Below are 113,104 nucleotides of genomic sequence, written 5' to 3'. Positions count from 1 at the left end.
TTCGTGGCGAACCTGCTGGTGCGGCCGGTCGACAGCAAGTGGCACGAGCCGCACCGCGACGCCTCCGGCGCCGCCACCCCGACCCCGGAACGGAGCGCCGTCCGATGAGCACGTCGATCTCGAAGGAGCAGTCGGCCGACGGGCAGCGGCCGGTGCACACCCCGACCGGGCTGATCGCCTTCGCGTGGACGCTGGTCGGCGTGCCGCTGGCCTACGGCCTGTACCAGACGGTCAAGACGGCGCTCACCCTCTTCACCGGCTGAGCCGCTCCTCCCTCCCCGCGCGCAGCTGGCCGAGCACGTGCTCGGCCAGCTGCGCGCGGGCGTGCAGGGCCGCCGACGCGAGGAATAGGAAGCAGTCGGTGACCTCTAGCTCGAGCAGGACGGGGCCGGCGTCCCCCGGGATGACGTCGACGCGCGCGTAGGACAGCGCACCGCGGCCGCCGGGCACCGCGTCGAGGGCGGCCCGGGCCACCGCCAGCTGGGCGGTGTCCGGCTCGACCGGCCGCACCGTGCCGAGCACGTCGGCGACCACGACCGGGCGGCGCACCCCCGCGCCGGCGAGCAGCGGCTCCCGGCGGACGGCGTGGGAGAACTCGCCCGCCAGGAACACCATGCTGGTCTCACCGGCGGTGTCGATGCCGGGCAGGTAGGGCTGCACCATCACCGTCCGGCCCTGCGCGTGCAGCGCCGCGACGAGGGCCGTCGCGTCCGGGTCGGCCAGCCTCCCGAAGCGCCCGGTGTCGGCGGCGCTGCCGCTGACGGCGGGCTTCACGACGACGTCCCCGGCGCCCGCGTGGCCCGCCGCCGTCTGCCCCGGCTCCAGGAAGACCGTGGGGACGGTCGGCACCCCGGCGCCCGCCAGGTCGCGCAGGTAGCGCTTGTCGGTGTTCCAGGCCAGCACCCCCGCCGGGTTGACCGTCGGCGGGCAGGCGCGGGCCCAGGACACGAAGGCGTCCCGGCGGAGCGGGTAGTCCCAGGTGCTGCGCACCAGCACCCCGTCGAACGCCGCCCAGTCGACGTCGGGGTCGTCCCACACGGCGGGGACGGCGTCGGCCCCCGCGGCGTCCAGGGCGGCCAGGAGCAGCGGCCCGTCCTCGTCGAGCTGCGGCGCCGTCCGGCACGTCGCCACCGCCACCCGCATCCGCGCCATGCCGTCCTCCCGGGACTCGACCGGCCGGGAGGCTACGGGTGGGGTCCGACAGGCCGGCCCGGCCCCGGAGGGCCTTCGTAGCGCTACTGGCCCCTCAGGGGGCGCAGGGGCAGGTGCTCGGAGAGGTCGGCGCGGTTGCCGCTCGCGCTGACCGACCCGGCGGCCACCGCCTCGGCCCAGCTCAGCTCGCCGGTCGCCAGCCGCAGCCACGTGGCGGCGTCGGTCTCCACGACGTTCGGCGGCGTCCCCCGGGTGTGCCGCGGCCCCGGGACCAGCTGGACGGCGACGTGCGGCGGCACCCGCAGCTCCACCGAGCGCCCGGGCATTTGCTGGGCGAGCCAGCGGGTGCTCGTCTTCACCGCCGCGCCGAGCACCGACCGCGCCGGCTGCCCGGCCTCCCCCGCCAGCCACGGGCGCACCGCATCGACGGCGGCCCGCAGCTCGTCGGCGGGGATCGGCTGCGCGGGCATCAGCTCGTCGGGACGGTCCCCGCCGGGACGCTGCCCACGGTCGCCTCGGGGGTGCCGAACAGGGCCGGGAGGGTCGCCGTCCAGGCCGCGCGCAGCTCGTCCAGCGGCAGCGCGGCGATCCCCTCGACGGCGAGCGTGTCGCCGCCGGTGGTGCCGAGCTCGGTGACGGGGACGCCGGCCCACTCCGCCGTCGTCCGGACGGCCTCGGGGTCGGTCGTGGTGACCACGGCGCGGGCGCCGGACTCGCTGAACAGCGCGGTGAACGGGTCGTCCCCGAGCTGCAGCGTCGCGCCGGTGCCGTACCGGAGCGCCGACTCGGCCAGCGCCTGGGCGAGGCCGCCGTCGGCGAGGTCGTGCGCGGAGGTGACCAGGCCCTCGCGGCCCAGGGCCCCGAGCACCTCGCCGAGGGAGCGCTCGGCCTCGAGGTCGACGGCCGGCGGGCGGCCGCCGAGGTGGCCGTGGACGACCGACGCCCACGCCGAGCCGCCGAACTCCGGCCGCGTCTCGCCGAGCAGCAGCACGGTCTCGCCGGCGGCGCGCCAGCCGGTGGGCACGCGGGTGCGGACGTCGTCGTGCACGCCCAGCACGCCGATGACCGGCGTCGGGTTGATGGCGACGTCGCCGGTCTGGTTGTAGAGGCTCACGTTGCCGCCGGTGACCGGCAGGCCGAGGGTGCGGCAGGCGTCGGCGAGGCCGCGGACGGCCTCGGCGAACTGCCACATCACCTCGGGCTCCTCCGGGGAGCCGAAGTTCAGGCAGTTGGTGACCGCCAGCGGGCGGGCGCCGCTGACGGCGACGTTGCGGTAGGCCTCGGCCAGGTTGAGCTGCGCGCCGGCGTAGGGGTCGAGGCGGGCGAAGCGGGCGTTGCCGTCGAGGGCCAGCGCGATGCCGCGGGAGCTGTCCTCGTCGATGCGGACCACGCCGGCGTCGTCGGGCTGGGCGAGCACGGTGTTGCCGCGCACGTAGCGGTCGTACTGCTCGGTGACCCAGGTCTTGTCGGCGCCGTCGGGGCTGGCGACGACGGCCAGCCAGTGCGCGGTCAGCTCCTCCGCCGTGGCCGGGCGGGGCAGCGCGGCGGCGTCGTCGGCGTGCAGGGCGTCGAGGTCGGCGGGGCGGCGCATCGGCCGCTCGTACACCGGGCCCTCGTGGGCGACGGTCCGCGGCGGGACGTCGACGATGCGCTCGCCGTGCCAGTCGACGGTGAGCCGGTCGCCGGCGGTGACCTCACCGATGACGGTGGCCAGCACGTCCCACCTGCGGCAGACGGCGAGGAAGGCGTCGACCTTGTCCGGCTCGACGATGGCGCACATCCGCTCCTGCGACTCGCTCATGAGGATCTCGGCGGGCGTCAGGGTGCTGTCGCGCAGCGGGACGCGGTCGAGGTCGACGTGCATGCCGCCGGTGCCGGCGCTCGCCAGCTCCGAGGTGGCGCAGGACAGCCCGGCGCCGCCGAGGTCCTGGATCCCGGTGACCAGGTCCTGGGCGAAGATCTCCAGGCAGGCCTCGATGAGCAGCTTCTCGGTGAACGGGTCGCCGACCTGGACGCTCGGCCGCTTGGCCGGGCCCTCGGCGTCGAAGGTCTCCGACGCCAGCACCGACACCCCGCCGATGCCGTCGCCGCCGGTGCGGGCGCCGAACAGGACGACCTTGTTGCCCACGCCCTCGGCCTTGGCCAGCCGCACGTCCTCGTGCTTCATGACGCCGACGCACAGGGCGTTGACCAGCGGGTTGCCCGCGTAGCAGTCGTCGAAGAGCAGCTCGCCGCCGATGTTGGGCAGGCCCAGGCAGTTGCCGTAGCCGCCGACGCCGGCGACGACGCCGGGCAGCACGCGGGCGGTGTCGGGGGCGTCGGCGCGGCCGAACCGCAGCGAGTCCATGACGGCGACCGGGCGGGCGCCCATGGTGAGGATGTCGCGGACGATGCCGCCGACCCCGGTGGCCGCGCCCTGGTACGGCTCGACGTAGCTCGGGTGGTTGTGCGACTCGACCTTGAAGGTGACCGCGTAGCCGTCGCCGACGTCGACGACGCCGGCGTTCTCGCCGATGCCGACGAGCAGGTGCTCGCTGGGCGGCAGGTCGCCGAACTGCCGCAGGTGCACCTTGGAGCTCTTGTAGGAGCAGTGCTCGCTCCACATGACCGAGTACATGGCCAGCTCGGCGGTGGTCGGCCGGCGGCCGAGGATGTCGCGGATGCGGGCGTACTCGTCCGCCTTGAGCCCGAGCTCGGCGAAGGGCTGCTCGACGTCGGGCGTGCCCTCCGCGAGCGGGACGGTGTCGAGCTGGTGCGACAGCGGGCCGGGCCCGGTGTCGAGGTCGGAGAGACCGGCGGTGGCCGACTCGGTCATGCGCTGACGACCGCCTTCAGGACGCTGGTGAAGAAGCCCAGGCCGTCGGTCGAGGGGCCGGTGAGGTCCTCGACGGCGTGCTCCGGGTGGGGCATGAGGCCGACGACGCGGCCGTCCTCGCTGGTGACCCCGGCGATGTCGCGCAGGCTGCCGTTGGGGTTGCCGCCGACGTAGCGCACCGCCACCCGGCCCTCGCCCTCGAGCCGCTCGAGCTCGGCCGGGGCGGCGACGTAGCGGCCCTCCCCGTTCTTGACCGGCACGACGATCGTCTGGCCCTCGCCGTAGCTGCTGGTCCAGGCGGTATTGGCGCGCTCGATGCGCAGCTGCTGGTCGCGGTTGCGGAAGTGCAGGTGGCTGTTGCGGGTGAGCGCGCCCGGCAGCAGGCCCGCCTCGCACAGCACCTGGAAGCCGTTGCAGATGCCGAGGACCGGCATGCCCTGCCGCGCCCGGTCGACGACGTCCTGCATCAGGGGCGCGCGGGCGGCGATGGCGCCGGCGCGCAGGTAGTCGCCGTAGGAGAAGCCACCGGGCAGGACGACGGCGTCGACGTCCCGGAGGTCGTGGTCGGCGTGCCACAGCGCGACCGGCTCGGCGCCGGCCAGGCGCACCGCGCGGGCGGCGTCGACGTCGTCCAGGGAGCCCGGGAAGGTGATGACACCGATGCGCACGGGGGTCCTTCTCAGTCGGTGGGGAGGTGCAGCTCGACGTCCTCGATGACCGGGTTGGCCAGCAGCGTCTCGGCGATCTGCTCGAGGTCGGCGCGGCTGAGGGAGCCCTCGACGTCGAGGACGAAGTGCTTGCCCTGGCGCACGCCGGTCACCTGGGTGTGGCCCAGCCGGCCGAGTGCGCCGAGCACCGCCTGCCCCTGGGGGTCGGAGATCTCCGGCTTGAGGACGACGTCGACGACCACCTGGGGCACGGCTCCCGAGCCTACCGGTCGCCCGGTGGCACCTTCCCGGCCGCCGACCGGACTGCCGGCTCCGCCACGGGGCCCGAGCGCCGAGACGTGCGAACTCGTGGCCGTGACGCCGCCATCGCCACGAGATCGCAGGAGTCGGCGCACGTCAGTCGCCGGACAGCGCCGTGGCCAGCACCTGGAGCACCCGCTCGGGCCGCCCCAGGACGTCGGCGGAGGTGAAGCGGAGCACCGTCCAACCCGCGAGTACCAGCCCGTTCTGCCTGCGGAGGTCGTCGACGAACACCCGCCGCTCCCGGTGGACGTCACCGTCGAACTCGACCAGCACCTTCCGGTCCGGCCAGGCCATGTCGACGCGGCCGACGAAACCTGCGGCGCCGCGCACGACGTGCTGGAGGTCCGGCGCCGGGAGTCCCGCCTCCAGCACCAGCCAGCGCAGCACGGACTCCATGGGCGACCCGGCCCGGTGGTCTGCCACGGCGAGCACCCGGCGGGCCGCGCGGATCCCGCGTACCCCTCGGGCGCCGGCCGCGATGCCCTCGAGCGTCCGCCGCTGGTAGCGGCGGCGCAGCATCTGGTCGGTCACCGCGAGCAGCGCGGCGGGCGGCAGCACCGCGGCGAGGTCGAGCCAGGTGCGTCCCGGGGAGGTCACGGGCACACCGAGCCGTCGCGTGACCTGCTCGTCGGGGAGCGTCGCGCAGTGCACGCGTCGGTCGGCGCGGTGCCGGATACGGGTGCCCGGCGGGACGACGAGGTGGACCCGTCGGTCCTCGCGGACGAGCGGGACCTCCAGCCCCCACAGCCGGGCCGCGGTCAGGTGGCTGAGGACGGCCGACGCCGGCGCTCCCCGGAGCACCGCCTCGACCCGGACCCGGAGGTCCGCCGACGCGGCGCGCGGCAGGTAGGTGTCGCGGGACGAGCGCAGCACGTCCCGGTGTCGCAGGTGCCAGTCGGAGATCCCGATGGCACGTGCGCTCCGGCGGTCGGTCGGCCGGGTGAGGCGCGACGGCACAGGCGGCGTGGGCATCGACGGAGACTGCCGGGGAACGGCTCCGGCCCGCTCGCGCTGTCCACAGGGCCGCCGAGTCATGCGGACTCGTGGCGATCGGCGGCCGATGACCACGAGTGTGTGGGTCTCGGCGTCGACTCGCGCGAGGTGCGGGCCGAGGATCAGCCGTCGAGCAGGGCCAGGACCGCCTCGGGGGTCTCCCAGTGGGCGTTGTGTCCGGCGCCCTCGACCAGCACCGCATCCGGGTCGATGCGCCGCATCGCGTCCAGGCCGACCATCGGGTCGGCCGCGCCGGCTGCCAGGCGCAGCGGCGCCCGGCAGCTCCGCAGGACCGCCTCCACCGAGGGGCCGACGGCGCCGAACGCCCCCGGGTCGAGCGCCGGGGAGAAGCCGCCGTCGACCTCGCGGACCCCGGCGAGCGCCACCTCGGAGGAGGGGTCCACGAAACCGGTCAGCCCGGCGAGGCGCAGGTGCCGCTCGGCGGCCTCGGCCGCGGTTGGGAAGACCTGCGGCGGGCGGCCGGCCACCCGGCGCGCGCCCGCCTCCTCCTCGGCCGTCCAGTCGATCTTCACGCCGACGGCGACCACCCGGCTCACCTCGACGCCGAACCAGCCGGTCCCGAGCACTGCGCCGACCACCCCGCCGAACGAGTGACCGAGCACGGTGACCCGCGACGCCCCGAGCTCGGCGCTCAGCGCCGCGACGTCGGCGGCGTGCTGGCCGTACCCCCAGGGCGGCCCGGCCGGCCCGGCACCGTGACCGCGCAGGTCGGGGGCCACCCAGGGTCGGCCGGCCAGCAGCGGCGTGAGCCGGGACCACACGGACGACGCCGCGCCGAGGCCGTGCAGGAGCACCACCAGGTCCTCGCCGGACCCGCCCTGCCCGGCCTCGCGCGGCGGCATCAGGCGAACCGGCGGCCGGTCAGCTGCTCGTACGCGGCGACGTAGCGCTCGCGGGTGGCGACCACGACGTCGTCGGGCAGCTCCGGAGGCGGCGAGACGCGGTCCCACCCCGACGACGTGAGCCAGTCGCGGACGTACTGCTTGTCGAACGAGGGCTGGGGCGCGCCCGGCGCCCACGACGACGCCGGCCAGAACCGCGACGAGTCGGGCGTGAGCACCTCGTCGCCGAGCACCAGGCCGCCGTCGGCCCCGAGCCCGAACTCGAACTTGGTGTCGGCCAGCACGATCCCCGCCGCCGCGGCGATCTCGGCGCCCCGGCGGTAGAGCGCCAGGGTCAGCTCGCGCAGCTCGGCGGCCCGACCGGCGCCCACCAGCGCCTCCACGCGGGCGAAGTCGATCGCCTCGTCGTGCTCGCCCACCTCGGCCTTGGTCGACGGCGTGAACACCGGCTCCGGCAGCCGCGAGCCCTCGACCAGCCCGGGCGGCAGGGTGACGTCGACGATCGCGCCGGTGCGCTCGTACTCCTTCGTCCCCGAGCCGGACAGGTGGCCGCGGGCCACGCACTCCACGGGGAGCATGTCCAGCCGCCGCACGAGCATCGCCCGCCCGGCCACCGACGCCGGCACGTCGTCGGCCGACACGAGGTGGTGCGAGGCCCCGAACGAGGTCAGCACCGGCGCCAGCTGCTCGAACCACCACACCGACAGTGCGGTGAGCACCCGCCCCTTGTCGGGGATCGGCGTCGGCAGCACGGAGTCGTAGGCCGAGATCCGGTCCGACGCCACGAGCAGCAGCCGGCCGTCGCCGGCGTCGTAGACCTCGCGCACCTTGCCGCGCGCGACGAGGGGCAGGTCGACCGTCACGAGAGCGCGGCCAGCCGGTCGAACAGCGGGCCGAGGTTGCGCACGTAGCCCTCGGGCCGGCAGATCTCGTCCAGCCGCGCCTCGTCGAGGGTCACGCCCGAGGACTCCGCGCGGGACCGGAGGGTGGACCGGAACGGCGTCCCGGAGTTCCACGTCTCCATCGCCGCGCCCTGCACCAGCGCGTAGGCGTCCTCGCGGGACAACCCGGTCTCCACCAGCTCGAGCAGCACCGCGGAGGTGTAGATGAGCCCGCCGGTGAGGTCGAGGTTGGCGCGCATCCGGTCGACGTCGACGACCAGGTCCTCCACCAGGCGGGCGGTGAGGTCCAGCAGGTAGTCGGTGGTGATCGCCGCGTCGGGGAGGAACACCCGCTCGGTGGAGGAGTGCGAGATGTCCCGCTCGTGCCACAGCGGGATGCCCTCCATCACCGGGACGACGGCGGCGCGCACGACCCGCGCAAGCCCGGCGATGCGCTCCGAGCGGATCGGGTTCTTCTTGTGCGGCATCGCGCTCGAGCCCTTCTGGCCGGAGCCGAAGGCCTCCGAGAGCTCGCGCACCTCGGTGCGCTGGCCGTGCCGCACCTCGAGCGCGATCGCCTCGCAGACGGTCGCGATGACCGCCAGCGCCGACACCCACTCGCTGATCGAGTCGCGGAGGACGACCTGGGTGGAGGCGTCGGCCGGCCGCAGGTCCAGCGCCTGCGCGACGGCGACCTCCACCGACGGGTCGATCAGGGAGTACGTGCCGACGGCGCCGGAGATGGCGACGACGCCGACGCGCTCGCGGGCCGCGCGCAGCCGGTCGCGGGAGCGGGCGGCGGCGAAGGCGAGGTCGGCGACCCGGTGCCCCCACACGACCGGCTCGGCGTGCACGCCGTGCGTGCGCCCGACCTTGAGCGTCTCCCGGTGCGCCAGACCGTGGTCCCGCAGCGCGGCCACCAGCCGGTCGGCCTTGGCCAGCAGCACGTCGGTGGCCTCGGTGAGCTGCACGGCGAGCGCGGTGTCGAGCAGGTCCGACGACGTCATGCCGTGGTGCACGTACGCGGCGGCCGAGCGCGGCTCGGTGTTGTCGGCCCACGCGGTGAGGAAGGCGATGACGTCGTGCTGCGTCGTCTCCTCGATCTCCGCGACGCGGGCGGCGGTCGGCGGTGGGGCGTTGCGCACCGGCTCCACGACGTCGGCCGGCACCCGCCCCGCGGCGGCGTGCGCCTCGAGGACGAGGGTCTCCACCCGGCACCAGAGCTCGTACTTGTGCTCGTCGCTCCAGACCCGGCCCATGTCGGGGAGCGTGTAGCGGTCGATCACGCGGGTACCGCCCGCACCCGGTCAGCTCGTCGAGTCACGGGGCCATCCTCCCGCAGGGCTAGCGTGATCGAACACGCCCCCACGGACCCGGGAGGACCGGCGATGCTGCGACAGGCCAACCAGCTGGTCGCCCGGGCACGGGAGCGCATCCGGGCCGCCGGGGAGCGCGACCCGCACGGCTGGCCGGAGCGCGACGACGACCGGGCCATCCTCGTGCGCGACGACGACCCGTACGACGCCGACACCGGGTCCGCCACCTCCTCCCCGGCGGCCGACGGGGAACCCCCGCTGGGCAGCCCGGAGCCCGGCGCACCCGACCTCGACGGCCCCCTCGCTCCCGGCGGCATCAGCGGCCCGCCCGACGGCGGACGCCCGCACCGCGCCGCCGAGCGCGGCCGCCGGCTGCTCGGGCCGGGCCGGGAGACGCCGCACGGCGACGCCACCGTGCCCAGCGGGCTGCGCACGGCGGCCGCCTGGTCGTGGCGGCTCATCGCCGTCCTGGCCGGCGCGTACGTGCTGCTCTACGCCGCGGCGTACGTGGCGGTGGTGATCGTGCCCGTGATGGTGGCGCTGCTGCTCGCGGCGCTGCTGCAGCCGGGCGCGGCCGGGCTCATCAAGCGCGGGTGGCCGCGGTCGCTGGCCGCCCTGGCGATGCTGCTGGTCGGGTTGGCCGTCGTCGCCGGGATCATCACGCTGGTCGTCGAGCGGTTCAGCGCCGGCTTCTCCGACCTCGCCGACCAGGTGAGCCAGGGCCTCGACCAGATCCGCGACTTCGTCGTGGAGACGTTCCCGGTGACCCAGCGGCAGATCGACGACGCCGTGACCTCCGCCCAGGACGCCATCGTGTCCAACCAGGAGACGCTGGCCACCGGCGCGCTGACCACCGCCGCGACGGTCGGCGAGGTGTTCACCGGCATCGTCCTGGCGCTGTTCACGCTGTTCTTCTTCCTCAAGGACGGCCGGTCCATCTGGTTGTGGCTGGTCGGGCTCTTCCCCCGCGACTCGCGCGCCTACCTCGACGAGGCCGCCCGCCGGTCCTGGCGCACGCTGATCTCCTACGTGCGCGCGACCGTGGCGGTCGCCCTGGTCGACGCCGTCGGCATCGGCATCGGGCTGGCGATCCTCGGTGTGCCGCTGGTGATCCCGCTGGCCGCGCTGGTGTTCCTCGGCGCGTTCATCCCGATCATCGGGTCGTTCCTCGCCGGGTCGATCGCGGTGCTGGTGGCGCTGGTCGCCGTCGGCCCGATCAAGGCGCTGATCGCGCTGGCGATCGTCGTGCTGGTCATGCAGCTCGAGGGGCACGTGCTGCAGCCGCTGCTGCTCGGCAAGGCGGTGCACGTGCACCCGCTGGCGGTGGTGCTGGCGATCGCGGCCGGCCTGCTCATCGCCGGGATCTTCGGCGCGCTGATCGCGGTGCCCGTGGTGGCCTGCGCGAACGTGGCGGGCACCTACCTCGCCCGGCGGCACGACGGCCCGCGCCCGCCCGAGCCCCGGCCCGAGCGGGCGAAGCCGGCGGTCGGCGTCCGCGGCTAGGCGTCGCTCCGGGATCAGGTGACCTGATCGGAGCGCCTCCTCCCTCACGGCGGGAGGTGAGGGAGGAGGCGCTGCGGTGAGGGAGGACGGGGCCTCGGCCGCTAGCCGACGGTGATGCGCCCCTCGACGGCGGCCAGGGCGATGTCGCTGCGCCAGTGCGCGCCGGCCAGCCGGACCGCGGCCACCCGCTCGTAGGCCGCCTGGCGCGCGGCGGCGAGGTCGGCGCCGGTCGCGGTCACCGCGAGCACCCGACCGCCGGCCGAGCGCACCGTCCCCTCGGCGTCCACGGTGGTGCCGGCGTGCAGCACGCCCTCGCCGTCGGCGCCGGTGACCGGGTCGCCGGTGCGCGGCGCCTCGGGGTAGCCGGCCGCCGCGACGACCACGGTGACGGCCGCCCCGTCGCGCCAGCGCAGCGGCGGGTGCTCGGCGAGGGTGCCGGTGGCGGCGGCGTGCAGCAGCCCGGCCAGCGGCGTCTCCAGCAACGGCAGCACCACCTGGGTCTCGGGGTCGCCGAAGCGGGCGTTGAACTCGACCACCCGCACGCCGCGCGAGGTGAGCGCCAGCCCGGCGTAGAGCAGGCCGCTGAACGGCTCACCCCGGCGGCGCATCTCGTCGACGGTGGGCTGCAGGACGGTGGCGAGCACCTCCTCCACGAGCCCGGCCGGCGCCCACGGCAGCGGCGCGTAGGCGCCCATCCCGCCGGTGTTGGGGCCGGCGTCGCCGTCGTCGCGGCGCTTGTGGTCCTGGGCGGGCACCAGCGGCAGCACCGTCGTGCCGTCGGTGACGGCGAACAGCGACACCTCCGGGCCGTCGAGGTACTCCTCGACCAGCACCGCTCCCCCGGCGTCGAGCACCCGGTGCCCGTGCGCCACGGCGGCGTCCCGGTCGGTCGTGACGACGACGCCCTTGCCGGCGGCGAGCCCGTCGTCCTTGACCACGTACGGCGCGCCGGCCTCGTCGAGGACCGTCTCCAGCTCCGCCGCCCCGCCGACCGGCCACGAGCGGGCGGTGGGCACGCCGGCGGCGGCCATCACGTGCTTGGCGAAGGACTTGCTGCCCTCGATCTGCGCGGCCTGCTCCGACGGGCCGAAGCAGGCGATGCCGGCGTCGCGCACCGCGTCGGCGGCGCCGGCGACCAGCGGCACCTCCGGACCGACGACGACCAGGTCGGCGCCCCAGCCGCTGGCCAGCGCCGCGACCGCCACCGGGTCGGCGACGTCGACCGGCGCGGCCTCCGCGATCGCCCGCGTGCCGGCGTTGCCCGGCGCGCAGGCCAGCGCGGTCACCGCGGGGTCGGACGACAGAGCGACGCACAGGGCGTGCTCCCGGGCTCCGGAGCCGATCACGAGCACGCGCACGGACGGCGACCCTACCGACGCCTCACCGCACCCGGTTCGGCTGCGCCCGCATCGCCCGGTGCAGCGCCTTCACGCGCTGGTGCTCGGCGGCCCGGGCGCGCGCGTCGGCCCGCAGCGCCTGCCGGTGCGCCTCGGCCTGCAGCTTGCGCCAGCCGAGCAGCCGGGCGGGGTCGAGCCGGCCGTCGTCGATGGCGGCGGCGACGGCGCAGCCGGGCTCGGTGCGGTGCGCGCAGTCCCGGAACCGGCAGTGCGCGGAGAACCCCGCGACGTCGGCGTACGCGGTGTCGACGCCCTCGTCGTCGTAGAGGCCGAGCTCGCGCATGCCGGGGGTGTCGACGAGCAGGCCGCCGCCGGGCAGCAGGTGCAGCTCGCGGGAGGTCGTGGTGTGCCGGCCGCGACCGTCGGCCTCGCGGACCTCCCGCGTGGGCGCCACCTCGTGCCCGGCCAGCGCGTTGGCCAGCGAGGACTTCCCCACGCCCGACGGCCCCACCATGGCGCCGGTCACGCCGGGGGCGAGCAGCGCACGGACGGCGTCGAGCCCCTCGCCGGTGTGCGCGCTGACGGCCAGCACGTCGGCGCCCACGGCGTCCTCGGCGACGGCCGCGACCGCCGCCGCGACGTCGTCGCACAGGTCGGCCTTGGTGAGCACGACGACCGGGGTCGCGCCGCTGCCCCACGCGACGGCGAGGTAGCGCTCCACGCGGCGGGCGCGGGTGGGCCCGGCGAGGGCGTCGACGACGAGGACCAGGTCGAGGTTGGCCGCCACCACCTGGGCCGCCGACGTCCGGCCGGCGACGGTGCGGGTGAACGCCGAGCGCCGCGGGAGCAGGGCCACGGCGAGCTCGCCGCGCAGCGCCACCCAGTCGCCGACCGCCGGGCTGTCGACGCCGTCGGGGTCGTACAGCGCGGCGGCCGGGTGCACCCGCCGCTCGCCGTCGGCGGTGAGGACCGTGAGCCGGCCGCGGTCGACCCGCGCCACCCGTCCGGGTGACGTCCCCTCGGGGAGCTGCTCGAGGCGCTCGGGCGACCAGCCGATGTCTGAGAGATGCATCACCCGCCGGATGGTGGACCGCAGGTCAGCGTGCCGTCCTCCCATTTCTCAGCGACGCGCCAGGCTGCGTTCGCCATCCCGACACCTCGGTCGGGTGTTCTGGATGGCATGCACGCGACCGAGTCGCTCGCGACTCACGCACGGGTCCGCACCTCGGGCCCCTTCGTCGTCGGTCACCGCGGTGCCTGTGCGTACCGCCCGGAGCACACCCTCGCCAGCTACGAGCTGGCCATCGACATGGGCGCGGACCTCATCGAGCCCGACATCGTCGTCACCCGGGACGGCGCGCTCGTCGCACGGCACGAGAACGAGCTGTCCCGCACCACCGACGTCGCCTCCCGGCCCGAGTTCGCCGACCGGCGCACCAGCCGCCGCGTGGGCCGCAAGAAGCGCACCGGCTGGTTCGCCGAGGACTTCACGCTCGAGGAGCTCCGCACCCTGCGCGCCGTCGAGCGCAAGCCGGGGCTGCGCCCGCTCAACACCGCCTACGACGGGCAGTTCGGCATCCTCACCCTCGAGGAGGTCGTCGACCTGGCCCGCCGCCGGTCCACCCCGCAGCGGCAGGTCCGCGTGCTGGCCGAGCTGAAGAAGCCCAGCTGGTCGGCCGAGCGCGGCCAGCCGATGACCGAGCTGGTCGCCGCGGAGCTGCGCCGCCTGGACGCCTCCTCCCCCGACGGGCCGGTGGTGCTGCAGTCCTTCGACGCCGCGGCGCTGCGCCGGCTGCGCGCCGACCTCAGCGACGACGGCCCGCAGATGTTCCAGCTCGTCGACATCGCCTCCTCCGACGACCACCTGCTCACCAACGCCGGACTGCGCGCGGTGTCCACCTACGCCCAGGGCATCGCGCCCTGCGTCGACCGGATCCTGCTGCGCGACGCCGACGACACCATGACCGGCGTCTCCGACCTCGTCGCCCGCGCGCACGCCGCCGGGCTGCTGGTCGTGCCGTGGACGCTGGCCGCGGAGAACACCTACCTGCCGCGCCACCTGCGCAGCAGTGACGACCCGGCCGCCGCCGGTGACGCCCGCGGCGCCGCCCGGCTGCTGCTCGCGCTCGGCGTCGACGGGATCATCACGGACAACCCCGACGTCGTCGTCGCCGCCCGCGCCGAGATGGAGACGACCCAGCCGGTCCGCCAGGCCGCCTGACCACCCATCCGACGGGAGCCGCCCTGCGAGGCGGCGCGAGGAGTGGGGGCCAGAGGCCTCCGCGACCGAGTGCCGGGAAGGGCTCCACGCCACAGGGGACGGCACCTGGCCGCGGTGTCGGCCGGTAGGCCGACGACGTGATCAGTCGAGAAGGTCGTGGACGACGACGTTCTCGTCGCGGCCCGGGCCGACGCCGATCACGCTGATCCGCGCGCCCGAGAGCTCCTCGAGCCGGCGCACGTAGGCCTGCGCGTTGGCCGGCAGCTCGTCGAAGGACCGGCAGTGCCGGATGTCCTCGAACCAGCCCGGCATCTCCTCGTACACCGGCTTGGCGTGGTGGAAGCCGGTCTGGGTCATCGGCATCTCGTCGTGCCGGACGCCGTCGACGTCGTAGGCGACGCAGATCGGCACCGTCTCCAGGCCCGAGAGCACGTCGAGCTTGGTGAGGAAGTAGTCGGTGATCCCGTTGACCCGGCTGGCGTAGCGCGCGACGACGGCGTCGAACCAGCCGCAGCGGCGGTCGCGGCCGGTGGTCACGCCGACCTCGCCGCCCTGCTTGCGCAGGTACTCGCCGTTGGCGTCGAACAGCTCCGTCGGGAACGGGCCCGAGCCCACGCGGGTCGTGTAGGCCTTGAGGATGCCGACCACCCGGGAGATGCGGGTGGGGCCGATGCCGCTGCCGGTGGCCGCGCCGCCCGCGGTCGGGTTCGACGACGTGACGAACGGATAGGTGCCGTGGTCGACGTCGAGCAGCGTGCCCTGCGAGCCCTCCAGCAGCACCCACTCGCCCGCGTCGAGCGCGTTCGCGAGCATCAGCCGGGTGTCGGCGATCCGGTCGCGGAGCTGCTCGGCGTACCCGGCGTACTCCTCGACGACCTCGTCGACGTCAATGGCCTTGCGGTTGTAGACCTTGACCAGCACCTGGTTCTTCTCCACCAGGGTGCCCTCGAGCTTCTGCCGCAGGATCGACAGGTCGAGCAGGTCGGCCACGCGGATGCCGGTGCGGGCCACCTTGTCGCCGTACGCGGGGCCGATGCCGCGGCCGGTGGTGCCGATCTTGCGCTTGCCGAGGAACCGCTCGGTGACCCGGTCCAGCGCCCGGTGGTGCGGCATGATCAGGTGCGCGTCCGCCGAGATGACCAGCTTCGAGGTGTCGACGCCGCGCTCCTCGAGCCCGGCGAGCTCGCCGATGAGCACCTGCGGGTCGACGACGACGCCGTTGCCGATCACCGGCGTGCAGCCCGGCGTGAGGATCCCCGACGGGATCAGGTGCAGGGCGTACCGCTCGCCGTCGGGCGTGATCACGGTGTGCCCGGCGTTGTTGCCGCCCTGGTAGCGGACCACGTACGGGACCCGGCCGCCGAGGAGGTCGGTGGCCTTGCCCTTGCCCTCGTCGCCCCACTGGGCACCGATCAGCACGACTGCCGGCATCGGGTGACGCACCCCTTCGTCGTCGACACCGGCAGCGACCGGTCTGTCAGGTGGCAGGGTATCGGCATGTCCCTCGTCGAGTTCGACCTGCGCGGTCTCGGGCCCGGGGAGGCACCCGAGCGAGCCGCCGTCGCCGCGGCCGCCGACGCCGGTGCGCTGCTCGTGCGCGGCCCGGTGGCGGCGCTGTCGGCGGTGCTGGCCGCGCTCGTCCGCGCCGGGCGGACCGCCGAGGTCCCGGTGTCGTGGGAGCCCGCCGACGACGCCTCCTCGCGCGGGCTGGCCCGCGACCTCGGCATCGGGAGCGGCGCCGAGCGCGAGCTGTCGCTGGTGCGCGACGACCACGGCGGCGTGCTGCTGCAGCACGGGCGCTACGAGGCCGCCGAGAAGGGCCGGCTGCCGCTGGCCGCGCGCCTGGGCGTGCAGGCCCACCACGACGACCAGCGGGTGGCCGACGGGACCGTCGCCCGGATCGAGGTCCGCCCCGACTGGACCGCCGTCGACACCCTCCGCGTCGTCGTCTCCCCCCAGCTCATGCGGCCGCCGCGGCGCAGCACCGGCCGGGCGCTGCAGCTGGCCAGCGACCCGGCGCAGGTCACCCGCGACGGCGTCGTCTTCCCCCGGCCGGTCACCCGCTGGACCTGGTACGCCGACGACCGGGTGCGCTGGCGGCTGCGGCCCTGAGCTGCGGGGACGCGGGACGGGGCGCGGTCGTGGACACTGGGGAGGCCCCAGCCCCGAGGAGGCCCCGCTGCGCCCGTGTCCGGTGACCCGGTGACCGTCGACCGCCTGCCCTTCGCGCGGGTGTCCCCGCCGCGCCGCCGGGTCCTCGACCGGGTGCTCGCCCGCCCGAGCCTGGCCGCCGTGGTGGGTCTCGCCGTCGTCGTCCTGGTGTTCGGGCTGCGGGTGCCGGAGCTGCTCACCCCGGAGGGCCTGGCCGGCGTCCTGGACCAGGCGGCGCTGCTCGGCATCGGCGGGGTGGCCGTGGGGCTGCTGCTGGTGGGCGGCCACTTCGACCTGTCCATCGGCACGGTGGCCGTGGCCAGCTCGGTCCTCACCGGCGTCCTCGTCGGGCAGCAGGGCTGGGGCGTCTGGCCGGCGCTGCTGCTGTCCCTGGCCTGCGCGCTGGCGGTCGGGACGGTCAACGGCTGGCTGGTCGTGCGCACCGGGCTGCCGAGCTTCCTGGTCACCCTCGCCACCGCGCTGGTGCTGCAGGGGACGACGCTGTCGACGCTGCCGCTCGTCGCCGGGGCGCCGCGGATCAGCGGGCTGGACGTCGCGCCCGGCTGGTCGTCGGCGTCGGCGCTGTTCGGGTCGACGGCGGAGGTCGGCGGCGGCGTCTTCCCGGTCTCGCTGCTGTGGTGGCTGGCGGCCACCGCCGGCGCGGGGTGGCTGCTGTGGCGCACCCGCTTCGGCAACGAGGTGCTGGCGATGGGCGGGTCGCGCCGGGCGGCCGCGGAGCTCGGCGTCCCGGTGCCGCGGACGACGTTCGTGCTGTACGCGCTCACCGCGACCGCGGGCTGGCTGCTCGGCACGCTCGCCCTGGTCCCCGCCGCGAGCGTCGCCGCCACCCCGTCGCTGACCACCGCGATCGACCTCGTCGTCGTCGCCGTGCTCGGCGGGTGCCTGCTCACCGGCGGGTACGGCTCGATGGCCGGCGCCGCGGTCGGCGCGCTGCTCTACGCCGTCGCGCGCAGCGGGTTCGAGCTGTCGGGCTGGGACCCGCGGTGGTCGCAGGTGCTGCTCGGCGTGCTGCTGCTGGTGGCGCTCGCCTTCGGCGGGGTGGTGCGGGGGCGGCTGCGCGCCGCGCCGCGCTCGTGAGCACCGCCGCCGGCAGCACCGCCGGCCGGCCCGACGGCGCCCCGCCGGTCCTGGAGCTGCGCGGGGTGACCGTGCGCCACGGCGGCGTGCCCGCCCTGGACCGGGTGGGCATGGCGCTGGAGGGCGGGCGGATCACCTGCCTGCTGGGCGAGAACGGCTCGGGGAAGTCGACGCTCGTGGCGCTGCTGTCGGGGCTGCAGCGGCCCGACGAGGGCGAGCTGCTCCTCGACGGCCGGCCCGTGCGGCTGCGCAGCCCCCGCGCGGCGCGGGCGGCCGGCATCGCGACCGTCTGGCAGGACCTCGCCGTCGCACCGCTGCTGTCGGTGTGGCGCAACCTGTGCCTGGGCGCCGAGCCCACCCGCGGGGCGTGGCCGCTGCGGCGGCTCGACGTCGACGCCGCCCGCGAGACCGCCGTGCGCGCGCTCGCCGGGATCGGCGTCACCGGCGTCGACCCCGACCAGCCGGTCAGCACGCTGCAGGCCGGCGCCCGGCAGAGCCTCGCCATCGCCCGGGCCGTGCACTACGGCGCCCGCGCGCTGGTCCTCGACGAGCCCACCGAGCCGATGACCATCGCGCAGCACACCCTCGTGGGGCAGGCGGTGCTCGGCGCCCGGGCGCGCGGCCTCGCCGTCGTCCTGGTCACGCACAACCCGCGCTACGCCCACCTCGTGGGCGACCGCTTCCTGCTGCTGGCGCGCGGCCAGGTGGCCGGCGACCTCACCCGCGCCGACGTCGACTCCGACGACCTCACCCGGCTCATGGCCGGCGGCGAGGAGCTCACCGCGCTGACCACCCGCCTGCAGGAGCTGCACCCCGAGCTCGGCGACCGCTGAGCGGCCGCCGGGCCCGGGGGAGCCGGGTCAGCCGGCGTCCGGTCCGGCCTTGGCCAGGTGCAGCCAGGTGTCGACGACGGTGTCCGGGTTGAGCGACATCGACTCGATGCCCTGCTCGAGCAGCCACAGTGCGAGGTCGGGGTGGTCGCTGGGGCCCTGGCCGCAGATGCCGACGTACTTGCCGCGCGCCCGGCACGCCTGGATGGCCATCTCCAGCACCCGCAGCACCGCCGGGTCGCGCTCGTCGAAGCGGTCGGCCACCAGGGCGGAGTCGCGGTCGAGGCCGAGGACGAGCTGGGTCATGTCGTTGGAGCCGATGGAGAACCCGTCGACGTGGTCGAGGAAGGCGTCGGCGAGCAGCGCGTTGCTCGGCAGCTCGCACATCATCACGACCGACAGGTCGTTCTCCCCGCGGCGCAGGCCGTGCGAGGCCAGCAGCTCCACCACGCCCTCGATCTCGGCGACCGTGCGGACGAACGGGATCATGACCTTCACGTTCGTCAGGCCCATCTCGTCGCGCACGTGGCGCAGGGCCTCGCACTCCATCGCGAAGCACTCGGCGAAGTCCTCCGACAGGTACCGGGAGGCGCCCCGGTACCCGATCATCGGGTTCTCCTCGTCGGGCTCGTAGCGCTCGCCGCCGAGCAGGTTGGCGTACTCGTTGGACTTGAAGTCGCTCATCCGCACGATCACCGGCTCGGGCGCGAAGGCCGCGGCGATCATGGCCACGCCCTCGGCGACCCGCTGCACGAAGAAGTCCCGCGGCGAGGGGTAGGCCGCGATCCGGTCGGCGACCTCCTCGCGCAGCCGGCCGGGGAGCTCGTCGAACTCCAGCAGCGCCTTCGGGTGGATGCCGATCTGCCGGTTGATGACGAACTCGAGCCGGGCCAGCCCGACGCCGGCGTTGGGCAGCCGGGAGAAGGCGAACGCCTGCTCCGGCGTCCCGACGTTCATCATGATCTTGGTGGGGACCGGGGGCATGGCGTCGAGGCGGGTCTCCTCCACCTCGAAGTCGACGGCGCCCTCGTAGACGTGGCCGGTGTCCCCCTCGGCGCAGGAGACGGTGACCTCCTGGCCGTCGGCGAGCGAGCGGGTGGCCGATCCGGTGCCCACGACGGCCGGGATGCCGAGCTCGCGGGCGATGATCGCCGCGTGGCAGGTGCGCCCGCCGCGGTTGGTCACGATCGCCGAGGCGCGCTTCATGATCGGCTCCCAGTCGGGGTCGGTCATGTCGGCGACCAGGACGTCGCCGGGGCGGAAGTCGCCCATCTCCTCGAGGTCGCGCAGCACCCGGACCGCGCCCGCGCCGATCTTCTGCCCGATCGCCCGGCCCTCGACCAGCACGGTGCCCGAGCCGGTCAGCCGGAAGCGCTCGGTGCCGCTGCCCGTGCGCGACTGGACGGTCTCCGGGCGCGCCTGCAGCACGTACAGGCCGCCGTCGACGCCGTCCTTGCCCCACTCGACGTCCATCGGGCGCCCGTAGTGCTCCTCGATCACCAGCGCGTAGCGGGCCAGCTCGGTGACCTCGTCGTCGGTCAGGGACAGCACCCGGCGGTCGGCGGGGTCGACGTCGACGAACTCGGTGGTGCGGCCGACCTCGGTGGAGTCGGTGTAGACCATCTTGGTGGCCTTGTCGCCCACGCCCCGCTTGAGGATCGCGGGGCGCCCGGCGCGCAGCGCGGGCTTGTAGACGTAGAACTCGTCGGGGTTGACCGCCCCCTGCACCACGCCCTCGCCCAGGCCGTAGGCGGCGGTGACGAAGACGGCGTCGGGGAAGCCGGACTCGGTGTCGACGGTGAACAGCACCCCGGAGGCCCCGACGTCGGAGCGCACCATCCGCTGCACGCCGGCCGACAGCGCGACGGTGTCGTGCTCGAAGCCGTGGTGCACGCGGTAGGCGATCGCCCGGTCGTTGTAGAGGGAGGCGTAGACCTCGCGGACGGCCTGCAGCACCGCGTCGATGCCGCGGACGTTGAGGAAGGTCTCCTGCTGGCCGGCGAACGAGGCGTCGGGCAGGTCCTCGGCGGTGGCGCTGGAGCGGACGGCGAACGACAGCGCGTCGTCGTCGCCCACGAGTTGCTCGTAGGCGGTGCGGATGTCGGCCTCGAGCTGCTCGGGGAAGGGCTGGCCGACGACCCAGCCGCGGATCTCCCGGCCCGCGGCGGCCAGTTCGCGGACGTCGTCGGTGTCCAGGTCGCGCAGCCGCTCGGAGATGCGCTCCGCGAGGCCGGTGTCGCCCAGGAAGTGCCGGTAGGCGGTGGCGGTGGTGGCGAAGCCGTCGGGCACGCGCACGCCGGCGTCGGCGAGGTGGGAGATCATCTCGCCGAGCGAGGCGTTCTTGCCGCCGACCTCATCGAGGTCGCCCATCCCCAGGTCGGCGAACCAGCGGACGTTCTCCGTACCGGCGTTCGTGCTCGCGGGGCGTTCGGTGCTCACGCGGTCCCTCCCGGGGTTCTGCCCCGCCCGGCGGACCGGCGGTCGCCTCCGCGGCGCCGTCCCCGGGCGAGGGTCTGGATGACGACGGCGGCGATCTCCTCGACCGAGGCCGCGGAGGTGTCCACCGTGGGCAGGCGGTGCGCGTCGTACATGGCCGCGGCCTTGCGCAGCTCGGCGCGGCACTGCGCCTCGGAGGCGTAGCGGGAGTCCGGGCGGCGCTCCTGGCGGACGCGGGACAGCCGGGTGACCGTGGTGGTCAGCCCGAAGCAGCGGTCGGCCAGCGCGCGCACCGGGCGCGGCAGGTCGGTGGTCTCGAGGTCCTCGTCGACCAGCGGGTAGTTGGCGACGAACAGGCCGTGCTGCAGCGCGAGGTACATCGCCGTCGGCGTCTTGCCGCAGCGCGAGGGGGCCAGCAGGACGACGTCGGCCCGCTCCAGCGCCCGCGAGCTCTGCCCGTCGTCGTGCTCGATGGCGAACTCCACGGCCGCCATCCGGTCGTTGTAGCGGCGGACGTCGCCGACGCCGTGCAGCCGGCGGGCCTCGCGCAGGCCGCGGGCGCCGAGCACCTGCTCGACCCGGTCCATGTGCATGCCGAAGAAGTCGATGACCGGGACGCGGCAGCGCAGCAGCTCCTGGCGCACCTCGTCGACGGCGGCGGTCGTGAACACCAGCGGCGTCACCGGGCCGTCGGCGAGCTCGTCGATCTGCGCGACCACCTCGCGGGCCTGCTCGACGGTGGAGATGAACGGCACGAGCGTGCGGTCGAAGTGCAGCTCGGGGAACTGGATGAGCAGCGCGTTGCCCATCGTCTCGGCGCTGATGCCGGTGCTGTCGGACAGGAAGAAGACCGGTACGGCGGGGACCTCGTCACCCGGGCTCGCTGCGTCGCGGTCCATGCCGCGGGATCGTGCCACGGCCGGGCTGCGCGTGCGGAGCGGCTCCCGCGCGCGGTCCGGGGCGGGCACTCCCCCGCCCCGGACCGCGCCGGTCAGGTGAAGACGCTGACGCCGCCGGGACCCACGAGCAGCCCCACGACGATCAGCACGATCCCCCACAGCAGCTGCTTGCGGAGGATCGCGAAGATGCCGGCGACCACGAGGACGACGGCCAGGATCCAGAGCAGTGTCGCCACGGACACCACCTCCCTGCACGGGGCGCCCGGCGGGCGCGTGTTCACGGAGTGTGCTCCCGCGCCCTGCGTCCTGCCTGGTGAACGGAACGGGACCGGTCCCGGTCCACCCGAACCGGTGACGCCGGGTGACCGGCCACCCGCGCACGACGGCCGCCGTCCCCCGGGGAGGGGACGGCGGCCGTGGTGGTGTCAGCTGCGGGGCCGGGCAGGGCTCAGGGCGCGAGCGTCGGGTCGCAGTCGCGCAGCAGCTGGGTGCAGCGCTCCTGCTCGTCGACCTCGCCGATCGCCTCGGCGGCCCGGGCGAGCACGGTGACGCAGCGCAGGAAGCCCCGGTTGGGCTCGTGCGACCACGGCACCGGGCCGTAGCCCTTCCACCCGTTCTTGCGCAGCGCGTCGAGGCCGCGGTGGTAGCCGGTGCGCGCGTAGGCGTAGGCCTCGATGGTTCGGCCGCCCTCGAGCGCGGCCTCGGCCAGCGCCGCCCAGGCGGCGCTGGCGCGGGGGTGGGCGGCGGCCACCTCGGCGGGGTCGGTGCCGGCGGCCAGCGCGGCCTCGGCCTCCGGGTCGCCGGGCAGCAGGGTGGCGGGCGGCTCGCCGAGCAGGTTGTGCGAGTGCGTCATGGCTCAGGCGCTCGGGCTCTGGCCGGCCGACAGGAGGTCCTCGCACGCCTGCTGGACGCGCGCGGCCATCCCGGTCTCGGCGAGCTTCATGTAGGGCCGCGGGTCGTAGGCCTTCTTGTTGCCGACCTCGCCGTCGACCTTCAGCACGCCGTCGTAGTTGCTGAACATGTGCCCGGCGATCGGCCGGGTGAAGGCGTACTGGGTGTCGGTGTCGACGTTCATCTTCACCACGCCGTAGGACAGCGCCTCGCGGATCTCCGACTGCAGCGAGCCCGAGCCGCCGTGGAAGACGAAGTTGAACGGCTTGCTGCCCTCGGGCAGGCCGAGCTCCTGCGTGACGACCTCCTGGCCCTCCTTGAGGATCTCCGGCCGCAGCTTGACGTTGCCCGGCTTGTAGACGCCGTGGACGTTGCCGAAGGTGGCCGCGAGCAGGTAGACGCCGCGCTCGCCGAGGCCGAGGGCCTTCGCCGTGGACACGAAGTCGCCGGGGGCGGTGTAGAGCTTGTCGTTGATGTCGTGCGCGACGCCGTCCTCCTCGCCGCCGACGACGCCGATCTCGAGCTCGAGCACGATCTTGGCGGCCGCGCACTTGTCGATGAGCTCCTCGGCGATCTGGAGGTTCTCCTCCAGGTCGATCGCCGAGCCGTCCCACATGTGCGACTGGAACAGCGGCGCCTGGCCGGCGTCGACACGGTCCTTGGACAGCGCGATGAGCGGGCGGACGTAGCTGTCGAGCTTGTCCTTCGGGCAGTGGTCGGTGTGCAGCGCGACGTTGACCGGGTACTTCTCGGCGACGACGTGCGCGAACTCGGCCAGCGCCACCGCGCCGGTGACCATGTCCTTCACCCGGGTGCCCGAGCCGAACTCGGCGCCGCCGGTGGAGAACTGGATGATGCCGTCGCTGCCCGCGTCGGCGAAGCCGCGCAGCGCCGCGTTGATCGTCTCGGACGAGGTGCAGTTGATCGCCGGGTAGGCGAAGCCGCCCTCCTTCGCCCGGCTGATCATGTCGGCGTAGACCTCGGGGGTCGCGATGGGCATCGGGGCACTCCTGTCGATCGACGCTGGTCGGCGTCAGTATCTCCCGGGCGCCGGACCCCCGACAGGCCCCCGTCTCAGGCCCGGCGGCGCAGCACCTTGCCGGGGTTGAGGAGGCCGGCCGGGTCGAGCGCGTCCTTGATCCGGCGGTGCACCTCGAGGGAGACCTCACCGACCTCGCGCTCGAGCCACTCGACCTTGAGCGAGCCGATGCCGTGCTCGCCGGTCACCGTGCCGCCGAGCGACAGCCCGAGCGCGAGGATGTCGTCGAACGCGGCGAACGCCCGGGCGCGCTGGCCGTCGTCGGCGGGGTCGAAGCAGATGGTCGGGTGCATGTTGCCGTCGCCGGCGTGCCCGACGACGCCGATCGTCAGCCCGCGGCGGACGGCGATCCCGTCGCAGCCGTCGAGGAACGCGGCGATCCGCGAGCGCGGCACGGCGACGTCGTCGATGAGGGTGGTGCCCAGCTGCTCCAGCGCGGGCAGCGCCATCCGGCGGGCGGCGAGCAGCAGGTCGCCCTCGGCCGGGTCGTCGGTGGAGTGCACCAGCTGCGCGCCGGCCTCCCGGCACAGCTGCGCCAGCGCCTCGATCTCGGCGGCCGCCGCCGCTCCCCCGCTGTCGGACTGCGCCACCAGCAGGGCGTGCGCGTCGCGGTCGAGGTCGGCGTGCAGCAGGTCGTCGACGGCGCAGATGCAGGTGTTGTCCATGACCTCGAGCAGGCTCGGCACCAGGCCGGAGGTGACCACCCGCTCCACCACCTGGCCGGTCTGCGCGGTGGTGGCGAAGGTGGCCACCAGCGTGACCGGCCGCTGCGGCGCCGGGCGCAGGGCGAGCGTGGCCTCGGTGATCACGCCGAGCGTCCCCTCGGAGCCGACGAACAGCCGCGCGAGGTCGTAGCCCGCGACGCCCTTGACCGTGCGCCGGCCGGTGCGCAGCACCCGCCCGTCGGCGAGCACGACCTCCAGGCCCAGCACGTAGTCGGTCGTGACGCCGTACTTCACGCAGCACAGGCCGCCGGAGTTGGTGGAGAGGTTGCCGCCGATCGTGCACCAGTCGTAGCTGCTCGGGTCGGGGGGATAGAACAGCCCCGAGCCCGCGACGGCGTCGCGCAGCGCCTTGTTGACCACGCCGGGCTGCACGACGGCGAGCCGGTCGGCCGGGGACACCTCGAGGACGGCGTCCATCCGCGTCATCACGAGGGTGATCGCGCCGTCGACGGCGTTGCTCGCGCCGGCCAACCCCGAGCCCGCGCCGCGCGGGACGACGGGGACGCCGTGCCGCGCGGCGACCCGCAGGACGGCGGCGACCTCGTCGGTGCTGCGCGGGAAGACGACCGCGGCCGGGGTGCCGGCCTCGGCGAGCATCGCCTGGTCGCGGGCGTAGGAGGCGGTGACGTCGGGGTCGGTGCGCACGCCGTCGGACCCGAGCGCGGCGGTGAGCTCGTCGACCCACGCGGTGGCGAGTGTGGTCACCGCCACACCGTACGGCGGGGCGGCGCATGATCAGGTGACCTGATCGTGCTGCGTCCTGGCTCACGGTGGACGGTGAGCCAGGACGCGTGGGGGTGAGCCAGGACGGCGATGCGGCTAGTCGAGGCCGAGGTCGGCGAGGGTGAAGGCGGCGCGGTACTCCAGGCCCGCGGCCTCGACGGCGGCCCGGCCGCCGCGGTCGACGATCACGGCGACGGCGATGACCTCCGCGCCCGCCTCCTGCAGCGCCTCGACGGCGGCCAGCGGACTGCTGCCGGTGGTGGAGACGTCCTCGACGACGAGCACCGACCGCCCCTCGACGTCGGGACCCTCGATGCGGCGCTGCAGACCGTGCGCCTTGCCGGCCTTGCGCACCACGCAGGCGTCGAGGAACCCCTCGCCGTCGGCCGCGGCGTGCAGCATCGCCGTCGCCACCGGGTCCGCGCCCAGGGTGAGCCCGCCGACGACGTCGTAGCGCAGGTCGCCGGTGAGCTGGCGCATCACCCGGCCGACCAGCGGGGCGCCCTCGTGGTGGAGCGTGAGCCGGCGCATGTCGATGTACCAGTCGGCCTCCCGGCCGGAGGACAGCGTGACCCGCCCGTGCACGACGGCGAGGTCGACGATCAGCTCAAGCAGGCGGTCGCGGTCGGGCAGGACGGCCGGTGCGGTCATGGGAGCGACCCTAGGCAGCCGCCAGGCGCGGTGCCGGGCCCGGGCACGGCCCGGCACACGGCGAGGGCCGCCGCCCGACCGGGGGGAGTGGTCGGACGGCGGCCCGTCGGGGACCCCGTCACGCGGACGGGGAGCGGGGTCAGCCGGCGGCGGGGGCCAGCACCTGGTCGACGATGTAGACGGTGGCGTTCGCCGTCTGCACGTTGCCGCAGATGACCGAGGCCGGGGTGCCGGTCACGGTCTGGGCCACGGTGAAGTTCTCGCCCGAGCCCTCGATGGTCACCTCGTCGCCGGCCACGGTGGTGTGGGTGCCGGCGAGCTGGTCCGGGGAGAGCCGGCCCGGGATGACGTGGTGGGTGAGGATCTGCGTCAGCACGGCGTTGTCGGCCAGGACCGCCTGCAGCTGGTCCTGCGGGATCGCCTCGAAGGCCGGGTTGGCCGGGGCGATGACGGTGATGTCCGGCGTGGTGTTCAGGGTGTCGACCAGGTTGGCCTGGGTGACGGCCTGCACCAGCGTGGACAGCACGGGGTTGTTGCTGGCGGCGGTGGCGACCGGGTCGTCGGTCATGCCGGTGAAGCTGCCCTCGCCGTCGGCGGGGACGGCGCTGCAGCCGGCGCCGAAGGGCTCGTCGGACATCATGTCGGAGCCGCTGGTGCTCTCCATGCCCTCCTCGGAGCCCGACGAGGTCTCGCTGCTGCTGTCGCTGCTGGGCGAGGCCGAGCCCTCGCTGGCGGTGCCGCTGTCGTCCGAGCCGCAGGCGCTCAGGGTGACGGCCAGCGTGGAGGCGGTGGCCAGCAGGACGCCGCGGGTCAGGGTGCTCTTCACGTCGGGTGTGCTCCTCGTGTCGTCGTGCTCGTCCGTTCGGGGACCGGGTGGTCCCCGCGGTGGTCCCTCCCGGCCCGTGCGAGGGGTCGGGAGAGGCGTCTGCGGCGCGGGTGGCCGAGACGGTCTGTGGGGGATGTGTGCCCTGCCGGCCGGCTGCCGGCGGGGCGGGGACCGCTACCTCGCGATCACCCGGATGGAGTGCAGGCCGCTCGCCCCGTTCGGGAAGGGCGTGGCCCGCTGGTCGGTCTGCACCTCGCCGTCGGCCGCGGTGGCCCGGACGGTGAGCTGGTAGGAGCCGGGCGCGAAGTCGTACGGGAGGACCCACTGGCGCCACAGGTCGGCGTCAGCCTGCGGGGCGAGCTCGGCCTCCTGCCACTCGCCCTCGTCGACCCGCACCTCGACCCGGGCGATGCCGCGGGTCTGCGCCCAGGCGACGCCGGCGATCGGGCGGCGCCCGGCGTCGAAGGCGCGCAGCGGGGCGGGGGTGTCGATCCGCGAGGCGAGCTTGATCGGCGCCTGCACGGCCCAGTCGCGCTCGACCCAGTAGGCGTCGAAGGCGTCGAAGGTGGTGGCCTCGATGCCGGTCATCCACTTGCAGGCCGACACGTAGCCGTAGAGGCCGGGGATCAGCATCCGCACCGGGAAGCCGTGCTCCACGGGCAGCGGCTCGCCGTTCATCCCGAAGGCGATCATCGCGTCCTCGACGTCGAGGGCCGCACGGGTCGGGGCGCCGATCGTCATGCCGTCCACCGACCGGCACAACAGCTGGTCGGAGTCGCCGGAGACGCCGTGCTCGCGGAGGAACGCGCCCAGCGGGATGCCGATCCAGCGGGCGGTGCCGGCGAGCCCGCCGCCGACCTCGTTGGAGACGCAGGTCAGCGTGATGTCGCGCTCGATGACGTCGTCGCGCTCGAACAGGTCGGCCAGCGTGTGGGTGCGCGGGGAGTCGAACATGCCGGTCAGCTCGAGCCGGTAGTCGGCCGGGCGGACCTGCGGCACGGTGATCGCGGTGTCGACCCGGTAGAAGTCGCGGTTGGCGGTGAACAGCGGCGTCACGCCCTCGACGCGCTCGGCGAGGTCGGCGCCCCGGGGCAGGGCCGCGGCCCGCGACGACGGCGTCGGCAGGGTGAGCTCGCCGCGGGCGTTGCCGACGTCGAAGCGCCGCTGCAGCAGCCGGCCGCCGCCCCCGGTGACCGCGGCGGCGCCGAGCGCGACCCCGCCGGTGAGGAAGAACCGGCGGCGGTCCATGCCGGTGCCCTTGCGGTCGGCCATCGACAGGGCGCCGCGCAGGCGCTCCATCACGTCGGCGTCGTCGTCCCGCGCGGCCGGCGCCGTGGCCGGCGCGGAGGCCGGGGCCGTGGTGGGCAGCGTGAGGGGGGCGAGCAGCGCCAGCAGGGCGACGGCACCGGTGACGGCGCCGGCCACCGAGGGCAGCGCGTCGAGGACGCCACCGGCGGGGCGGCTGACGGCGGCCGCGGCGCCCAGGAGCCCGAAGAGCGCGATCCCCGCGACCCCGGCCCGGCGGGACCGCAGCGACACCAGGCCGACGACCAGCGCGTACAGCGCCACGACCACCAGCGTGCCGACGACCAGGGCGATCTTGTCGTTCTCGCCGAAGGTGCGGATGGCGAACTGCTTCACCGGCTCGGGCACGAGGGTGATGACCGTGTCGCCGACGGCGACGACCGGCGAGGACGCCGGCCCGACCAGCCCGGCGACGAGCTCGGCGACGCCGAGGGCCACGGCGGCGGCCAGCAGGCCGGCCAGCGCGGCGAGCAGCCGGCGCGGGCCGCGACGGGCGGGGATCGGGTCCCCGTCCGGTCCGGTGGCCGGCGCGGGGGCCTGCTCGGTGGTCGTCATGCCCTGGGTTCGGGACGACCCGGCGAGCGGTTCACCGGTCTCGGTCACGATGGGGTAACGGAGTCGAGCCGCACGGTCACGTCGTCCCCTCCTCCGTCGCGCGCCATCGGATGTCGCACCACAGATCCCCTCGGTGGAGTCGCGCAAACCAGCGGGCCCGCCCGTTCCCCCGTACGGGGAGCGGGCGGGCCCGAGGACACCACGCGGGTCAGCGGCCGCGGGCGCGCTCCCAGCCGCGGTAGCGGTACCAGTCGTTCGACGGCTTGAGGGCCAGCGCGACGATGCCGGCCGCGATGAGCAGCGTCTGCAGCAGCGACAGCGTGGTGAGCAGCCCCGTGGTGCCGGGACCGGCGAGCCCGATCAGCCCGGAGAGCACGGCCAGGCCGCCGAGCACCCAGAGGACGATCCGGGCCCAGTTGCGCCCCTGCCAGGCGAACCAGATGAACAGCAGCTGCAGGCCGATGAAGACGAGCGCCACCACGACACCGGCGGTGATCGCGCCCGCGCCGGCGACGTCGGTGATGCCGTCGTACTCGGCCGGGTCGAGGCCCTGGTCGATGAGCGCCTGGTCGACGAGCTCGTCGAACTGGGCGAAGGTGACGATCGCGCCGATGACCCCCAGCAGGGTGCTCAGGAGGAAGGCGCCGATCCCGAACCGCACCGTCTGCGGGCGCGCGACGGGCGTCGGGGCGCCCCACGCGTCCGGCGCCTGCGGTGCGGAGCCGTAGCCCCCGTACTGCTGGCCGTACTGCTGCCCGTACTGCTGGCCGGGGGGCTGCTGTCCGTACGGCTGGCCGTAGGGCTGCTGCTGGCCGTACGGCTGCTGCTGCCCCCACGGCTGCTGCTGGCCGTAGGGCGGCTGCTGGCCCGGGCCGGGACCCCAGCCCTCCTGCCCGGGCGGGCCCTGTCCTGCGGTCATGTCTCGCCTCCTGTGCGGGGCCCCGGGCCGGCCTGTCCCGGCCGGGGTCCGCGGCGATGATCGCCGACCCCGGGCGGCGGGACCAGTCCCCGCGCAGGCGCGGGCCCGCCGCCTCCCCCGGGAGGGGACGGCGGGCCCGGGAGCTCACTGCGCGCGGGAGACGGTCAGCCCGCTGTCGGCGTCGACGACGTCGGCCGACCAGTCGACGACGACGCCGTCGCCGTCGCGGATGTCACCGGCGAGCAGCGCCCGGGCGAGCGGGTCGCCGATCGCCGACTGCACCAGCCGGCGCAGCGGCCGGGCGCCGTACACGGGGTCGAACCCGTTGAGCGCGAGCCACTCGCGGGCGGCGTCGGTGACCGTCAGCGTGAGCCGGCGGGCGGCCAGCCGGCGGGCGAGCACGCCCACCTGGATGTCGACGATGCCGGCCAGCTCGTCGCTGCCCAGCGCCCGGAACACCACGACGTCGTCGAGCCGGTTGAGGAACTCCGGCTTGAAGTGCGACCGGACGACGTCCATGACCGCGGCGCGGCGCGCCTCCTCGGGCAGCGACTGGTCGGCGATGACCTGCGACCCGAGGTTCGACGTCAGGATCAGGATCGTGTTGCGGAAGTCCACGGTGCGGCCCTGACCGTCGGTGAGCCGGCCGTCGTCGAGGACCTGCAGCAGCACGTCGAAGACGTCGGGGTGCGCCTTCTCCACCTCGTCGAGCAGCACGACCGTGTAGGGCCGCCGCCGCACCGCCTCGGTGAGCTGGCCGCCGGCCTCGTAGCCGACGTAGCCGGGGGGCGCTCCGACGAGGCGCGCCACCGAGTGCTTCTCGGAGTACTCGCTCATGTCGATGCGGACCATCGCCCGCTCGTCGTCGAACAGGAACTCCGCCAGCGCCTTGGCCAGCTCGGTCTTGCCGACGCCGGTGGGTCCCAGGAAGAGGAACGAGCCCGTGGGCCGGTCGGGGTCGGCGATGCCCGACCGCGCGCGGCGGACGGCGTCGGAGACGGCGCGGACGGCGTCGGGCTGGCCGACCACCCGGCGGCCGAGCTCGTCCTCCATCCGCAGCAGCTTCTGCGTCTCGCCCTCGAGGAGCCGGCCGGCGGGGATGCCGGTCCAGGCCTGCACGACCTCGGCGATGTCGTCGGGGCCGACCTCCTCCTTGAGCATGGAGGCCTGCGCGGCGACATCGTCCTCCGCGGTGGCGAGCGCCTTCTCCAGCTGCGGCATCCGGCCGTAGCGGAGCTCGGCGACGCGGGCGAGGTCGCCCTCGCGCTCGGCCCGCTCGGACTCGGTGCGCAGCCGCTCGAGCTCCTCCTTCACCTGCTGGATCCGGACGATCGCGCCCTTGTCCTGCTGCCAGCGGGCGGTCAGCTCGGCGAGCTCCTGCCGCCGGTCGGCCAGGTCGCTGCGCAGCACCGCGAGACGGTCGAGGGAGGCGGGGTCGTCCTCCTTCGCCAGCGCCATCTCCTCGATCTCCATGCGGCGCACGGCGCGCTCGACCTCGTCGACCTCGACCGGCCGGCTGTCGATCTCCATGCGCAGCCGGCTGGCGGCCTCGTCGACCAGGTCGATCGCCTTGTCGGGGAGGAAGCGGGCCGTGACGTACCGGTCCGACAGCGTGGCGGCCGCGACGATCGCGGCGTCGGTGATCCGGACGCCGTGGTGGACCTCGTAGCGCTCCTTGAGCCCGCGCAGGATGCCGATCGTGTCCTCGACCGAGGGCTCGCCGACGAACACCTGCTGGAAGCGGCGCTCGAGCGCCGGGTCCTTCTCGATGTGCTCGCGGTACTCGTCGAGCGTGGTCGCGCCGACCATCCGCAGCTCGCCGCGGGCGAGCATCGGCTTGATCATGTTGCCGGCGTCCATGGCGGAGTCGCCGGTGGCGCCGGCCCCGACGATGGTGTGCAGCTCGTCGATGAAGGTGACCACCTGGCCCTCGGCCTCGGTGATCTCCTGGAGCACGGCCTTCAGGCGCTCCTCGAACTCGCCGCGGTACTTCGCCCCGGCCACCATCGCGCCGAGGTCGAGCGCCATCAGCCGCTTGCCCTTGAGGCTCTCGGGGACGTCGCCGGCGACGATGCGCTGGGCCAGGCCCTCGACGATCGCCGTCTTGCCGACGCCGGGCTCGCCGATGAGGACCGGGTTGTTCTTGGTGCGGCGGGACAGCACCTGCACGACGCGGCGGATCTCGGCGTCGCGGCCGATCACCGGGTCGATGCGGCCCTCGCGGGCGCGCTCGGTGAGGTCGACGGCGAACTTCTCCAGCGCCTGGAAGGTGCTCTCCGGGTCGGCCGTGGTGACCTTCCGGTTGCCGCGCACGGTGCGGAACGCGGCCAGCAGCGTGTCGCGGGTGGCGCCGGCGCTGGTGAGCACGGCGGCCGCCTCGCCCTCGGACCCGGCCAGTCCGACCAGGAAGTGCTCGGTGGAGACGTACTCGTCCCCCAGCGCGCCGGCCTGCTCGCCGGCGGCGTTGACCACGCGCAGCAGCTCGCGGGAGGCGGACGGGGCCTGGACGGTGGCGCCGCTGACGCTGGGCAGGCGGCGCAGCGCGGCCTCGGCCTTGGCCCGGACGTCGGCCGGGTCGGCGCCGACGGCGGTGAGCAGGGGGCCGGCGATGCCGTCGGTCTGCTGCAGCAGGGCGACGAGCAGGTGCAGGGGCTCCAGGGCCGCCTGCCCCCGGTCGACCGCCAGCCGCTGGGCGGCCGCGAACGCCTCCTGCGAACGGGTGGTCAGCTTGTGCTCCATGGTGGGTGCGGATCGTCCTCTCGTCGGCGGCGCCGGGGTCACTGCCCCGGCGGACGGCGTGTCGACCGGTCCAACGGAGCAGGAGTTGAGTCTGTTCCGCTCAACCCCGGCGGACGACGGCGACCCGAAAGGGGTGTGCGCCGACACAACTGCATGCCGCGCGACACGGTTGTCCCTACACTCGAACGCATGACGCAGACCGGCGAGGAAGCCGCCCTCCCCGCTCCCAGCGTGGCCTTGGACGACCAGCTGTGCTTCGCGCTCTACGCCGCCTCGCGGGCGATGACGGCCCGCTACCGGCCGATGCTCGAGGAGCTGGGGCTGACCTATCCCCAGTACCTGGTCATGATGCTGCTCTGGGAGGAGGACCAGCAGACGGTCGGCCAGCTCGGCCACCGGCTGGCCCTCGACAGCGGCACCCTGTCCCCGCTGCTCAAGCGGCTGACGGCCGCCGGCCTCGTCACCCGCCACCGCCGCGTCGAGGACGAGCGCTCGGTCGCCATCGCCCTCACCGACTCCGGCCGGGCGCTGCGGGAGCGGGCCTACGCCATCTCGCAGGACATGATCTGCGCGCTCAGCATGGGCGTCGAGGAGTTCTCCGACCTCAAGCAGACCCTCAACGTGCTCACCCACCGCGTGAACGAGGCGCCCCGCACGGTCTGACGGCCCGGTGGGTTGCCCGCAACCCACCGGGGTAGGGCGCGGGGGTCCGACGCCGGTCAGCAGTGCCGGCCCCTCCGTCCGGAAGGCAGCCATGCCCACCCGTACCGCACGCACCGCCTGGAACGGCACGCTCGAGCAGGGCTCCGGCCAGGTCGAGCTCTCCAGCTCGAGGGCCGGCACGTTCGAGGTGAACTTCCCCAAGCGTGCCGCCGACGAGGCCGGTGGCACGACCAGCCCCGAGGAGCTGGTGGCCGCGGCCCACTCCGCGTGCTTCGCCATGCAGCTGTCGGCCAACATCGCCCAGGCCGGCGGCACGCCGCAGGCCCTCGAGGTCAGCGCCGACGTCTCGCTCGGCCCGGACCAGGCGAACGGCGGCTTCAGGCTGACGGGCATCACGCTCACCGTCCGGGGCGAGGTCGACGGGCTCGACGCGGCCGGCTTCGAGAAGGCCGCACAGGAGGCCAAGGCCGGCTGCCCGGTCAGCAAGGCGCTCGCCGGCGTGGAGATCACGCTGGACGCCGCGCTCGACTCCTGATCCCCCGCACGACGAGAGGGCCCGCTCCCCCACCGGGGAGCGGGCCCTCTCGTGTGTCACGCGGGCTCAGCGGGCGGTGCCCACCGCCGGGTCGTCGGCGAGCGCGGGCGCGGACTCGCGGCGCAGCCGCTCCTCGCCCGTCTCCGTGCGCAGCGCGACCTCGCGGATCAGCAGGATCGCCGCCACGGCGGCCACCGCGATGACGCCGGACACCAGGAAGATCCGCCCGGTCGCATCGCCGTAGGAGACCTCGATGAGCCGGCGGATCGGCTCCGGCGCGTCGGCGAGGTCGGCCAGGCCCACGGAGCCCGAGCCCGAACCGGCGGCGGCCAGCTCCGGCGGCAGGCCGGCGGTGATGAGGGTGGAGACCCGGCTGCTCAGCACGGCGCCGAGGACCGAGACGCCGATCGTGCCGCCGAGGCTGCGGAAGAAGGCGACGGCGGAGCTGGCCGCACCCAGGTCGGAGGCGGCCACGGTGTTCTGCACGGCCAGCACCAGGTTCTGCATCGTCATGCCGATGCCGACACCGAGCACGAACAGGAAGACGCCGAGCAGGACCATGTCGGTCTCGTGGTCGATGGTGGCCAGCAGGCCGAAGCCCGCGACGACCAGGATCGACCCGGCCACGAGGAACCGCTTCCACCGGCCGGTGCGGGTGATGAGGATGCCCGACACGGTCGAGGAGACGAGCAGGCCGCCGACCATCGGGATGGTGAGCAGGCCGGCCGCCGTCGGCGAGTAGCCACGGGAGATCTGCAGGTACTGGCCGAGGAAGACCGTGGAGCCGAACATCGCCACACCGATGGCGACGCTGGCGACGATCGCGAGCGTCGTCGTCCGGTCGCGGAACAGGCGCAGCGGGACGATGGGCTCGGCCGCGCGCAGCTCGGTGACGAGGAAGGCGGCGATCGCGAGCACGCTGCCGCCGAGGAACAGGGCGGTCTCCAGGGAGGCCCAGGCGAACTGGTTCCCGGCGAGGGTGACCCAGATGAGCAGCCCGGAGACACCGGCGGTCAGGAAGGCCGCGCCGAGGTAGTCGATGCGCACCCGCCGCTTGGTGACCGGCAGGTTCAGCGTGCGCTGCAGCAGCACCAGGGCGACGACGGCGAACGGGACGCCGACGTAGAAGCACCAGCGCCAGCCGAGCCAGCTGGTGTCGACGAGCAGGCCGCCGAGCAGCGGGCCGCCGACGGTGGCCACCGCCATGACGCCGCCGAGCAGGCCGGAGTACCGCCCGCGCTCGCGGGGGCTGATCATCGCGGCCATCGCGATCTGCACGAGCGCCTGCAGGCCGCCGAGCCCGAGGCCCTGCAGCACGCGCCAGCCGATCAGCGTGCCGACCGACTGCGACAGGCCCGCCAGCATCGAGCCGACGATGAAGACGACGATCGACAGCTGGATGAGCAGCTTCTTGCTGAACAGGTCGGAGAGCTTGCCCCAGATCGGCGTGGACGCCGTCGACGCGAGCAGGGTGGCGGTGACCACCCACGTGTACTGGCTCTGGCTGCCGCGCAGGTCGGTGATGATCGTGGGCAGGGCGTTCGAGACGACGGTCGAGGACAGGAACGCCACGAACATCGCCAGCAACATTCCCGAGAGGGCCTCGAGGATCTGGCGGTGGGTCATGCGGCCCTGCTGCTCGACGGGCGCCTCGGTGGGAGATCCCGGCCCGGTGGCGGGCTCGCGGGTGGTGGTCACGGTGGTGCTCCTGGTCGGTTCGGGACGGGCTGCGGCGGACTGCGCGGGGGCGGGGTGCGGGGTCACGCGGGAGCCCCCGCGTGCGGACGGGGGACGGCGGCGCGGTCGAGGTCGGCGGCGAGCCGCTCGAGCAGGTCGCCGAGGCGGGCGGCCTCCTCCTCCGTCCAGCCGGCGAGGGCCTCGGCGGCCCACTCCGACCGGACGGCGCGCGTCTGGGCGATCGCGGCGGACCCGGCGGGGGTGAGCCCGATGAGGCTGGCGCGGCCGTCGTGCGGGTCGGGCCGGCGCTCCACGAGGCCGGACCGCTCGAGGGCCGCGACCTGGCGACTGGCGACCGACACGTCGACGCCGACCTGGGCGGCCAGCGCACTGCAGCGCTGCTCGCCGTCGCGCTCGAGCGGCACGAGCAGCGCCCAGCCGAAGGAGGGCAGGTCGCCGTGGACGGCGTCGGCGGCGCGGGCGGAGACGTGCCGGCCGCTGCGCAGCAGGCGGGCGATGCCGGCGGTCAGCCGGTCCCGGGTGGCGGGAGTGAGGGGCATGGCGTCCTCGGGGTGGTGCGATGAGTGCAGACTGCAACCATACATCCGGTTGGTTGTTGTCTGCAACCAGCTACCCCATACGCCTCTTCCCACACGCGGCGACGGCGCCCGGACCGCGGGGGTCCGGGCGCCGTCACAGCGTGGGTTCGGCGCTCAGCGCCGGGTCGTCACGGCCTCTCCCGCGTCGGCGGGGTCGGCGGCGGCCTGCGCCTCGCGGGCCTCCCCGAGCCGGTTGAACCGGCCGAGCAGGTCGGCGAGCGTGGTGACGTCGTCGGCCGGCCAGTCGGACATGTCGCTCTCCCAGCGGGCCCGGCGCACGTCGCGGATCCGCGCCAGCCGCGCGGCGCCGTCGGGCGAGGGGCGCAGCACCTGGGCGCGGCCGTCGGCCGGGTCCGGCTCGCGGTCGACCATGCCGAGCGCGACCAGCGAGGCCACCTGCCGGCTGACCGTGCTCTTGTCGAGCCCGAGCCGCGCGACGAGGTCGCTGGCGCGCAGCGGGCCGGCGTCGGCCAGCAGCGCGAGCAGGCCGTAGGCCGCGCCGTCGAGGTCGGGGTGCAGCTCGCGCGCCAGGCGCGCCGAGATGGCGCGGGAGCGCCGCAGCAGCAGGCCGATCTCGCGCTCGAGCCGCACGAAGGTCGCGTGCAGGTCGTCGTCCACGTCCTCCTGCACGACGGCGCCGCCCGCCGGGTTCCCGCCCGCCGGGTTCCCGCCCGCCGGGTTCCCGCTCACCGCGGCTCCCGCGGCCGCCAGACCACGAGCGCCGAGCTCGCCCGGCGGAGCGGGACGAGGTCGGCGCGGCCGAAGGCGGTCCCGAAGCCGGAGGCCGCCGACTCGGCGGCGACCGCCCGGCGCTCGGCGTCCTCGACCTCGCCGAGCAGCTCGTGCACGCGGCGCTGCAGCGCCTCGACCTGCGACTCCAGGTCGATGATCCGCTTGATGCCGGCGAGGTTCACGCCGTCCTCCTGGGACAGCCTCTGGACCTCCCGCAGCAGCGCGACGTCGCGCGGGCTGTAGCGGCGCCCGCCGCCGGCGGTGCGGCCCGGGGTGACCAGGCCGAGCCGGTCGTACTGGCGCAGCGTCTGGGCGTGCATGCCGGCCAGCTGGGCCGCCACCGAGATGACGAAGACGGGTGCGTCCTCGGCCACCGCCCGCACGCCGTCGGAGTGGCGGCGCTCCCCGGCGCCGGGGGCGCTCACCGGGTGCCCCCGCGCTCACCGCCACGGTCGACGGCGGCGGTGATCTGCGGCCGCGGGTCGCCGAGCTCGGCGTCGAGGGTCTTGAGCGCGCGCTCCCCCTCGGCCGACAGCCGCTGCGGGACGGCGACCTCGACGGTGACCAGCAGGTCGCCGGAGCGGCCGCGGCCGGGGACGCCCCGCCCGCGCACGCGCAGCGTGCGGCCGCTCGCGGTGCCCGCGGGCACCTTGAGGGTCACGTTGCCGTCGAGCGTGGGCACGGTCAGCGTCGTGCCGAGCACCGCCTCGGGGAAGGTGACGGGCACGGTGAGCGTCAGGTCGTCGCCCCGGCGGCCGAAGAGCTCGTGGTCGCTGACGTGCACGACGACGAACAGGTCACCGGCCGGGCCGCCGCGCCGTCCCGGGGCGCCCTTGCCCGCCAGCCGGATGCGCTGGCCGTCCTTGACGCCCGCGGGGATCCGCACGGTGATGGTGCGGGTCTGCGTGGTCACGCCGTTGCCGGCGCAGGTCGGGCACGGGTCGTCGACCACCTGGCCGGTGCCGCGGCAGTTGCGGCACGGCTCGGAGAAGGCGAACGCCCCCTGGCTGCGGCTGGTGACGCCGGCACCGCCGCAGACCTCGCAGGTGTGCGGCGAGGTGCCGGGCTTCGCGCCGCTGCCGGCGCAGGTGGGGCAGGTGCCCGGGCTCTGCATCCGCAGCGGCACGGTGACGCCGAGGACGGCCTCGTCGAAGGACAGGGTCGCCTCGGTCTCGACGTCCTGGCCCCGGGCCGGCCCGGACGCCGCCTGCGAGCGGGCCCGGGCCGAGCCGGGGGCGGCACCGGTGGCGCCGCCGCCGAAGAGGTTGCCGAAGATGTCGCCGATGCCGCCGGCCCCGCCGCGCGCGGCACCGCCCGCGGCGCCGAAGAGGTCGCCGAGGTCGAACGGCTGGCCGCCGCCCGCCCCGCCGCCCGGGAACCCGCCGGGGAAGCCGGCCCGGGCCCCGGCACCGCCGGAGCCGAACAGCCGCCGGGCGTCGTCGTACTCGGCGCGCCGCTTGGGGTCGCTGAGCACGTCGTAGGCCTCGGAGACCTCCTTGAACCGGGCCTCGGCGTCGGCGTTGCCGGGGTTCTTGTCCGGGTGCAGGTCCCGCGCGAGCTTGCGGTAGGCCTTCTTGATCTCCGCGGCGTCGGCGCCCTGGGAGACGCCGAGCGCCCCGTAGTAGTCCTTCTCGATGAAGTCCCGAGTGCTCATCGGGCGCCTCCTCCCCTCGGGGTCTCCACGAACGGTCCGGGGCCGGTCAGCCGGCGGCCGGGGTCTCCCCCGGCGCACCGCCGTCGGCCGGCGCGTCGGCGGGGGCCGCGGGAGCCGCGGCGGCGCCGGACGGCTCGCTCACCGAGACCATCGCGGTGCGCAGCACGCGCTCGCCCCGGCGGAAACCCTGCCGCAGGACCGTCGTCGCGGTCGGCACCGTCACCTCGTCGGACGTGTCGTGCAGGACGGCCTCGTGCAGCGCGGGGTCGAACGGGTCGCCCGCGACGCCGAAGGACTCCACGCCCAGGCCGTCGAGCAGGCCCAGGACGCGGTCGGCCACCACCTTGAAGGCGCCGGTGAGGTCGCCGTGGTCCCGCGCCCGCTCGATGTCGTCGACGATCGGGAACAGCTGGGCGGCGAACCGCTCGGCGGCCTGGTCGACGACCAGGCCCCGGTCGCGGTCGACGCGCCGCCGGTAGTTGGCGTACTCGGCCGTGACCCGCTGGAGGTCCTCGGTCCGCTCGGTCAGCTGGCGGGCGAGGTCGCCGTCGCCGGTGGCCGGGACGGCCTCCTGCGCGGTCACCTCGGAGCCGGCGGCCGTGTCGTTCTCGGTCATGCGCTCCCCTGGCGATGGGTGGGCTGTCGGTGCCGGGCCCGGCGGGGCGCCGGCCGGCTGCTCGCCGGCCGGCGCCCGCACCGCGCCGTTGACGGGGTCGATCCGCCGCTTGTCACGGATCACGACCCGCGGCTGCTCGTCCCCCTGGCTCATCGGCGGTCGGTGTCCTCGTCGACGATCTCGGCGTCGACGACGTCGTCGTCGGCGGCCGTGGCGCCACCGGCACCGGCACCGGCACCGGCACCGGCTCCGGCCGCACCGGCCCCGCCCGGGGCACCCTCACCGGGAGCGCCGGCCTCGGCCTGCTGGGCGTAGAGCGCCCCGCCGACCTCCTGCGAGATGCGCGCGACCTTCTCCTGCGCCGACTTGATCGCGGCGATGTCGGAGCCACCGAGGGCGGAGCGCAGCTCGGTCAGGGCCTCGCCGAGCTCGTCCTTCTTGTCGGCCGGGATGCGCTCGCCGTTCTCCGCGAGGAACTTCTCGGTCTGGTACTGCAGCGACTCCGCCAGGTTGCGGGTCTCGGCCTCGTCGCGGCGGCGCTTGTCCTCCTCGGCGTGGGCCTCGGCGTCGCGCATCATCCGCTCGATGTCCTCCTTGGGGAGGGCCGAGCCGCCGGTGATGGTCATCGACTGCTCCTTGCCCGTGCCCAGGTCCTTGGCGGACACGTGCACGATGCCGTTGGCGTCGATGTCGAAGGCGACCTCGATCTGCGGGACGCCGCGGGGCGCCGGGGGCAGACCGGTCAGCTCGAACATGCCAAGCTTCTTGTTGTACATCGCCATCTCGCGCTCGCCCTGGAACACCTGGATCTGCACGGACGGCTGGTTGTCGTCGGCCGTCGTGAAGATCTCGGAGCGCTTGGTCGGGATCGTGGTGTTGCGCTCGATGAGCTTGGTCATGATCCCGCCCTTGGTCTCGATGCCGAGGGACAGCGGGGTGACGTCGAGGAGCAGGACGTCCTTGACCTCGCCCTTGAGGACACCGGCCTGCAGCGCGGCGCCGATGGCGACGACCTCGTCGGGGTTGACGCCCTTGTTGGGCTCCTTGCCGCCGGTCAGCTCGCGGACCAGGTCGCTGACGGCCGGCATGCGGGTCGAGCCACCCACCAGGACGACGTGGTCGATCGCGCCGACGGAGATGCCGGCGTCACGGATCGCCTGGTTGAACGGCGCGCGGGCGCGGTCGAGCAGGTCCTGCGTGAGGCGCTGGAACTCGGCGCGGGTCATCGTGACGTCGAGGTGCAGCGGGCCCTCGGCGCCGGCCGTGATGTAGGGCAGGTTGACGTTGGTCGACTGCGCGCCGGACAGCTCGATCTTGGCCTTCTCGGCGGCCTCGCGGAGGCGCTGCATGGCCAGCTTGTCCTTGGACAGGTCGATGCCGTTCTGGGCGTTGAACGTCTGCACCAGGTGCTTGACGACGCGCTCGTCCCAGTCGTCGCCACCGAGGTGGTTGTCACCGGCGGTGGCCTTCACCTCGATGACGCCCTCGCCGATCTCGAGCAGCGAGACGTCGAACGTGCCGCCGCCGAGGTCGAAGACGAGGATCGTCTGCTCGGTCTCGCCCTTGTCCAGGCCGTAGGCCAGCGCGGCCGCGGTGGGCTCGTTGACGATGCGCAGGACGTTGAGGCCCGCGATCTCACCGGCCTCCTTGGTGGCCTGGCGCTGCGCGTCCTCGAAGTAGGCCGGGACGGTGATGACGGCGTCGGTCACCGGCTCGCCCAGGTAGGTCTCGGCGTCGCGCTTGAGCTTCTGCAGGACGCGGGCGCTGATCTCCTGCGGCGTGTACTGCTTGCCGTCGATCTCGGCGGTCTTCCACGTCGTGCCCATCTCGCGCTTGACCGAGCGGATGGTGCGGTCGACGTTGGTGACGGCCTGGTTCTTGGCCGACTGGCCGACGAGGACCTCGCCGTTCTTGGCGAAGGCGACGACCGAGGGCGTGGTGCGCGAGCCCTCGCTGTTGGCGATGACCGTCGGCTCGCCGCCCTCCAGGACGGTGACGACGGAGTTGGTGGTCCCGAGGTCGATACCGACCGCTCGTGCCATGGAGCTGGCTCCTCTTCCGTGTGCGTGCGGGTGGTGCGCTGGGTCTGCTGGGGGTCGGCCGAGGGACCTCCGACCGCCTTGCGCGGGGTCCGCTCAACTTTCCTGCCCACCGTAACGGCAGACCCGCGGGCGGTGTTCCCCACCCTCCCCCACCTCTCCCCCGTGACGCGCCCCACACCGCCGGCCGGTCGGTGGCACGATCAGGCCGCCTGATCGTGCTGCGTCCTGGCTCACCGCCCACCGTGAGCCAGAAGGCGCTGGGGTGAGCTAGGACGCCGGCCGGGCGCCCGCGTCGTCGGCCGCGGTGGCCCGATCCGCGGGACGGTGGACGACGACGAAGCGGCGCACTCCGAGGAACGGGGCGGCGAGCAGCGCGGTCAGGCGGGCGCGGAGGTCGGCACGAGCCCCCGGACCGACGTCGGCCTGCGTCAGGCGCACCACCCGGATCCCGAGCTCCCGCACCTGGTCCTCGCGGCGCTTCTCCCGCCAGAGGACCTCCCCGGGGTCCCGGCCTCCGTGGGGCTCGGAGTACTTCACCCGACCGTCGAACTCCACGGCGACCGCGGCCTCCTCGTACCAGCCGTCCACCCGGGCGACGAAGCCCCGCGGACCGTGCACCTCGGCCTGGAGGTCGGGGGCCGGCAGGCCCGCCGCCAGCAGCGCCAGGCGCCCACGCGTCTCCAGCGGCGACTCCGCCCGGCCGTCCGCGAGGCCGAGCGCCCGCGCGGCGTCCCCGATGCCCGGCCAGTGCGTCGCGCGGAGCACCGCCGCACGCAGGTCCGCCGGGTCGACGAGGCGCCCGTGCAGAGCGGCGTCCATGGCGACGACGGAGTCGGCCATGTCCCACTCGCGGGCACAGTCGACGAGCGTCCGCGCCGGCGTCGTCACGGGGAGTCCGTGCACCGATCCGACCTCCCCGGCCGTCAGGGTCGCGCGCGCGACGACGTAGCCGCGCCCCCGCCGCCACTGCCCCTCGTCCGTCAACCGGACGACCGCCTCGGTGTCGCGGGGCAGGAGGACGCCGTGGAGCCGCGCGGCCGAGTCGTGGCTGACGACCGGGCCCGCGCCCAGGGAGGCCAGTACCGCGAAGCAGTCGACGGCGTGACGGCGCGGCTCGTCCCCTTCCGCGTCGCGCAGGTCCCGGGCCCCGATGTAGACGCCGCGACGCAAGCGACACCAGCGGCGGGCGCCGAGCTCCGCCCGGATCTCGTCGGGGCGGTAGCCGGCAGCCACGGCCTCTCGCGCGGTGAAGACGCCGGACCTCGGTTCGGCGACGCGCGCCAGCTCGGGATGCATGGCGGGAGTCTCGGGCGCTCCGGACGCCCACCGAGCCCGCCGCAGCCATCTGTGGACACCGCCCGGACGGCGTCCTGGCTCACCGCAGCGCGTCCTGGCTCACCGCCGACCGTGAGCCAGGACGCGGCACGATCAGGCCGCCTGATCGTGCTGCGGCGCGGCGGGAGTGAGCCGGGTCACCTCCGCGGCCTCGGCGGCGCGCGTGGAACGGACGGCGGGACTGTTCCACCGCGGCGAAGGCGCAGGTCAGCGCGCCGGCACGACCACATCCGGCACGGCGTCGAGCCGCCTCGACGGGGCGCGGCGCGTCGGGTTACCGGCGAGTAACCTGACCTCCGGCCAGCTATCGTGCTGGGCTGCGCGGGCACAGGCGCCCGCGCGCGATCCGCCGCCGGTCACACGCACCGGTGACGGCGGCGAGACCGCCTCTCGCCGTCCGTGGCGGACGAGCCAACCGACGCCGCGAGGCGTGGGGAGAGGGAATCATGACGGGCCCCCTGCAGATCGTGCTCGGCACGATCAGCGTGCTGTTCCTCATCGTCTCGGTCGTCCTGGCCTACCGGGCCGTGCGCGCCATGGTGCGGATCATCCGCACCGGCCAGCCGGACTCCACCCGGAACGGGCCGGTCGGCCCGCGGCTGAAGACGCTCGTGGTCGAGTCGCTCGGCCACACCCGGATGCTCAAGTGGTCGGCCATCGGCGCCGCCCACTGGTTCGTCTTCGTCGGCTTCTACGGCCTGTTCCTCACGCTGGTCGAGGCCTTCGGCGAGGTCTGGGACCCGGCCTTCCACCTGCCGCTCATCGGCGAGTGGGGCCTGTGGAACCTCTTCGCCGACCTCATCGGCACCGGCACGATCCTCGGGATCCTGTACCTGATCTACCGGCGCCAGAAGGACCACCCGCGCCGCCAGGGCCGCACCAGCCGCTTCGCCGGCTCCAACGAGGGCCGCGGCTACTTCGTCGAGGCCGTCGTCCTCACCGTCGGCGTCTGCATCCTGCTGATCCGCGCGCTCAAGGTCTCCTCGGACCTCACCGAGGCCCCCACCTGGTCGCACCCGGTCGCGAGCCTGCTGGCCACCGTGCTGCCGGACAGCCCCGACCTGCTCAGCGTCGTCGCGTTCGTGAAGATCGTCGTCTCGCTGACCTGGCTGGTCGTCATCAGCCGGATCCTCAACATGGGCGTGGCCTGGCACCGCTTCAGCGCCTTCTTCAACATCTACTTCAAGCGGAACGACGACGGCACCGTCGCCCTCGGCCCGCTGCAGCCCATGACCTCGAACGGCAAGCCGATCGACTTCGAGGACCCGGGCGAGGACGACGTCTTCGGTCGCGGCAAGATCGAGGACTTCACCTGGAAGGGGATGCTCGACTTCACCACCTGCACCGAGTGCGGGCGGTGCCAGAGCCAGTGCCCTGCCTGGAACACGGGCAAGCCGCTGTCTCCCAAGATGGTGATCATGGACCTGCGGGACCACCTGTACGCCAAGGCCCCGTACCTGCTCGGTGAGAAGACGGCGTCGGAGACCGCGCCGGACTACGACGTCCTGAAGCCGAGCGACGAGCAGGTCTGGTCCTCCGGCTACGCCCGCATCGAGGGCACCAACGACGCGCAGGCGCACCGGCCGCTCGTCGGCACGCTGGAGGAGGGCGGGGTCATCGACCCCGACGTCCTGTGGAGCTGCACCAACTGCGGCGCCTGCGTCGAGCAGTGCCCGGTCGACATCGAGCACATCGACCACATCGACGACATGCGCCGCTACCAGGTGCTGATCGAGTCCAACTTCCCGTCCGAGGCCGGCGTGATGCTGCGCAACCTCGAGAACCGCGGCAACCCCTGGGGCGTCAGCCCGAGCACCCGCGAGGACTGGATCAAGGAGATGGACTTCGAGGTGCGGATGGCCGACGGCCCGCTGCCCTACGACGTCGAGTACCTGTTCTGGGTCGGCTGCGCCGGCGCCATCGACGACCGCGCCAAGAAGGTCACCAAGGCCGTCGCGGAGCTGCTGCACACCGCCGGCGTCGAGTTCGCCGTCCTGGGCTCGGGCGAGACCTGCTCGGGCGACCCGGCCCGCCGCATGGGCAACGAGTTCGTCTTCCAGATGATGGCGCAGGAGAACGTCGAGACCCTCAACGGCGTCTTCGAGGGCCGCGTGCCGGGCACCCGCAAGATCGTCACCACCTGCCCGCACTGCTTCAACTCGCTGGGCAAGGAGTACCCGCAGGTCGGCGGCGAGTACGAGGTCGTGCACCACACGCAGCTGCTCAGCCAGCTGGTGGAGGAGGGCCGGCTCACCCCGGTCACCCCGGTCGACCGCAAGGTCACCTACCACGACCCGTGTTTCCTCGGCCGGCACAACAAGGTCTACACGCCGCCGCGGGAGATCCTCGACAGCGTGCAGGGCCTCTCCACCCAGGAGATGCACCGCTGCAAGGACCGCGGCTTCTGCTGCGGCGCCGGCGGCGCGCGCATGTGGATGGAGGAGAAGATCGGCAAGCGGATCAACGTGGAGCGCACCGAGGAGGCCCTCGGCCTCGACCCGGACGTCATCTCCACCGCCTGCCCGTTCTGCATCACGATGCTCTCGGACGCCCTGACGTCGAAGAAGCAGAACGGCGAGGCCGCCGAGCACGTCGAGGTCCTCGACGTCAGCCAGATCCTGCTGCGCTCGATGGCCCCGGTCGGCACGCCCGGCACCGAGCACGGCGCCGAGGTGGGCACCGCCGACGACGACGTCGCCGGCACCGGCTCGGCCGCCACCGGGCACGGCCCCCAGGCGTAGCAACACCGCAGCACCCGACGGACGCCGTCGGCGAGGACCTCCTCGTCGGCGGCGTCCGTCGTCTGTCGGGGCCCGCGCTCCGGTAGAACACGCGTCGTGCTGCTGCACCTGAGGGTCACCGTCCCGCCGGACCGCACCGACGACGTCCGGGACCTGTTCGAGCGCTGCCCCGGGACGGCCCACCTCGCCCTGTTCCCCGGCTCCTCGCTCGACCCGCCGGGCGCCCTGTTCCTCGTCGACGTCGCCCGGGAGTCCGCCGACGCGCTGGTCGCGGGACTGCGGCGGCTGCACGTCGACCGCGACGGCGGGATCACCATCGAGACCGTCGACACCGCCGTCTCCGCCCGCGCCGAGCGCGCCGAGGAGGAGGCGCCCGGCGACGGCTCCGACGCCGTCGTGTGGGAGCAGGTGGTGCGGACGACGGCGGCCGACTCGTCGCTGTCGGTCTCCTACCTGGCGTTCCTCACCATCGCGACGCTGCTCGCGGCGGTGGCCATCGTCAACGACTCGGCGATCCTGGTGATCGGGGCGATGGTGCTCGGGCCGGAGTTCGCGCCGCTGGCCGGGCTCGCCGTGGCGCTCGTGCACCGGCGCCGGGGCGTCGCGCGCACGGCCGCCAAGGCACTCGTCGTCGGCTTCGCCGTGGCGATCGCCGTCACCGCGCTGGTCACCCTCGCTGGCCGCGGGCTGGGCTGGTTCGGCCCCGAGGTGCTCGCCATGGAGCGCCCGCAGACCGGGTTCATCACCCGGCCCGACCGCTGGTCGGTCGTCGTCGCGGTGCTGGCCGGCATCGCCGGGGTGCTGTCGCTGACCTCGGCCAAGAGCGGCGCGCTGGTCGGCGTGTTCATCTCCGTCACGACCGTCCCCGCGGCCGCCGACATGGCGGTGGCGCTGGCCCTGGGCGGCGGCACCGAGTTCTGGCGGGCGACGGCGCAGCTGGGGATCAACCTCGCCGGCATCCTCGTCGCCGCGGTGGCCACCCTGGCGCTGCAGCGGGCGCTGTGGCGGCGGGTGCCGCAGGTCGTGCCGCGGCTGGGAGCGACGGACGGCGCCCGGCTGCCCGTCTGAGGCGGTTGCACGCTGCACCCAGTGGCGGACGCCGACCCGGCGGGGCGCACCATCGACGGGTGACCCGCACCGCCGCCGCTCCCCCGACCACCCCCGGAACCGCCGACCGGCGGCGGGGCCTGGTGCTGGTGGCGACGGCGATCGTGCTGACGGCGGCCAACCTGCGGACGGCGGTCAGCACCGTCGGGCCGGTGCTCGAGGAGATCGAGCGGGGCCTCGGCGTCTCCAGCGCCGCCGCCGGCGTGCTGACGACGCTGCCGGTGCTGTGCTTCGCCGCGATCGGCTTCGCCGGGCCGCCGCTGGCCGCCCGCTTCCGGGACGCGCACGTCCTGGCCGGCGCGCTGCTCACCATGGCTGCCGGGCTGGTGCTGCGGGCCGTCGTCGACTCCTTCCCGCTGTTCCTCGCCGGCACCGTGCTGGCCATGGTCGGCGGGGCGCTGGGCAACGTGCTGCTGCCCGGCCTGGTCAAGCGCTGGTTCCCCGGGCGCACGGGCCTGCTGATCGGCGCCTACAGCGCGAGCATGGCCATCGGCGGCGCCGTCGCCGCGGTGAGCACCGCGCCCATCGCCGCCGCCGTCGGCCCGTCCGGCTGGCGCTGGGCGCTGGGCGTCTGGGCGGTGCTCGCCCTGGTCGCCGCGATGCCGTGGTTCCTCGTCCCGCGGCAGCCCGGCACCGGCCGCGCCGCGCACCGCTCGGTCCGGATGCGCCCGCTGGCGCGCAGTCCGCTCGCCCTCACCATGGCCGCCTTCTTCGGGCTGCAGGCGATGCAGGCCTACGTGGTCATGGGCTGGTCGGCGCAGTACCTGCGCGACTCCGGGCTCAGCGCCGCGACCGCCGGCCTCCTGCTGGGGATCAACTCGATCGTCGTCATCCCGGTGAACGCCGTCGTCCCGTCGCTGACCGTGCGGCAGAGCTGGCAGCGACCGCTGCTGCTGGGCTTCATGGCCTGCTACGCCGTCGGCTGGACGGGGCTGTGGCTGGCCCCCCGCACGCTCCCCTGGCTGTGGATGAGCGTCCTCGCCGTCGGCATGGGCACCTTCAGCATGGTGCTGGCGCTGATCGGCCTGCGCGCCCGCACGCCGGAGACGGTCGCCGCGCTCTCCACGGTCACCCAGGGCTGGGGCTACGTGGTCGCCGGCACCGGCCCGCTGCTCGTGGGCGTGCTGCGCGGCGCGATCGGCGGCTACACCGGCATGTTCGTGCTGGTCGGCGTCGCCACCGTCGGGCTGACCGTCACCGGCTGGCTGGTCACCCGCGACCGCTACGTCGACGACGAGGTGCCCGGCTGGTCGCCCGCGGAGGTCAGCGCCGCGTCTCCGCGCGGGTGAAGTTGCGGAAGGACCGGGACGGCGTCGGGCCGCGCTGGTCCTGGTAGCGGGAGCCGTAGACCGCCGAGCCGTAGGGGTGCTCGGCCGCCGAGGTGAGCCGGAACAGGCACAGCTGGCCGATCTTCATCCCCGGCCACAGCGTGATCGGCAGGTTGGCCACGTTGGAGAGCTCGAGCGTGATGTGGCCGGAGAAGCCCGGGTCGACGAAGCCCGCCGTCGAGTGGGTGAGCAGCCCGAGCCGGCCCAGGGAGCTCTTGCCCTCCAGCCGGGCGGCGAGGTCGTCGGGGATGCTCACCAGCTCGAGCGTGGAGCCCAGCACGAACTCGCCCGGGTGCAGCACGAACGGCTCGTCGCCGTCGGGCTCGACCAGCGTGGTGAGGTCGTCCTGCTGCTGGGCGGGGTCGATGTGGGTGTACCGGGCGTTGTTGAAGACCCGGAAGTAGCGGTCGAGCCGGACGTCGATGCTCGAGGGCTGCACCAGCCCCGCGTCGTGCGGCTCGATGCCGAGACGCCCCTCGGCGATCGCAGCGCGGATGTCGCGGTCGGACAGCAGCATGGCGCGGAGTCTAGGGAGACGGCGCCTCACCCCTCCGGGTTCCTCCCGCGCCCGCCGGCTCCACCCCGCCCGCCGGCACGCCGAGGACCGTCGTGCCGGCCCGTCGGGGCGCCGGCCGCCGGCCGGGCGGGGGACCCGGGCCGGCAGGGAGGCGGACGTGTCCACCCTCAGCAGGCGCACGCAGGCAGCCGTGCTCGTGTCGGCCGTCGTGGTCGGCTACGCGGGCGCGGCGGCGTACACCGCGCTGGCCGCACCGGCGCTGCCGGTCGCCGAGGACTTCGGGCCCGGCGACGGCCTGGACCGCTACGTGGTGACGGCGGACAGCGGCGACGTCGCCGGGCTGCTCGGCGCGCTGGAGGCCCTCGACGGCGTCGAGCACGCGCAGCGGCTCGACGACGGGCGGGCCCTCGTGGCCACCGGAGAGCTGTCCGCCGCCGACCTCGAGGCGGTCGAGGGGGTGGCCGCGGTCGAGCTGTCGCCCCAGGTGCCGGTGCTCGGCACCGTGACCGATCCCTACGGCACGGCGTACGGCTGGAACCTCGAGAACACCGGCTCGAACGTCTACGACCAGGCCGCGGTGCCGGACGCGGACAGCGACGCCTCGGACGGCTGGGACGTCGGGACCGGCGCCGGCACGGTGGTGGCCGTCATCGACACCGGCTTCGACTCCGACCACCCCGACCTGGCCGGCTCGCTGTGGACCAACCCGTCCGAGCGGTGCGGCACGGTGGACACCGACGGCAACGGCAAGGCCGGCGACTGCCACGGCTGGAACTGGTACACGAACTCACCGGACGTCGACAACGGCGCCCAGGGCACCCACGGGGCCAGCGTCGCAGGCGTGGTCGGCGCCCGGGCCGGCAACGGGACCGGCAGCGCCGGGATCGCGCCGGACGTCACGATCATGCCGCTGGTCATCGGCGGCGGGGACAGCGTCGACGCGACGCTCGGAGCCCAGGCGATCCGGTACGCGGCCGACCACGGCGCGGACGTGATCAACGCGTCCTGGGGTGGGCCCTTCGCCGGGACGCCCCTCACCGACCTCCGCGCAGCGATCGCCTACGCCGCGTCCAAGGGGGTGCTGTTCGTCGCGGCCGCGGGCAACGACGCGGCCAACCGCGACACGAACGTCATGTACCCGGCCAGCCTGACGGAGCCGAGCGTCATCACGGTCGGCTCGAGCACCGCGGCCGACACGATGAGCACCTCGTCGGCGTACGGCTCGACGTCCGTGGACCTGTTCGCCCCGGGGAACAAGGTGGCGACCACCTGGAACGACGGTGGCATGCGACTGGTGAGCGGCACCTCGATCGCGGCGCCGCACGTGGCCGCCGCGCTGGCGCTGTACCGGGCCGCGCTGCCCACCGCCTCGATCGCCGAGCTCAAGCAGGCGCTGCTCGAGGACACCGACCCGGTCGCCGCCTTCCGCGGCCGGTCGGTGAGCGGTGGGCGCCTGTCGCTGACCGGCCTGGCCGAGCGGGTGCTCGACTCGGTCGACCACACGTTCACCGGCATGTCCGCCCCGGCCGGCGTGGTCAGCCCGACGGTCGCGGTGAGCGGCACGACGGCGCCCGGGACGTTCAGCGTGACCCTGGGGCTCGGCATGCAGCACGAGGGCGAGGTGTGGGCCGTCGCCGGCGCCGAGATCGGCCTCGACGGCGCGACGGTCACCACCGGCGACGACGGCCGGGCCGTGTTCAGCCTGGGCGCCCGGACCTCCCTCGAGGGCCTGACGCTGCGGCCCTCGGTGTCGCTGGGCGACGGGAGGTACGTGCTCACCGTCCAGCTCACCCGCGACGGTGCCGCGCTCGGTGGCACGCGGGCGGCCCCGCTGCTCGTGGGCACCGCGGCCGAGGCGGGACCCGACCGGCCGGCCGACGGGTCCGGCACGGGCGGCTCGGGCACGGGCGGCTCGGGCACGGGCGGCTCGGGCACCGGCGGCTCCGGCACGGGTGGCTCCGGCACCGGCGGGTCCGGCACCGGCGGGTCCGGCACCGGCGGCTCCGGCACCGGCGGGTCCGGCACCGGCGGGTCCGGCACCGGCGGGTCCGGCACCGGCGGGTCCGGCACCGGCGGCTCCGGCACCGGCGGCTCCGGCACCGGCGGCTCCGGCACCGGCGGCTCCGGCACCGGCGGCTCCGGCACCGGCGGCTCGGGCACCGGCGGCTCGGGCACCGGCGGCTCGGGCACCGGCGGCTCGGGCACCGGCGGCTCGGGCACCGGCGGCTCCGGCACCGGCGGCACCCCGCCGTCGTCCGGCACGGGCACGGTGACCTATCCCGGGGTGGGCGAGTTCCGGATCACCTCGATCACCCCCGTCACCGTCGGGGCGTCGGGCGGGACGCGGGTGCGGGTCAACGGCCAGGCGCTGCCCTCGGGCGCGCGGGTCCGGATCGGCGACTCGGCCGCCGCGACGGTGGTCCGATCGTCGACGACGTCGCTGGTGTTCACGACGCCGGCGCGGGTGGCCGGCCGCTACGACGTCACGGTCTTCGCGCCGGACGGGCGGTCGCAGGTGCTCGAGGACGTCCTCGAGTACGTGGCGGCCCCGGCGGCCGGCGCGACCCCCGCTCCGGACGGAGGCAGCGGTTCTGCCACCCCGCCCCCGGGCGGGTCCGGCACGGCACCCGGCGGCACGGCACCCGGCGGCGGCACCGCACCCGGCGGCGGCACCGCACCCGGCGGCGGCACCGCACCCGGCGGCGGCACCGCACCCGGCGGCGGCACCGCACCGGGCGGCGGCACCGCTCCAGGAGGCGGGACCGCCCCCGGCGGCACCACGCCCGGCGGCAGCTCGGCGGCGCCCGAGACCCGCACCGGCCCGGACGGCCAGCGGCTGGTCCGCTCGGCCCGCCTGGGCGGCATCCCGGCGTCGCTCTGGGCGATGGACTGCTCGGTCTCCTGCCGCGGCCTCGTCGTCGGCAGCTGACCCCTCGGGCCGCCCGGTCCGGGACCAAGGTCCCGGACCGGGCGTTCCGGCTGCACCCGGGACGCCACCTGCCGATATCCGCGGGGAGGACCACCCGACGCAGGAGGAGACCGCGTGCTCGACACCCGCCCCCGGACCGGCCGCAGCGGCCGCACGGCCGTGCGGCCCACCGGTGAGGAGCGCAGCTTCGCCGCCGAGGAGCTGATCGTCTCCAAGACCGACCTGCGCGGCGTCATCACCTACGCCAACGACGTGTTCCTCCGCGTGGGCGCCTACTCCCTCGACGAGGTCATCGGGCAGCCGCACAACCTCATCCGGCACCCCGACATGCCGCGCGCGGTGTTCAAGCTGCTGTGGGACACCCTGGCCGCCCGCCAGGAGCTGTTCGCCTACGTGAACAACCTCGCCGCCGACGGCGCGAACTACTGGGTGCTCGCCCACGTGACGCCGTCCTACGGCCCCGACGGCGCGGTCGTCGGCTACCACTCCAACCGGCGCCGCCCCTCGCGCCGCGCGCTCGACCGCATCCGCCCGCTCTACGAGCGGCTGCTCGCCGAGGAGCGCCGCCACCCCCACGCGCGTGCCGCCGTCGCGGCGTCGTCGGAGCTGCTCGGCCAGGTCGTCGCCGAGCAGGCCGCCTCCTACGAGGACTTCATCTGGACGGTCATCAGCCAGGAGGAGAACTGACGTGGCGCGCTCCCGGAACCGCTCCGACGCCGGCGAGCTGGAGGCCTACCGCGCCTTCGTGCGCCGCCTGACCGAGACGTGCGAGGCCGCCGCCCGCGGCGACCTCGAGGCCCGCGCCGTGCCCGTGGCCGGCTCGGAGGACGTCCCCGAGCTCGTCGCCCTGCAGCACGGCGTCAACCGTGCGCTCGACGTCAGCGACGCCTTCGTCCGCGAGTCCCGCGCCGCGCTGACCTCCGCCGCCGAGGGCCGCTACCACCGCAAGGTGCTGCTCACCGGCCTCAACGGCGCCTACCGACAGGCGGCGACCGACATCAACACCGCCCGCGACGCCATGCGCGAGACCGCCGGGCGGGTCACCGACGCGCAGACCTCGCGGCTGCGCCTGGCCGACGACTTCGAGTCCGTCGTCCTGGCGATGAGCGAGCAGGTGGCGACGGCGGCCACCGAGATGAGCGCCTCGGCCGCCGGGCTGACCACCGCGTCCTCGGCCGCCTCCGGCGCCGTCGGCGACGCCTCGGCCACGCTGACCTCCCTGACCCGCACCTCCGCCGAGATCCGCCAGGTCATCGCGCTCATCGAGTCGGTGGCCGCCCAGACCCGGCTGCTGGCGCTCAACGCCACCATCGAGGCCGCGCGCGCCGGGGAGGCGGGCAAGGGCTTCGCCGTCGTCGCCTCCGAGGTCAAGGACCTCGCCGACCAGACCGCCTCGGCCACCGAGCGGGTGACCACGCAGGTGGAGGCGATCCGCGCCGCGTGCGACGAGGTCACCGCGGTCATCGGCTCGGTCGGCACCACCGTCGGCGAGATGAACGGCCTCGTCGACGGGATCGCCGCGGCCGTCGACGGGTCGGCGTCCCTGGGCACCACCGACACCGACGTCACCGGCCTGTCCCAGATGGCCGAGCGGCTGCGGTCGGAGGCCATCGGCTTCCTCGAGGAGATGCGCCGCTAGGGCTCCACCGTCGCGGCGGCTCCCCAGCGGACGGATGTACCGTGCAGGCAGTCGGTGGCCGGGAACGGCCACCAGGTCTCGACGCCGTCCCGTCCCCACCAGGCCGGCGCTGCTGTGCCGTGGAGGTGTGCGTGGCCCCGGATGCCGCTGCGCGTCCCGGCGCCCAGGACATCCCCTCGGGACCCGACGTCGCCGACGTGTTCGCCGGCGGCAGCGAGAACGGCCGGCTGATGGCGGCCGTCGACTGGGCAGCGACGCCGGTCGGTCCGGTGGGGACGTGGCCGGCGAGCCTGCGCTACGCCATCCGCACCGTGCTGGCCTCGCGGTTCCCGATGATCCTCACCTGGGGACCGGAGTTCACCCAGTTCTACAACGACGGCTACGCCACCCTCATCGGCGCCAAGCACCCCGCCGCCCTCGGCGGCGACCTGCGCGTGACCCAGGCCGAGCACTGGACCTCGCTGCAGGGTCCGATCGAGCAGGCCATGGCCACCCGCGTCCCGACCTGGATCCCGCAGCTGCTCCTGCTCCTCGAGCGGGCCGGGTACCGCGAGGAGACCTACTTCACCGTCTCCCACGCCCCGGCCTTCGGGGACGACGGCGAGGTGGCCGGCATGCACGCCGTCTGCACCGAGGTCACCCGGCAGGTGCTGGCCGAGCGGCGGCAGGTGCTGCTGCAGGAGGTGGCCGGCGCCGGCGGGCGCCGCGAGGACGAGCACGACCTCGCGACACAGGTGTGCGCCGCCCTCGCCACCGGTCCGCTCGACGTCCCGTTCGCCGCCGTCTACCTCACCGACGACGACGGGCGGCTGCAGCGGGCGGCCACCTGCGGGGTCGATGCCGGCCTGCTGCCCGCGACCGCCGGCGGCCTGCCCGACCTCGCGACGGTCCCGGTCGCCGGCCTGGGCGTCACCGGCGGGCCCTTCGCCGAGCCGGTCACCGACGCCGTCACCCTCCCGCTGTCCGGCGGGTCCGGAGGTGAGCCGGTCGGCGCGCTGCTGGTCGGCGTCAGCCCGGCGCGCGCGCTCGACGCGGAGTACCGCTCCTTCCACCAGCTGCTGGCCGGGCAGGTCGCCGGGGCCGTCGTCGACGCCCGCGCCTACGCCGGCGAGCGCGCCCGCGCCGAGGCCCTCGCGGAGCTCGACCGGGCCAAGACCACCTTCTTCGCCAACGTCAGCCACGAGCTGCGCACGCCGCTGACCCTGCTGCTCGCCCCCCTCTCCGACGCGCTCGACGAGGCCGGGGACCAGCTGCCGCCGGCCGCGCACGACCAGCTCGTCCTCGCGCTGCGCAACGGCCAGCGCCTGCAGCGCCTGGTGAACGACCTGCTCGAGTTCGTCAGCATCGAGGCCGGCCGGACAGCGGCGGTGCGGGTGGCCACCGACCTCGCCGCCGACACCGCCGAGCTCGCCGGCGTGCTGCGCGCCGCCGCCGAGCGCGCCGGGCTGACGCTCACCGTCGACTGCCCGCCGCTCCCCCGGCCGGTCGCCGTCGACCCGCGGATGTGGGAGAAGGTCGTCCTCAACCTGGTCGCCAACGCGGTCAAGTACACGTTCGTCGGCGGCATCACCGTGCGGCTGGCCGCCGTGGACGACGGGGTCGAGCTGACCGTCTCCGACACCGGCGTGGGCATCCCCGCCGAGGAGCTGCCGGCGCTGTTCGACCGGTTCCACCGGGTGACCGACTCCCCCGCCCGCAGCCGCGAGGGCACCGGCCTGGGCCTCGCCCTGGTCCGCGAGCTCGTCGACCTGCACGGCGGCACCGTCGGGGTGCGGAGCACTCCCGGCGCCGGCAGCACGTTCACCGTCCGGCTGCCCTGGGGCGAGCCCGACGCCGCGAGCGCGCCGCCGTCGACCCCGGCCGCCGTCCGCGCCGCCGCCCTGACGCCCTGGGACGACGACCCCGGCCGGCGGGCGCGCCCCGGCGCGGCGGAGGAGGGGCTGGGCACCGTCCTGGTCGTCGACGACAACGCCGACATGCGCTCCTACCTCACCCGGCTGCTCGCGCCGTCGTGGACGGTGCGGACCGCCGCCGACGGCGAGGAGGCGCTGCGCGCGGCGCGGGCCGCCCTGCCCGACATCGTGCTGACCGACGTGATGATGCCGGGACTCGACGGGTTCGGCTTGCTCCAGGCGCTGCGGGCCGACCCCGGCACCCGCGACGTCCCGGTGGTGATGCTCACCGCGCGCGCCGGCCAGGAGGCCGCCGTCGAGGGCTTCGACGCCGGCGTCGACGACTACCTGCCCAAGCCGTTCGAGTCCGCCGAGCTGCTCGGCCGGCTGCGGGCCGTCCTCGAGCGCGCGCGGGGACGCCGTGCCGCGCTCCCGCCGCCGCCGCCGGCGCACGCGCACCGGCCGGCTCCCGCGGCCGCCCCGCCGCCCCCGCGGCCCCGCGCCGGCGACGCGGCCGACCTGGCGCCGTCGAGCGCGCCGGCCCCGGCCGTCCCGGCCGACGGCGCCCGGCGGGCCACCTGGCGGTTCCCCTCGGCGGCGGCGTCGATCCCGCCGCTGCGCCGCCGGCTGCGCGGCTTCCTCGCCGACGCCGGGATCGACGAGGACCGCGCCTACGACCTGGTGCTGGCCTCCTGCGAGGCGGCCACCAACGCGATCGAGCACGCCCAGGACCCGCGGGAGCCGGTGGTCGAGGTGCGGGTGTCGGTCGACGACGGCGCCGTGGAGGTCGCGGTGCACGACACCGGCCAGTGGCGGGAGCGCACCTCGAGCATGGACCGCGGCCGCGGCTCGATGCTGATGAGCGCCTTCGCCGAGGTCACCGCGGTGCCCGGCCCGGACGGCACGACCGTCACGATCCGCAGCCCGCGCCCGCGGGACTGAGCGGCGTCACCGTCGGCCGGCGAGCACGGTGGCGCCCGGGCCGGTGAGGTCCGCCAGCCCCGCCCGGCGGCCGGCGGCGACGAGCAGCAGCGAGAGCACCGGCCCCTCGGCCACCGGGCCCGTGCCGTGCCGCAGGCCGGTGTCGGTGGCCACCAGGGTCACGCCCGCGACCCGCTGCCGGCCGCCGCCCACGGCCTGGCCGCTGCGCACGTGTGCCAGCAGCGCCCGCGCCACGGCGTCGCGGGGCGGGTCGGAGGGGATGCCGAGCGGGCGCCGCACGTCCTCCCCGTGCACGAACGCCTCCACCAGCCGGGTGTCCCGCGGGGCGGGCGGGCCGGTCCGGCGACCGGCGACGGCGCGGAAGGCGGCCAGCGTCTCCTCCGGACGGGCGGCCCGCGCGGCGCGCAGCTCGGCCTCGTTGGCGGCGTCGAAGTCGAACCGGGCGGCCGCCATGCCGGCCAGGAACCGCAGCGGCGTCGTCCGCGCGCTGCCGAGCAGGTGCGCGAGCACGTCGTGCACGTCCCAGCCCGCGCACAGCGACGGCGTGGCCCACTGCGCGGGCGTCAGCCCGGTGAGGTCGTCGGCCAGCACCCGGCGCTCGGCGGCGACGACGGGCCAGACGTCCTGCGGCGCGGTCCTCGGCACGGTCGGTGCTCCCGTCGGTCGGCGGCGGGCGGCCGGCTGACCCTCCCGGGGGACAGACCGGCGCCGGCCGCGGGACTCATCGCCGGGCGCCTTGCTACGCTGACGACCGGCCTCCGGGCCACCGCGGGTGTAGTTCAATGGCAGAACATCAGCTTCCCAAGCTGACAGTGCGAGTTCGATTCTCGTCACCCGCTCTCCGAGTCCCCGAGCGGCTCCCCTCGGCGGAGCTCCTCCGCCAGTCCGACGACGATCCCCTGCGGGCCGCGGACGTAGCACAGCCGGTACAGGTCCTCGTACCGCACGATCTCCCCGACGAGCTCGGCCCCGTGCGCGCGCAGGCGGGCGACGGTCTCCTCGACGTCGTCGACGGCGAACATGACCCGCCGGATGCCCAGCGTGTTGGCGGGCGCGTCCACCGGTCCGGAGCGGACCGCCGCCGGCGTCCGGAACGACGCCAGCTCGATGCGGCCCGGACCGCCGGGCACCCGCAGCAGCGCGACCTCCTGTCGGACGTCGTCGAGGCCGATCACCCGCTCCACCCACCGCCCCTCGGCCGGTCCCCTGCCCTCGAGCTCCATGCCGAGCTCGACGAGGAACGCGATGACCGCGTCCAGGTCCTCGACGACGACGAGCACGTTGTCCATCCGCCTGAGCGCCACGTGGTCCTCCTGTCCGTCGCGCGGCCCCGTCGGCCGCTCCGTCCAGGGGACGGCGCCGCCCGGCCGGTCTCGACATCCTGGGCGCCCGGCGCGCCGTCTGGGACAGTCCCGCGGGTGACCGCGCCCGATCCCCTCCCCCGGGCCGTGGTGCTGGTCGAGGGGGCCAGCGACCGGGAGGCCGTGCTCGCCGCCGCCCGCGCCCTGGGGCGTGACCTCGCCGCCGAGGGCGTCCGGGTCGTCGCGCTGGGCGGCGCCGGGGGCGTGGCCCGGCAGGTGGCGGAGCTGACCGCCGCCGGTCTCGGCGACCGCCTGCGCGGCCTCTACGACGTCGGCGAGGAGGGGTTCTTCCGGCGGGCGCTGGGTGCCGCCGACGCCGGCGACCTCGCGGCGCGGGGCTTCTTCGCCTGCGTGGCCGACCTGGAGGAGGAGCTGGTGCGCGCGGCGGGGGTGGCCGGCGTCGAGGCGGTGGTGACCGCCCAGCGGGAGACCCGCGCGCTGGCGACCTTCCGCTCGCAGCCGGCCCAGCGCGGCCGTGACCCGGAGGCCCAGCTGCGCCGGTGGCTCGGCACCACCAGCGGGCGCAAGGCCCGCTACGCGCGGGCCCTCGTCGAGCACCTGGACCCCGGCGCCCTCCCGCAGCCGCTGCGCCGCCTCCTCGCGGCGACCTGACCCGGCGCACGGGGCGTCCCGGCCCGCCGCCCTGGCAGCCTGGCCCCGTGCACCTCTCCCCCGCCGGCACCGCGGCGCTCGTCGCCCGGTTGCGCGCGGCCGGCTGCGTCTTCGCCGAGGACGAGGCCCGCCTGCTCGCCGAGGCCGCGGCGACGCCCGGCGAGCTGGACGCGCTCGCCGCCCGCCGGGCAGCCGGGGAGCCGCTGGAACACCTGCTGGGCGCGGTCGAGTTCTGCGGCCTGCGGATCGCCGTCGGCCCGGGGGTGTTCGTGCCGCGGCAGCGCACCGCGGCCCTCGTCGCCCGGGCCGCCGGTGCGGCCCGCGCCGCCCGGGCGCGGACCGGCCGGCCGCCGGTCGCCGTCGACCTGTGCTGCGGCTGCGGCGCCGTCGGCCGGGCGCTGGCCGAGACCGTCGACCTCGGTGAGCTGCACGCGGCCGACGTCGACCCGGCGGCCCTGCCCTGGGCGCGGCGCAACCTCGACCCCGTCGGCGGGACGGTGCACGAGGGCGACCTCTACGCCGCGCTGCCCGGCCGGCTGCGCGGGCGGGTCGACGTCCTGGTCGCCAACGCGCCCTACGTGCCCACCGGCGCGCTCGCCCTCCTGCCGCCCGAGGCGCGGCTGCACGAGCCGGCCGGCGCGCTCGACGGCGGCGACGACGGCCTCGACGTGCACCGGCGCATCGCCGCGGGCGCGCCGGGCTGGCTGGCGCCGGGCGGGGTGCTGCTCGCCGAGGTGGGCGAGCAGCAGGCGCCCGTCCTGGTCGCCGTCCTGACCCGGGCGGGACTGCGGCCCGTCGCCTGGCCGCCCGAGGAGGACGGGACGACCGTGGTGACCGGGACCCGAACGGGCGGTCCGGTTCCGGATACCGGGTCCTTGGTCCCTGTGCGGCAGGACGGACGCGGGTGAGGATCCGGTCATGGCCGCCGATCCGCACCTCGAGCCGATCCGGCTGCTGCCCCTGCCGTCCCGCCGGCCCGTCCCGTCGTTCCTGGTCGACGTCGACGGCACCGCCGCCGCCGACCACGCGCTGACCTGGGCGCTGCGCGAGGCCGCCCGCCGGGAGGGCACCGTGCTCGCGGTCGCCGCCGTCGACGCCCCCGGGGAGGCCGGCCGCGCCGCCGCCCTGGCGCGGGCCGACGCCGCGGTGGTGCGCGCGGTCGCCGAGACCGGCGTCGCCGGCCGGGTGCGCACCGTCGTCGCCGAGCGGGCGCTGCTCGACGCGCTGGGCACCGCCGGCCGCGGCGGCGACCTCGTCCTCGTGAACGGCACCGGCCGCGCCCTGCTGCGCCCGGTCGCGCCGCGCTTCCCCGGCCGGCGCCCGGGCTCCGGCGCGTGAACCCGACGACTCCCCCTGCGTCCTCCTCGGGACGGGCCATGACCCCGCCCACCCCCGCGGACCGGCCGGACCGCACCGCCGCCGCTCCCGAGCCCGGCCTCACCGCCGGCGTGCGCGCCGCCGCGGCCGGCGAGCACCTGGAGGCCACCCTCCGCGAGATCGTCGAGGCGGCGGTGGCCCACGCCGACGCCACCTACGGCGCGATGGGCGTGCTGACCCCCGACGGCCGCGAGCTGGACCGCTTCGTCATCGTCGGCATGGACGACACCGTCCGGGCCGGCATCGGCCGCCCGCCGGCCGGCGCGGGGATCCTCGGCCTGCTGGTCGAGCGCCCGGAGCCGCTGCGGCTCGCCGCCCTCGGCGCGCACCCCGCCTCGGTCGGCTTCCCGCCCGGCCACCCGCCGATGGCGTCGTTCCTCGGCGTCCCGGTGTGCGTCCGCGAGCAGGTGTTCGGCCACCTCTACCTCACCGAGAAGCGCGACGGCGGCGAGTTCACCGCGGCCGACGAGGAGGCGGTGCAGGCGCTGGCCGCGGCCGCGGGCCTCGCGATCGGCAACGCCCGGCTGGCGGAGGCCGCCGAGCAGCGCCGGGCCTGGACGCAGGCCGCCGTCGAGGTCTCGACCGCGCTGCTGTCGGGCGCGGAGCCGGTGGTGGCCCTCGAGTCGATCGTGCAGCAGGTGGTCGCGCTCACCGGCGCCGACGGCGCGTCCGTGCTCGTCGCGCGGGAGGGCGACCCCGACGCGCTCACCATCCTCGCCTCGGCCGGCCGGTACGCCGGCGAGCTGGAGGGCGTCCGGATCCCCGTCGAGGACACCCACGTCGGCCGGGTGCACCGCAGCGGCGTCGGGGAACTCGTCGAGGACATGAGCGCCGACCCGGTGCGGGGACGGCACGCCGAGGTCGCCGTCGAGCTGACCCGCGGCGCGCGCTCGGGCGTGGTCGTCCCGCTCGGCCGGTCGCTGGGGACGCTGGTGTGCGTGCGGGGCGAGGACCGCGAGCCCTTCGGCGCCGACGTGCTCGACGCCCTGACCTCCTTCGCGACCCAGGTGACGGTCGCCCTCGAGCTCGCCCGCAGCCAGCGCCGCGAGCGCGAGCTGCAGGTGCAGGCCGACCGCGACCGCATCGCCCGCGACCTGCACGACCACGTCGTCCAGCGCATCTACGCCACCGCGCTGTCGCTGGACCGGATCGCCCGCTCGCTGGAGGAGGCCGACCCCTACGCGGCCCGCCGCGTCGAGCGCAGCGTCGACGAACTCGACGAGACGATCACGCAGATCCGCTCGGCCATCTTCGAGCTGCACGACCCCGCCGACGCCCCCGACCACCTCGGCCTCCGGCTGACCGACGTCGTCACCCGGGTCACCGAGAACAGCGGCCTGGACTGCCGCGTGGACGTGACCGGCGACGTCGACGGCCTGACCGGCGCGCTGGCCCACGACCTGCTGGCGGTGGTCCGCGAGCTGGTGACCAACGCCGTCCGGCACGCCCGGGCCTCGCGACTGACGGTCACGGTGGACGCCGGGCCGCCCGGCGGGGCCGACGTCACGGTCGTGGTGGCCGACGACGGCCGCGGCCTGCCCGCGGTACCCCTGCGCAGCGGCCTGGACAACCTCACCGACCGGGCGCAGCGGCGCGGCGGGCGGCTGGCGGTGCGCAGCGGACCCGGCGGGACCGAGGTGACCTGGACGGTGCCGCGCCCCGCGTGAGGGCACGGGCGGTCAGCGGCCGGGACGGGGTCCGCGCAGCTCGGTGGCGAGGATGGCCGCCTGGGTGCGCCGCTCGAGGCCGAGCTTGGCCAGCAGGTGGCTCGTGTAGTTCTTCACCGTCTTCTCGGCCAACCCCATCCGGGCGCCGATCTGCCGGTTCGTCAGCCCCTCCCCGATGAGCGCGAGCACCGTGCGCTCCTGCTCCGTCAGCCCGGCCAGGCGGCGGTCCGTCCCCGCCCGCTGCGGCTGCCCGGTGCCGGCGAGCGTCCCGCCGGCCGCCACGGTGCGCACGGCCGAGACCAGGTCCGCGCCGCGCACCTGCTTGACCAGGTAGCCGGCGGCCCCGGCGGCGAGGGCGGCGGCCACCGCCTCGTCCTCGGCGAAGCTCGACAGCACCAGGAACCGGCAGCCGGGCAGCCGGTCCCGCAGGCCCCGGACCACCTCGGCGCCGTCGCCGTCGGGCAGCCGCATGTCCACGACCGCGACGTCGGGCCGCACCGCGGGACCGCGCGCCAGGGCCTCCGCCACGGTGCCGGCCTCGCCGACGACCACCAGCCCGGGGTCGTCCTCGAGGACCTCCGCCACGCCACGGCGGACCACCTCGTGGTCGTCGACGAGGAAGACGCGGACCGGACGCTGCGGGGCTGCCACGACGACCCTCCCTCCGACCGTGACTGCGGTCACAGAGGGTAGTGCCTGGGATGGCTGTCCTGCGCGTCAGGCGGGGAGCAGTAGCGCTGCGTACAGGGTCAACCCCGGGCCGAAGGCCATGGCGACCACCGGGCCGTCGACGTCGGCCAGCTCCTGCAGCACCAGGAGCACGGTCGCCGACGAGCAGTTGCCGTGCTCGGCGAGCACCCGCCGGGACGCACCGATCTGCTCCTCGGCCAGGCCGAGCTCGTCGCGGACCACGTCGAGGATCCGCGGGCCGCCGGGGTGCACCGCCCAGCCGGCGACGTCCTCGACGCGCAGCCCGGCGCCGTCCAGCAGCTCGGCCACCACGTCGCCGACGTGCCGGGCGAGCACGTCGGGCACCCGCGGCGAGAGCCCCATGCGGAACCCCAGGTCGGTGACGTCCCAGGTCATGTGGTCGGCGGTCGAGGGGTCGGTGCGGGCGACGACACCGGCCAGCCGGCGGCCGCGGCCCGCGCCCGGCTCGACCACGACGGCCGCCGCGGCGTCGGAGAACAGCGCGTGCGCCACCACCTGCTCGAGGTCCCGCACGGCCGGCTGCACGTGCAGGCTGGTCAGCTCGCAGCACAGCAGCACCGCGGGCCGGGACCGGGCGGTGACGAAGTCGCCCACCGCCGCCAGCCCCGGGATGGCGGCGTAGCAGCCCATGTGCCCCACCAGCAGCCGCTGCAGGCCCGCCGGCATGCCGAGGTCGCTGGCCAGCCGGATGTCCAGCCCCGGGGTGGCGTACCCGGTGCAGGTGGCCACGGCGAACAGGCCGACGTCGCCGGGCGCGAGGCCCGCGGAGTCCAGCGCCGTCGCCACGGCCTGCTTGCCCAGCGGCAGCGCCTCCTGGACGTAGCGCGCCATGCGCGCGCCGGTGCCCCACCCGCTGAGGTCCTCGTCGACGGGGTTGGCCACCGCGTGGCGGCGGCGCACCCCGGCGCTCGACCAGATCCGCCTGGCCGCCCGGACGCCCTCGTAGTGGCGGGCGAAGAAGCCCTCCCAGGCGGCGTCCTGGTCGAGGGTGGCCGGCAGGGCGGCGCCCGCGCCGGTCAGCACGGCGGCGCTCACCCGCGCGGCCCCCGGGGGAACGGGCTGGTCGGGGAGGCGGTCACCCCTCGACCGTACGTGCGGGCGGGGCGCCGCGCCGCCCGGGCGCCTCCCGCTTGCGGCCGTAGCCGGCGAACAGCACGGCGGTGGTGCGCAGCGGCCGCATCCGGACGACGGCGCGGCGCCCGAGCCGCCAGGCGACGACGTCGCGCACCGAGGGCCGCAGGCCGACCAGCCGCAGGTCCAGGCCGAGCCGGTCGGCGGCCGCGAGCAGCCGGCGCCGGTCGACGAACAGCGCCGGGTCGTGGATGCCCGGCGGCGGCCCGCCGGGCAGGCGCTCGGCGATCCGGACGGCGACCACCTCCGCCAGCCGGGTCGCGGCGATCGCGTCGACGACGAGCGTGCCGCCGGGGCGCAGCAGCCGCGCCGCCTCGGCGAGCACCGCCTCGTGGTCGGCGACGTGCTCGAGGATCTCCCCGGCGACGACGACGTCGGCGCACCCGTCGCGCAGCGGCACCGCGAGCACCGACCCGCGCACCGCGAGGACGCCGTGCGCCGCGGCGACCCGGAGCCCCGCGGCGCCGAGGTCGACGCCGACGTGCCGGTAGCCCAGGCGCGCGGCGTGCGGCGCCATCAGCCCGCCGCCGCAGGCGAGGTCGACCAGCAGCGCGTCCGGGCCGGCCGCCGGCGGGACGTGCCCGGCGCGCGAGGCGGCCAGCCAGTGCAGCATCGCGAACCCGCCGGCGGCCTCCCACCACTGGTCGGCCAGCCCGTCGTACTGGGCGAGGTCGTTGCGCCGCGGGTCGCCGATGCGCACCCGCCGGCTACTTCTTCAGGGGGTCGTGGCCCCAGTTCATCAGCGAGTACCGCCACTTCGAGGACTCGACGTCCTCCTTCTTCGGCTCCTGCGCCATGTGCCGCTGCACGTAGCCGTGGACCTTCTTCATGGCGGCGTAGTCGTCGTCGTCGAGGTCGCCCTTCTTCTTGCCCAGCAGCTCGATGATGCGCCGGCCCATCTCGTGCCCGGTCGACTCGCCGGACCCGCCGCTCTTCTGGCCGACCTCCTGCGACTCGTCGGTGTCCAGCCACTTCCCCAGCTCCGAGGCGCTCATGTTGACCGCCTCGTCGAAGTCCTTCCGGATGGCGTCCCGGTCGTCGTCGGCCACGGTTCCTCCTCGGTCGCGTCCCCCGCCGGTACCTCGCTCCCGACCTCGGGAAACGGGTGCGGCGCGCGGCGGCCGGGTAGGGCACCCCGCGTGAGCGTCGACGGGACGGGGCAGCGGTACGCGCCGTCGGCCGCGCGCAGCGCCCAGGAGCGCGGGGAGACCCTCGACCAGCTGCTCGACCGGAACCTCGCCGAGCTGCTGCAGGAGCTCCGGGTGGCCATCACCGGCGTCCAGGTGCTGTTCGCCTTCCTCCTCGGCCTGGCCTTCACCGCGCGCTTCCGCGAGCTCGACGACGTCCAGCTGACCGTCTACACCGTCACCCTGCTGGCCACCGCGCTCGCGACCGTGGTGCTCATCGCGCCGGTGTCGTTCCACCGGCTGGTCTTCCGCCGCCGCCGCAAGGCCGCGCTGATCCGCGTCGCCGACCGGATGCTGCTGGCCGGGCTGGCGCTGCTGGTGCTGGCCATCAGCTCCGGGGTGCTGCTCATCCTCGACGTCGTCCTCGGGCGCTGGGCGGGCGTGCTCGGCGGCGGCGCGGTGCTCCTCGTCGGGCTGGTCACCTGGTACGCGCTGCCCCTGGCCGCCCGCCGGCACGAGGCCACCCCCTCCCCCGACTCCGACGCGGGGCCGCCCGCAGGATGAGGGCCCCGCCCGCACCCGGAGGTCGCCCGTGTCCGTCACCGTCGTCGGCAGCCTGAACGAGGACGTGCTGGTCGCCGTCGACCGGCTGCCCGGGCGCGGCGAGACCGTCGTCGGCCGCGACGCCGCGCTCGCCCCGGGCGGCAAGGGCGCCAACCAGGCGGCGGCCGCCGGCCGGCTCTCCGGCGCGGGGGTCGCCATGGTCGGGCGCGTGGGCGAGGACCCCGCGGGCGGGCGCCAGGTGGCCGCGCTGCGGGAGGCGGGCGTGGACACCGCGGGGGTGCTCGCGACGCCGGGGACGCCGACCGGCTCGGCCACCATCCCCGTGGAGGACGGCAGCGGGGAGAACCTCATCGTGGTCGTGCCGGGCGCCAACGCCGCCCTCACCCCGGCCGACGTCGACGTGCCGGCCGTGCGCGGCGCCGACGTCGTCCTGCTTCAGCTCGAGGTGCCGCTCGAGGCGGTGCGGGCCGCCGCGGACGCCGCGTCCGGCACGGTGGTGCTCACCCCGGCGCCGCCGCGGCCGCTGCCGGAGGAGCTGCTGCGGCGGGTGGACGTGCTGGTGCCCAACGAGCACGAGCTCGTGCAGCTGGCCGGCGCCGGCCCGGCCGGGCGCACGCCCGCCGAGCTGGCGGAGCTGGCCCGCGGCCTCGGCGTCACCGCCACCGTGGTCACCCTCGGCGCGCGCGGCGCGCTGGTCGTGCCGGCGGACGGCCCGGCGCTGCTGCAGGCGCCGCCGCCGGTGCGCGCCGTGGACACCACCGGCGCCGGCGACTGCTTCACCGGCGCCCTCGGCGCCGCCCTCGCCCGGGGCGACGACCTGCCCGGCGCCGTGCGCGAGGCGGTGGCCGCGGCGGCGCTGTCGACGACGGGCCCCGGCGCGCGCGGGGGCCTGCCCGACGCCGCCGCGGTGCGCGCGCTGCTGCCGCGGGTGCCGGGGGCGCAGGAGGTCGAGGCGAGTGAGGACGAGGCGCGCGAGGACGAGGCGCGCGAGGACGAGGCGCGCGAGGACGACGGGGGTTCGGCGGCGGGCCGGGCTGGGCAAGGCCCCCTCGACCACCAGGACGGACCCGAGGAGGACGCCGTGACCGAGCCCGAACGGCCGCCACGCTCGCCGGAGCGCGCGGAGGGCGACCCCGCCGGCGAGCAGCCCGACGACGACGGCCGCACGCCCCGCGCCGAGGACCCCGCGGAGGGGCAGCCGATGGGCGACGGCCCCGCCGACACGCCTGGCAGCTGACGCCGGACGGACCCGTCCGGTCCCCGGGCCGGGCGGGTCCCGGGTGACGTGGATCACCTCACCCGCTGGGGTCCGCGCAGCTCAGGGCCTGTTTCCGGGTCCGGCGGCTCGGGCAGGCTGGGTCTCATGGAGGACACCCAGCACGAGGACCGGACGGTGCACGAGACCCCCGGCGAGCCCACCGGAGAGCCCGCGACGACGGCGCAGGCCGCCGCCGAGCGCGTCGTACGGCTGCTCGCCAACCCCCGCCGGACCCGCCGCGCCTGACCCGCGCGGCACCCCCGGCCACTCCGGTCCCGGAACCGGGTCGTCACAGCGGTCCCACCCGGCACCGGCGTCCCGACCTGCGCGTTCGCCTCTCGGGACCCCAGTGGGATCACCCGTGCCGGGGGTCCGGCGTGCCGCGAACTGATCCGTCACGGGAGGCGGCAGAGTCGCCGTCGTGACCGCCGCCCTCTCCCTCGCCGACGCCGACAGCCCGGCCCCGGTCCGCCGCAGCCGCGCGGAGCGGGAGGCCATCGTCCTGGACACCGCCGAGCGCCTGTTCGCCGCCCGCAGCTCCCGCAGCGTGGGCATGGACGAGCTCGTCCGCGAGACCGGTCTGGGCAAGATGACCGTCTACCGGCTGTTCAAGAGCAAGGACGAGCTCGTCGGCGCGTACCTCGCCCGCAAGGCCGCCACGGTGCTCGGCCACATCGACGAGCTGCTCTACCTCGCGCCGGACCCCCGCGCCGCGCTGCTCGCCGTCGTCGACTCCGTCCAGGCCGACGTCACCCGCGCCGGGTTCCGCGGCTGCCCCTTCACGAACGTGAGCAGCGAGTACGACGACCCGCAGCACCCCGCCCGCAGCGCGGCCGCCGACTACAAGTTCGAGCTGCACGCGCGGCTGGAGCGGCTGGCCGAGGAGGTGGCCCCCGGCGTCGGCGAGGACCTGGCCGCGCAGGTCCACCTGATCGTCGACGGCATGTACCTCTCCGGCGGCCTGCTCGGCCCCGACGGCCCGGCCTCCCACGGCCGCGACCTCGCCGAGCGGCTGATCGACATCGCCACCGCCCGCTCCGCGGCCGGCGACGCCGCCTGACGCGCGTCGGGCCGGGGCCCTGCGGCCCCCCTCCCCCGCGGCGACTGCCCGGCGAGCGCACCCCGCTCGCCGGGCAGACGTGTCCGCGGACCCGCAGGATGAGCCGGTGACCGACCGCACCCGTCCCGACCTCGACGACACGACCGTCGAGGGGCTGGGCAAGCTCTCCGAGGCCCTGGAGACCATCGAACAGGCCCGCGGCCAGCTCTACGGCTTCCACCAGCACTCCGGCAAGGCCGACCGGCTGCTGCAGGAGGCCGTCGAGAAGTTCCGCGAGGCCGGCCACACGCAGCTCGCCGACGACCTCGACCGCGACCTCGTCGGCCGCAACGTCATCGCCGACCGCTGGACCTTCCAGATCGTCGAGGACTACGACGCGTCCTACTGGTCGGCGTTCCGCGACTTCGACGAGCGGGCCCGCACCGAGCTCTCCGGCGGGGACCGGCACGTGTTCGAGGCGCGGATGAAGCAGCGCGAGCGCACGGCCGGGCACCCGGCGCACGAAGCCGGCCCCGCGCTCGACGACTGAGCCGCCCGGGTCGCCGTCGCCACGGGGCGCGCGCAGACTCGGGCCGGTGAGCACGCGCGAGCAGAAGATGCCCGAGCCGGACTCCCCGCGCTCGGTCGGCCCCCTCGGCAGCGACACGTCGGGCCCGCCGGCCCGGGACTCCGACGGCCCGGAGGCCACCGGCCCGGCCGACGGCGCGGCGGGGCCGTCCTGGCCGCCCGCGGAGACGGAGCCGGCGGCGCACCGGGACTGAGTTCCCCGGTGGGGTGCCGGCCGTTTGAGCGGGGCCTCCAGCGGACAGACCGTCGGGCGTGACCGCACCCGGAACGCCCGCCGAGCCCCGGCCCTCCGCGCCGGGCACCGACCCGTTCGCCACCGGCTACGGGACGACCGCCTCAGGCCCGACGGCCGGCACCCCGGCCGCCACGTCGGGTGGCACGTCCGGCGGCACCACCCCGGCCCCGCGGTCCTCCCGCGCCGGGTCCGCCGGCCGCACCATCGGCCGCGGCCTGGCGCTGGCCCTGCTCATCGCCGTCACGGTGGTCCTGGTGCTGTTCATCGTGTTCAACGGCGAGACGGTGCCGATCAGCCTGGTCTTCACCGACGTCCGCGCGCCCCTGGTGGTGGCGCTGCTCATCGCCGCGGGGCTCGGCGCCTTGTTCGCCGCCCTGCTGGGCGCGGTGCTCGCCGCCCGACGGCGCAACCGCTGACCCTGCCGGGCTCGCCCGGCACCTCCCAGGCCCGCCGGGCCTCCTCCCCGGCGTCGACGGCCCGGGACACCCGCTCTGACCCCTGCGGGCGTGTCCCGGGCCGCGCCCTTGCTCCTGGTTACCCGCCGGTAATAACGTTCGTTACCGGCGAGTAGGCACACCTGCCGCCGCCCACCGGCACGGAGCACGGGAGCGACACCGCATGAGCCACTACACCGCGAACCTGCGGGACCTCGAGTTCAACCTGTTCGAGTTCCTCGACACCAAGGACCGGTTCGGCACCGGCCCGTTCGAGCAGATGGACGCCGAGACCGCGCGCGGCGTGCTCGCCGAGATCCGCCGGCTGGCCGAGGGCCCGATCGCCGAGAGCTTCACCGACGCCGACCGGAACCCGCCGGTGTTCGACCCGGCCACCTCCTCGGTGACGCTGCCCGAGAGCTTCAAGCGGTCGGTGCGCGCGATCGAGGACGGCGAGTGGTACCGCCTCGACCTGCCCGAGCACCTCGGCGGCTTCGGCGCCCCGCACGCCCTGACGTGGGGCGCCTTCGAGATGGTGCTCGGCGCCAACCCCGCCGTCTTCATGTACGGCTCGTGGGCCGCCTTCGCCGCCGTCCTGCACGAGCTCGGCACCCCCGACCAGAAGCGCATGGCCGAGCTGATGCTCGAGCACAAGTGGGGCGCCACCATGGTGCTCACCGAGCCCGACGCCGGCTCCGACGTCGGCGCCGGCCGAACGAAGGCGGTGCGCCAGGACGACGGCTCCTGGCACGTCACCGGCGTCAAGCGGTTCATCACCTCCGCCGAGCACGACCTCTCCGACAACATCGTCCACCTCGTGCTGGCCCGCCCCGAGGGCGCGAAGCCGGGCACCAAGGGCCTGTCGCTGTTCGTCGTCCCCAAGTTCCACGTCGACCTCGAGACCGGCGAGCTGGGCGAGCGCAACGGCGTGTACGTGACCAACGTCGAGAAGAAGATGGGCCTCAAGGTCTCCACGACCTGCGAGCTCACCTTCGGCGACGGCCCGGTGCCCGCCAAGGGCTGGCTGGTCGGTGAGGTGCACGACGGCATCGCGCAGATGTTCAAGGTCATCGAGCACGCCCGGATGTTCGTGGGCACCAAGGCGATCGCCACCCTCTCGGCCGGCTACCAGCAGGCCCTGGCCTTCGCGAAGGAGCGGGTGCAGGGCGCCGACCTCACCGCGACGTCGAAGGACGCCCCGCGCGTGACGATCACCCACCACCCCGACGTGCGCCGCTCGCTGATGCTGCAGAAGGCGCACGCCGAGGGCATGCGGGCGCTGTACCTCTACACGGCGAGCTTCCGCGACCGGGTGACCGAGGCCGAGGCCGCCGGCACCGCGGACAGCGAGGAGGCGCGGCTGGCCGCCCGCGTCAACGACCTGCTGCTGCCGGTGGTCAAGGGCTACGGCTCCGAGCGGGCCACCCAGTTGCTCACCCAGGAGTCGCTGCAGACCCTCGGCGGGTCGGGCTTCCTGCAGGACTACCCGATCGAGCAGTACATCCGCGACTCCAAGATCGACACCCTCTACGAGGGCACGACGGCGATCCAGGGCCAGGACTTCTTCTTCCGGAAGATCGTCAAGGACGGCGGTGTCGCGCTGACCTGGCTGGCCTCGCAGGTCCAGGCCACGATCGACGCCGAGGTGGGCAACGGTCGCCTCAAGGAGGAGCGGGCGCTGCTGGCCACCGCCCTCGCCGACGTCCAGGGCATGCTCACCGCGATGTTCGGGCAGCTCACGGCCGCGCAGGAGGACATGGCCAACGTCTACCGGGTCGCCCAGAACACCTCGCGGCTGCTGCTGGCCGCCGGTGACCTGGTCACCGCCTGGCTGCTCGTGCGCCAGTCGGAGGTGGCCCTCGCCGCCCTCGCCGGCGAGGTGGGCGAGAAGGACCGCCTGTTCTACGAGGGCAAGCTCGCCGCCACGCGCTTCTTCTGCACCCAGGTGCTGCCGAAGCTCACCGCGGAGCGGGCCATCGCCGAGGCCACCGACAACGCGCTGATGGAGATCCCCGAGGCCGCGTTCTAGGAGGACCCGCCTGCCCCCACCGCTCGCACGCTCGCGGCGGGCCCCTGCAGGCGGGCCGTTCCAGCACCTCACCGAGATGGCCGCCGTCCCCACCCGGGGGCGGCGGCCGTCGTCGTGCGGGGCCGTCGTGTGGGGCCGTCGTGTGGGGCCGTCGTGTGGGGCCGTCGTGTGGGCCCGGCCTCGCGGCGTGGTGCCCGACCTCGCGCTGCGGGGTGGGGTCGGGCACCACACGGCGAGGCCGGCAGCCGGGGAAGGGCCGTTTCGGGGGGACGACGGCGGGCATGCCCCTCCCCGTGACCGACCCGCAGGGCAGCGACCGCATACAGCAGGACGTCCCCACCGCTTCGGGGACCGGCGACAACAGCGACAGCGGCTCGTCCTTCGAGGACGTGCCCCTGACGCGCGAGGACGCCCTCGAGCGCGACGCGGCCGCGGGCGACGACCTGCCGGCCCGCGCGGACAGCGACGTCGCCCGCGCCCGGGGCGGCGACGCCTCCGGCGAGGTCCAGGGCCCCACCCCACGATCCGGAGGGAACGCCGACTGATGAGCGAGACCGACCACACCGGCTACCGCGAGTCCCCCGACACCACCGACGGGCCGACCGAGTCGAACATGATCGACGGCGTGTCCGGCGAGGACCGCTCCGACGGCGGCGAGGCCGACGTCACCCTCACCACCGACGACGAGGCGCAGCGCGACGACTCCGTCGTCCGGGGCGGCAACGTCCCCGACTGATCAGATCCAGCCGTGGCGGCGGGCGACCTCGACGGCGACGTGCCGGTTGGCCGCGCCGAGCTTGCCCGCCGCCGAGGACAGGTGGTTGCGCACCGTCCCCGGTGACAGGTGCGCCCGCGCGGCGATCTCCTCGACCGGCGCCCCACCGGCGGCGAGCTCCAGCACGTCGGCCTCGCGCGGCGTCAGCGGGCTGTCCCCCGCGCTGATCGCCTCGGCGGCGAGCTCGGGGTCGACGTAGCGGCCGCCGCGCGCCACGGTGCGCACGACGTCGGTGAGCACCGCGGCGGGCACGGTCTTGGGCAGGAACCCGCGCACGCCCGCGGTGAGCGCCCGCTTGAGGTGCCCGGCCCGCCCGTGCCCGGTGACGATCACGACCGCGCAGCCGGGCACCAGGCCCTGCAGCTGGGCGGCGACGGAGATGCCGTCGAGGTCGGGCATCTGCAGGTCGAGCACCGCGACGTCGGGCGTGTGCCGGCGGGCCATCGCCAGCGCCTCGTCGCCCGACGCCGCCTGCGCGACCACCTCCAGGTCGTCCTCCAGCGCCAGCAGGGCCGCCAGCGCCGAGCGGATGAGGTTCTCGTCGTCGGCGAGCAGCACGCGGATCACGGCACCTCCTCCACGGCCGGCACCCGCGCCGGCACCCGCGCCACGACGACGAACCGCTCGCCCACCGGCCCGGCCGACAGCTGCCCGGACGCCGCCGTCAGCCGCTCGGCCAGGCCGCGCAGCCCGCTGCCCCAGTCCGCCCCGGCGCCGGTGACGCCGTCGTTCTCCACCCGCAGCTCGACCGGGTCGCCGGGGACGAGGGTGATCGTGCAGGTGCCGGCCGAGCTGTGCCGCAGCACGTTGGTGACCGCCTCGCGCACCACCCAGCCCAGCGCCGCCTGCGCCGCCGTCGACAGCGTGGTGCCGGCCTCCTCGCCGCGCACGGTGCAGGCGATGCCGGCAGCGCGCAGCACCGAGCGGGCGCCGGCGAGCTCGCCGGCCAGGTCGGTGGAGCGGTAGCCGCGGACGACGTCGCGCACCTCGCGCAGCGACTCCTCGGCGATCCGGCTGATGTCGGCCACCTCGTCGGCGGCGCCGGGCCGGCCGCGGCGCACGAGCTCGCCGGCCAGCTGGCTCTTGACCGCGATCGCCGAGAGGTTGCGGCCCATGACGTCGTGCAGGTCGCGGGCGAAGCGCAGCCGCTCCTCGGCGACGGCGAGCTGCAGCTGCACGCCCCGGCTGCGGTCCATCTCGACGACGACGTCGAGGATCCAGACGGAGAACCGGAAGGCCAGGGTCGTCGCGGCCACCGCCACCCCGATCGAGACCGCGCCGACGACGGCGGCCGGCACCGCGCTGCCGTCGAGCAGCGCGACGGCGGCGGTGAGGACCGTGACCCCGGCGGCGCCGGCCACCAAACGGCGGGTGGCGACGGTGACCGACAGCGCGAGCAGCACCTCGGCGCCGACGAACCCGGCCGCCCAGGGCACCGCGGGCGAGGGCCCGCTCGCCGTCCCCGCGGCGCCGACCACGACCACGCCGACGACGACCAGGCCGGCGAGGACCGCGACCGCGAGCGCCACCCGGTCGGGGCCGGCGGCGCGGTCGGCGAACCCGCGCCGGCTCAGCTGCACGGCGGCCGCCGTCGTCGCCAGGGTGGCGGCCAGGAGCAGCAGCTCCAGCCAGCGCGGGGCACCGGCCCAGTCCGAGGCCACGGCGAGGAGGCCGAACAGCGGCAGCGCGGTGAGGAAGGAGTAGTACGACCACCGGGTGTAGAGCTCGATCCGCTGGGGGTCGCTGCGGCTGCGCCACCAGCGTGCGACGGTCGGCACGGCGCCCATGCTGCCGTACCGACCGTCGCGGGCGGGCTCGCTCACCGGCGCGGGGCCCACCGGAACACCTGGCGGGACACCGACGCGGCGACGGCGATCCAGGCGCCGAGCACCAGCAGGGGCTGCGGCGCGGCCGCCCAGGCACCGGCCCAGTCGACGGCCTGCCCGTCCCACGTCTGCCCGGCGAGACCCAGGCGGGCGAGCTCCACGACCGGCTCCACCGGGGTGAACCGCAGCACCTCGGCGACGCGGTCGGGGAAGACGTCCAGCGGGTACAGCAGGCCCGAGGCCGCGGTGGCCACGAGCACCAGCGGCAGCGTGGTGATCTGCGCGGACTCCGGGGTGCGGGTGAACGACGTGCTGGCCACCGCGAGCAACGTCATCAGGGCGGCCCCGCCGAGCAGCGCGAGCAGCGGCAGCACGACGTCGACCGGCGCCGCCCACTCGCCGATCACCGCGCTGCCGGCGAGCACGAGCACGACCTGGGCGACGGTGACCAGCAGCGTCGGGACGGCGGTCCCCAGCAGCACCTCCGCGCCGCTGAGCTCGCCGCTGCGCATCCGCTGCAGCACCAGCTCCTCGCGGCGGGCGACGAACGTGGTGACCAGGTTGTAGTAGGTCAGGAAGACCAGGGTCACGCCGAGGGAGGTCACCACCAGGCGGGGACCGAGCGCGCCCTCGCCGCCGATGTCGGTGAGCGGGACGAGCGCGACGAAGAACAGCGGCAGCAGCAGCGAGTTGACGACGGCGGTGCGGTTGCGCAGCAGCAGCCGGGTCTCGGCGCCGGCCAGCGCCAGCGTGCGGCGCAGCCGGGACGGCGCGGGACGGGACGGGGCGGGGACGGTGGCGGCGGTCATCGGGAGGCTCCTCTCGGGGCGGGTTCAGGAGGGGCGGGGTCGGGAAGGGCGGGGTCAGGAGGGGTCGGCGCCGTCGGCGACGGCGAGGAAGGCCTGCTCGAGGGAGGCCGCGCGGGCCTGCAGCCCGCCGAGGACGACACCGCGCTCGGCGGCCTCCACGAGCAGGCGGGTGAGCACCGGCTGCAGCGCGCGGGTGTGCAGCTCCACCCGCGGGCCGTCCGAGACGACCTCGGCCCCGGGGACGGCGGGCAGCGGCGCCGCGCCGTCGGGCAGGGTGAAGCGGATGGTGGCCGGCTGGGTGGCGGCGATCTCGGCGGCCGTCCCGGACAGCACGATCCGGCCGGCCCGCATGACCGCGATGCGGTCGGCGAGCTCCTCGGCCTCCTCGAGGTGGTGCGTGGTCAGCACGACGGCGGCGCCCTCGGCCACCCGCTGCCGGACCAGCGCCCAGACGGTGCGCCGGCTCTCCGGGTCCAGGCCCGTGGTGGGCTCGTCGAGGACGATCACCCGCGGGGAGCCGAGCAGCGCGAGGGTGAGGTCCAGGCGGCGCCGCTCACCGCCGGAGAGGCTGCGGACGCGGACGTCGGCGCGGCCGGTGAGGTCCACCTGCGCCAGCGCCTCCTCGACCGGTCGCGGGCCGGTGAGGGTGGCCGCCCACATCGCGACGGTCTCGCGGACGGTGAGGTCGGCGGGCAGGCCGCTGGTCTGCAGCAGGACGCCGAGGTGCGGGCGGACGGCGGCGCGCTCCCGGACCGGGTCGGCGCCGACGACGCGCACCGTCCCGCCGGACGCCGGCGCCAGGCCCTCGAGCACCTCGAGGGCGGAGGTCTTGCCGGCGCCGTTGACGCCGAGCAGGGCGAACACCTCGCCGGGGTGGACCTCGAAGCTGACGCCCCGGACGGCCTCGACGTCGCCGTAGCGGCGGCGCAGGTCGGTGACCTCCACGACGGGGGCGGCACGGCCGGTCGCGGCCGGGACGGGAGCCGGGTGGGTGAGCGGCACGGGGCCTCCTCCTCGTGCCCCGCCGGCCGCTGGTCGGCCGGTCCTCCGGGGCACGTCCCCACGCTCCCGCCGACCCCGGCCGGCCGCGGGTGCCGTCTCTCACGACCTGGCGCCGGGCGCGCACGGGCCCCCCGTGACGCGTGTCATGGGGGGCCCGTGGACCGGGGTCAGACGGCGGCGGTGCGGCGCTCCCCGGCGGAGGCGACGGCGTCGTCGGCGCCGAGGTCGCGCACCCGGGTCTCGCCGTAGGAGAGGACGGCGACCAGGGTGACGACGGCGCAGGCGGCCACGTACAGCGAGACCCGGCCCGGGTGGGCTCGGAGAAGCTGCCGAGCAGCGCGACGGCGATCAGCGGCGCGGGGGCACCGGCGATGACCGAGGCGAGCTGCGCGCCCACGGAGACGCCGGTGTAGCGGGCCTTGGTGCCGAACAGCTCGGCGAAGAACGCCGCCTGCGGCCCGTACATGGCGCCGTGGAACAGGAAGCCGACGACGAGGGCCAGCACGACCAGCCAGAAGCTCCCGGTCTCGTAGAGCTCGAACAGGGCGAACGCCCACACCCCGGTCCCGGCGGCGCCGAGCAGGTAGACCGGCCGGCGGCCGACCCGGTCGGACAGCGCGCCCCACAGCGGGATGGTCACCAGGTGCACCGCCGAGGCGACGAGCAGCGCGTTGAGGGCGAACGAGGAGTCCAGGCCCAGCCCCTTGGTGAGGTACGCCGTCGTGAACGCCGTCAGGACGTAGAAGGACACGTTCTCCGCGATCCGGGCGCCCATGGCCACCAGGACCTCCCGCTTGTAGCGCGCGAGGACGACGGCGATGGGCGCCTGCTCGGCGGCACCGGTCTCGCGCGCCCGCGCCTCGGCGGCCCGCTGGGCCTCGAGGAACACCGGCGACTCGCTGACCGCCAGCCGCACCCACAGGCCGACGAGGATGAGCACGGCCGAGAGCAGGAACGGGATGCGCCAGCCCCAGGCCTCGAACGCCGCGTCGGACTGGAAGGCCGCGAGCAGCGCGAGCACCGCGGTGGACAGCAGCTGACCGGCCGGGGCGCCGGCCTGCGGCCAGGACGCCCAGAAGCCGCGGTGCTCGGGACGCCCGTGCTCGGACACGATGAGCACCGCGCCGCCCCACTCGCCGCCGAGGGCGAAGCCCTGCACGAGGCGGAGGAACACCAGCAGCAGCGGCGCGAGCGCGCCCACCGTGGCGTAGGTGGGCAGCAGGCCGATGGCGAAGGTGGCGCCGCCCATCATGAGCAGCGAGACGACGAGCAGCTTCTTGCGGCCCATCCGGTCGCCGTAGTGGCCGAAGACCAGGGCGCCGATCGGGCGGGCGGCGAAGCCGATCGCGTAGGTGCCGAAGGCCAGCAGGACGCCGGCGAAGTCGGACGAGTCGGGGAAGAACAGCGGGCCGAAGACGAGCGCGGCGGCCGAGCCGTAGAGGAAGAAGTCGTACCACTCGACGGTGGTGCCGATGATGCTCGCGCCGACGACGCGGCCGAAGCGCCCTCGCTCTCGGGGTGCGGTCATGCGGGGTCTCCTGGGGGACGTCGGGGTCCGGTCGTCCCGACGCTAGGAAGCCGATCGCGTTCCACCCATGTGGCCGAGGACAGTCCTGTGACCTGGTTCATGTGGTCCGGGCCCATGCACTCGCGGCGACGACCGGTGGCGGGGCACCGGGCACCCGGTGTGGCCGGACACCACCGCGGCGGCGCCGAGTGTGTGGCCGCGAGCCGTGGGAGTCATGGCGGCGGGGTCCTACCCTCGCCGCCATGGCTGCGCAGGACCTGGCGGGACGGCGGGCGCTCGTGACGGGCGGCGCCTCGGGCATCGGCCGGGCGGTCGCGGCCCGGCTGGCGGAGGCCGGCGCGGCGGTCGTCGTCGCCGACCGGGACGCCGCGGCGGCCGGGCGGGTCGCGGCCGAGGTGGGCGGCACCGCGGTCGCCGTCGACCTGACCGACCTCGCCGCCGTCGACGCGCTGGACCTCGACGTCGACGTGCTGGTCAACAACGCCGGCTTCCAGCACGTGGCGCCGCTGCACGAGTTCCCGCCCGACGTCTTCGCCACCATCCTGCGGCTGATGGTGGAGACGCCGTTCCGGCTGGTCCGCGGCGCGCTGCCGCACATGTACGCCCGCGGCTGGGGCCGGGTGGTCAACGTGAGCTCCGTGCACGGCCACCGCGCCTCGCCGTACAAGTCCGCCTACGTCACGGCCAAGCACGCGCTGGAGGGCCTGTCGAAGGTGGTGGCGCTGGAGGGCGCGGCGCACGGCGTCACGTCGAACTGCGTGGCCCCGGCCTACGTGCGCACGCCGCTGGTCGAGGGGCAGATCGCCGACCAGGCGCGCTCGCACGGGATCTCCGAGGACGAGGTGGTCGAGCAGGTGATGCTCGCCCCGGCCGCGCTCAAGCGGCTGATCGAGCCCGCGGAGGTGGCCGACGCCGTCGCCTGGCTCTGCTCGCCGGCCGCGGCCTCGGTCACCGGCACGTCGCTGCGGATGGACGGCGGGTGGACCGCCCACTGACGAGGCGGCCGGGCAGGATGCCGCACGTGACCCGGACCACAGCGCTGCCCGCCGACGGCGCCGGCCCGCCGCCGCGGGTGCCCTCCGCGGCCGCCGAGTACCTGCAGCTCGTCCTCGACGACGCCGCCGCCATCGAGTACGAGGGTCCGCTGGTGCGCGCCCGCTCGGGCGGCGCCGACCCCGAGAGCCTGGCCGAGCTCGAGCGGGTGCGGCTGCTGGCGCTGCAGGTGCGGGCCGCGTTCGCCGCCCGGCGGCGGCGCGAGTCGGAGCTCTCGGCGCTGTTCGACACGGCCAGCGACCTGGCCACGCTGCGCGGCGTCGACTCGGTGCTCACCGCGATCGTGCGGCGGGCCCGGCAGCTGCTCGGCACCGACGTCTCCTACCTGACCCTCAACGACGACGCCCGCGGCGACACCTACATGCGGGTGACCGACGGGTCGGTGTCGGCGCGGTTCCAGGCGCTGCGGCTGCCGATGGGCGCGGGCCTCGGCGGGCTGGTGGCGCAGACGGCCGCGCCCTACTCGACGGCCAGCTACTTCACCGACTCCCGGTTCCACCACACCGACGCGATCAACAACGGCGTGCGCGAGGAGGGCCTGGTCGCCATCCTCGGCGTGCCGCTGATCCGCGGCTCGCAGGTGATCGGCGTCCTCTACGCCGCCGACCGCACCGAGCGCACCTTCGTCCGCTCCGAGGTGGCGCTGCTCGGGTCGCTCGCGGCGCACGCCGCGATCGCGATCGACAACGCCCGGCTGCTGGAGGAGACCCGCACGGCGCTCGAGGAGCTGTCCGCGGCGACCCGGGAGCTGCGGGCGCACACCGAGTCGGTGGAGCGGGCGGCCGGGGCGCACGACCGGTTCATCGACCTGGTGCTGCGCGGCGGCGGCGTGGAGGACGTGGCGGCGGCGGTGACCGAGGCGCTCGGCGGGCGGATCACCGTGCTCGACGAGGAGGGCCGCCCGACCTCCGGCGACGACGGCGCGCTGCCGCCGGACCCCGCCGGCGCGCTGGCGCTGGCCCGCTCGACCGGGCGCACGGTGGGCGACGGCGGGTGGTGGACCGCCGCCGTGACCGTGGGCAGCGACCTGCTCGGCGGCCTGGTGCTGCAGCGCGACGGCGACCTCGCCGAGGGCGACCGGCGGATCCTCGAGCGCGCCGCGCTGGTCACCGCCCTGCTGCTGCTCATCCGGCGGACGGCCAGCGAGGCCGAGGGCCGGGTGCGCGGTGAGCTGCTCGACGAGCTGCTCACCGTGCCGCTGCGCGACCCCGAGGGGCTGCGCGAGCGGGCGCGGCGGCTGGGCGCCGACCTCGACCGCCCGCTCGCGGTCGTCGTCGTCCGGGTGGAGGAGCGCTGCCGCGGGCGCGCGCTGGCCGCGGCCGGGCACCTGGCGGCCACCCGGGCGGGGCTGGCCGGGGTCCGCGACGGCCGGGTGGTGCTGTGCCTGCCGGACCTGGCGGCGGGCGAGGCGGCGGCGCTGGCGCGGCGGGAGGTCGCCGCGGCCGTGGGGCGGCCGGTGACCGCGGGCGGCGCCGGCCCGGTGCCGGGCCCGGCCGCGGTGGCCGCCGCGGCGGCGGAGGCGGCGCGCTGCGCGTCGACGCTGCTGGCGCTGGGCCGCGACGGGCAGTCGGCGAGCGCCGGGGAGCTGGGCTTCGTCGGCCTGCTGGTGGGCGAGGGCCGCGACGTGCCGGGCTTCGTGCAGGCGACGCTGGCGCCGGTGCTCGACTACGACGCCCGCCGCGGCACCGACCTGGTGGCCACGCTGCGGGCGTGGTTCGACACCGGCGGCTCGCCGGCGCGGGCCGCCGAGGCGCTCAACGTGCACGTCAACACGGTCACCCAGCGGCTGGACCGGGTGGGCCGGCTGCTCGGGCGGGGCTGGTCCTCGCCCGAGCGGGCGCTGGAGGTGCAGCTGGCGCTGCGGCTGCACCGGCTGACCGCGGCCGACGGGTCCTGACACCGGGCGTCCGCCGCGACACCGCCAGGGACCGGCGGCCCTCCTACCCTGGTCGGGTGCCCGTGCCCGTCCTGCTGCCCGCGGCGGAGTGGACGGCGCGCGCCGCGGCCCACGACGCCCGCGTCGAGCGCTGGACCGCCCCGCACCGCGAGCGCCGCCGGCGCGGCGAGAGCCACCCGGTGCTCGACTTCCTGTTCACCTACTACTCCGAGACGCCGAGCCGGCTGCGCCGCTGGCACCCGGGCCCCGGCGTCGCCCTCGCGCCCGGCGACGGCGGTCCCGCCCCGCACGCGGCCTGGCGCTGGTACGCCACCGGTGGGGACGGCGCGGCGACCCTCGACGCCGCCGCGTACCTCGCCGACCGCGGCGCCACCGTGCGGTTCGTCCGCGATCTGCTGGCGGCCACCGCGGCGCGGCCGGCGCAGACCGGCTGCCTCGGCCTGCACGAGTGGGCGATGGTCTACCGCGCCGACGAGCGCCGGCACGCGGTGCCGCTGCGGCTGGGCCGGGCGGGCACCGACGCCGTCGTGGAGTCCCACCCCGTGCGGTGCAGCCACTTCGACGCGTTCCGCTTCTTCACCCCGGACGCCGTCGGCCTCAACCGGCTGCGGCCGACGCGGGAGACGCAGGTCGCGATGGAGCAGCCGGGCTGCCTGCACGCCACGATGGACCTCTACAAGTGGGCCTACAAGCTCTCCCCCGCGGTGCCCGGCGAGCTGCTGGCCGACTGCTTCGCCCTGGCCGTCGAGGTCCGCGAGCTGGACATGCGGGCCTCCCCCTACGACCTCGCCGACCGTGGCTACGCGCCGGTGCGGATCGAGACGCCGGAGGGCAAGGCGGAGTACGTGGCCGCGCAGCGCGGGTTCGCCGAGCGCGCCGCGCCCCTGCGGCGGCGGCTCGTCGAGGTCTGCGACGCCCTCCTCGGGGCGCGCTCTACCGTCGGGGCGTGAGCTCACCGCACCCCGACCGCTGGCTGCGACTCGACGGCACCACCAACACGCGCGACCTCGGCGGCCTGCCGACCACCGACGGCGGGCGGACGCTGCCGGTCCGGGTGCTGCGCAGCGACAACCTGCAGACCCTCAGCGACGACGACCTGCGCCGGCTGGCCGAACTCCCCCTGCGCGACGTGATCGACCTGCGCACCACCGCGGAGGTGCTGCTCGAGGGCCGGGGGCCGCTGCGCTCGGTGGAGGGCGTCACGCACCGGCACCTGAGCCTGCTGCCGGAGAAGGGCCGCCACACCGACGTCTTCGCCGTCGAGGAGGACGACCTCCCGGAGCTGCCGGCCGACTGGGTGGAGACGCTGCTGCCGCGGCAGACCACCGAGGCCGACGAGGTGGAGCCGCCGGCCGTGCGCGCCTACCTCGGCTACCTGCACCACCGGCCGGAGAACGTGCTGGCCGCGCTGCGGGTGATCGCCGGGGGCGAGGGCGCGGCGGTCGTGCACTGCGCCGCCGGCAAGGACCGCACCGGCGTGGTCGTCATGTTCACCCTGGCCGCGGCCGGGGTGCCCGAGGAGGAGATCGTCGCCGACTACGCGCTGACCGCCGAGGTGATCGAGGCGCTGGTGGCCAAGCTGAGGAGCTCGCCGACCTACGCCGAGGACATGACCAGGCGCGACGTCGCGAGCCACACCCCGCGCGCGGAGACGATGCGGCGGCTGCTGGAGGTCCTGCACGAGCGGCACGGCGGGCCGCTGGGCTGGCTCACCGAGCACGGCTTCGGGCCCGACGAGCAGGCCGCCCTGCGGGCCCGGCTGCGCGACTGACGCCTCAGGTCGCCGTGCGCGGCTCCGGCGCCGGCGGCCGGTCGCGGTGCTTGGTGCGGTACATCGCCGCGTCGGCCTCGCGCAGCAGCCGCTCGGCCACGGCGCGCGGGTCGGTGGCCTCCCCGGAGTGCACGGCCACGCCGGTGCTCGTGCCGACGTCGACCGGGATGCCGTCGAGCCGGAACGGCTCGCCGAACGCCGCGGCGACCCGGGCGACCACGCCGTCGGCGGCGCCCGGCCCGGCCAGCCGGGGCACCAGGACGGCGAACTCGTCGCCGCTGAGCCGCCCGATCGTGTCGCCGGGCCGGACGGCGGCGCGCAGCCGGGCCGACACCTGACGGAGCAGCTCGTCGCCGGCGGCGTGGCCGAGGCCGTCGTTGACCGCCTTGAACCGGTCGAGGTCGCTGAACAGCACGGCGACGTGACCGCCGGCCGGGGAGGCGGCGAGCGCCTCGACCAGCCGGTCGCGGAAGAGCACCCGGTTGGGCAGGCCGGTCAGCGCGTCGTGCGTGGCCTGGTGGCGCACGGTCTCCAGGAGCCGGGCCTTCTGCAGCGCCGTCGAGGCCTGGTCTCCGACGCCGCGCAGGCGGGTGAGCACCTCGCCGTCGAGGGCGTCGGCGGTCTGGCCGGCGGCCCAGCTGGCGGTGACCACGCCGAGGAAGGTGGCGCCGGCCTGCAGCGGCAGGGCGACGACGTCGGTGAGGTCCAGCGCGGTGAGCAGCTCCCGCATCGGCGTGCTGGACCCCCGCGCGGTGAGGACGCGGGGCTCGCGGTCGGTGAGCATGGCGAACAGCTCGGGGACGTCGGCGGCGCGCAGGTCGGCCGCGCGCAGCACCTGCTCCTGGGCGGGCGCGAGCCCGTCGCACGCCGCCGCCCGGAGCACCGCCCCCGCGGGGTCCCACAGCAGCACGCCGGAGCTGCCGCACCCGACGATGCTGGGGAGCGCGCGGGCGACGACGTCGGCGACCGCGGGTGCCTCGGCGGCCTGCGCCAGGCCGTGGGCCAGGTCCAGGAGCGCGCCCGCGCGCCGGGCCTCGGCCCGGCTGGTCTCCAGCGCCATCACCAGGTCGAGGGCGGCGGCCGCGTGACCGGCGTAGGCGGCGAGCATGGCCCGCTCGTCGCCCAGGCCGCCGTCGGCCCGGCCGAGAGCGGCCAGCCGGCCGTGGGTGCGCCGCGCGGAGGCGACGTCGACGACGACGGAGCCCGGGCCGAGGTCCTCCCCGGCGAGCAGGCGGGCGGTGAGACCCGGGACCTCCGCCGCGGGGAGGCCGGCGCTGTGCACGAGGGGGGCGCCGCCGTGCGGTGAGGCGACGGCGAGCAGGTAGGCGGGCGCCAGGACGGCCGAGGCGGCGCGCTCGACGATGCGCGGGAGGACGGTGCCCAGGTCCTCGCCGTCGACGAGGTCGGTGGCCGCGGACTGCAGGGCCCGCACCTGGTCGCGCAGGGCGGCGAGCTCGGGGTCGGTCCCGGCGCGGCGGCGCCACGGCAGCCGCGACCTCCGGTCCCAGGACAGGGAGTAGACGCAGGCGGGGTGCCCGTCGGACTCGCACTCGTCGTGCACGACGCGCGCGGGGGCCAGCCCGAAGACGGTGGGGACCATGGTGATCAGGCCCCGGGCGTAGTCGCAGTCCAGCCGCGAGTGCACGTGGCCCTCGTGCAGCCGGTAGCGGAGGGTGGCCGAGGTGGCGTCGGCGTCGAGCACCTCCATCGTGGAGGTGGTGGAGAAGTTGGCGACCGCGCGCGGGAGCCTCGCGTAGACCTGCCGCGGGGACCCGAGGGCGCGCACCAGCACGACCACGCTCGCGTTGAGGCCCGCCCGCAGCGACTCCGCGCCCACGCGGAACATCACGCCGGGGTCGCCGAGCACCTCGGCCGCCGCGGTGAACAGCCGGATGCGGGTGTCGTAGCTCGTCCAGGTCGACGGGAGGCTCAGCTCGGCCGCGCTGAACGGCACGCCCGCCCGGCGCAGCAGCTCCTCCACCCCCGCCTCGCCGGCGTGCGCGCGGACGAAGGACAGCACGAGCCCGGTCGTGGCGCCCGACGTCTCGCGGGCCTCCTCGGCCGCGTGGCCCGTCCCGCCGCCCCGCGGCTCCCCCGGCTCCCCGTGCACTCCCGTCACGGGCGTGTCATCGGCACGACGCGCGGGCCGGTTGAGCCGCCGACCCGAAGGGGGGAGGCCGGCCGGAGGTCGCCCGAGAGGACGGCCCGGGCGCCCCCGGACAGCAGTCGGCCCCGGGCTGCGGGGCAGACCGGGGCCGTGCGGGTCGCGTCCCTCCGGGGGACGCCGCGCGTCAGAAGTCGCGGGTGTGGAAGGCGCTGCTGTTGGCCATCGTGAGCAGCTCGTCGCGCATCGCCGGGCTGCTGCTGCGCGCGAGCGCACGGTCCAGCGCGCGCCGCGTACGAGCCGCCTGCCGACGCTGCCGCCAGGTGGTCGTGATCGACATCTCGTCGTCTCCTCTTTCGGTGCCGGTGTGGGGTGCACCTGTAGTAAAGCAGGCACGGGCCACATCATTCCGACGATCCGTAGGGAGTGTCGTCACATCTCCGACGATCGTTCACCTTGGGGGTGGGGCGGGCGGCCTCCCGACCACCCGCCCGACGCCTCAGCCGCGGGAGAGCGCGGCGCGGGCCGCGGCCCGCGCGGCCCGCGGGTCGTCCGCGGCGAGCGCGGCGTCGGCCGCCTCCCGGCAGGCCGCGGAGTCGACGGTGGCCAGCCGGGCACCGACCCCGGCCACGGCCGGCGCGGCGCACGACAGCGAGGTGACGCCGAGTCCGGCGAGGACGCAGGCCAGCAGCGGGTCGGCCGCCGCCTCGCCGCAGACGCCGACCGGCTTGCCCGCGCGGCGGCCCGCGGCCGCGGTGGCCGCCACCAGCGCGAGCAGCGCCGGCTGCCAGGGGTCGGTCAGGTCGGCGAGGTCGGCGGAGAGCCGGTCGGCGGCCAGCGCGTACTGCGACAGGTCGTTGGTGCCGATCGACAGGAAGTCGACGTGCTGCAGGAACCGGTCGGCCAGCAGCGCCACCGACGGCACCTCGACCATGATCCCGGGCACCAGGCCGCGGTCGCGCACCCGCGCGGCGAAGTCCTCGGCCTCCCCGACGGTGGCCACCATCGGCGCCATCACCCACGGCGTGCTGCCGGTGCGGCGGGCGGCCTCGGCGACGGCGTCGAGCTGGCGGTTGAGCAGGCCCGGGTCGCGGCGGGCCACCCGCAGGCCCCGCACGCCGAGGGCGGGGTTGGCCTCCTCCGGCGGCGTCGCGAACTCCAGCGGCTTGTCGGAGCCGGCGTCGAGGGTGCGCAGCACCACACGACGGCCCGCGGCGGCCTCGAACACCTCGGCGTAGCCGGCCGCCTGCTCCTCGACGGTCGGCTCGGCGGCGCGGCCGAGGAACGCGAGCTCGGTGCGGAACAGGCCCACCCCCTCGGCGTGGGCGGCCATCGCCGCGCGCGTGCCGGCGCCGTCCTGCACGTTGGCGTAGACGGGCACGGCGACCCCGTCGCGGGTGGCGGCCGGGCCGCGGTAGCCGGCCAGCGCCTCGGCGGCCCGGCGGGCGGCCTCCACCTGGGCACCGGCGGACGACGGCTCCGGGTCGACGGTGACCGTGCCCTCCTCGGCGTCGAGCAGCACGGTGGCGCCCTCGGGGACGGCGTCGAGGCCCTCGACCGCGACGACCAGGGGCAGGTTGAGCTGGCGGGCGATGATCGCGGTGTGGCTGGTCGTGCCGCCCAGCCGGGTGGCGAGGCCCAGGATGCGTGCCGGGTCGAGGCCCGCGGTGTCGGCGGGCGCCAGGTCGTCGGCGAGCAGGACCGACGGGGTGTCGGGGGCCGGCGCTCCGGGCTCACCCTGGCCGGTCAGCTCGGCGACGACGCGGTCGCGCACGTCGCGCACGTCGGTGACCCGCTCGGCCATGACGCCGCCGAGCGACGTGAAGACGTCGACGAACTGCTGGGCGGCCTGCACGGTGGCCACCGCAGCCGGGACCCCGGTGGCGATCCGCTGCTCGACGGCGCCCAGCAGGCCGCGGTCCCGCGCCAGCCCCGCGGTCGCCGACAGCACCTCCGCGGTCATCCCGGTGGCGGCCGCGGCCCGCGCCGCCAGCCGGCCGGCGACCGCGTCCGCGGCGGCGGTGAAGCGCGCCCGCTCCTCCTCGCGCGCGGCCTCGGGCAGCGTCTCCGCGGACGCCGCGTCGGGCAGGCGCACCGCGCCGGCCGGGCGCACGACCGGGCCGAGGACGACCCCGGGCACGACGGGCGTGCCCGTCAGCGGGGTGGTGGCGCGGCTGGTGGTGGTGCTGGACATGCGGACCTCCACGTCGGGGATGAGCAGGGGACACCGTCGTCTGTTGGTGACCAGACTCACGAATACCTGTTGACTTGTCAACGTAACCAACGTAGAACCACAGAGACACAAGTCGGTTACCACATGTTCGGGCGAGCGAGACCGGGGATCCGGCCGACGGAGGAGGTGGACGGTGTACGCCGAGGAGCGCCAGCAGGCGATCGCCACGCTCGTCACCGAGCAGGGCCGCATCGCGGTCACCGCGGTGGCCGAGCAGTTCGGCGTGACCACCGAGACGGTGCGCCGCGACCTCGCCGTCCTCGAGCGGGCCGGCGTGCTGCGCCGGGTGCACGGGGGCGCGGTGCCGAGCGGCGCGCTGACCCTCGTGGAGACGGCGCTCGTCGAGCGCAACGCCACCCACGCGGAGGCCAAGCGCAAGATCGCGGCGGCCGCGGCCGACCTGCTGCCCGCCGCAGGGGGCAGCGTCCTGCTCGACGGCGGCAGCAGCACCGCCGCGCTGGCCGAGGTGCTGCCGGGCGACCGCGGCCTGTTCGTCGCCACCAACTCGGTGCCGATCGCCGCCCGCCTCGCCACCGCCCCCGGGATCACGCTGCACGTGCTCGGGGGCCGCGTGCGCGGGCTGACCCAGTGCGCCGTCGGCGAGTCCCCCGTGCGCGCGCTCGCCGACCTGCGCGCCGACGTCGCCTTCCTCGGCACCAACGGCATCACCCCCGGCCACGGCCTGACCACCCCCGACGAGGCGGAGGCCTCGGTCAAGCGGGCGATGGTCGCCGCCGGGCAGCGCGTGGTGGTACTCGCCGACAGCAGCAAGATCGGCCGCGAGCACCTCGTCCGCTTCGCCGCGCTCGACGACGTCGACGTCGTGGTCACCGACGGCGGCGCCGACCCGGGCGACGTCGAGCGGCTGGAGGACGCCGGCGTCGAGGTCGTGGTCGCGTGAGCGCCGCTCCGCGACGGGGCCGGGTCGTCACGCTCACGGCCAACCCCAGCCTCGACCGCACCCTCGCGCTGCCCGGCGCGCTGGCCCGCGGCGAGGTCGCGCGGCTCGGCGCCAGCGTCACCGAGCCCGGCGGCAAGGGCGTCAACGTGGCCCGCGCGCTCGCCGCGGCCGGGGCCGACGTCGAAGCGGTCGTCCCGGCCGACGAGACCGATCCGCTGGTCATCGCGCTGACCGCCCTCGGGCTGCGGCCGCTGATCGTGCCCACCGGGGTGCCGGTGCGCACGAACTACTCGCTCATCGAGCCCGACGGCACCACGACCAAGCTCAACGAGCCGGGCACCGCCCTGGACGCCGACACCCGAGCCGCCCTGACCGCGGTCCTGACCGGTGCCGCCCATGACGCCGCCTGGGTGGTGCTGTCCGGCTCGCTGCCGCCGGGCACGCCCGAGGACTGGTACGCCGACCTGGTCCGCGCCGTCCGCGGCACCGGCGCCCGGGTCGCCGTCGACACCTCCGAGGCGCCGCTGCGCGCCCTGCTCGCCGCCGGCCCGGACGCCGCCCCCGACCTGCTCAAGCCCAACGCCGAGGAGCTCGCGCAGGTCACCGGCACGAGCGAGGCCGAGCTGCTGGCCGACCCGGCGGCGCTGTCGGCCGCGGTCGCGCGGCTGCACGACGGCGGCGTCGCCGAGGTGCTGCTGACCCTGGGCGGCGACGGCGCCGTCCTGTCCACCGCCGCCGGCGAGGTCTGGTCGGCCCGCGCGCCGCGGATCGCCGTCCGCAGCACCGTCGGCGCCGGCGACTCCAGCCTGGCCGGCCACCTGCTCGCCGACCTCGCCGGCGCGCCCGCCGCCGACCGGCTGCGGCGCGCCGTGGCCACCGGCTCGGCGGCCGCGGCGCTGCCCGGCTCCGCCGTCCCGACGCCGGACCGGGTCGACCCGGCCGCCGTCGCGGTCACCCCCGGCCTGCCCGGGGTGCCCGGCTCCCCCGAACCCGTCCCGGCCGCCGGCCGCGACGTCCCCTGACGCCCCGGAAGGTCCGTCATGTCAGCACTGATCACCCCAGAGCTGGTCGTCCTCGACGCCGATCTCGGCTCCGAGAAGGCCGCGGTCGTCCGCCGTCTCGCCGGCCTGGTCGCCGACGCCGGCCGCGCCACGGGCGCCGAGGCGCTCGCCGGTGACGCCCTCGCCCGCGAGGCGCAGGCGGCCACCGGCCTGCCCGGCGGCATCGCCATCCCGCACTGCCGCTCGGCGGCGGTCACGCAGGCCTCGCTGGCCTTCGCGCGGCTCGACCCGAGGGTGGACTTCGGGGCCGCCGACGGCCCGGCCGACCTGGTCTTCCTCATCGCCGCCCCGGCGGCCGGCGACGCCGACCACCTGACGCTGCTGTCCGCGCTGGCCCGCGCGCTGGTGCGGCCCGACTTCGTGGCCGCGCTGCGTGCCGCCGCCACGCCGGCCGACGTCGTCGCGCTGGTCGAGGAGGTCGTCTCCCCCGGCCCGGCCACCGGCGCCACAGCCGCCACCAGCACCCCGGCGCCGGCCACCACCCCGGCCGCCGCGGCACCGGTGTCCACGGAGAAGGCCCCCGCCCGCCGCCGCCTGGTCGCCGTGACCGCGTGCCCGACCGGCATCGCGCACACCTACATGGCCGCCGACAAGCTCACCGCCGCCGCGCAGGCCGCCGGTGTCGACCTCGTCGTCGAGACCCAGGGCTCCTCCGGTGCCACCCCGCTGGACCCGGCGGTCGTCCGCGACGCCGAGGCCGTCGTCTTCGCCGTCGACGTCGGCGTGCGCGACCGCGACCGGTTCGCGGGCAAGCCGGTCGTGCAGGCCGGCACCAAGCGGGCCATCAACGACCCCGACGGGATGATCCGCGAGGCGCTGGCCGCCGCCGACGACCCGAACGCCCGCCGAGTCCCGGGTGCCGGAGCCGGCGCGGGCGAGGCCCCCGCCTCCGCGGCCGGCAAGCCCGGCACCGCCACGGAGATCCGCCGCTGGCTGCTCACCGGCGTCAGCTACATGATCCCGTTCGTCGCGGCCGGCGGCCTGCTCATCGCGCTGGGCTTCCTCTTCGGCGGCTACCAGATCGTCAACCCGAACCCGGACGTCGAGGGCTCCAGCTACGCGCTGAGCTGGGTGCTGAACAACTCGTTCTTCGACCTGCCCACCGCCTCCGGCGTCGAGGGCCTCAACGACGGCTTCCTCGGCTACCTCGGCGCGGTCTGCACCGTGCTCGGCCAGGCGGCGTTCGGCTTCCTGGTCCCGGCGCTGGCCGGCTACATCGCCTTCGCCATCGCCGACCGCCCCGGCATCGTGCCCGGCTTCGTCGTCGGCGCCGTCTCGGTGAGCGTGGGCGCGGGCTTCATCGGCGGCCTGGTCGGCGGCATCATCGCCGGCTTCGCGGCCCGATGGATCGCCTCCTGGAAGCTGCCCACCGGCGTCCGCGGCCTGCAGCCGGTCGTGATCATCCCGCTGCTGGCCACGCTGATCTCCAGCGGCATCATGGCCGTCCTGCTCGGCCGCCCGCTGGCCGCGGCGCTCGAGGGCCTCGGCAACTGGCTCAACGGCCTGACCGGCACCTCGGCGGTCCTGCTCGGGATCATCCTCGGCCTGATGATGTGCTTCGACCTCGGCGGCCCGGTGAACAAGGCGGCCTACGTCTTCGCCACCACCGGCCTCGCCGCCGGCAGCGGCGCCCCGCTGGTGATCATGGCCACGGTCATGGCCGCCGGCATGGTCCCGCCGCTGGCGATGGCGCTGAGCACGCTGGTCCGGCCCAGGCTCTACACGCCGGCCGAGCGCGACAACGGCAAGGCCGCCTGGCTGCTGGGCCTGTCGTTCATCTCCGAGGGCGCCATCCCGTTCGCCGCGGCCGACCCGCTGCGGGTCATCCCGTCGATGATGCTCGGCGGCGCCACCACCGGCGCGATCGTGGCGGCCAGCGGCGTGGAGCTGCGGGCCCCGCACGGCGGGATCTTCGTCTTCTTCGCGATGAACGGGGTGCTGATGTTCCTGGTCGCGCTGGTCGCCGGCACCGTCGTCGGCGCCCTGGCGGTCACCGTCGCCAAGAGCATCGGCGGGAAGAAGACGGGCACGGACGTCCCCGAGGACGCCGTCGACCTGGCCCACGCGCACACCGCCGGCGCGTCCGCGCCGGCCCCCGGCGCGCCGGCCCGCGTGTGACACGGCAGGCTCGACCCCACCACGACCGTTCCTGAGAAGCACCGTTCCTGAGAAGCGAGGACGACGCATGCCCAGTCAGACCGTCACCGTCGGCTCCCGGGTCGGCCTGCACGCCCGCCCGGCCGCGCTCATCGCCGAGGCCGTGGGCAAGGCAGGCGTCCCGGTCACCCTGGCCACGCCCGGCGGCGCGCCGGTCGACGCCGGGTCGCCGCTGATGATCATGACGCTCGGCGCCCAGAAGGGCGCGGAGGTCACCGTCACCAGCGACGACGCCGCCGTCGTCGAGCGGATCGCCGGCCTGGTGGCCACCGACCTCGACGCCGAGTAGCACCGCGCACGACAGCGGCGCCCGTCCCCCGCGGGGGACGGGCGCCGCTGTCGTCGCTGCCGTCAGGCCTGGTCGGGCCGGGAGACGTCGCCGCGCCAGGCGCCGGTCTCGGTGCCGCGGCTCTCGATGAACTCCTTGAAGCGCTTGGCGTCGGCCTTGACCTGGCGGTCGTCGAAGCCCAGCGCCGCGCCGGCCTTCTCGACGATGCCCGTGGGCTCCCAGTCGATCTGGATCATGACCCGGGTCTTCGTGTCGTCGAGGCGGTGGAACGTCACCACGCCGGCGTGCTTGGCGTCGCCGGAGGTGCTCGTCCAGGCCACCCGCTCCTCGGGGTGCTGCTCGGTGATCTCCGCGTCGAACTCGCGCTTCACGCCGTCGATGTTGGTGATCCAGTGGGTGTGCGTGTCGTCGATCTGCGTGATGCGCTCGACGCCGCCCATGAACTGGGGGAACGACTCGAACTGGGTCCACTGGTCGTAGGCGACGCGGATGGGGACGTCGACGTCGACGGATTCCTGCACGCTGGCCACGGGAACGCTCCTCGTTGCTCGGGATGTCGTTGGGGTCCTCGAGCCCCTACCCCGCCCCGCCGGAGCGGACACACGCAGGTCAGCGCAGCGCGGCGGCCACGCTCCCCCGCACCGGCCGGCCGTCGAGGAGCAGCATCTGGGCCAGGTGGTAGGCGTCGGGCTGCCCGGCCCAGGTGCCGCTGGCGACCTCGCCGGACGGCGTCAGCTCGTGGTGCCAGCTGCCGGTGGCCGGGTCGGCGAAGCGTTCCTCGCCGTGCGCCCGCCAGGTGCGCGCGAGGTCGCCGTAGCGCTCCTCGCCGGTCACCGCGCCGAGCACCCCGGCCGCCGCGACCGCCTCGCACAGCACCCAGTGCATGCGCGCCGGCACGACGGGGCGGTCGTCCCAGCCGAGCGTGTACGGGAACCCGGGGGCGCCGTCGGCCGCCCACCCCCGGCCGGCGGCCGCGCCGAACAGGGCGACGGCGTCGTCGAGCAGCCACGGCGGCGCCCCCTCCCCCAGCGCCGCGCGCAGGTGCAGGGCCAGGCGTGCCCACTCGAACTGGTGCCCGACCGTCACGCCGTAGGGGCGGAAGGGGTCGGCCGGGCGGTCGCGGTTGTGCTCGGGCAGCGGCTCCCAGCCGGCGGTGAAGTGCTCGAGCAGCCGCCAGTCCCGCTCGCGCGCCCAGCCGTGCACCACCCGCTCCACGCTGCGCAGGGCCCGCCGCCGCAGCCGGACGGCGTCGTCGCCGCCGAGGGCATCGGCGGCGGCGAGCGTGGCCTCGACGCCGTGCATGTTGGCGTTGGCGCCCCGGTAGTCCGACAGCCGGGACCAGTCCGGCGTCCACTCCTCGGCGGCGAGACCCTCGGCGTCGTCCCAGAACCGCCGGTCCCACACCGCGAGCGCCTCGTCCAGCAGCGCCCGGCCGCCCGCGATGCCCGCCGTCGTCGCCGTCGCCCCGGCCAGGACGGCGAAGGCGTGCACGTAGGCCGACTTCGTGCCGTCGTCCTCCGCGGCCCGCCAGCCGCCGTGCTCCGCGTCGTGCAGCGGCCCGCCGCGCAGCGCCGCCACCCCGGACGCGGCCAGCTCCTCCGCGCCGGGCCGGCCCAGCAGGTGCGCCAGGCCGAAGACGTGCGTCATGCGGGCGACGATCCAGGTCTCCTGCGCGCGCGGGAGCACCCGCCCGTCGACGCCGAGGTAGCCGAAGCCCCCGCCGGGCAGGGCGGAGCGGGCGGCGAAGGCGAGCAGCCGGTCGAGGTCGGTCACCGGCCCAGCCTGCCCTGGTCCCGGAGAGGATGCCCGCGTGGACGCACATGTGGTGACCGGCGGCGGGCGCGGCGTCGGCCGGGCGATCGTCGAGCGGCTCCTGGCCGGCGGGGCCGCGGTGGTGGTCGTGGAGCTCGACCCGGCCGCCGTCGCCTGGGTCGCCGGGCACCCGGCCGGGCCGCGGGTCGAGGCGGTGGTGGGCAGCGCCGCGGACGAGGCGGTCGCCGGGCACGCGGCCGACCGCGCCACGGCGCTCGGGCGGCTGGCCGGCTGGGTGAACAACGCGGCCGTCTTCCGCGACGCCGCCCTCTCCACCGCGCCGGCCGGCGAGGTGGTCGACCTGGTCACCACCAACCTGGCGCCCGCCGTCGTCGGCTGCGCCGTGGCCGTGCGCCGGTTCCGCGCCGCGGGCTCCGGCGGGTCGATCGTCAACGTCTCCAGCCACCAGGCGCAGCGGCCGGTCCGCGGCGCGCTGCCCTATGCGACCGCCAAGGCCGCCGTCGAGGGTCTGACCCGCGCCGCCGCCGTCGACCACGGCCCCGACGGGATCCGGGTCAACGCCGTGGCGCTGGGCTCCATCCGGACCGAGCGCTCCGACGCCGCGCTCGCCGCGCAGGACGACGAGGCCGCGGCGGCCACCCGCCGGCAGCTGGCCGCGCTGCACCCGCTGGGCCGGGCCGGGGAGGCCGGCGAGGTGGCCGAGGCGGTGGCCTGGCTGCTGTCCGACGCCGCCGCCTTCGTCACCGGGGCGGTGCTGCCGGTGGACGGCGGCCGGTCGGCGTACGGCCCGGACCCCGAGGAGACCTGAGGTCCGGGCCGCAGCGCCCGTCAGGAGGGCAGCGCCCGTCAGAAGGCGAGCGCCGTCCCGGGGTCGGACAGCAGCGCGCCGACGTCGGCGAGGAACCGGCTGCCCAGCTCGCCGTCGATGATCCGGTGGTCGAACGACAGCGCCAGCTGCGTCACCTGCCGGACCCGCACCTTCCCCTTGTGCACCCACGGCATCTCGCGGACGGCGCCGAAGGCGAGGATCGCCGACTCGCCGGGGTTGAGGATCGGCGTGCCGGTGTCGACGCCGAACACGCCGACGTTGGTGATGGTGATCGTGCCGCCGCTCATGTCGGCCGGCGCGGTCCGCCCGGCGCGCGCCGTCTCGGTGAGCCCGGACAGCGCCCCGGCGAGCTCGGCCAGCGACAGCCGGCCGGCGTCCTTGACGTTCGGCACGACCAGCCCGCGCGGGGTGGCCGCGGCGATGCCCAGGTTGACCTGTCCGTGGACGACGATCTCCTGCGCGGCCTCGTCCCAGGAGCTGTTGACCATCGGGTGCCGCTGCGCGGCCAGGAGCAGCGCCTTCGCCACGAACAGCAGCGGGCTGACCTTGACGCCGGCGAACTCCGGGCGGGCGGCGATGCGCTGCCGGAGCTTCATCATCCGCGTGACGTCGACGGTGAGGAACTCCGTGACGTGCGGCGCGGTGAACGCGCTGGCCACCATGGCCGCCGCGGTCGCCTTGCGCACGCCCTTGACCGGGATCCGCTCGCCGGCGGCGGCCGCGGCGGGCACGGCCGCGAGGGCCGGGGCCGGGGCGGACGCGGGCGCGGGCCCGGCCGCCGCCGCGGTGACGTCGTCGCGGGTGATCACGCCGCCCGCGCCGCTGCCGGTGAGCAGGGCGAGGTCGACGCCGAGGTCCTTGGCCAGCTTGCGCACCGGCGGCTTGGCCAGCGGGCGCGCCCGCCCCCGGCCGGGCCCCGCGGGACGCGACGGCGCCGCCGCCTCGGTGCGGGCGTGCGCCTCGGCCTGCCGGCCCACCTCGAGCCCGCCGTGCCGCACCGGCTTCACCGTGGCGTCGGGGGCGGTGGCCAGCAGCGGCGGGCGCTCGGCGCCGCCGGAGCCGTAGTCGGCGCCGACGGGCTCGGGCGCGGGGGCGGGCTCGGCGGCGGGCCCGGAGGCCGGCGCGGCGTGGACCGCCCGGCGCGGGCGGCGGCGGGCCTCGGTGTTCCGCGGGCCGTAGCCCACCAGCACCGCGGTCCGGCCGCCCGGGGCGGCGCCGCCGATCAGCCCGGCGGCGGGCTCGGAGGCACCGCCGGCCGGGGCGGCGGCCGGCGCGGGCGCCGGGGCGTCCCCGCCGACGTCGATGGTGATGATCGGCGTGCCGACGTCGACCGTCGTCCCCGGCTCGAACAGCAGCTCGGTGACCGTGCCGGCGAACGGCGAGGGCAGCTCGACGGCGGCCTTCGCGGTCTCCACCTCGCACAGCGGCTGGTTGACCGTGACGGTGTCGCCGACGGCCACGAGCCACTGCAGGATCTCGCCGTCGGTGAGGCCCTCCCCGACGTCGGGCAGCTTGAACTGGCGCAGCTCACCCATCGTCAGAAGCCCATCGAGCGGTCGACGGCGTCGAGCACGCGGTCGAGGTCGGGGAGGTACTCCTCCTCGAGCTTCGACGGCGGGTAGGGCGTGTCGTAGCCGCCCACGCGCAGCACCGGCGCCTCCAGCGAGTGGAAGCACTGCTCGGTCACCCGGGCGGCGATCTCGGCGCCGAGGCCCAGGGTCACCGCGGCCTCGTGCACCACGACGCAGCGCCCGGTGCGCCGCACCGAGTCGAACACCGGGTCGAGGTCGAGCGGGGAGAGGGTGCGCAGGTCGACGACCTCCAGCGACCGGCCCTCCTCCGCGGCGGCCTCGGCGGCCTGCAGCGCCGTCTTCACCATCGGGCCGTAGGCGAGCACGGTGACGTCGTCGCCGCCGCGCACCACCCGGGAGGCGAACAGCGGGTCGGGCGTGGCGTCGGGGTCGACCTCGGCCTTCTCCCAGTACCGCCGCTTGGGCTCGAGGAAGACGATCGGGTCGGGGTGGGCGATCGCCTGCTGGATGCCCCAGTAGGCGTCGACCGGGTTGCTGACGGCGACCACCTTGAGGCCCGGCGTGTGCGCGAAGTACGCCTCCGGGCTCTCGCTGTGGTGCTCCACCGCGCCGATGCCGCCGCCGAAGGGGATGCGGATGACGATCGGCATGGCCAGCCGGCCGCGCGAGCGGGCGTGGATCTTGGCCACCTGGGTGACGATCTGGTTGTAGGCGGGGAAGACGAACCCGTCGAACTGGATCTCGCACACCGGCCGGTAGCCGCGCATGGCGAGGCCCACGGCGGTGCCGAGGATGCCGGCCTCGGCCAGCGGGGTGTCGACGACGCGGTCCTCGCCGAAGTCCTTCTGCAGGCCGTCGGTGATGCGGAAGACCCCGCCGAGGCGGCCGATGTCCTCGCCCATGAGCACGACCTTCGCGTCGTCCTCCATGGCGCGGCGCAGGCCCAGGTTGAGGGCCTTGCCGATCGTCAGCGTCTCGGCCATCAGTGCCCGCTCCCCTCGAAGGAGGCCTGGTAGGCCTCGAACTCCGCCTGCTGCGCGGCGAGCTGCGGTGTCTGCTCGGCGTAGACCCGGTCGAACATCGCCGTCCCCGGCGGGTCGGCCATCTCCAGCGTGCCCTTGCGGATCCGCGCGGCGAGCTCGTCGGCCTCGCCCTCGATGCCGTCGAAGAAGGCCTGGTCGGCGATGCCGCTGCGGGACAGGTGGGCCTTGAGCCGGGCGATCGGGTCGCGCAGCTTCCACTCCTCCAGCTCGCTGGCCAGCCGGTAGCGGGTGGGGTCGTCGGAGGTGGTGTGCGCGCCCATCCGGTAGGTGAACGCCTCGATGAAGGTGGGGCCCTGGCCCTCGCGGGCGGCCTGCAGGGCGGCCCGGGTGACGGCCAGGACGGCGAGGACGTCGTTGCCGTCGACCCGGACGCCGGGGAAACCGAAGCCGGCCGCGCGCTGGTACAGCGGGACGCGGGACTGCCGCTCCAGCGGCACGCTGATCGCGTACTGGTTGTTCTGGCAGAAGAAGACGACCGGCGCCGAGAAGCTGGCCGCCCAGATCATCGCCTCGTTGACCTCGCCCTGGCTGGTGGCGCCGTCGCCGAGGAAGGCGAGCGTGGCGCTCTCCGCGCCGTCGCGCTGCAGGCCCATCGCGTAGCCGGTGGCGTGCAGCGTCTGCGCGCCGATGACCACGGTGTAGAGGTTGAAGCCGGTGTCCACCGGGTCCCAGCCGCCGTTGTCGACGCCCCGGAACAGGCTGATCACGTGCAACGGGTCGACACCGCGGGTCCAGGCGACGCCGTGCTCCCGGTAGGTGGGGAAGGCCATGTCGTCGGCGGCCAGGGCCCGGCCGGCGCCGATCTGCGCGGCCTCCTGGCCGAGCAACGAGGCCCAGATGCCGAGCTCGCCCTGGCGCTGCAGTGCGGTGGCCTCGACGTCCCAGCGGCGCACGAGCGCCAGGTCGCGGTAGAGCGAGCGCAGCTCGTCGTCGCTGACGTCGATCGAGTACTCGGGGTGCTCGACCCGTTCGCCCTCCGGGGTCAGCAGCTGCACGAGGCCCGGCTGCTGCGGGAGATGGGGGGCCGCCGCCCCCGGTACGGGGTCGACCACCTCGGTGGTCGCGCTGGACAGGCTCACGCGCTGCTCCTCGCCGTCGTCCGCGGCCGCCGGGGTCACCGGCGGGGCCGTGGGATGGGACGTGTGTGTGGCACCGGGGTGTGGCACCACTCACACATCGTGGCACGCCCCGCTCGGTTCCGGAGCACACCACCCCCCGGACGGGATGCGCAAGACCACGACGGCGGATCGAGCAGATCGCGCACTGCTAGGACGTCCGACCATGTCAGACTGAGCAGCGTGCCCCCCGGTCCCGATCGCCTGGACGCCACCGACGCACGCCTCGTGCAGGCGCTGACCGACGATCCGCGGGCCACCGTGATGGCGTTGTCGCAGTCGCTCGGGCTGGCCCGCAACACCGTCCAGTCGCGCCTGGCCCGGCTGGAGTCCAGCGGCGTGCTCGCGCCGTTCGCCTCCCGGGTCCGGCCCGAGGCGCTCGGCTACCGGCTCAGCGCCTACGTGACGGTGCAGGTCGTGCAGCGCAGCCTCGAGGAGGTGGCCGCCGCGCTCGCGGCCCTGCCCGAGGTGCTCGAGGTGACCGCGCTGTCGGGGGCCGCCGACCTCCTGGTGCGGGTGGTCGCCGTCGACGCCGACGACCTGTGGCGGCTCACCGAGCAGGTGCTGGCCCTCCGCGGCGTCCAGCGCACGGACACCGCGCTGGCGCTGCGCCGGTACGTCGACCACCGGGTGGACCCGCTGCTGGAGCGGGCAGCGGGAGAGCGCCCGCCGGCCGGGTAGGGCACCCCGGTGCCCTACGCCACGCCCCTCCCCGACCTGCTCGACGAGCTGCTGCGCACCTACGGCCCGTGCGGTGAGGAGGGGGCCGTGCACGACGTCGTCCGCCGCGAGCTCGAGCCGCTCGCCGACGAGGTGACGGTCGACCCCGCCGGCAACCTGGTGGCCCTCCTCCACGGGACGGACCGGTCCGCACCGCCGGTCCGGGTGGCCGCGCACCTCGACGAGCTGTCGATGATGGTCAAGCGGGTCGAGCCCGACGGCACGCTGCGCGTGACCTCGCTCGGCGTCATGTACCCGGGCAACTCCGGCCTCGGCCCGGTCGCCCTCCTCGGCCGGCGGGAGACGCTCACCGGCGTGCTCATGCTGGGCTCGGAGCACACCACCACCGACTCCATGCGCATCTGGGAGACCAAGCCGGACCAGGGCGACAAGGCCATGGACTGGTCGCACGTGTACGTCTTCACCGGGCGGTCGGCGCAGGACCTCGCCGAGGCCGGCGTGCACCCCGGCACCCGGGTCTGCGTGCACGCCGGCAGGCGCGGGCTCACCCGCTTCGGCGACTACCTCGGCTCCTCCTTCGTCGACGACCGGGCGGCGCTGACCGCGATGGTCGGCGCGGCCCGCCTGCTCCGCGGGCGCCCGCACGCCGACACCTACCTGCTCGCCACCACCAGCGAGGAGATGGGCGGCGTCGGCGCCGCCTACGCCGCCCGCACGCTGCCCGGGGAGCTGACCGTCGCCCTCGACGTCGGCCCCGCCGAGCCCGAGTACCAGGTCACCGTCGACGGCGGGCCGGTCGTCGCCTACGCCGACGACGCCGTCGTCTACGACCGCCCGGTCGCCGACGCGCTCGTCGACGTCGGCCACGAGCTGGGCCTGGACCCGCAGACGGCGGTCTGGCAGTCCTTCGACTCCGACGCCTCGCAGGCCAAGGCATCGGGGCAGACGGCGCGGGCCGCGCTGCTGAGCCTGCCGACGATGAGCACGCACGGGTACGAGGTGCTGCACTCCGGCACGGTCGACCGCACCGCCCGGCTGCTCGCCGCCTTCCTCGCCCGCCCCCTGCCGCCGGTCTGACCGCCGCTCCGACCGCCGCCGGGCCGACCGCCCCCGGTCAGCCGGCCCGGCGGATCCGCACCGGCCCGCGGGCGGTGGCGACGTCGACCACCGCGCCGCGCTGGGTCACCTCGACCTCGCCCCGCGCGGCGAGCCGGCCGGCCACCTCGCGCGCCTCCGGCATCAGGTCGCGCCAGCCCTCCGGGGCCACGGCGCGGGCGGCCTCCGACGGGCAGATCGTGGCTCCGGGCGCCCGGGCGTCCAGCAGGGCGCCGATCGCGCGCTCGAGGGCGGCCGCCGTCTCCTCCACTCCCCCACTGTGCGCCGTTTCCGCAGGTCGCGCCCGCGGGTACCCCGGCGGCCATGGCGAGGCAGACCCCGGTGGGGACGTTCGGCAAGGGCAAGCGCGGGATCAGCACGCTCGGCTGGGCGGTGCGCGGCGCGGCCGCCGGGGCAGCGGGGACCACCGCGCTCAACGCCGTCACCTACCTGGACATGACCGTCCGCGGACGCGGCACCAGCTCGACGCCGGAGCAGACGGTCGAGGCGCTGGCGGCGAAGGCGCACGTGCCGATCCCCGGCGACGAGGAGCACCGGGCGAACCGGATCGCCGGCCTCGGGCCGATCACCGGCCTCGCCGCGGGGATCGGCGTCGGCGTCGTCGTCGGGCTGCTGCGCGCCTCCGGCTTCCGGTCGCAGCCGCTGGTGGGCACGGTGCTCACCACGCTCGGCGTGCTCGTCGCCTCGAACGGCCCGATGACGGCGCTCGGCATCACCGACCTGCGCACCTGGTCGGCCACCGACTGGGTCAGCGACCTCGTGCCGCACCTGGCCTACGGCGCCGTCGTCAAGACGACGATGGACGCCTTCGACCGCCCCTGAACAGGTATTGGAAGCGATCCCCACGTCCTGGGCCGCAGGACGTGGGGAGAGCTTCCTATGCCTCGGAGGCCGGGAGGGTCCAGCCGCGGTCGTCGACGCCGCCGGGCACCGGCGCGGCGGGGTCGTAGGGCGTGCGGGTGAAGACGAACGTGCCGACGTCGAGGTGGTCGGCCGCGATCGTCAGCGTCTCGCCGGCGTAGTAGCCGTCCAGGCCCACCCACGTGCCGTCGTCGCGGCGGCGGAACCGGCTGGCCCGCCCGCTGCGGCCGGGCAGCGGCCCGAGGTGCAGCAGGCCGCCGGCCACCGCGCGCAGCGCCAGCGGCGCCGGGCCCCAGTACCAGACGCCGAGCCGCTCCAGCGGCACCGGCGGCTCCGCCGGGCGCCAGGCGTCGACCACGCGCGGCTCGGCGGCGCGCAGGTCGGCGAGCAGGCCGGGGACGAGCGCCGAGTCCAGCCCGCTGGTGGTGTTGGCCAGCGAGACCCCGCCGGCGCCCTCCTCGCGGTCGACGAACACGCCGGCGAGGAAGCCCGGCATCGAGCCGCCGTGCCCGACCAGCGTCCGCCCGTCGACCCGCAGGACCTGCAGCCCCAGCCCGTAGGACGACCAGGACGGCGACGACGGGTCGACGCCGGCCGGCACCGCCATCTCCTCCAGCGTCGCGGGCGCCAGCACGTCGCCGGTGTCGCCCAGCAGGAAGACGGCGAAGCGGGCGAGGTCGTCCAGCGTGGCCCACAGCTGCCCGGCGGCGGCCATCACGCCGGCGTGGTGCTCGGGCTCGGGGAGGGCGACGTCGGCCCACGGGTGCACCGCCCAGCCCTGCGCCGCCCGGCCGGAGGGCCGCGGCGTCGTCCGGGTCATGCCGAGCGGGGCGAGCACCTCCCCGGCGACGACGTCGTCCCAGGAGCGGCCGCGCGCCCGGGCGACGAGCTCGCCGAGCAGGCCGAAGCCGAGGTTGGAGTAGTGGAAGCGCCGGGCCTCGCCGAGGACGACGTCGCCGCCGTCGAGGCCGAGCTCCTCCAGCGAGCCGCCGGGCACCCGCTCCCACCAGCCGCCGGGGCTCTCGGCCGACGCGCCGGCCAGGTGCGAGAGCAGTTGCCCCACCGACCGGTCGCCGAACGGCGTTCCGGGCACGTGGTCCTCGAGCGGGTCGTCGAGGCCGAGCCGGCCCTCGTCGCGCAGCCGCATCACGGCGACGGCGGTGACGGTCTTGCTGATCGAGCCGAGCCGGTACTGGACGTCGGAGTGCGGCTCGGCGACGTCGCCGCGGCCGGCGGACCAGGCCAGGCCGCCGTCCCGGACCACGCCGGCGACCAGGCTCGGCGCCCGCCCGTCGCGCTGCGCGCGGGCGGTGCGGGCGAGCAGGGTGCGGGCGGTGGCGGGCAGCACGGGCTCGGGCATGCCCGGAACCGTAGGTCAGGCGCGGGCGGGGACCGCCAGCCGCCCGGTGCGCACCGCCCAGCGCTCGAACAGCACGGTGGCCAGCGGCGGGATCGACGCGACGAGCGCGAGCAGCGTCGTCCAGCGCGACCAGCGCAGCACCCGGGCGGCGACGAGCGTGACGAGGACGTAGGCGACGAACACCGCGCCGTGGACCGGCCCGAAGACCTGCACGCCCACCTCGGAGGTCCCGGGCACGTACTTCACGTACATCCCGGCCAGCAGGCCCACCCAGGACAGCGCCTCGGCGACGGCGACGACGCGGAAGGCGAGCGCGACGGTGCGGGGGTTCATCGGTGCGGTCCTCGGGGTCGGGGTCGGGCTGGGGTCCGGAGGGTCCAACGCGGCGGGGCGGCCGGGTGTCCCGGACGGCGGTGTGACCTGGGTGGCAGGGTCGGCGCCGTGCGGGGTCTGGCGCGGCGGGAGTTCTGCCTGGTCCTGCTGCGCCGGATGGCCGACCTGCGGCCCGACCTCGTCGCCGGCGCCCTCCCCCGGCTCGGGGCCACCCGGGCGGAGGCGCACGCGGCGCACACCCGCTGGCAGGCGCTGCACCACGCGCCGCGGGCGCCGCGCGGGCTGGCGCTGCGGGCCGCCGTCCTCGGGCCGGCCGAGCGCGTCGAGGTGCGCCCGTTCGGCGACCTGGAGCTCGACGTGCGGCACTGGCCGCTGCCGCTGTGGCCGCACCTGCGCTGGGAGGTGGTGTCCACCGTCGAGGGCGCCGTGCTGCACGAGCACCTGGTGCGCGCGCCGGGCTCCCCGGTGCCGCCGGCCGCGGACGGGCGGCTGCGCGTCTGGGAGCACGTGGTCGCCGACGTGAGCGGCCTGCCCGGCGCGGAGGAGGCCGACCCGCAGGTGGTCACCCGCTGGGAGGTGCGGCTGCCCTCCGGCGACACCGCGGCCTTCGTGTGGGGGCTGCTGCAGGTGGTCCGGACGCGGCGGGGCCCCGGCACCTGAGCGGCACCGGGGCCCCGGGGTCCCGAGGGGTCCTTCGTCAGCCGATGCGGCGGGCGCCGGCGTAGCCGCCCATCGAGTCGATGCTCGCGACCTTGACGACGTCACCCGAGGTCGGCGCGTGCACCATCTGGCCGTTGCCGATGTAGATGCCCACGTGGCTCACCGGGCTGTAGAAGAACACCAGGTCACCGGGCTGCAGGTTCGCGCGGGAGACCGCGGCGCCCATCTGCGACTGCATGCGGCTGGAGTGCGGGAGGCTGATGCCGGCGGCGCGGAAGGCGTACTGCGTCAGGCCGGAGCAGTCGAAGGAACCCGGGCCGCCGGCCGCCCACACGTAGGGCTTGCCGCGCTGGGCCATCGCGGTGGCGACCACGGTGCCGGCGACGCCGCTGGCGGGCGCCGCGGCCGCGGCCGGGGCGGACTCCGCGGAGGACGAGGACGCCGACGACGGGGCGGCCGGCTCCTCGCGCTCCTCGTCGCGGCTGGCGCGCTGGCCCTCGGCGGCGTGCGCGGCCGCGGCGGCCTCGAGGGCGGCGCGCCGCTCCTCGGCGGTGAGCCGGGCGAAGTCGGCCTGGTACTCGGCGATCTGGCCCTCGAGGTCGGCCTGCTGGGCGGCGACGGCGTCGTACTGGCGCTGCGCCTCGGCGGCGTGCTCGGCGGCGGCGGTCTGCGCGGCGGTGGCGGCCTCGGTGGCGGCCGCGGCCTGGCCGAGCAGCTCGCCCTGGTAGCCGGCGACGCCCTGGAGCAGGGTGACGCGGTTGACGAACTCGTCGGCGTCGTCGCTGGTCATGAGGGCCTGGAGCGGGCCCATGGTGTCGCCGGTGTAGGCCGACCGGGCGATGCCGACGACCTGCTGGCGGGCGGCGTCGACGGCGGCCTGCGCCTGGGCGAGGGTCGCGGCGGCGGCCTCGGCGGCGGCCTGCTGGGCGCTCAGGGCCTCGCGCGCCTCGTTGAACTGCTCGGTGACGACCTCGAGCTCGTGGCCGCGGGCGGCGACCAGCTGGGCGGCCTCGGCGGCGGTGGCGGGCTCCTCGGCCTGCGCGGGGACGGCGCCCAGGCCCAGCCCGATGCCCAGGGCCCCGGTGAGGGCGAGGGCGGCGCGGCGGCAGCGAAAGCGGCCGGTCGCGGGCATGCCGGGGACAGACGTGCGCAGGGACGCCACGCGCCAGTTCTCCTCTTCCCAGGCCGCCTACCGGGTTAGCTGACGGGTTCGGGCGTGGACTCGCCCGGCGCGTGCGGACACGCGCTGCACCCCAGGACTGCGTTGGGTCCCCGGCCCGGCCTCCCGAAGGGGCGACCGGCTCGACGGCGTCCGCGGGGTGTCACCCAGGTTGGTGACGGAGCGCCCCGTTGGACGTACTGAGAGTAGGGGCCGTGACCGAGGCGTGACAATGGGTTTCTTGTAATTACATGGCTCACACCGCGGCCCGGGCGGGAGCAGGAGGACCGACCCCGCCGGTTTGGGACCGGCCCGGGACGTGTAGGAGTCTGCTCATGTCCTCCTCCACGCGGATGCGCCTCGCCCGCCCGCTCGTCGTGCTGGCCCTCCTCGGCTCGCTGACGGCCTGCGGCGACAACACCGACTTCACCCGCGGGCCGACGAACTGCGACTCCAGCGGGGAGAACGCCAGCAACGAGAACGACGCGAGCTGCCAGGAGACCGGGGTCAACCCGGGCAACGACGCGCCCACCACCGACGACAGCTCCGACGACTGACCGCCTCCCCGAGGGGCGTGCGGACGCGGCGGCTGGTGGCGTGACCCGGTGAGCCCCGGACGGACGTGGACGGCGGCCCGGCTGCGCGCCGAGTCCCGGGGGCTGCTCGGCGGCGCCCGCCGACGGCTGCTGGGCCGCGACCTCGCGCTGATCGGCGCCGGGCTGACGTTCTACGCCGGCATCGCGGTGGTGCCGCTGCTGCTCGTGGCGGTGCGGCTGACCGCGCTGGTGACCTCGCGGGACGAGGTCCGGGCGCTCAGCGCGCGGCTGGCCGAGCTGCTGCCCACCCCGCTGGGCGCGCCGGAGGCGGTGGAGCGCCTGGTCGCGGCCGGCGTCCGGGTGGACCTGCTCGGCTTCGTCCTGGCGCTGCTCCCGCTGTCGCTGTACGGGGAGGGCCTGCGGCGGGCGCTCATGCGGTTCAGCCGGCGGCAGGAGAACCTCACCGCCTGGCGGGGACGGCTGTCGGCGCTGCCCCTGGTCGTCGTCACCCCGCTGCTGCTCTACCCGCTGCTGCTCGCCGCGCGGGTCATGGCGGACCTGGCCCGGGAGGACGGCGTCGGGCCGGCCCTCGGCCGGTTCTTCGTCGGCTACTACACGGTGCTGTTCGTGCTCACCGTGCCGCTGCTGTGGGGCTTCGGCGTGGTGGCCGGCGGGCGGCACCGCTGGGGCGCGCTGGTCAGCGGCGCGCTGTTCACCGCGGCCTGCCTGTCGGGGTTCCTGCAGGGCTTCGTGCTGTTCCTGTCGCTGCCGCTGGACCTCGGCGCGCCGTTCGGCGGCCTCGACGCGGTCGGCGCGGTGGTCGCCATCGGCCTGTGGCTGTTCCTGCTGCACCTGGTGCTGCTGAGCGGCTGGCTGCTCACCCAGGCGCTCGACGAGCGGCTCGGTCAGCCCGCGGGCTGGCCGGGCCAGCTGCCGCCGCCTCCGGGCCAGCCCCCCTCGGGAGCGGGTGCACCGGGCGCCGGCGGGCCGGGCGCGGGCTCCGGCTCGGCGGGCGGCGGGCCGGGCGCCGGCTCGGCCGGTGGCGCCTCGGGAGCGGGCGCCGGCCCGGGATCGGGCGCACCGGGCCCGGGCGCCGGCGCCGGTTCCGCGGGCGGCGGCTCGGGCTCGGGGGCCGGCTCCACGTAGTCGCTGCCGTTGCTCACCCGGATCGACACGACCTGGCCGGGCACCGCGCGGCCACCGCGCGGCGGGCTCGTGCCGAGCAGCGTCCCCGGCGCCTCGTCGCTGTCGACACGCACCGTCCGGGGCTCGAAGCCGGCGTCGGTGAGCGCCCGCTCGCAGCCGCGGACGCTCGAGCAGCCGGGCACCGGGCGGGTGTTGCCGTTCATCACGGTCTCGTCGGCGGGCGGGAAGTCGCTGCTGCCGCGGGCGGTGAGGATGGGCTCCATGGCGTCGCGCCAGATCGTGGCGCCCTTGCCGCCACCGAAGCCGCCGACGTCCTCGTTGCGCTTGGGGTTGAGCACCATGACGCTCGCGGTGATCTCGGGCGTGTAGCCGACGAAGGCGACCGAGTAGTTGTCCTGCGAGGTGCCGGTCTTGCCGGCGATCTGGTGCCCGCGGACGTAGGCGCGCGACCCGGTCTGGCCCGGGTTCCCCGGCTCGACGTCCTTGCGGAGCATCTGGTTCATCGTGTTCGCGACGCCGGGCGGGATCGCCTCGGGCGTGCACCGGTCCCCCACCGCCAGCGGCTCGCCGTCGGCGCCGACGGCCGGCTCCCCGGTGGAGTCCAGGACGGCGGTCACCGGGACGACGTCGCACTGGGTGCCGCCGGCGGCGAACGTCGAGTAGGCGCTGGCCAGCGCGAGCGGGCTGGTGGCCTCCGAGCCGAAGGTGAACGACCCCCGGTTCTCGTCGATGATCTGCTGCGGCAGTTCCGGCGGGCTGAACTGGAACAGCCCCATCGCCTCGGCCATCCGCACCGGCTCCTCGACGCTGCCGAGCGCGTCCTCCAGCGCCAGGAAGTAGGTGTTGGAGGACTGGTAGAGCGCCGTCGTGAGGTCCAGCGTGGAGCGGTAGGTGCCGGCGTTCTCGACGTCGTAGGGCCGGCTGCCGTCGCGGTAGACCCGCGAGACGTAGGGGTCCGACGTCGTGAGCGTGTAGTACGAGGAGTAGCCGCGGGCCAGCGCGGCGGCGGCGACGAAGACCTTGTAGGTCGAGCCCGAGCCCTGGCTGGGCGCGACGTTGAGGTTGAACGACTCCTGCGTCGGGTCGTTGCGGTCGTAGCCGAACGTACGGTTGACGCTCATCGCGAGCAGGTGGCCGGTGCCGGGCTCGACGGCGGTGAACATGCCGGCCAGCGAGTCGTCGGGCGCGAGCGTCTCGAGCACCGCGGCGTCGCCGGCGCGTTGCAGCTCGGGGTCCAGCGTCGTCTGCACGACGTACCCGCCGTTGTCGAGCTGCTCCTGGGTGAGGCCGAGCTCCTGGATCAGGTAGCGCTGGACGAAGTCGCAGACGAACGGGCCGACGCTGGCCTGCACGCAGCCGCGGCGCGGTGCGGGCGCCGGCGCCAGGTCCAGCGGGGCGGCCTGCGCGGCCGTGGCCTCGGCGGCGCCGACCATCCCCTGCTCGGCCATGCGGGAGAGGACCTCGTTGCGCCGGGCGGTGGCCGCCTCGGGGTCGGTGAACGGGTCGTCGTAGGTGGGGCTCTGCACCAGGCCGGCCAGCAGCGCCGCCTGCGGCAGGGACAGCGCGGAGGCGTCGATGCCGAAGAAGGCCTGGCTGGCGGGCTGGATGCCGTAGGCGTTCTGCCCGAAGTACACGATGTTGAGGTAGCGGGTGAGGATCTCGTCCTTGCTGTAGGTGTCCTCGAGCGCCAGCGCCAGGCGGGCCTCGCGCAGCTTGCGGCCTAGCGTCGGCTCGGTGGCGGCGAACCGCTCCTCCGGGGTGTCGGCGGTCTGCAGCAGCGTCTGCTTCACCAGCTGCTGGGTGAGCGTGGACCCGCCCTCCTGCACGCCGCCGGCGGCGATGTTGGTGACCAGCGCGCGCACGGTGCCCTGGACGTCGAGGCCGCGGTGCTCGTAGAACCGCGAGTCCTCGATGGCCACCATCGCCTGCTTCATCACCTCGGCGATGGCCTCGGAGGCGACCGGCGCGCGGTTCTCCTCGTAGAAGGAGGTGATCGGCTCGCCGTTGGCCGCGAGGAGCACCGTGTTGCCGGGCGGGGTGTCGACGGTGAACTCGGTGGGCAGGTCGCCGAGCAGGCCCGTGGACTGCTGCGCGGCCACCGCGGGGCCGCCGACCCAGGGCAGCAGCAGACCCGCCAGCAGAGCCCCGGCGACCACGATCGTCGCGGCCAGCCGCATCAGCGTGCCGGCCGGGCTCCGCCGGTCCATGGGCCTCCCTCCCCGCCGGGACACTGCAACAGAGATCACTGCCCGCCACAACCACCCGTGCCGTGCCGCGCCCGGTCGGGGGACCGTCAGGAGGCCAGCGCGCCCGGCAGGTCGTCGCGGTGGAGCACCACGAGGGTGCTCACCGCACGCGTCAGCACCACGTAGAGCCGGTTGAGCCCGCGCGGCTCGGCGGCCACGATCGCGGCCGGGTCGGCGACGACGACGGCGTCGAACTCCAGGCCCTTCGCCAGCGTCGCCGGGACGACGGCGACCCGCTCCGCCGCCGACCCGTCGTCGGCGAGGACCGCCGCGGGCAGCCCGGCGTCGCGCAGCAAACCGGCGACCGCCGGCACGGCGTCGTCGGCGCAGACGACGCCGACCGAGCCCGGCCCGGCGGCGAGCCCGGCCACCACCTCGGCCAGCGGGCCGGCGAGGTCGGTCACCGGCCGGACCTCCAGCGCGCCCGGCTCGCGGCGCACGGCGGTGGCCGCGGGCAGGCCGGGCGCGATGACCGGCAGCAGCCGGTTGGCGTAGTCGAGCACCTCGCCGGGGACGCGGTACCCGCGGGTCAGCGGGCGGACGGCGGTGTCCGGGCGGCCGAGGCCCGCCAGGGTGGGCGCCCAGTCACCGGCCGACCAGGGGCTGGTGGCCTGGGCGAGGTCGCCGAGGACGGTGAGCGACCCGGCGGCCAGCCGGCGCGCCACCGACCGGCACTGCATGGGCGAGAGGTCCTGCGCCTCGTCGACGACGACGTGCCCGTACCCGGCCGTCCGCTCGACCAGCCCGGCCGCCTCGTCGACCAGGACGGCGTCGGCCTCCGTCCACCGCGTGGCGCGCACCGACCGGGCCGGGGGGCGCAGCAGCAGCGCCTGCTCGTCGTCGGCGAGCACGCCGCGGGCGGCTCGGGCGAGGACGGCGGCGTCCGACAGCAGCCCGGCGACCAACGCGGCCGGGTCGCAGGCCGGCCACACGGCGTCGCAGAACGCGCGCACCTCGGGGCTGCGGGCGGCGCGGCGCGTCTCGGCGTCGGTCGGGCTGCCGCCGGCCTCCTCCTTCTGCCGGCGCGCGTCCTCGGCCAGGAGCAGCGCCAGGCGCTCCCGCCCGGCGGCGTGGTGCAGGCGCTGCTGGTCGTCGGCGACCCGCCCGCGGCGGCGCAGGTCGTCGACGTACCGCTTGAGCCGCTCCACCGGCACCCGGTAGCGGCGGCCGGCCAGCGGCACCAGCACGTCGTCGGCGGGCTTGGCGATCCCGCCCCACAGCACCCGCTCGAGGACCTGCGCCATCCGGGCGTCGCCCTTGAGCGCGGCGACCTCCGGGGCGTCCTCCGCCCGGACCGGGACGTGCGCGGTCAGCTCGGCGACCGTCGTCTGCTCGACGTCGACCTCGCCGAGGGTGGGCAGCACCTGCTCGATGTAGCGCAGGAACGCGCGGTTGGGCCCGACGACGAGCACGCCGGTGCGCGCCAGCTGCCCGCCGTGCGTGTAGAGGAGGTAGGCGGCGCGGTGCAGGCCGACGGCGGTCTTGCCGGTGCCCGGGGCGCCCTGCACGCAGACCGACTCGGCCAGCGGCGCGCGGACGATCTCGTCCTGCTCGGGCTGGATGGTGGCGACGATGTCGCGCATCGGGCCGCTGCGCGGGCGCTCGATCTCCTCCCGCAGCAGGGCGCCGTCCCCCTCCTCCCCCGCCCCGAGCAGCTCGTCCTCGTAGCCGGTGAGCTCCCCGCCGGAGAAGCCGAACCGGCGGCGGCGCACCAGGCCCTGCGGGTCGGCGGCGCTGGCGCGGTAGAACGGCCGGCTCATCGGCGCGCGCCAGTCGATGACGACCGGCCGGCCGGCGGCGTCGCGCACGTGCCGGCGGCCGATGTGGAAGCTCTCGGCCCCGCCGTCGGGCAGCCCCGCGTCGGTGCGGCCGAAGAACGCGGGGACGTGCGGGTCGGCGGCCAGGGCGCGCAGCCGCTCGGCGCGGGCGGCGCCCAGCCGCTCGGAGGCCCAGGCGTCGACGCCCGCGTCGACGACGGCGGAGGCGGCGGCGCGCATCTCGGTCAGGCAGTCCGCCGCGAGGGCCAGGTGGGCGCGCTCGGCGGTCAGGACGGGGTCGGTCGGTGAGGCGGTCCCGGTCGTGTCGGTCGGCGTCGCGGACACGGTCGCTGGACGTTACGCCGTCCTCGCGGCGCCGTCTCCGCCTTTCGCACGGGAGAGGCGGAGGCGCCGGTGTGCGCGGCGGAGGTCCTGGGGAGGATCGCCCCATGTCCGACTCGATGCCCGACTCGATGCCCGACTCCATGCTCGCCGGCCGGCTCAACGTGCGCACCAAGCAGTTCGAGGTCAAGGAGGTGCCGCGCCCGGCGCCGGGTCCCGGGGAGGTCCTGGTCGAGGTGCGCGCCGCCGGGATCTGCCTGTCCGACGTCCACCTCGTCGACGGCACGCTCAACCCGCTGTTCCTCCAGGGCGAGGAGGTGACGCTCGGGCACGAGGTGGCCGGCGTCGTCGTGGAGCACGGCGAGGGCGTGACCGGCTGGGAGGGCCGCCGGGTCACCCTGCAGGCCGGCGAGGAGCTCGGCGGGTGGATCCACACCCGCGGCGTCGACTACGACGGCGGGTGGGCGCACTACGCGGTGTCCACCGTCTCGACGCTCGTGCCCATCCCCGACGCGATGCCCTTCGAGCAGGCCTGCATCGTCCCGGACGCCGTCTCCACGCCGTGGGCCTCGATCGTCACCACCGCGGGCGTCCGCGCCGGCGAGCCCGTGGGCGTGTGGGGCATCGGCGGGCTCGGCGCCCACGCCGTCCAGCTGCTGCGCCTCGCGGGCGCGGCGCCGATCGTCGCCGTCGACCCGGTGGAGTCCGCGCGGGAGCGGGCGCTGGCCTTCGGCGCGGACCTCGCGGTGGACCCCTCCGAGGACGTCGCCGCACGGGTGCGCGAGCTGACCGGCGGCGCGGGGCTGGCCTACGCCTTCGACTTCGCGGGCGTCGCGCCGGTGCGCGAGCAGGCCGTGCGGTGCCTGGAGCGCGGCGGCGCGCTGGTGCTCGTCGGCCTCACCGACCAGCCGCTGACCATCCGCAACGGCACGCAGTTCAGCTACTTCGGCGAGCGCCTGCTCGGCCACTACGGCTCCGAGCCGCACCACGTGGAGCAGCTCGTCGGGCTGGTGCGGCACGGCCGGCTCGACCTGTCCCGCTCCATCTCCGGCACGCTGCCGCTCGAGGAGGCCGCCCGGGGCATCGAGATGCTCGAGCGCAAGGAGGGCAACCCGATCCGCCTCGTCCTCCAGCCCCACGGCTGACCCCGGGCCCTCGTCGCGCTGTCGGCCCCGCCTCTCGCGCTCGGCAGGCGGGACCGCCTGGGCGGGGAGGGGCCTCTGTCGCGCTAATGGCCCTGAGGGCGGTCGGCGGGCTCCACGATGTGGACCTGCACGGCCCGGAACTGCGCCGGCGTCTGCTCCAGGACGGCGCGGGTGGGCTCGCCGACCTCCAGCGCGGGCCCCCGGCGCAGCGCCGCCAGGGGCGCGAGCCGGCGGTCGGCGAGCACGGCGTCGGCCATCCCGCGGTCGCCGCCGGTGAACAGCGCCTCGACGTCGGCCGCGTGCGGGAGCAGCACGCGGGCGGCGGTGTCGGCGGCGGCCTCGACGACGGCGTCGGCCTGGTTGGCCCGGCGCCGGGCGAAGCGCTGCTGGCTCCAGCCGCCGGCGGCGCTGCGCCCCTGCACCAGCCGGGTGTCGACCTTCGAGACGACGAGCGCGGCGCCGTCGAAGACCCCGGTCGCCCACCGGCCGCGGCGCACCAGCAGGACGGCGGCGCGGCGCGGCTGCCGGGCCGCGGCGGTGAACGAGGTCAGCAGTGCGGGGCCCGGCGTCCAGGCGAAGGGCGCCCGCAGGGTGAGCGCGGTGCCGTCGGCGCAGGTGACCGCGACGGCGTCGTCGTCGAGGCGGGTGGCGGCGAAGGCGCCGTGCCGGTCGGCGACGCCGTCGAGCCAGCGGCCCAGCCGCTCCGGGGCGACGCCGAGGACGCGGCCGCCGCCGGCCGCCGGCCGGGGACGGGTCACCGGCTCAGCCGGTCGTCTCCCCGGCCAGGACCGGCTCGGCGATGTTCTCCTCGGGCACGTGCAGCAGCCGCTGCGCGAGCAGGACGACGACGGCGGCCAGCCCGGCCGAGCCCGTCGCCACCAGGAACGCGGCGTTCGCGCCCACGGTGTCGACGATCTTCCCGGCCATCGAGGTGCCCAGCGCCACGCCGAGCCCCAGCGCCGTGCCGATCCAGGTGAACGCCTCGGTCACGGCCTGCCGCGGGACGATCAGCTCGGCCAGGGTGAACGAGCTGATCAGCGACGGCGAGACGGCCACGCCCGCCACCACGACGAACGGGATCATCACCCACACGTTCGTCACCAGCGTCAGCGGCACCGACAGCACGGTGAGCACGAGCAGGACGACGAGGAGCCGGTGCCGCAGCGGGTGCTTCCAGTGCACCGCGCCCCAGCCGATGCCGCTGATCATCGAGCCGACGGCCAGGCCCGCGATGAGCACCCCGGACAGGGCCATCGCGTCCACCTCGTCGGCGAACGCGACCAGCGCGATCTCCAGCGTGCCGAGGATCGAGCCGACGGCGGCGCCCACCACGAACAGCACGCGCAGGCCGGGGGTGCGGATCGCCGAGGGCCCCTTGCGCGCCTCGTGGCCGTGCGGCGGCGGCTCGGTGCGGCCCTGCGCGGCGAACAGCAGCGCCCCCACCACGGCGAGGGTGAACGCGGTGACCACGCCGGAGGTGGCGTGCCCGGTGGTGGACAGGAAGGTGACCAGGACCGGCCCGACGATGAAGACCAGCTCGTCGACGACGGACTCCATCGCCAGCGCCGCGGGCAGCCGGGTGGTGCCGCGCAGCAGGTGCGTCCAGCGGACCCGGATCATCGAGGCGACCGGCGGGATGCAGGCGCCCGCGAGGCCGGCGGTGAGGAACAGCGTCCAGCGCGGCCAGTCCTCCTTGACCGCGGCGAGGAACGCCGCCCCCGACGCGGCGAACACCGCGATGACGGGGAGCAGCGTGCGCCGCTGGCCGAAGGTGTCGGCGAGCCGGCCGAGGGCGGGGCCGGCGATCGCGGTGGTGACCGCGCCGGCGGCCGCGACCGCGCCGCCGAGGCCGTAGGACCCGGTCTCCGAGGCGATCAGCAGGACGCAGCCGAGGCCGACCATCGACAGCGGCAGGCGGCCGACGAAGGCCGACAGCACCATGGGCAGCGCGTGCGGCGTGCGCAGGACGTGCAGGTAGGGACTGAGCACCGGGGAGGGACCTGTCGTCGGGGGGCTCTGTTACCGGTCAACGCTAACCGAGTCGCGGCCGCCGGGCCGGGGGACGGATGCATGCCGTGCCACACCGACCACGGAACGGCACGGGCCCCGCCCCGGACGACGCTGTCCGGGGGCGGGGCCCGTAGTCCAGGGGCGCCCGGGACCTCGGGGTCCCGGGCGGCCGGTTCAGGCGAGGCGGCTCTTGAGGATCTCCAGCTCGTCCCACATGGTGCTGGGCAGCTTGTCGCCGAACTTCTCGAACCACTCGGTGATCTGCGGGACCTCCTGGCGCCACTCGTCCACGTCGACGGCGAGCGCCCCGCGCACCTGCTCCTCGGTCATGCCGAGGCCCGAGACGTCGAGGGAGTCCGGCGTCGGGACGTGGCCGACCGGGGTCTCCTCGGCGGCCGCGGTGCCCTCGAGGCGCTCGACGACCCACTTGAGCACCCGGCTGTTCTCGCCGAAGCCCGGCCACAGGAAGCCGCCGTCCTCGTCCCGGCGGAACCAGTTCACGTAGAAGATCCGCGGCAGCTTGGTGGCGTCGGCGCCCTTGCCGGTCTCCACCCAGTGCCGGAAGTAGTCGCCGGCGTTGTAGCCGATGAACGGCAGCATGGCGAACGGGTCGCGGCGGACGACGCCGACGGCGCCGGTGGCCGCGGCCGTCGTCTCCGACGACAGCGTGGCGCCCATGAAGACGCCGTGGTTCCAGTCCCGCGCCTCGGTGACCAGCGGGATCGTGGTCTTGCGGCGACCGCCGAAGAGGATCGCCGAGATCGGCACGCCCTTCGGGTCGGTGTACTCCGGCGCGAGGATCGGGCACTGCTCGATCGGCGTGCAGAACCGCGAGTTCGGGTGCGAGGACGGCTCGTCGGAGTCCGGCGTCCAGTCCTGCTTCTTCCAGCTGGTGAGGTGCGCCGGCGGCTCCTCGGTCATGCCCTCCCACCAGACGTCGCCGTCGTCGGTGAGCGCGACATTGGTGAAGACCGAGTTGCCGTTGTCGATCGTGCGCATCGCGTTGGGGTTGGTGTCCCAGCCGGTGCCCGGGGCGACGCCGAAGAGCCCGAACTCGGGGTTGATGGCGTAGAGCCGGCCGTCCTCGCCGAAGCGCATCCAGGCGATGTCGTCGCCGATGGTCTCGACCTTCCACCCGGGGATGGTCGGCTCGAGCATGGCGAGGTTGGTCTTGCCGCACGCCGACGGGAAGGCGCCGGCGACGTAGTAGGTCTTCTGCTGCGGGCTGGTCAGCTTGAGGATCAGCATGTGCTCGGCGAGCCAGCCCTCGTCGCGGGCCATCGCCGAGGCGATCCGCAGCGAGTAGCACTTCTTGCCGAGCAGGGCGTTGCCGCCGTAGCCCGAGCCGTAGGACCAGATGGCCCGCTCCTCGGGGAAGTGCACGATGTACTTGGTCTGGCTGCACGGCCAGGGCACGTCCTCCTGGCCCGGCTCCAGCGGCGCGCCGAGGGAGTGCATGGCCGGCACGAACGGCCGGTCGGTGCCCATCGCCTCGAGGATGCGCGAGCCGATGCGGGCCATGACCCGCATCGAGACGACGACGTACTCGGAGTCGGTGAGCTCGACGCCGAACATCGGGTTCTCGGCCTCGACGGGGCCCATGCAGAACGGGATGACGTACATCGTCCGGCCGCGCATGGAGCCGCGGTACAGCTCCGTCATGACCGACTTCATCTCGTCGGGGGCCATCCAGTTGTTGGTCGGCCCCGCGTCGGCCTCGTCGACCGAGCAGATGAAGGTGCGGTCCTCGACGCGCGCGACGTCGCTGGGGTCGGAGGCGGCCCAGAACGAGTTGGGCTTCTTCGCCAGGCGGGTGAAGGTCCCGGCGTCGACCAGCTTCTGGGTGAGCCGCTCCCACTCCTCGTCGGTGCCGTCGACCCACACCACCTGGTCCGGGCCGGTCAGCTCCGCCATCTCCCGCACCCAGGCCAGCAGCCGGGCGTGCGTGGTGGGGGCGTTGTCGAGACCGGGGGTGGTCACGGAGGTCACGGCGTCTCCATCCTCTGGGCACGCCGCGTGTCGTGGACACGGGCGCCGGTGCCTGGTGTCCCCGGGGGCGGCGGAACGGGTCCGACCGGCCGGGTCCGGGAAGCGTACGAGCGGGCGGACCCGCCTGTCATGGTGAGAGATGTTACGTCCTAGACGTCTAGGTCCGCTTCCCCCCGTCCCGGGGAACAGGCCAGGTGAGCGCGGTGTTCACTGCTCCACGTGACCAGCCTCACGCCCGCTCCGGCCCTGCTCGCGCCCCTGACGCTGCGCGGGGTGACCCTCCCGAACCGCCTCGTCGTCGCCCCGATGTGCCAGTACTCCGTCCGCGACGGCCTTGTCGGCGACTACCACCTCGTGCACCTGGGCCGGTTCGCCCTGGGCGGTTTCGGCACGGTCGTGGTGGAGGCGACGGCGGTGACGCCGGAGGGGCGGATCAGCCACGGCGACGTCGGCATGTGGTCCGACGAGCACGTCCCCGGGCTGGCGCGGGTCGCGGACTTCCTGAGGGCGTCCGGGGCGGTGGCCGGCATCCAGCTCGCGCACGCCGGCGCCAAGGCCAGCAGCCAGCGCCCGTGGGAGGGCGGGGCCGCCGTCACCCCGGAGAACGCCCGGCCCGGTGAGGACCCCTGGCCGACGGTCTCGGCCAGCGCGGTGCCGGCGGGACCGGGCTGGCCGGTGCCGCACGAGCTCACCGCCGTGGAGCTGGGCGAGGTGCGCGAGGCGTTCGCGGCCGCCACCCGCCGCTCGCTGGCCGCGGGCTTCGACGTCGTCGAGGTACACGCCGCCCACGGCTATCTGCTGCACCAGTTCCTGTCGCCGCTGTCCAACCGGCGCACCGACGGCTACGGCGGCTCGCGGGAGGCCCGGATGCGGTTCCCCCTCGAGGTGGTCGAGGCCGTGCGGGCGGAGTGGCCGGAGGACAGGCCGCTGTTCGTGCGCGTCTCCGCCGTGGACGGCACGCCCGACGGCATCGGCCTCGACGACACCGTGGCCCTGGCCCGGGAGCTCCGCGCCCGCGGGGTCGACGTCGTCGACGTCTCCGGCGGCGGCCTCGGCGGCTGGCAGCACCCGCTGGGCTACGGCTACCAGGTGCCCTTCGCCGCGGGCATCCGCGAGCAGGCGGGCATCGCCACGATGGCGGTGGG

At 75.8% G+C, this 113,104-nt stretch carries 105 protein-coding genes, 1 tRNA gene, 2 pseudogenes and 1 riboswitch (2 of these 109 only partly in view); of the genes and pseudogenes, 48 read left to right on the top strand and 60 right to left on the bottom strand.

Annotation, left to right across the window (positions count from 1 at the left end; all coding sequences use genetic code 11):
• Positions 1-108 carry the 3' end of an L-lactate MFS transporter gene (locus tag WA616_RS14820; RefSeq protein WP_073421082.1) on the top strand. The gene continues 1,308 nt to the left of window position 1, outside the view, so only the last 108 of its 1,416 coding nucleotides appear in the window; its start codon lies off the left edge, out of view; the stop codon is at positions 106-108.
• A complete protein-coding gene (locus tag WA616_RS14815; protein ID WP_175562888.1) occupies positions 105-263 on the top strand; it encodes an MFS transporter small subunit in 159 nt (52 codons plus the stop codon). The genes WA616_RS14820 and WA616_RS14815 overlap by 4 nt, the downstream gene beginning before the upstream one ends.
• Here WA616_RS14815 and WA616_RS14810 read toward each other — a convergent pair.
• From WA616_RS14810 to purB, 9 genes are all read right to left on the bottom strand, one after another.
• Complete coding sequence (locus WA616_RS14810; RefSeq protein WP_336030954.1) at positions 253-1,152, bottom strand: ATP-grasp domain-containing protein; 900 nt, start codon at positions 1,150-1,152, stop codon at positions 253-255. The two genes, WA616_RS14815 and WA616_RS14810, sit on opposite strands and share 11 nt — an antisense overlap.
• Positions 1,153-1,235: 83 nt before the next feature.
• On the bottom strand, positions 1,236-1,622 hold the full coding sequence (locus WA616_RS14805; RefSeq protein ID WP_336030952.1) for a sterol carrier family protein: 387 nt from the start codon (positions 1,620-1,622) through the stop codon (positions 1,236-1,238).
• Complete coding sequence (purL, locus tag WA616_RS14800; RefSeq protein WP_336030950.1) at positions 1,622-3,967, bottom strand: phosphoribosylformylglycinamidine synthase subunit PurL; 2,346 nt, start codon at positions 3,965-3,967, stop codon at positions 1,622-1,624. The genes WA616_RS14805 and purL overlap by 1 nt, the downstream gene beginning before the upstream one ends.
• Positions 3,964-4,635 (bottom strand): phosphoribosylformylglycinamidine synthase subunit PurQ, encoded by a 672-nt coding sequence (gene purQ / locus WA616_RS14795; protein WP_336030948.1) that lies wholly within the window; start codon positions 4,633-4,635, stop codon positions 3,964-3,966. The genes purL and purQ overlap by 4 nt, the downstream gene beginning before the upstream one ends.
• A gap of 11 nt (positions 4,636-4,646) precedes the next feature.
• Positions 4,647-4,886 (bottom strand): phosphoribosylformylglycinamidine synthase subunit PurS, encoded by a 240-nt coding sequence (gene purS, locus WA616_RS14790; protein WP_073421075.1) that lies wholly within the window; start codon positions 4,884-4,886, stop codon positions 4,647-4,649.
• Between the two features lie 145 nt (positions 4,887-5,031).
• Entirely contained in the window at positions 5,032-5,910 is an 879-nt protein-coding gene (locus WA616_RS14785) for a DUF559 domain-containing protein (RefSeq protein WP_336030946.1), read from the bottom strand.
• A 143-nt stretch (positions 5,911-6,053) separates the two neighbouring features.
• Complete coding sequence (locus tag WA616_RS14780; protein ID WP_336030944.1) at positions 6,054-6,794, bottom strand: alpha/beta fold hydrolase; 741 nt, start codon at positions 6,792-6,794, stop codon at positions 6,054-6,056.
• Positions 6,794-7,657, bottom strand: coding sequence for a phosphoribosylaminoimidazolesuccinocarboxamide synthase (locus WA616_RS14775; protein ID WP_336030941.1), 864 nt, complete (start codon positions 7,655-7,657; stop codon positions 6,794-6,796). The genes WA616_RS14780 and WA616_RS14775 overlap by 1 nt, the downstream gene beginning before the upstream one ends.
• The gene (gene purB / locus WA616_RS14770) at positions 7,654-8,961 is read right to left on the bottom strand and encodes an adenylosuccinate lyase (protein WP_336030939.1); all 1,308 of its coding nucleotides are present in this window, start codon (positions 8,959-8,961) and stop codon (positions 7,654-7,656) included. Before purB ends, WA616_RS14775 begins: the two co-directional genes overlap by 4 nt.
• Before the next feature lie 102 nt (positions 8,962-9,063).
• On the opposite strand from purB, the gene WA616_RS14765 reads away from it, so the two are divergent.
• On the top strand, positions 9,064-10,494 hold the full coding sequence (locus WA616_RS14765; RefSeq protein ID WP_336030937.1) for an AI-2E family transporter: 1,431 nt from the start codon (positions 9,064-9,066) through the stop codon (positions 10,492-10,494).
• A 101-nt stretch (positions 10,495-10,595) separates the two neighbouring features.
• On the opposite strand, the gene purD is transcribed toward WA616_RS14765, so the two are convergent.
• Positions 10,596-11,852 carry a phosphoribosylamine--glycine ligase gene (purD, locus tag WA616_RS14760; RefSeq protein WP_336030936.1) on the bottom strand — a complete coding sequence of 419 codons (1,257 nt, stop codon included), beginning with the start codon at positions 11,850-11,852 and terminating at the stop codon, positions 10,596-10,598.
• A 22-nt stretch (positions 11,853-11,874) separates the two neighbouring features.
• Entirely contained in the window at positions 11,875-12,903 is a 1,029-nt protein-coding gene (gene rsgA / locus WA616_RS14755) for a ribosome small subunit-dependent GTPase A (RefSeq protein ID WP_336031037.1), read from the bottom strand.
• 108 nt (positions 12,904-13,011) lie between these two features.
• On the opposite strand from rsgA, the gene WA616_RS14750 reads away from it, so the two are divergent.
• On the top strand, positions 13,012-14,052 hold the full coding sequence (locus WA616_RS14750; protein ID WP_336030934.1) for a glycerophosphodiester phosphodiesterase family protein: 1,041 nt from the start codon (positions 13,012-13,014) through the stop codon (positions 14,050-14,052).
• Positions 14,053-14,193: 141 nt separating this feature from the next.
• Here the strand turns inward: WA616_RS14750 and WA616_RS14745 are convergent, their stop codons facing one another.
• A complete protein-coding gene (locus WA616_RS14745) occupies positions 14,194-15,483 on the bottom strand; it encodes an adenylosuccinate synthase (RefSeq protein WP_336030931.1) in 1,290 nt (429 codons plus the stop codon).
• A gap of 66 nt (positions 15,484-15,549) precedes the next feature.
• Between WA616_RS14745 and WA616_RS14740 the strand changes: the two genes are divergently transcribed.
• The 3 genes from WA616_RS14740 (at position 15,550) to WA616_RS14730 (ending at position 18,134) form a co-directional block, all read left to right on the top strand.
• The gene (locus WA616_RS14740) at positions 15,550-16,164 is read left to right on the top strand and encodes a hypothetical protein (RefSeq protein WP_336030929.1); all 615 of its coding nucleotides are present in this window, start codon (positions 15,550-15,552) and stop codon (positions 16,162-16,164) included.
• 90 nt (positions 16,165-16,254) lie between these two features.
• Complete coding sequence (locus WA616_RS14735) at positions 16,255-17,301, top strand: ABC transporter permease (RefSeq protein WP_336030928.1); 1,047 nt, start codon at positions 16,255-16,257, stop codon at positions 17,299-17,301.
• Positions 17,298-18,134, top strand: a complete 837-nt coding sequence (locus WA616_RS14730) for an ATP-binding cassette domain-containing protein (RefSeq protein ID WP_336030927.1) — start codon at positions 17,298-17,300, stop codon at positions 18,132-18,134. Before WA616_RS14735 ends, WA616_RS14730 begins: the two co-directional genes overlap by 4 nt.
• A 27-nt stretch (positions 18,135-18,161) precedes the next feature.
• Here the strand turns inward: WA616_RS14730 and ppsA are convergent, their stop codons facing one another.
• The 11 genes from ppsA to clpB all read right to left on the bottom strand — a co-directional run bounded on the left by ppsA (position 18,162) and on the right by clpB (position 31,839).
• Positions 18,162-20,570, bottom strand: coding sequence for a phosphoenolpyruvate synthase (gene ppsA, locus WA616_RS14725; protein WP_336030925.1), 2,409 nt, complete (start codon positions 20,568-20,570; stop codon positions 18,162-18,164).
• Positions 20,567-21,466: a pyruvate, water dikinase regulatory protein gene (locus WA616_RS14720; RefSeq protein WP_073421053.1), complete on the bottom strand. Its 900-nt coding sequence runs from the start codon at positions 21,464-21,466 to the stop codon at positions 20,567-20,569. Before WA616_RS14720 ends, ppsA begins: the two co-directional genes overlap by 4 nt.
• Before the next feature lie 92 nt (positions 21,467-21,558).
• The gene (locus WA616_RS14715; protein WP_175562899.1) at positions 21,559-21,702 is read right to left on the bottom strand and encodes a GPGG-motif small membrane protein; all 144 of its coding nucleotides are present in this window, start codon (positions 21,700-21,702) and stop codon (positions 21,559-21,561) included.
• A gap of 212 nt (positions 21,703-21,914) precedes the next feature.
• Positions 21,915-22,319 (bottom strand): DUF3151 domain-containing protein, encoded by a 405-nt coding sequence (locus WA616_RS14710; protein WP_073421051.1) that lies wholly within the window; start codon positions 22,317-22,319, stop codon positions 21,915-21,917.
• Positions 22,320-22,322: 3 nt separating this feature from the next.
• Positions 22,323-23,357, bottom strand: a complete 1,035-nt coding sequence (fbaA, locus tag WA616_RS14705) for a class II fructose-bisphosphate aldolase (RefSeq protein WP_336030920.1) — start codon at positions 23,355-23,357, stop codon at positions 22,323-22,325.
• 74 nt (positions 23,358-23,431) lie between these two features.
• Positions 23,432-24,826 carry an FAD-binding oxidoreductase gene (locus WA616_RS14700; protein ID WP_336030917.1) on the bottom strand — a complete coding sequence of 465 codons (1,395 nt, stop codon included), beginning with the start codon at positions 24,824-24,826 and terminating at the stop codon, positions 23,432-23,434.
• A gap of 114 nt (positions 24,827-24,940) precedes the next feature.
• Positions 24,941-25,495 carry an orotate phosphoribosyltransferase gene (pyrE, locus tag WA616_RS14695; RefSeq protein WP_336030915.1) on the bottom strand — a complete coding sequence of 185 codons (555 nt, stop codon included), beginning with the start codon at positions 25,493-25,495 and terminating at the stop codon, positions 24,941-24,943.
• A gap of 139 nt (positions 25,496-25,634) precedes the next feature.
• A complete protein-coding gene (locus tag WA616_RS14690; protein WP_073421048.1) occupies positions 25,635-26,321 on the bottom strand; it encodes a fasciclin domain-containing protein in 687 nt (228 codons plus the stop codon).
• Positions 26,322-26,495: 174 nt separating this feature from the next.
• Complete coding sequence (locus WA616_RS14685) at positions 26,496-28,181, bottom strand: molybdopterin-dependent oxidoreductase (RefSeq protein ID WP_336030912.1); 1,686 nt, start codon at positions 28,179-28,181, stop codon at positions 26,496-26,498.
• Positions 28,182-28,389: 208 nt separating this feature from the next.
• The gene (locus tag WA616_RS14680; protein ID WP_336030910.1) at positions 28,390-29,100 is read right to left on the bottom strand and encodes a hypothetical protein; all 711 of its coding nucleotides are present in this window, start codon (positions 29,098-29,100) and stop codon (positions 28,390-28,392) included.
• Between the two features lie 144 nt (positions 29,101-29,244).
• Positions 29,245-31,839 carry an ATP-dependent chaperone ClpB gene (gene clpB / locus WA616_RS14675; protein WP_336030909.1) on the bottom strand — a complete coding sequence of 865 codons (2,595 nt, stop codon included), beginning with the start codon at positions 31,837-31,839 and terminating at the stop codon, positions 29,245-29,247.
• A 189-nt stretch (positions 31,840-32,028) separates the two neighbouring features.
• On the opposite strand from clpB, the gene WA616_RS14670 reads away from it, so the two are divergent.
• Entirely contained in the window at positions 32,029-32,502 is a 474-nt protein-coding gene (locus tag WA616_RS14670; RefSeq protein ID WP_336030907.1) for a MarR family winged helix-turn-helix transcriptional regulator, read from the top strand.
• 91 nt (positions 32,503-32,593) lie between these two features.
• On the top strand, positions 32,594-33,037 hold the full coding sequence (locus WA616_RS14665; RefSeq protein ID WP_336030906.1) for an OsmC family peroxiredoxin: 444 nt from the start codon (positions 32,594-32,596) through the stop codon (positions 33,035-33,037).
• Between the two features lie 66 nt (positions 33,038-33,103).
• Here WA616_RS14665 and WA616_RS14660 read toward each other — a convergent pair whose 3' ends face one another.
• From WA616_RS14660 to WA616_RS14625, 8 genes are all read right to left on the bottom strand, one after another.
• The gene (locus WA616_RS14660; RefSeq protein WP_336030904.1) at positions 33,104-34,735 is read right to left on the bottom strand and encodes an MFS transporter; all 1,632 of its coding nucleotides are present in this window, start codon (positions 34,733-34,735) and stop codon (positions 33,104-33,106) included.
• Between the two features lie 62 nt (positions 34,736-34,797).
• A complete protein-coding gene (locus WA616_RS14655; protein WP_336030901.1) occupies positions 34,798-35,274 on the bottom strand; it encodes a MarR family winged helix-turn-helix transcriptional regulator in 477 nt (158 codons plus the stop codon).
• A gap of 153 nt (positions 35,275-35,427) precedes the next feature.
• Entirely contained in the window at positions 35,428-36,003 is a 576-nt protein-coding gene (locus tag WA616_RS14650; protein WP_336030900.1) for a MarR family winged helix-turn-helix transcriptional regulator, read from the bottom strand.
• Positions 36,000-36,470 carry a heat shock protein transcriptional repressor HspR gene (locus WA616_RS14645; RefSeq protein WP_336030899.1) on the bottom strand — a complete coding sequence of 157 codons (471 nt, stop codon included), beginning with the start codon at positions 36,468-36,470 and terminating at the stop codon, positions 36,000-36,002. Before WA616_RS14645 ends, WA616_RS14650 begins: the two co-directional genes overlap by 4 nt.
• On the bottom strand, positions 36,467-37,699 hold the full coding sequence (gene dnaJ, locus WA616_RS14640) for a molecular chaperone DnaJ (RefSeq protein WP_073421036.1): 1,233 nt from the start codon (positions 37,697-37,699) through the stop codon (positions 36,467-36,469). The genes WA616_RS14645 and dnaJ overlap by 4 nt, the downstream gene beginning before the upstream one ends.
• Positions 37,700-37,745: 46 nt before the next feature.
• Positions 37,746-38,315 (bottom strand): nucleotide exchange factor GrpE, encoded by a 570-nt coding sequence (grpE, locus tag WA616_RS14635; RefSeq protein ID WP_336030896.1) that lies wholly within the window; start codon positions 38,313-38,315, stop codon positions 37,746-37,748.
• A gap of 149 nt (positions 38,316-38,464) precedes the next feature.
• Complete coding sequence (gene dnaK / locus WA616_RS14630; RefSeq protein WP_336030894.1) at positions 38,465-40,357, bottom strand: molecular chaperone DnaK; 1,893 nt, start codon at positions 40,355-40,357, stop codon at positions 38,465-38,467.
• Positions 40,358-40,624: 267 nt separating this feature from the next.
• Positions 40,625-41,653: a type IV toxin-antitoxin system AbiEi family antitoxin domain-containing protein gene (locus tag WA616_RS14625; protein WP_336030892.1), complete on the bottom strand. Its 1,029-nt coding sequence runs from the start codon at positions 41,651-41,653 to the stop codon at positions 40,625-40,627.
• A 485-nt stretch (positions 41,654-42,138) separates the two neighbouring features.
• Here WA616_RS14625 and WA616_RS14620 point away from each other — a divergent pair, with 485 nt between their 5' ends.
• The 3 genes from WA616_RS14620 to WA616_RS14610 all read left to right on the top strand — a co-directional run bounded on the left by WA616_RS14620 (position 42,139) and on the right by WA616_RS14610 (position 46,829).
• Positions 42,139-44,433, top strand: coding sequence for a (Fe-S)-binding protein (locus WA616_RS14620; protein ID WP_336030890.1), 2,295 nt, complete (start codon positions 42,139-42,141; stop codon positions 44,431-44,433).
• Between the two features lie 96 nt (positions 44,434-44,529).
• Positions 44,530-45,501, top strand: coding sequence for a DUF389 domain-containing protein (locus WA616_RS14615; RefSeq protein WP_336030888.1), 972 nt, complete (start codon positions 44,530-44,532; stop codon positions 45,499-45,501).
• 59 nt (positions 45,502-45,560) lie between these two features.
• The gene (locus WA616_RS14610) at positions 45,561-46,829 is read left to right on the top strand and encodes a CynX/NimT family MFS transporter (RefSeq protein ID WP_336030886.1); all 1,269 of its coding nucleotides are present in this window, start codon (positions 45,561-45,563) and stop codon (positions 46,827-46,829) included.
• On the opposite strand, the gene dcd is transcribed toward WA616_RS14610, so the two are convergent.
• Positions 46,804-47,385, bottom strand: coding sequence for a dCTP deaminase (gene dcd / locus WA616_RS14605; RefSeq protein WP_073421027.1), 582 nt, complete (start codon positions 47,383-47,385; stop codon positions 46,804-46,806). The two genes, WA616_RS14610 and dcd, sit on opposite strands and share 26 nt — an antisense overlap.
• 157 nt (positions 47,386-47,542) lie before the next feature.
• Between dcd and WA616_RS14600 the strand changes: the two genes are divergently transcribed.
• The 4 genes from WA616_RS14600 to WA616_RS14585 all read left to right on the top strand — a co-directional run bounded on the left by WA616_RS14600 (position 47,543) and on the right by WA616_RS14585 (position 54,787).
• Positions 47,543-50,314 (top strand): S8 family serine peptidase, encoded by a 2,772-nt coding sequence (locus WA616_RS14600; protein ID WP_336030884.1) that lies wholly within the window; start codon positions 47,543-47,545, stop codon positions 50,312-50,314.
• Positions 50,315-50,428: 114 nt separating this feature from the next.
• Positions 50,429-51,001 (top strand): PAS domain-containing protein, encoded by a 573-nt coding sequence (locus WA616_RS14595; RefSeq protein WP_073421025.1) that lies wholly within the window; start codon positions 50,429-50,431, stop codon positions 50,999-51,001.
• A gap of 1 nt (position 51,002) precedes the next feature.
• Positions 51,003-51,953, top strand: a complete 951-nt coding sequence (locus WA616_RS14590) for a methyl-accepting chemotaxis protein (RefSeq protein WP_336030883.1) — start codon at positions 51,003-51,005, stop codon at positions 51,951-51,953.
• A gap of 131 nt (positions 51,954-52,084) precedes the next feature.
• Entirely contained in the window at positions 52,085-54,787 is a 2,703-nt protein-coding gene (locus WA616_RS14585; protein ID WP_336030881.1) for an ATP-binding protein, read from the top strand.
• Positions 54,788-54,793: 6 nt separating this feature from the next.
• Here WA616_RS14585 and WA616_RS14580 read toward each other — a convergent pair whose 3' ends face one another.
• The gene (locus tag WA616_RS14580; protein WP_336030880.1) at positions 54,794-55,432 is read right to left on the bottom strand and encodes a maleylpyruvate isomerase family mycothiol-dependent enzyme; all 639 of its coding nucleotides are present in this window, start codon (positions 55,430-55,432) and stop codon (positions 54,794-54,796) included.
• A gap of 123 nt (positions 55,433-55,555) precedes the next feature.
• On the opposite strand from WA616_RS14580, the gene WA616_RS14575 reads away from it, so the two are divergent.
• Positions 55,556-55,626, top strand: a tRNA-Gly gene (locus WA616_RS14575).
• On the opposite strand, the gene WA616_RS14570 is transcribed toward WA616_RS14575, so the two are convergent.
• Complete coding sequence (locus tag WA616_RS14570; protein ID WP_336030878.1) at positions 55,618-56,091, bottom strand: VOC family protein; 474 nt, start codon at positions 56,089-56,091, stop codon at positions 55,618-55,620. The genes WA616_RS14575 and WA616_RS14570 overlap by 9 nt on opposite strands.
• A 114-nt stretch (positions 56,092-56,205) precedes the next feature.
• On the opposite strand from WA616_RS14570, the gene WA616_RS14565 reads away from it, so the two are divergent.
• From WA616_RS14565 to WA616_RS14550, 4 genes are read left to right on the top strand one after another with little or no spacing between them, the layout of a single operon-like run.
• Positions 56,206-56,760 (top strand): TOPRIM nucleotidyl transferase/hydrolase domain-containing protein, encoded by a 555-nt coding sequence (locus tag WA616_RS14565; protein ID WP_336030876.1) that lies wholly within the window; start codon positions 56,206-56,208, stop codon positions 56,758-56,760.
• 47 nt (positions 56,761-56,807) lie between these two features.
• Positions 56,808-57,668, top strand: a complete 861-nt coding sequence (locus WA616_RS14560; RefSeq protein WP_336030874.1) for a putative protein N(5)-glutamine methyltransferase — start codon at positions 56,808-56,810, stop codon at positions 57,666-57,668.
• A gap of 10 nt (positions 57,669-57,678) precedes the next feature.
• On the top strand, positions 57,679-58,098 hold the full coding sequence (locus WA616_RS14555) for a hypothetical protein (protein ID WP_336030872.1): 420 nt from the start codon (positions 57,679-57,681) through the stop codon (positions 58,096-58,098).
• A gap of 38 nt (positions 58,099-58,136) precedes the next feature.
• Positions 58,137-59,804, top strand: a complete 1,668-nt coding sequence (locus tag WA616_RS14550; protein ID WP_336030870.1) for a GAF domain-containing sensor histidine kinase — start codon at positions 58,137-58,139, stop codon at positions 59,802-59,804.
• Between the two features lie 12 nt (positions 59,805-59,816).
• On the opposite strand, the gene WA616_RS14545 is transcribed toward WA616_RS14550, so the two are convergent.
• From WA616_RS14545 to WA616_RS14530, 4 genes are all read right to left on the bottom strand, one after another.
• Positions 59,817-60,455: a response regulator transcription factor gene (locus tag WA616_RS14545; protein ID WP_336030867.1), complete on the bottom strand. Its 639-nt coding sequence runs from the start codon at positions 60,453-60,455 to the stop codon at positions 59,817-59,819.
• A 66-nt stretch (positions 60,456-60,521) separates the two neighbouring features.
• Entirely contained in the window at positions 60,522-61,550 is a 1,029-nt protein-coding gene (locus WA616_RS14540; protein ID WP_336030865.1) for a type III polyketide synthase, read from the bottom strand.
• Between the two features lie 40 nt (positions 61,551-61,590).
• Positions 61,591-62,346, bottom strand: a complete 756-nt coding sequence (locus tag WA616_RS14535) for a methyltransferase domain-containing protein (protein WP_336030864.1) — start codon at positions 62,344-62,346, stop codon at positions 61,591-61,593.
• Positions 62,347-62,353: 7 nt separating this feature from the next.
• Positions 62,354-62,695 (bottom strand): DUF3140 domain-containing protein, encoded by a 342-nt coding sequence (locus tag WA616_RS14530; protein ID WP_336030862.1) that lies wholly within the window; start codon positions 62,693-62,695, stop codon positions 62,354-62,356.
• A gap of 90 nt (positions 62,696-62,785) precedes the next feature.
• On the opposite strand from WA616_RS14530, the gene WA616_RS14525 reads away from it, so the two are divergent.
• From WA616_RS14525 to WA616_RS14480, 10 genes are all read left to right on the top strand, one after another.
• Positions 62,786-63,337 carry a DUF6328 family protein gene (locus tag WA616_RS14525; RefSeq protein WP_336030860.1) on the top strand — a complete coding sequence of 184 codons (552 nt, stop codon included), beginning with the start codon at positions 62,786-62,788 and terminating at the stop codon, positions 63,335-63,337.
• A 28-nt stretch (positions 63,338-63,365) separates the two neighbouring features.
• Positions 63,366-64,574 (top strand): PfkB family carbohydrate kinase, encoded by a 1,209-nt coding sequence (locus WA616_RS14520; protein WP_336030858.1) that lies wholly within the window; start codon positions 63,366-63,368, stop codon positions 64,572-64,574.
• A 126-nt stretch (positions 64,575-64,700) separates the two neighbouring features.
• Positions 64,701-64,841, top strand: a complete 141-nt coding sequence (locus tag WA616_RS14515; protein WP_336030856.1) for a hypothetical protein — start codon at positions 64,701-64,703, stop codon at positions 64,839-64,841.
• 175 nt (positions 64,842-65,016) lie between these two features.
• Positions 65,017-65,655 (top strand): TetR/AcrR family transcriptional regulator, encoded by a 639-nt coding sequence (locus WA616_RS14510; protein WP_336030855.1) that lies wholly within the window; start codon positions 65,017-65,019, stop codon positions 65,653-65,655.
• A gap of 106 nt (positions 65,656-65,761) precedes the next feature.
• Complete coding sequence (locus WA616_RS14505; RefSeq protein WP_073420999.1) at positions 65,762-66,184, top strand: hypothetical protein; 423 nt, start codon at positions 65,762-65,764, stop codon at positions 66,182-66,184.
• Positions 66,185-66,230: 46 nt separating this feature from the next.
• Entirely contained in the window at positions 66,231-66,416 is a 186-nt protein-coding gene (locus WA616_RS14500) for a hypothetical protein (protein ID WP_336030853.1), read from the top strand.
• Between the two features lie 58 nt (positions 66,417-66,474).
• Positions 66,475-66,873, top strand: a complete 399-nt coding sequence (locus WA616_RS14495; RefSeq protein WP_336030852.1) for a lipopolysaccharide assembly protein LapA domain-containing protein — start codon at positions 66,475-66,477, stop codon at positions 66,871-66,873.
• A 202-nt stretch (positions 66,874-67,075) separates the two neighbouring features.
• On the top strand, positions 67,076-68,920 hold the full coding sequence (locus tag WA616_RS14490; RefSeq protein ID WP_336030851.1) for an acyl-CoA dehydrogenase: 1,845 nt from the start codon (positions 67,076-67,078) through the stop codon (positions 68,918-68,920).
• Positions 68,921-69,201: 281 nt separating this feature from the next.
• The gene (locus tag WA616_RS14485; protein WP_336030848.1) at positions 69,202-69,465 is read left to right on the top strand and encodes a hypothetical protein; all 264 of its coding nucleotides are present in this window, start codon (positions 69,202-69,204) and stop codon (positions 69,463-69,465) included.
• Positions 69,465-69,656, top strand: coding sequence for a hypothetical protein (locus WA616_RS14480; RefSeq protein ID WP_336030847.1), 192 nt, complete (start codon positions 69,465-69,467; stop codon positions 69,654-69,656). The genes WA616_RS14485 and WA616_RS14480 overlap by 1 nt, the downstream gene beginning before the upstream one ends.
• On the opposite strand, the gene WA616_RS14475 is transcribed toward WA616_RS14480, so the two are convergent.
• The 5 genes and pseudogenes from WA616_RS14475 to WA616_RS14455 all read right to left on the bottom strand — a co-directional run.
• On the bottom strand, positions 69,657-70,262 hold the full coding sequence (locus tag WA616_RS14475) for a response regulator transcription factor (protein WP_336030845.1): 606 nt from the start codon (positions 70,260-70,262) through the stop codon (positions 69,657-69,659).
• Complete coding sequence (locus tag WA616_RS14470) at positions 70,259-71,473, bottom strand: sensor histidine kinase (protein ID WP_336030843.1); 1,215 nt, start codon at positions 71,471-71,473, stop codon at positions 70,259-70,261. The genes WA616_RS14475 and WA616_RS14470 overlap by 4 nt, the downstream gene beginning before the upstream one ends.
• 41 nt (positions 71,474-71,514) lie before the next feature.
• Entirely contained in the window at positions 71,515-72,330 is an 816-nt protein-coding gene (locus WA616_RS14465; protein ID WP_336030842.1) for an ABC transporter permease, read from the bottom strand.
• Positions 72,331-72,384: 54 nt separating this feature from the next.
• On the bottom strand, positions 72,385-73,194 hold the full coding sequence (locus tag WA616_RS14460; protein WP_336030841.1) for an ABC transporter ATP-binding protein: 810 nt from the start codon (positions 73,192-73,194) through the stop codon (positions 72,385-72,387).
• 484 nt (positions 73,195-73,678) lie between these two features.
• Positions 73,679-74,860: pseudogene (locus WA616_RS14455) on the bottom strand (MFS transporter); the annotation flags it as partial.
• Positions 74,861-75,102: 242 nt separating this feature from the next.
• Here WA616_RS14455 and WA616_RS14450 point away from each other — a divergent pair.
• Genes WA616_RS14450 through WA616_RS14435 form a run of 4 tightly spaced genes read left to right on the top strand, consistent with a single transcriptional unit; the run spans position 75,103 to position 79,581 of the window.
• Positions 75,103-75,855 (top strand): 3-hydroxybutyrate dehydrogenase, encoded by a 753-nt coding sequence (locus WA616_RS14450; protein ID WP_073420991.1) that lies wholly within the window; start codon positions 75,103-75,105, stop codon positions 75,853-75,855.
• A gap of 17 nt (positions 75,856-75,872) precedes the next feature.
• Complete coding sequence (locus WA616_RS14445; RefSeq protein ID WP_336030838.1) at positions 75,873-77,810, top strand: helix-turn-helix domain-containing protein; 1,938 nt, start codon at positions 75,873-75,875, stop codon at positions 77,808-77,810.
• A 56-nt stretch (positions 77,811-77,866) separates the two neighbouring features.
• On the top strand, positions 77,867-78,760 hold the full coding sequence (locus tag WA616_RS14440) for a 3-methyladenine DNA glycosylase (protein WP_336030836.1): 894 nt from the start codon (positions 77,867-77,869) through the stop codon (positions 78,758-78,760).
• Complete coding sequence (locus WA616_RS14435; protein WP_336030834.1) at positions 78,757-79,581, top strand: tyrosine-protein phosphatase; 825 nt, start codon at positions 78,757-78,759, stop codon at positions 79,579-79,581. The genes WA616_RS14440 and WA616_RS14435 overlap by 4 nt, the downstream gene beginning before the upstream one ends.
• Before the next feature lie 4 nt (positions 79,582-79,585).
• On the opposite strand, the gene WA616_RS14430 is transcribed toward WA616_RS14435, so the two are convergent.
• From WA616_RS14430 to WA616_RS14420, 3 genes are all read right to left on the bottom strand, one after another.
• Complete coding sequence (locus WA616_RS14430) at positions 79,586-81,700, bottom strand: diguanylate cyclase domain-containing protein (RefSeq protein WP_336030831.1); 2,115 nt, start codon at positions 81,698-81,700, stop codon at positions 79,586-79,588.
• A 172-nt stretch (positions 81,701-81,872) separates the two neighbouring features.
• Positions 81,873-82,025 carry a hypothetical protein gene (locus WA616_RS14425; protein WP_175562895.1) on the bottom strand — a complete coding sequence of 51 codons (153 nt, stop codon included), beginning with the start codon at positions 82,023-82,025 and terminating at the stop codon, positions 81,873-81,875.
• 159 nt (positions 82,026-82,184) lie between these two features.
• Positions 82,185-83,879, bottom strand: a complete 1,695-nt coding sequence (locus WA616_RS14420; protein WP_336030828.1) for a putative PEP-binding protein — start codon at positions 83,877-83,879, stop codon at positions 82,185-82,187.
• Between the two features lie 172 nt (positions 83,880-84,051).
• On the opposite strand from WA616_RS14420, the gene WA616_RS14415 reads away from it, so the two are divergent.
• The 4 genes from WA616_RS14415 to WA616_RS14400 all read left to right on the top strand — a co-directional run bounded on the left by WA616_RS14415 (position 84,052) and on the right by WA616_RS14400 (position 88,326).
• Entirely contained in the window at positions 84,052-84,819 is a 768-nt protein-coding gene (locus tag WA616_RS14415) for a DeoR/GlpR family DNA-binding transcription regulator (RefSeq protein ID WP_336030826.1), read from the top strand.
• Positions 84,816-85,841 carry a 1-phosphofructokinase family hexose kinase gene (locus WA616_RS14410; RefSeq protein ID WP_336030824.1) on the top strand — a complete coding sequence of 342 codons (1,026 nt, stop codon included), beginning with the start codon at positions 84,816-84,818 and terminating at the stop codon, positions 85,839-85,841. The genes WA616_RS14415 and WA616_RS14410 overlap by 4 nt, the downstream gene beginning before the upstream one ends.
• Before the next feature lie 18 nt (positions 85,842-85,859).
• Positions 85,860-87,998 (top strand): PTS fructose transporter subunit IIABC, encoded by a 2,139-nt coding sequence (locus tag WA616_RS14405; RefSeq protein WP_336030822.1) that lies wholly within the window; start codon positions 85,860-85,862, stop codon positions 87,996-87,998.
• A 67-nt stretch (positions 87,999-88,065) separates the two neighbouring features.
• Positions 88,066-88,326, top strand: a complete 261-nt coding sequence (locus WA616_RS14400) for an HPr family phosphocarrier protein (RefSeq protein WP_336030821.1) — start codon at positions 88,066-88,068, stop codon at positions 88,324-88,326.
• 62 nt (positions 88,327-88,388) lie between these two features.
• Here WA616_RS14400 and WA616_RS14395 read toward each other — a convergent pair whose 3' ends face one another.
• Positions 88,389-88,856 carry an SRPBCC family protein gene (locus tag WA616_RS14395; protein WP_336030819.1) on the bottom strand — a complete coding sequence of 156 codons (468 nt, stop codon included), beginning with the start codon at positions 88,854-88,856 and terminating at the stop codon, positions 88,389-88,391.
• A gap of 79 nt (positions 88,857-88,935) precedes the next feature.
• The gene (locus WA616_RS14390; RefSeq protein WP_336030817.1) at positions 88,936-90,099 is read right to left on the bottom strand and encodes an AGE family epimerase/isomerase; all 1,164 of its coding nucleotides are present in this window, start codon (positions 90,097-90,099) and stop codon (positions 88,936-88,938) included.
• Between the two features lie 37 nt (positions 90,100-90,136).
• Between WA616_RS14390 and WA616_RS14385 the strand changes: the two genes are divergently transcribed.
• A complete protein-coding gene (locus WA616_RS14385) occupies positions 90,137-90,907 on the top strand; it encodes an SDR family NAD(P)-dependent oxidoreductase (RefSeq protein WP_336030816.1) in 771 nt (256 codons plus the stop codon).
• Positions 90,908-90,945: 38 nt separating this feature from the next.
• Here WA616_RS14385 and WA616_RS14380 read toward each other — a convergent pair whose 3' ends face one another.
• Genes WA616_RS14380 through pdhA form a run of 3 tightly spaced genes read right to left on the bottom strand, consistent with a single transcriptional unit; the run spans position 90,946 to position 94,582 of the window.
• Positions 90,946-92,463, bottom strand: a complete 1,518-nt coding sequence (locus WA616_RS14380) for a dihydrolipoamide acetyltransferase family protein (RefSeq protein WP_336030813.1) — start codon at positions 92,461-92,463, stop codon at positions 90,946-90,948.
• A 2-nt stretch (positions 92,464-92,465) separates the two neighbouring features.
• The gene (locus WA616_RS14375) at positions 92,466-93,443 is read right to left on the bottom strand and encodes an alpha-ketoacid dehydrogenase subunit beta (protein WP_073420981.1); all 978 of its coding nucleotides are present in this window, start codon (positions 93,441-93,443) and stop codon (positions 92,466-92,468) included.
• Entirely contained in the window at positions 93,443-94,582 is a 1,140-nt protein-coding gene (pdhA, locus tag WA616_RS14370; protein ID WP_336030810.1) for a pyruvate dehydrogenase (acetyl-transferring) E1 component subunit alpha, read from the bottom strand. Before pdhA ends, WA616_RS14375 begins: the two co-directional genes overlap by 1 nt.
• Positions 94,583-94,801: 219 nt before the next feature.
• Here pdhA and WA616_RS14365 point away from each other — a divergent pair, with 219 nt between their 5' ends.
• Together WA616_RS14365 and WA616_RS14360 are read left to right on the top strand one after the other, a co-directional pair.
• The gene (locus WA616_RS14365) at positions 94,802-95,299 is read left to right on the top strand and encodes an Lrp/AsnC family transcriptional regulator (RefSeq protein ID WP_336030808.1); all 498 of its coding nucleotides are present in this window, start codon (positions 94,802-94,804) and stop codon (positions 95,297-95,299) included.
• Positions 95,300-95,308: 9 nt separating this feature from the next.
• Positions 95,309-96,376, top strand: coding sequence for a M42 family metallopeptidase (locus WA616_RS14360; protein WP_336030805.1), 1,068 nt, complete (start codon positions 95,309-95,311; stop codon positions 96,374-96,376).
• A gap of 37 nt (positions 96,377-96,413) precedes the next feature.
• On the opposite strand, the gene WA616_RS14355 is transcribed toward WA616_RS14360, so the two are convergent.
• Entirely contained in the window at positions 96,414-96,665 is a 252-nt protein-coding gene (locus tag WA616_RS14355; RefSeq protein WP_336030803.1) for a DUF3253 domain-containing protein, read from the bottom strand.
• 53 nt (positions 96,666-96,718) lie between these two features.
• On the opposite strand from WA616_RS14355, the gene WA616_RS14350 reads away from it, so the two are divergent.
• Positions 96,719-97,237, top strand: coding sequence for a hypothetical protein (locus WA616_RS14350; protein ID WP_336030801.1), 519 nt, complete (start codon positions 96,719-96,721; stop codon positions 97,235-97,237).
• A 55-nt stretch (positions 97,238-97,292) separates the two neighbouring features.
• On the opposite strand, the gene WA616_RS14345 is transcribed toward WA616_RS14350, so the two are convergent.
• Together WA616_RS14345 and WA616_RS14340 are read right to left on the bottom strand one after the other, a co-directional pair.
• A complete protein-coding gene (locus WA616_RS14345) occupies positions 97,293-98,636 on the bottom strand; it encodes a serine hydrolase domain-containing protein (RefSeq protein ID WP_336030799.1) in 1,344 nt (447 codons plus the stop codon).
• A gap of 15 nt (positions 98,637-98,651) precedes the next feature.
• Positions 98,652-98,969 (bottom strand): DUF3817 domain-containing protein, encoded by a 318-nt coding sequence (locus WA616_RS14340; protein ID WP_336030796.1) that lies wholly within the window; start codon positions 98,967-98,969, stop codon positions 98,652-98,654.
• A 108-nt stretch (positions 98,970-99,077) separates the two neighbouring features.
• Between WA616_RS14340 and WA616_RS14335 the strand changes: the two genes are divergently transcribed.
• Complete coding sequence (locus WA616_RS14335; protein WP_336030794.1) at positions 99,078-99,629, top strand: hypothetical protein; 552 nt, start codon at positions 99,078-99,080, stop codon at positions 99,627-99,629.
• A gap of 37 nt (positions 99,630-99,666) precedes the next feature.
• Here the strand turns inward: WA616_RS14335 and WA616_RS14330 are convergent, their stop codons facing one another.
• Positions 99,667-100,791 (bottom strand): C40 family peptidase, encoded by a 1,125-nt coding sequence (locus tag WA616_RS14330; RefSeq protein WP_336030793.1) that lies wholly within the window; start codon positions 100,789-100,791, stop codon positions 99,667-99,669.
• A 7-nt stretch (positions 100,792-100,798) separates the two neighbouring features.
• Positions 100,799-100,935: riboswitch (cyclic di-AMP (ydaO/yuaA leader) on the bottom strand.
• A 188-nt stretch (positions 100,936-101,123) separates the two neighbouring features.
• Between WA616_RS14330 and WA616_RS14325 the strand changes: the two genes are divergently transcribed.
• On the top strand, positions 101,124-101,345 hold the full coding sequence (locus WA616_RS14325; protein WP_139252993.1) for a hypothetical protein: 222 nt from the start codon (positions 101,124-101,126) through the stop codon (positions 101,343-101,345).
• 48 nt (positions 101,346-101,393) lie between these two features.
• Positions 101,394-102,212: pseudogene (locus WA616_RS14320) on the top strand (YhjD/YihY/BrkB family envelope integrity protein); the annotation flags it as partial.
• 17 nt (positions 102,213-102,229) lie between these two features.
• Here the strand turns inward: WA616_RS14320 and WA616_RS14315 are convergent.
• A complete protein-coding gene (locus tag WA616_RS14315; RefSeq protein ID WP_336030791.1) occupies positions 102,230-104,677 on the bottom strand; it encodes a penicillin-binding protein in 2,448 nt (815 codons plus the stop codon).
• 86 nt (positions 104,678-104,763) lie between these two features.
• Entirely contained in the window at positions 104,764-106,818 is a 2,055-nt protein-coding gene (locus WA616_RS14310; protein WP_336030790.1) for a HelD family protein, read from the bottom strand.
• Positions 106,819-106,922: 104 nt separating this feature from the next.
• On the opposite strand from WA616_RS14310, the gene WA616_RS14305 reads away from it, so the two are divergent.
• Entirely contained in the window at positions 106,923-107,960 is a 1,038-nt protein-coding gene (locus WA616_RS14305; RefSeq protein WP_336030789.1) for a zinc-binding dehydrogenase, read from the top strand.
• Positions 107,961-108,043: 83 nt separating this feature from the next.
• On the opposite strand, the gene WA616_RS14300 is transcribed toward WA616_RS14305, so the two are convergent.
• The 3 genes from WA616_RS14300 to WA616_RS14290 all read right to left on the bottom strand — a co-directional run bounded on the left by WA616_RS14300 (position 108,044) and on the right by WA616_RS14290 (position 111,959).
• Positions 108,044-108,718 carry an acVLRF1 family peptidyl-tRNA hydrolase gene (locus WA616_RS14300; RefSeq protein WP_073420970.1) on the bottom strand — a complete coding sequence of 225 codons (675 nt, stop codon included), beginning with the start codon at positions 108,716-108,718 and terminating at the stop codon, positions 108,044-108,046.
• A gap of 4 nt (positions 108,719-108,722) precedes the next feature.
• Positions 108,723-109,949, bottom strand: a complete 1,227-nt coding sequence (locus WA616_RS14295) for an MFS transporter (protein WP_336030785.1) — start codon at positions 109,947-109,949, stop codon at positions 108,723-108,725.
• Positions 109,950-110,144: 195 nt separating this feature from the next.
• Entirely contained in the window at positions 110,145-111,959 is a 1,815-nt protein-coding gene (locus tag WA616_RS14290; protein WP_336030784.1) for a phosphoenolpyruvate carboxykinase (GTP), read from the bottom strand.
• A gap of 219 nt (positions 111,960-112,178) precedes the next feature.
• Between WA616_RS14290 and WA616_RS14285 the strand changes: the two genes are divergently transcribed.
• A protein-coding gene (locus tag WA616_RS14285; RefSeq protein WP_336030781.1) for an NADH:flavin oxidoreductase/NADH oxidase crosses the window boundary here: on the top strand, positions 112,179-113,104 show its 5' portion. It continues 244 nt past the right edge of the window; only the first 926 of its 1,170 coding nucleotides appear in the window; it begins with the start codon at positions 112,179-112,181; its stop codon lies off the right edge, out of view.

The sequence above is a fragment of the Geodermatophilus sp. FMUSA9-8 genome (assembly GCF_037034165.1).
GTDB lineage: Bacteria > Actinomycetota > Actinomycetes > Mycobacteriales > Geodermatophilaceae > Geodermatophilus > Geodermatophilus nigrescens.
The sequence above is the reverse complement of the archived record's forward strand: the minus strand, read 5'-3'. Positions and strand labels throughout refer to the sequence as shown.

What these genes read in the sequence shown, in the direction of transcription:
- WA616_RS14815 (WP_175562888.1), top strand. Translation starts at nt 105, where the DNA reads ATGAGCACGTCGATCTCGAAGGAGCAGTCGGCCGACGGGCAGCGGCCG.
- WA616_RS14810 (WP_336030954.1), bottom strand. Translation starts at nt 1,152, where the DNA reads ATGGCGCGGATGCGGGTGGCGGTGGCGACGTGCCGGACGGCGCCGCAG.
- WA616_RS14805 (WP_336030952.1), bottom strand. Translation starts at nt 1,622, where the DNA reads ATGCCCGCGCAGCCGATCCCCGCCGACGAGCTGCGGGCCGCCGTCGAT.
- purL (WP_336030950.1), bottom strand. Translation starts at nt 3,967, where the DNA reads ATGACCGAGTCGGCCACCGCCGGTCTCTCCGACCTCGACACCGGGCCC.
- WA616_RS14785 (WP_336030946.1), bottom strand. Translation starts at nt 5,910, where the DNA reads ATGCCCACGCCGCCTGTGCCGTCGCGCCTCACCCGGCCGACCGACCGC.
- WA616_RS14780 (WP_336030944.1), bottom strand. Translation starts at nt 6,794, where the DNA reads ATGCCGCCGCGCGAGGCCGGGCAGGGCGGGTCCGGCGAGGACCTGGTG.
- WA616_RS14765 (WP_336030937.1), top strand. Translation starts at nt 9,064, where the DNA reads ATGCTGCGACAGGCCAACCAGCTGGTCGCCCGGGCACGGGAGCGCATC.
- rsgA (WP_336031037.1), bottom strand. Translation starts at nt 12,903, where the DNA reads ATGCATCTCTCAGACATCGGCTGGTCGCCCGAGCGCCTCGAGCAGCTC.
- WA616_RS14750 (WP_336030934.1), top strand. Translation starts at nt 13,012, where the DNA reads ATGCACGCGACCGAGTCGCTCGCGACTCACGCACGGGTCCGCACCTCG.
- WA616_RS14745 (WP_336030931.1), bottom strand. Translation starts at nt 15,483, where the DNA reads ATGCCGGCAGTCGTGCTGATCGGTGCCCAGTGGGGCGACGAGGGCAAG.
- WA616_RS14740 (WP_336030929.1), top strand. Translation starts at nt 15,550, where the DNA reads ATGTCCCTCGTCGAGTTCGACCTGCGCGGTCTCGGGCCCGGGGAGGCA.
- WA616_RS14720 (WP_073421053.1), bottom strand. Translation starts at nt 21,466, where the DNA reads ATGGACCGCGACGCAGCGAGCCCGGGTGACGAGGTCCCCGCCGTACCG.
- WA616_RS14710 (WP_073421051.1), bottom strand. Translation starts at nt 22,319, where the DNA reads ATGACGCACTCGCACAACCTGCTCGGCGAGCCGCCCGCCACCCTGCTG.
- fbaA (WP_336030920.1), bottom strand. Translation starts at nt 23,357, where the DNA reads ATGCCCATCGCGACCCCCGAGGTCTACGCCGACATGATCAGCCGGGCG.
- pyrE (WP_336030915.1), bottom strand. Translation starts at nt 25,495, where the DNA reads ATGACCGCACCGGCCGTCCTGCCCGACCGCGACCGCCTGCTTGAGCTG.
- WA616_RS14685 (WP_336030912.1), bottom strand. Translation starts at nt 28,181, where the DNA reads ATGACGACCACCGAGCAGGCCCCCGCGCCGGCCACCGGACCGGACGGG.
- WA616_RS14680 (WP_336030910.1), bottom strand. Translation starts at nt 29,100, where the DNA reads ATGACCGCAGGACAGGGCCCGCCCGGGCAGGAGGGCTGGGGTCCCGGC.
- clpB (WP_336030909.1), bottom strand. Translation starts at nt 31,839, where the DNA reads ATGGAGCACAAGCTGACCACCCGTTCGCAGGAGGCGTTCGCGGCCGCC.
- WA616_RS14670 (WP_336030907.1), top strand. Translation starts at nt 32,029, where the DNA reads ATGACGCAGACCGGCGAGGAAGCCGCCCTCCCCGCTCCCAGCGTGGCC.
- WA616_RS14665 (WP_336030906.1), top strand. Translation starts at nt 32,594, where the DNA reads ATGCCCACCCGTACCGCACGCACCGCCTGGAACGGCACGCTCGAGCAG.
- WA616_RS14655 (WP_336030901.1), bottom strand. Translation starts at nt 35,274, where the DNA reads ATGCCCCTCACTCCCGCCACCCGGGACCGGCTGACCGCCGGCATCGCC.
- dnaJ (WP_073421036.1), bottom strand. Translation starts at nt 37,699, where the DNA reads ATGAGCACTCGGGACTTCATCGAGAAGGACTACTACGGGGCGCTCGGC.
- grpE (WP_336030896.1), bottom strand. Translation starts at nt 38,315, where the DNA reads ATGACCGAGAACGACACGGCCGCCGGCTCCGAGGTGACCGCGCAGGAG.
- dnaK (WP_336030894.1), bottom strand. Translation starts at nt 40,357, where the DNA reads ATGGCACGAGCGGTCGGTATCGACCTCGGGACCACCAACTCCGTCGTC.
- WA616_RS14625 (WP_336030892.1), bottom strand. Translation starts at nt 41,653, where the DNA reads ATGCATCCCGAGCTGGCGCGCGTCGCCGAACCGAGGTCCGGCGTCTTC.
- WA616_RS14620 (WP_336030890.1), top strand. Translation starts at nt 42,139, where the DNA reads ATGACGGGCCCCCTGCAGATCGTGCTCGGCACGATCAGCGTGCTGTTC.
- dcd (WP_073421027.1), bottom strand. Translation starts at nt 47,385, where the DNA reads ATGCTGCTGTCCGACCGCGACATCCGCGCTGCGATCGCCGAGGGGCGT.
- WA616_RS14555 (WP_336030872.1), top strand. Translation starts at nt 57,679, where the DNA reads ATGGCCGCCGATCCGCACCTCGAGCCGATCCGGCTGCTGCCCCTGCCG.
- WA616_RS14550 (WP_336030870.1), top strand. Translation starts at nt 58,137, where the DNA reads ATGACCCCGCCCACCCCCGCGGACCGGCCGGACCGCACCGCCGCCGCT.
- WA616_RS14515 (WP_336030856.1), top strand. Translation starts at nt 64,701, where the DNA reads ATGGAGGACACCCAGCACGAGGACCGGACGGTGCACGAGACCCCCGGC.
- WA616_RS14490 (WP_336030851.1), top strand. Translation starts at nt 67,076, where the DNA reads ATGAGCCACTACACCGCGAACCTGCGGGACCTCGAGTTCAACCTGTTC.
- WA616_RS14485 (WP_336030848.1), top strand. Translation starts at nt 69,202, where the DNA reads ATGCCCCTCCCCGTGACCGACCCGCAGGGCAGCGACCGCATACAGCAG.
- WA616_RS14480 (WP_336030847.1), top strand. Translation starts at nt 69,465, where the DNA reads ATGAGCGAGACCGACCACACCGGCTACCGCGAGTCCCCCGACACCACC.
- WA616_RS14465 (WP_336030842.1), bottom strand. Translation starts at nt 72,330, where the DNA reads ATGACCGCCGCCACCGTCCCCGCCCCGTCCCGTCCCGCGCCGTCCCGG.
- WA616_RS14450 (WP_073420991.1), top strand. Translation starts at nt 75,103, where the DNA reads ATGGCTGCGCAGGACCTGGCGGGACGGCGGGCGCTCGTGACGGGCGGC.
- WA616_RS14445 (WP_336030838.1), top strand. Translation starts at nt 75,873, where the DNA reads ATGCCGCACGTGACCCGGACCACAGCGCTGCCCGCCGACGGCGCCGGC.
- WA616_RS14425 (WP_175562895.1), bottom strand. Translation starts at nt 82,025, where the DNA reads ATGTCGATCACGACCACCTGGCGGCAGCGTCGGCAGGCGGCTCGTACG.
- WA616_RS14420 (WP_336030828.1), bottom strand. Translation starts at nt 83,879, where the DNA reads ATGTCCAGCACCACCACCAGCCGCGCCACCACCCCGCTGACGGGCACG.
- WA616_RS14405 (WP_336030822.1), top strand. Translation starts at nt 85,860, where the DNA reads ATGTCAGCACTGATCACCCCAGAGCTGGTCGTCCTCGACGCCGATCTC.
- WA616_RS14400 (WP_336030821.1), top strand. Translation starts at nt 88,066, where the DNA reads ATGCCCAGTCAGACCGTCACCGTCGGCTCCCGGGTCGGCCTGCACGCC.
- WA616_RS14380 (WP_336030813.1), bottom strand. Translation starts at nt 92,463, where the DNA reads ATGGGTGAGCTGCGCCAGTTCAAGCTGCCCGACGTCGGGGAGGGCCTC.
- WA616_RS14375 (WP_073420981.1), bottom strand. Translation starts at nt 93,443, where the DNA reads ATGGCCGAGACGCTGACGATCGGCAAGGCCCTCAACCTGGGCCTGCGC.
- WA616_RS14350 (WP_336030801.1), top strand. Translation starts at nt 96,719, where the DNA reads ATGGCGAGGCAGACCCCGGTGGGGACGTTCGGCAAGGGCAAGCGCGGG.
- WA616_RS14345 (WP_336030799.1), bottom strand. Translation starts at nt 98,636, where the DNA reads ATGCCCGAGCCCGTGCTGCCCGCCACCGCCCGCACCCTGCTCGCCCGC.
- WA616_RS14340 (WP_336030796.1), bottom strand. Translation starts at nt 98,969, where the DNA reads ATGAACCCCCGCACCGTCGCGCTCGCCTTCCGCGTCGTCGCCGTCGCC.
- WA616_RS14325 (WP_139252993.1), top strand. Translation starts at nt 101,124, where the DNA reads ATGTCCTCCTCCACGCGGATGCGCCTCGCCCGCCCGCTCGTCGTGCTG.
- WA616_RS14315 (WP_336030791.1), bottom strand. Translation starts at nt 104,677, where the DNA reads ATGGACCGGCGGAGCCCGGCCGGCACGCTGATGCGGCTGGCCGCGACG.
- WA616_RS14305 (WP_336030789.1), top strand. Translation starts at nt 106,923, where the DNA reads ATGTCCGACTCGATGCCCGACTCGATGCCCGACTCCATGCTCGCCGGC.